The sequence below is a fragment of the Caballeronia sordidicola genome (genome assembly GCF_000729995.1).
GTDB classification, from domain to species: domain Bacteria; phylum Pseudomonadota; class Gammaproteobacteria; order Burkholderiales; family Burkholderiaceae; genus Caballeronia; species Caballeronia sordidicola_A.
The window spans coordinates 115,018-198,767 of the sequence record NZ_JNFG01000010.1 but is presented as its reverse complement, the minus strand read 5'-3'; the positions used below and the strand labels follow the sequence as shown (position 1 = coordinate 198,767).

At 58.3% G+C, this 83,750-nt stretch carries 66 protein-coding genes; 37 read left to right on the top strand and 29 right to left on the bottom strand.

Annotation, left to right across the window (positions count from 1 at the left end):
• Nucleotides 1-1,468: 1,468 nt before the first annotated feature.
• The 4 genes from tnpC to FH08_RS0111745 all read right to left on the bottom strand — a co-directional run bounded on the left by tnpC (nucleotide 1,469) and on the right by FH08_RS0111745 (nucleotide 4,885).
• Nucleotides 1,469-3,067: an IS66 family transposase gene (gene tnpC / locus FH08_RS0111760; protein WP_031358507.1), complete on the bottom strand. Its 1,599-nt coding sequence runs from the start codon at nucleotides 3,065-3,067 to the stop codon at nucleotides 1,469-1,471.
• A gap of 51 nt (nucleotides 3,068-3,118) precedes the next feature.
• Nucleotides 3,119-3,505, bottom strand: coding sequence for an IS66 family insertion sequence element accessory protein TnpB (gene tnpB, locus FH08_RS0111755; protein WP_419177994.1), 387 nt, complete (start codon nucleotides 3,503-3,505; stop codon nucleotides 3,119-3,121).
• A complete protein-coding gene (tnpA, locus tag FH08_RS54330; RefSeq protein WP_031358505.1) occupies nucleotides 3,493-3,870 on the bottom strand; it encodes an IS66-like element accessory protein TnpA in 378 nt (125 codons plus the stop codon). The genes tnpB and tnpA overlap by 13 nt, the downstream gene beginning before the upstream one ends.
• Before the next feature lie 94 nt (nucleotides 3,871-3,964).
• Nucleotides 3,965-4,885: a glycoside hydrolase family 75 protein gene (locus tag FH08_RS0111745; protein ID WP_075583326.1), complete on the bottom strand. Its 921-nt coding sequence runs from the start codon at nucleotides 4,883-4,885 to the stop codon at nucleotides 3,965-3,967.
• Nucleotides 4,886-5,204: 319 nt separating this feature from the next.
• On the opposite strand from FH08_RS0111745, the gene FH08_RS49430 reads away from it, so the two are divergent.
• The gene (locus tag FH08_RS49430; protein ID WP_051888150.1) at nucleotides 5,205-6,002 is read left to right on the top strand and encodes a glycoside hydrolase family 19 protein; all 798 of its coding nucleotides are present in this window, start codon (nucleotides 5,205-5,207) and stop codon (nucleotides 6,000-6,002) included.
• A 419-nt stretch (nucleotides 6,003-6,421) separates the two neighbouring features.
• Here FH08_RS49430 and FH08_RS0111735 read toward each other — a convergent pair whose 3' ends face one another.
• The 3 genes from FH08_RS0111735 to FH08_RS0111715 form a co-directional block, all read right to left on the bottom strand.
• Nucleotides 6,422-7,999: a hypothetical protein gene (locus tag FH08_RS0111735; protein WP_031358502.1), complete on the bottom strand. Its 1,578-nt coding sequence runs from the start codon at nucleotides 7,997-7,999 to the stop codon at nucleotides 6,422-6,424.
• A 464-nt stretch (nucleotides 8,000-8,463) separates the two neighbouring features.
• On the bottom strand, nucleotides 8,464-8,646 hold the full coding sequence (locus FH08_RS0111725) for a hypothetical protein (RefSeq protein WP_031358501.1): 183 nt from the start codon (nucleotides 8,644-8,646) through the stop codon (nucleotides 8,464-8,466).
• A 718-nt stretch (nucleotides 8,647-9,364) separates the two neighbouring features.
• Complete coding sequence (locus FH08_RS0111715; protein WP_031358500.1) at nucleotides 9,365-9,985, bottom strand: hypothetical protein; 621 nt, start codon at nucleotides 9,983-9,985, stop codon at nucleotides 9,365-9,367.
• A gap of 1,121 nt (nucleotides 9,986-11,106) precedes the next feature.
• Here FH08_RS0111715 and FH08_RS0111705 point away from each other — a divergent pair.
• Complete coding sequence (locus FH08_RS0111705) at nucleotides 11,107-12,741, top strand: hypothetical protein (RefSeq protein ID WP_152602800.1); 1,635 nt, start codon at nucleotides 11,107-11,109, stop codon at nucleotides 12,739-12,741.
• A 334-nt stretch (nucleotides 12,742-13,075) separates the two neighbouring features.
• Here the strand turns inward: FH08_RS0111705 and FH08_RS0111700 are convergent, their stop codons facing one another.
• Complete coding sequence (locus FH08_RS0111700) at nucleotides 13,076-14,395, bottom strand: hypothetical protein (protein ID WP_031358497.1); 1,320 nt, start codon at nucleotides 14,393-14,395, stop codon at nucleotides 13,076-13,078.
• A gap of 1,258 nt (nucleotides 14,396-15,653) precedes the next feature.
• On the opposite strand from FH08_RS0111700, the gene FH08_RS51815 reads away from it, so the two are divergent.
• Together FH08_RS51815 and FH08_RS51810 are read left to right on the top strand one after the other, a co-directional pair.
• Complete coding sequence (locus FH08_RS51815) at nucleotides 15,654-16,490, top strand: hypothetical protein (RefSeq protein WP_152602799.1); 837 nt, start codon at nucleotides 15,654-15,656, stop codon at nucleotides 16,488-16,490.
• Between the two features lie 521 nt (nucleotides 16,491-17,011).
• Nucleotides 17,012-17,425, top strand: a complete 414-nt coding sequence (locus FH08_RS51810; RefSeq protein ID WP_152602798.1) for a hypothetical protein — start codon at nucleotides 17,012-17,014, stop codon at nucleotides 17,423-17,425.
• 1,689 nt (nucleotides 17,426-19,114) lie between these two features.
• On the opposite strand, the gene FH08_RS50360 is transcribed toward FH08_RS51810, so the two are convergent.
• The 3 genes from FH08_RS50360 to FH08_RS0111675 form a co-directional block, all read right to left on the bottom strand.
• On the bottom strand, nucleotides 19,115-20,158 hold the full coding sequence (locus FH08_RS50360) for a S1 family peptidase (RefSeq protein ID WP_075583325.1): 1,044 nt from the start codon (nucleotides 20,156-20,158) through the stop codon (nucleotides 19,115-19,117).
• Nucleotides 20,155-21,816: a hypothetical protein gene (locus FH08_RS0111680; RefSeq protein WP_031358495.1), complete on the bottom strand. Its 1,662-nt coding sequence runs from the start codon at nucleotides 21,814-21,816 to the stop codon at nucleotides 20,155-20,157. The genes FH08_RS50360 and FH08_RS0111680 overlap by 4 nt, the downstream gene beginning before the upstream one ends.
• 536 nt (nucleotides 21,817-22,352) lie before the next feature.
• Nucleotides 22,353-23,114 (bottom strand): hypothetical protein, encoded by a 762-nt coding sequence (locus FH08_RS0111675; protein WP_152602796.1) that lies wholly within the window; start codon nucleotides 23,112-23,114, stop codon nucleotides 22,353-22,355.
• A gap of 713 nt (nucleotides 23,115-23,827) precedes the next feature.
• On the opposite strand from FH08_RS0111675, the gene FH08_RS0111670 reads away from it, so the two are divergent.
• The 8 genes from FH08_RS0111670 (at nucleotide 23,828) to FH08_RS0111620 (ending at nucleotide 31,456) form a co-directional block, all read left to right on the top strand.
• Entirely contained in the window at nucleotides 23,828-24,367 is a 540-nt protein-coding gene (locus tag FH08_RS0111670; protein WP_152602795.1) for a hypothetical protein, read from the top strand.
• Nucleotides 24,368-24,497: 130 nt separating this feature from the next.
• Complete coding sequence (locus tag FH08_RS0111665; RefSeq protein ID WP_031358492.1) at nucleotides 24,498-25,127, top strand: hypothetical protein; 630 nt, start codon at nucleotides 24,498-24,500, stop codon at nucleotides 25,125-25,127.
• 177 nt (nucleotides 25,128-25,304) lie between these two features.
• Complete coding sequence (locus tag FH08_RS0111660; RefSeq protein ID WP_152602794.1) at nucleotides 25,305-26,093, top strand: hypothetical protein; 789 nt, start codon at nucleotides 25,305-25,307, stop codon at nucleotides 26,091-26,093.
• Between the two features lie 419 nt (nucleotides 26,094-26,512).
• Nucleotides 26,513-26,974 (top strand): hypothetical protein, encoded by a 462-nt coding sequence (locus tag FH08_RS0111650; RefSeq protein WP_031358489.1) that lies wholly within the window; start codon nucleotides 26,513-26,515, stop codon nucleotides 26,972-26,974.
• Nucleotides 26,971-27,156: a hypothetical protein gene (locus FH08_RS0111645; RefSeq protein WP_031358488.1), complete on the top strand. Its 186-nt coding sequence runs from the start codon at nucleotides 26,971-26,973 to the stop codon at nucleotides 27,154-27,156. The genes FH08_RS0111650 and FH08_RS0111645 overlap by 4 nt, the downstream gene beginning before the upstream one ends.
• Nucleotides 27,157-27,829: 673 nt before the next feature.
• Nucleotides 27,830-28,648, top strand: a complete 819-nt coding sequence (locus FH08_RS0111635; protein WP_031358486.1) for a peptidoglycan-binding protein — start codon at nucleotides 27,830-27,832, stop codon at nucleotides 28,646-28,648.
• Nucleotides 28,649-28,669: 21 nt separating this feature from the next.
• A complete protein-coding gene (locus FH08_RS0111625) occupies nucleotides 28,670-30,175 on the top strand; it encodes a hypothetical protein (RefSeq protein WP_152602793.1) in 1,506 nt (501 codons plus the stop codon).
• A gap of 99 nt (nucleotides 30,176-30,274) precedes the next feature.
• On the top strand, nucleotides 30,275-31,456 hold the full coding sequence (locus tag FH08_RS0111620) for a DUF2235 domain-containing protein (protein ID WP_051888148.1): 1,182 nt from the start codon (nucleotides 30,275-30,277) through the stop codon (nucleotides 31,454-31,456).
• A 158-nt stretch (nucleotides 31,457-31,614) separates the two neighbouring features.
• Here FH08_RS0111620 and FH08_RS0111610 read toward each other — a convergent pair whose 3' ends face one another.
• Nucleotides 31,615-33,846 carry a SulP family inorganic anion transporter gene (locus FH08_RS0111610; protein WP_031358482.1) on the bottom strand — a complete coding sequence of 744 codons (2,232 nt, stop codon included), beginning with the start codon at nucleotides 33,844-33,846 and terminating at the stop codon, nucleotides 31,615-31,617.
• Nucleotides 33,847-34,153: 307 nt separating this feature from the next.
• On the opposite strand from FH08_RS0111610, the gene FH08_RS0111605 reads away from it, so the two are divergent.
• From FH08_RS0111605 to FH08_RS0111565, 9 genes are all read left to right on the top strand, one after another.
• A complete protein-coding gene (locus tag FH08_RS0111605) occupies nucleotides 34,154-37,438 on the top strand; it encodes an adenylate/guanylate cyclase domain-containing protein (RefSeq protein WP_031358481.1) in 3,285 nt (1,094 codons plus the stop codon).
• A gap of 240 nt (nucleotides 37,439-37,678) precedes the next feature.
• Nucleotides 37,679-38,647 carry an ABC transporter substrate-binding protein gene (locus FH08_RS0111600; protein ID WP_031358480.1) on the top strand — a complete coding sequence of 323 codons (969 nt, stop codon included), beginning with the start codon at nucleotides 37,679-37,681 and terminating at the stop codon, nucleotides 38,645-38,647.
• Nucleotides 38,648-38,758: 111 nt separating this feature from the next.
• The gene (locus FH08_RS0111595) at nucleotides 38,759-40,273 is read left to right on the top strand and encodes a sugar ABC transporter ATP-binding protein (protein ID WP_031358479.1); all 1,515 of its coding nucleotides are present in this window, start codon (nucleotides 38,759-38,761) and stop codon (nucleotides 40,271-40,273) included.
• On the top strand, nucleotides 40,270-41,307 hold the full coding sequence (locus FH08_RS0111590; protein ID WP_031358478.1) for an ABC transporter permease: 1,038 nt from the start codon (nucleotides 40,270-40,272) through the stop codon (nucleotides 41,305-41,307). The genes FH08_RS0111595 and FH08_RS0111590 overlap by 4 nt, the downstream gene beginning before the upstream one ends.
• The gene (yjfF, locus tag FH08_RS0111585) at nucleotides 41,304-42,398 is read left to right on the top strand and encodes a galactofuranose ABC transporter, permease protein YjfF (RefSeq protein ID WP_031358477.1); all 1,095 of its coding nucleotides are present in this window, start codon (nucleotides 41,304-41,306) and stop codon (nucleotides 42,396-42,398) included. Before FH08_RS0111590 ends, yjfF begins: the two co-directional genes overlap by 4 nt.
• A gap of 91 nt (nucleotides 42,399-42,489) precedes the next feature.
• Nucleotides 42,490-44,232, top strand: a complete 1,743-nt coding sequence (locus FH08_RS0111580; protein WP_031358476.1) for an IlvD/Edd family dehydratase — start codon at nucleotides 42,490-42,492, stop codon at nucleotides 44,230-44,232.
• A gap of 70 nt (nucleotides 44,233-44,302) precedes the next feature.
• Nucleotides 44,303-45,232 (top strand): Gfo/Idh/MocA family protein, encoded by a 930-nt coding sequence (locus tag FH08_RS0111575; RefSeq protein WP_031358475.1) that lies wholly within the window; start codon nucleotides 44,303-44,305, stop codon nucleotides 45,230-45,232.
• Between the two features lie 675 nt (nucleotides 45,233-45,907).
• Nucleotides 45,908-46,846, top strand: a complete 939-nt coding sequence (locus FH08_RS51805) for a hypothetical protein (RefSeq protein ID WP_152602792.1) — start codon at nucleotides 45,908-45,910, stop codon at nucleotides 46,844-46,846.
• 11 nt (nucleotides 46,847-46,857) lie between these two features.
• The gene (locus FH08_RS0111565) at nucleotides 46,858-47,226 is read left to right on the top strand and encodes a hypothetical protein (protein ID WP_152602791.1); all 369 of its coding nucleotides are present in this window, start codon (nucleotides 46,858-46,860) and stop codon (nucleotides 47,224-47,226) included.
• A gap of 355 nt (nucleotides 47,227-47,581) precedes the next feature.
• Here FH08_RS0111565 and FH08_RS0111555 read toward each other — a convergent pair whose 3' ends face one another.
• Together FH08_RS0111555 and FH08_RS0111550 are read right to left on the bottom strand one after the other, a co-directional pair.
• The gene (locus FH08_RS0111555) at nucleotides 47,582-47,830 is read right to left on the bottom strand and encodes a hypothetical protein (protein ID WP_031358472.1); all 249 of its coding nucleotides are present in this window, start codon (nucleotides 47,828-47,830) and stop codon (nucleotides 47,582-47,584) included.
• Nucleotides 47,831-47,863: 33 nt separating this feature from the next.
• Entirely contained in the window at nucleotides 47,864-48,361 is a 498-nt protein-coding gene (locus tag FH08_RS0111550) for a lecithin retinol acyltransferase family protein (RefSeq protein WP_081889442.1), read from the bottom strand.
• Between the two features lie 581 nt (nucleotides 48,362-48,942).
• On the opposite strand from FH08_RS0111550, the gene FH08_RS0111545 reads away from it, so the two are divergent.
• Both FH08_RS0111545 and FH08_RS0111540 read left to right on the top strand, forming a co-directional pair.
• The gene (locus tag FH08_RS0111545) at nucleotides 48,943-49,233 is read left to right on the top strand and encodes a hypothetical protein (protein WP_031358470.1); all 291 of its coding nucleotides are present in this window, start codon (nucleotides 48,943-48,945) and stop codon (nucleotides 49,231-49,233) included.
• A 121-nt stretch (nucleotides 49,234-49,354) separates the two neighbouring features.
• Nucleotides 49,355-50,134 carry a PP2C family protein-serine/threonine phosphatase gene (locus FH08_RS0111540; RefSeq protein WP_031358469.1) on the top strand — a complete coding sequence of 260 codons (780 nt, stop codon included), beginning with the start codon at nucleotides 49,355-49,357 and terminating at the stop codon, nucleotides 50,132-50,134.
• On the opposite strand, the gene FH08_RS0111535 is transcribed toward FH08_RS0111540, so the two are convergent.
• The 9 genes from FH08_RS0111535 to FH08_RS0111495 all read right to left on the bottom strand — a co-directional run bounded on the left by FH08_RS0111535 (nucleotide 50,131) and on the right by FH08_RS0111495 (nucleotide 62,508).
• Nucleotides 50,131-51,423 (bottom strand): sigma-54 interaction domain-containing protein, encoded by a 1,293-nt coding sequence (locus FH08_RS0111535; protein ID WP_031358468.1) that lies wholly within the window; start codon nucleotides 51,421-51,423, stop codon nucleotides 50,131-50,133. The genes FH08_RS0111540 and FH08_RS0111535 overlap by 4 nt on opposite strands.
• Nucleotides 51,420-54,479 carry a peptidase domain-containing ABC transporter gene (locus FH08_RS0111530; RefSeq protein WP_031358467.1) on the bottom strand — a complete coding sequence of 1,020 codons (3,060 nt, stop codon included), beginning with the start codon at nucleotides 54,477-54,479 and terminating at the stop codon, nucleotides 51,420-51,422. The genes FH08_RS0111535 and FH08_RS0111530 overlap by 4 nt, the downstream gene beginning before the upstream one ends.
• A gap of 28 nt (nucleotides 54,480-54,507) precedes the next feature.
• The gene (locus FH08_RS0111525; protein WP_031358466.1) at nucleotides 54,508-55,260 is read right to left on the bottom strand and encodes a peptidylprolyl isomerase; all 753 of its coding nucleotides are present in this window, start codon (nucleotides 55,258-55,260) and stop codon (nucleotides 54,508-54,510) included.
• Between the two features lie 52 nt (nucleotides 55,261-55,312).
• On the bottom strand, nucleotides 55,313-56,686 hold the full coding sequence (locus tag FH08_RS0111520) for an HlyD family efflux transporter periplasmic adaptor subunit (protein ID WP_031358465.1): 1,374 nt from the start codon (nucleotides 56,684-56,686) through the stop codon (nucleotides 55,313-55,315).
• Entirely contained in the window at nucleotides 56,664-59,201 is a 2,538-nt protein-coding gene (locus FH08_RS0111515) for an FHA domain-containing protein (RefSeq protein ID WP_031358464.1), read from the bottom strand. The genes FH08_RS0111520 and FH08_RS0111515 overlap by 23 nt, the downstream gene beginning before the upstream one ends.
• A gap of 228 nt (nucleotides 59,202-59,429) precedes the next feature.
• A complete protein-coding gene (locus tag FH08_RS0111510; protein WP_235210340.1) occupies nucleotides 59,430-60,875 on the bottom strand; it encodes an efflux transporter outer membrane subunit in 1,446 nt (481 codons plus the stop codon).
• Nucleotides 60,876-61,069: 194 nt separating this feature from the next.
• Nucleotides 61,070-61,336 carry a hypothetical protein gene (locus FH08_RS0111505; RefSeq protein WP_031358462.1) on the bottom strand — a complete coding sequence of 89 codons (267 nt, stop codon included), beginning with the start codon at nucleotides 61,334-61,336 and terminating at the stop codon, nucleotides 61,070-61,072.
• Between the two features lie 276 nt (nucleotides 61,337-61,612).
• The gene (locus FH08_RS0111500; RefSeq protein ID WP_031358461.1) at nucleotides 61,613-62,053 is read right to left on the bottom strand and encodes a DUF4399 domain-containing protein; all 441 of its coding nucleotides are present in this window, start codon (nucleotides 62,051-62,053) and stop codon (nucleotides 61,613-61,615) included.
• Nucleotides 62,054-62,112: 59 nt separating this feature from the next.
• Nucleotides 62,113-62,508 carry a DUF4399 domain-containing protein gene (locus FH08_RS0111495; protein ID WP_235210339.1) on the bottom strand — a complete coding sequence of 132 codons (396 nt, stop codon included), beginning with the start codon at nucleotides 62,506-62,508 and terminating at the stop codon, nucleotides 62,113-62,115.
• A gap of 432 nt (nucleotides 62,509-62,940) precedes the next feature.
• Here FH08_RS0111495 and FH08_RS0111485 point away from each other — a divergent pair, with 432 nt between their 5' ends.
• On the top strand, nucleotides 62,941-64,818 hold the full coding sequence (locus FH08_RS0111485) for an SUMF1/EgtB/PvdO family nonheme iron enzyme (RefSeq protein WP_031358459.1): 1,878 nt from the start codon (nucleotides 62,941-62,943) through the stop codon (nucleotides 64,816-64,818).
• Nucleotides 64,819-64,837: 19 nt separating this feature from the next.
• Here the strand turns inward: FH08_RS0111485 and FH08_RS0111480 are convergent, their stop codons facing one another.
• Nucleotides 64,838-66,871: a serine/threonine protein kinase gene (locus tag FH08_RS0111480; protein WP_031358458.1), complete on the bottom strand. Its 2,034-nt coding sequence runs from the start codon at nucleotides 66,869-66,871 to the stop codon at nucleotides 64,838-64,840.
• A 380-nt stretch (nucleotides 66,872-67,251) separates the two neighbouring features.
• Between FH08_RS0111480 and FH08_RS0111475 the strand changes: the two genes are divergently transcribed.
• From FH08_RS0111475 to speG, 7 genes are all read left to right on the top strand, one after another.
• A complete protein-coding gene (locus FH08_RS0111475) occupies nucleotides 67,252-67,518 on the top strand; it encodes a hypothetical protein (RefSeq protein ID WP_031358457.1) in 267 nt (88 codons plus the stop codon).
• An 81-nt stretch (nucleotides 67,519-67,599) separates the two neighbouring features.
• A complete protein-coding gene (locus FH08_RS0111470) occupies nucleotides 67,600-67,875 on the top strand; it encodes a hypothetical protein (RefSeq protein ID WP_031358456.1) in 276 nt (91 codons plus the stop codon).
• A 114-nt stretch (nucleotides 67,876-67,989) separates the two neighbouring features.
• Nucleotides 67,990-68,211, top strand: coding sequence for a hypothetical protein (locus FH08_RS0111465; protein WP_031358455.1), 222 nt, complete (start codon nucleotides 67,990-67,992; stop codon nucleotides 68,209-68,211).
• 256 nt (nucleotides 68,212-68,467) lie between these two features.
• Nucleotides 68,468-69,862: a selenium-binding family protein gene (locus FH08_RS0111460; RefSeq protein WP_031358454.1), complete on the top strand. Its 1,395-nt coding sequence runs from the start codon at nucleotides 68,468-68,470 to the stop codon at nucleotides 69,860-69,862.
• Nucleotides 69,863-69,899: 37 nt separating this feature from the next.
• Nucleotides 69,900-70,544 (top strand): hypothetical protein, encoded by a 645-nt coding sequence (locus FH08_RS0111455; protein WP_031358453.1) that lies wholly within the window; start codon nucleotides 69,900-69,902, stop codon nucleotides 70,542-70,544.
• 333 nt (nucleotides 70,545-70,877) lie between these two features.
• Complete coding sequence (locus FH08_RS0111450; RefSeq protein ID WP_031358452.1) at nucleotides 70,878-71,849, top strand: LysR family transcriptional regulator; 972 nt, start codon at nucleotides 70,878-70,880, stop codon at nucleotides 71,847-71,849.
• A gap of 76 nt (nucleotides 71,850-71,925) precedes the next feature.
• A complete protein-coding gene (gene speG, locus FH08_RS0111445; RefSeq protein ID WP_031358451.1) occupies nucleotides 71,926-72,468 on the top strand; it encodes a spermidine N1-acetyltransferase in 543 nt (180 codons plus the stop codon).
• Nucleotides 72,469-72,476: 8 nt separating this feature from the next.
• On the opposite strand, the gene FH08_RS0111440 is transcribed toward speG, so the two are convergent.
• The 3 genes from FH08_RS0111440 to FH08_RS0111430 all read right to left on the bottom strand — a co-directional run bounded on the left by FH08_RS0111440 (nucleotide 72,477) and on the right by FH08_RS0111430 (nucleotide 75,475).
• Complete coding sequence (locus tag FH08_RS0111440; protein ID WP_326928952.1) at nucleotides 72,477-73,739, bottom strand: sensor histidine kinase; 1,263 nt, start codon at nucleotides 73,737-73,739, stop codon at nucleotides 72,477-72,479.
• Nucleotides 73,740-73,942: 203 nt separating this feature from the next.
• On the bottom strand, nucleotides 73,943-74,647 hold the full coding sequence (locus FH08_RS0111435) for a response regulator transcription factor (protein ID WP_031358449.1): 705 nt from the start codon (nucleotides 74,645-74,647) through the stop codon (nucleotides 73,943-73,945).
• 9 nt (nucleotides 74,648-74,656) lie between these two features.
• Nucleotides 74,657-75,475, bottom strand: coding sequence for a MipA/OmpV family protein (locus FH08_RS0111430; RefSeq protein WP_235210336.1), 819 nt, complete (start codon nucleotides 75,473-75,475; stop codon nucleotides 74,657-74,659).
• 484 nt (nucleotides 75,476-75,959) lie between these two features.
• Here FH08_RS0111430 and FH08_RS0111425 point away from each other — a divergent pair, with 484 nt between their 5' ends.
• From FH08_RS0111425 to FH08_RS0111405, 5 genes are all read left to right on the top strand, one after another.
• Nucleotides 75,960-77,045, top strand: a complete 1,086-nt coding sequence (locus FH08_RS0111425; RefSeq protein ID WP_031358447.1) for a helix-turn-helix domain-containing protein — start codon at nucleotides 75,960-75,962, stop codon at nucleotides 77,043-77,045.
• Nucleotides 77,046-77,235: 190 nt separating this feature from the next.
• Nucleotides 77,236-77,739, top strand: a complete 504-nt coding sequence (locus FH08_RS0111420) for a hypothetical protein (protein WP_051888146.1) — start codon at nucleotides 77,236-77,238, stop codon at nucleotides 77,737-77,739.
• A gap of 121 nt (nucleotides 77,740-77,860) precedes the next feature.
• Entirely contained in the window at nucleotides 77,861-78,175 is a 315-nt protein-coding gene (locus tag FH08_RS0111415; protein WP_326928954.1) for a PadR family transcriptional regulator, read from the top strand.
• Complete coding sequence (locus FH08_RS51800; RefSeq protein WP_063771193.1) at nucleotides 78,172-79,548, top strand: GIN domain-containing protein; 1,377 nt, start codon at nucleotides 78,172-78,174, stop codon at nucleotides 79,546-79,548. The genes FH08_RS0111415 and FH08_RS51800 overlap by 4 nt, the downstream gene beginning before the upstream one ends.
• A 35-nt stretch (nucleotides 79,549-79,583) precedes the next feature.
• Nucleotides 79,584-80,720: a serine hydrolase domain-containing protein gene (locus FH08_RS0111405; protein ID WP_081889440.1), complete on the top strand. Its 1,137-nt coding sequence runs from the start codon at nucleotides 79,584-79,586 to the stop codon at nucleotides 80,718-80,720.
• 107 nt (nucleotides 80,721-80,827) lie between these two features.
• On the opposite strand, the gene FH08_RS0111400 is transcribed toward FH08_RS0111405, so the two are convergent.
• Nucleotides 80,828-81,694, bottom strand: coding sequence for an ABC transporter substrate-binding protein (locus FH08_RS0111400; protein ID WP_235210335.1), 867 nt, complete (start codon nucleotides 81,692-81,694; stop codon nucleotides 80,828-80,830).
• An 89-nt stretch (nucleotides 81,695-81,783) separates the two neighbouring features.
• Complete coding sequence (locus tag FH08_RS0111395; protein ID WP_031358441.1) at nucleotides 81,784-82,746, bottom strand: GlxA family transcriptional regulator; 963 nt, start codon at nucleotides 82,744-82,746, stop codon at nucleotides 81,784-81,786.
• 146 nt (nucleotides 82,747-82,892) lie between these two features.
• On the opposite strand from FH08_RS0111395, the gene FH08_RS0111390 reads away from it, so the two are divergent.
• A complete protein-coding gene (locus FH08_RS0111390) occupies nucleotides 82,893-83,609 on the top strand; it encodes a GNAT family N-acetyltransferase (protein ID WP_031358440.1) in 717 nt (238 codons plus the stop codon).
• The last annotated feature ends 141 nt before the right edge of the window (nucleotides 83,610-83,750 follow it).

The window sequence follows — 83,750 nt, the reverse complement described above, 5'->3', positions numbered from 1 at the left end:
CGCCTTCAACGAATCGCTTCATGAGTCACCCGGTCTCAATGCGTTGATTCAGTTTAGGCGATCAATGCGTTTTCACACACCCTCGGCCACTTGCGGACGCCCGTCCGCGGTTGCCAGCGGACTTTGGAACGGCGGCTTCGAATCACACAACGGACCCTCGTGAGCCAAATGATCGTTCGTGTACTAAATCGCGGAGATCTGAAGTCGCAATGAGTTTCCTCGCGGGCGGCCAAGATTGCGTCGAGTGAGTGGGAGAGTCCATCGTCGATCAGGAGTTGCAGCTTAGTGTTTAGGGATGATGTACGGCTATCCCGAAGAACTGGTTCGTCGAGCACATCATAGCGATGTCTATTCGATCGCAAGACAAGAATGAACGCCGCTAGCCGAGATGGGTTGTAGTGGTGTCTCTTCCCGGCCCTTGTAGGTGTCCTTAATCGCACCCCATCGATCTAAGACAGCCTGTTGCGATCCCCCTCTGCAACGATTCTCTCGAAATTTATCGAGCATACAATCCACAAGCGACTTTTCACTCTTCGCACCGGAGCACGATGCCTTCCAGGAGAAGGGGTCGCACTTTGAGCCGCCCGGCAAATTGTTCGCAACTACGATCATTGCGACATTTCCGTACTCCGACTTCAATCCGAGGCGGGAGTATCGTTTGAGACGTTCCTCGTACTCGCCGGTAGACGTCAATTTCGGCTTTGACGAACTCAGGATCTTTCATCGCCTCAAAGAAAGCGTCGCGAATGTCGGGGGCGCACGCGAGCCGCCCTTGCTTATTGGCCTCGCAAACCCATTGTGCGCTTACGCACCCGTTATTGATTGGAATGTTCAAGGGACCAAAGATCTTTTCATACTGATCTTTGCTACGGGCCTGATATACGTGCAAAACTTTAGGTAGGTTATTTTGCGTCCAGTGGGCAATGCCGAAAGTTAGCCCGTCGAGGCCGAAGTAGTCGTCGAAATGCTTACTCCCACACGACTCAGTGACCGCGTATAGAAATCCACCATACGCTCCGGCTGCCTTGCATGTTGCTATGCGTTGACATATAGGATCGAGCCTAGGTTTGCTAACGTTGTGCCCGCAAGCAGCCGTCCAGACGGGGTCACCGTTGCCATTCGGTTTATGAAGTAATTGCCCCCCGCCTGATGCCTCTGCGCGACACTTCGAGTTGGACAAGCTTGGGCATGCACCCTGAGCAAACATTTTAGAAGGTGTAATAGCACCGGCCAACAAGGCAACCATGACGAACTTCGTTGGCGACATCCATTTCTTGTAGCGCTCGACCATTTTTAAGCTCCACCAGAAGCACCTTTGCGTTTTGTGGCGTGCCCGTGCGATCTTAATGGGATCTGCAATCTGACCGTGTCGCCGCAAGCCCAGCGCCATTTCCAGCGTCAGTTTCGTAAGCGTCCGAGCGAGGCCGTCCTTGACGCGAATCGCGATTTGGAGGGCGACGAAGCGAAGTTAGGCGGCGTATGAGGGCAACTGATCAGCAACGGCCCATGGCAGCAGTTCGCTTACGCGATTGACCGGATGGTCGGCAATGCGAGAGAGAACATGGCGCAGATACGCCTCGGGATCAAGGCCATTGAGTTTGGCAGTCGCGACCAACGTGTAGATCGCGGCGCCTCGCTCGCCACCGCTGTCAGAGCCGAAGTGCAGGAAGTTTTTGCGACCGAGCGCTACCGCTCGTAACGCGCGTTCGGCGGCGTTATTGTCGATCTCAACGGCGCCATCATCGATAAACAACCTGAGCGCTTGCCATTGATTCAACGAGTAGTTGATCGCTTTAGCCGTATCACCTTTCTGCGACACCATACTCAACGTCGAGCGCAGCCAGAGCTCGAAGTCGTCCATCAGCGGGCGGGTTCTTTCCTGTCGCACGCGCCATCGCTCGTTCTGCGGCTTGCCGCGGATCTCGGCTTCGATTGCGTATAACTCGCCAATCCGACGCAGCGCCTCCGTGTTCACCTCGTTCTTGCGCGCAACGAACAGATCGTGGAATTTACGGCGAGCGTGCGCCATGCATCCCGCTTCGCGCACGGCGCCCGCCTCATAAATCGCGTCGTAACCGGCGAACGCATCTGCTTGCAGTGTCCCTTTGAAGTTCAACAGATGTGCCTGGGGATGCTCACCGGCTCGATTGGGGCTGTAGGCAAACCAGGCCGCTGGTGCGTCGTTTGAACCGGATGGCCGGTCGTCTCGAACGTACGTCCAGATCCGACCGGTCCTGGTCTTGCCGTTACCGGGCTCCAGTACCGGCACGGGCGTGTCATCGGTGTGGATCTTCCTGGCCGACATCACGTACTGACGAATCGTCTCGACCAACGGACGCACAAGCGCGCTGCACTGGCCGACCCAGTCAGCGAGTGTCGAACGGCTCAACTCGACGCCGTCACGCGCATAGATCATCGATTGTCTGTACAGGGGAAGATGGTCGCAGAACTTGGCGACAAGAATATGGGCAAGCAGACCTGGGCCCGGCACGCCGCGATCAATCGGACGGCTGGGTGCTGCAGCCTGAACGATGCAATCACAGCAGGTGCAAGCCTTCTTGGGACGACGATGACGGATCACGCGCCAATGGCCGGGCACATACTCAAGCTGCTCGGCAACGTCTTCACCGAGATCGGCCAGTGCACCACCACACTGCGGGCAAGCTTCTTCGGCTGGCTGATGAACGATGTCCTGGCGCGGCAGATGATTGGGTAGTGGCTTGCGGCCAGTCGACTTGCCGCCTTCGGCCCGACGTGGTTTCGGTGACTCGACGGCGGCGGCGCCATCCTCCGTCTGGAGGTCTTCGAGGCGAAGTTCAAGCTGTTCAATCTGGCGATCAATCTTCTCGGATTTGCGGCCGAACTGCATGCGCTGCAGCTTGGCAATCCACAGCTTCAGATGCTCGATCTCGAGCGCCCTGTCCGACAGATTCTTCTGCAACGTCGAGACGGTGCCGCGTAGTTGCTCGAGGTCGCCATCTCGCTCCCGCAGCGCCGCTTCACGAGCGAGCACAAGGGCTTTTAAGGCCTCAATGTCGTCTGGGAGTGAGTCGTCGCCGGATGTCATGCGCGTAGTTTACGCCGACAAATGGCTCGATTACCTCGCTGTCACAGACGTTTACAAAGCACTGCGCGGGCGAGCTGCATCAAGTGGCTGACGCCAGTCGAATCCTTCAAGAAGAAGACCAAGTTGCGCGCTCGTTAGACAGACGATACCGCCGTCGGCTCGCGGCCAGGCGAAGCGGCCTCGTTCGAGCCGTTTGGAGAGCAGACATAGTCCGCCATCTCGCCAGTAAAGACACTTGAGCAGGTCGCCGCGTTTGCCCCGGAAGACGAACACGTGTCCTGAGAACGGATCCTTTTGGAGGACTGTTTGCACCTTTGCGGCGAGGCCGTCGAAACCGCATCGCATGTCCGTGAAGCCGGCTGCTATCCAGATACGCGTGCTCATCGACTGCTCGACGACCGAGGCAAGCCCTTGGGAGCGCATCATCAGCTCAGGCATTGCATCACCAAGCGCAGTGCATCGAGATCAACCTGGCCTTCGATGCGGACTTCGCTTCGTGCAAACAGCACTCGCAAGACGCCCGCAGAGGTGCTCGGCTGCGATGGCGCCGTCTCTTCAGGTTCGCTCAACACCACCGGTAACATCAGGCCATCATCGCGCTTCGGGTCGAGTCGACCCTCGAGATACTGCTTGCGCCAGTCGAACACCTGATTTGCATTCACTTCGTGCGCTCGCGCCACTTCCGCGACGGATCGACCAGGCACCAGCGTCTCTCTAACGATTTGGCACTTCTCTTCCACCGTACGGCGACGGTAGCGCCGCGTACTTTGATCGTCGCCCTGAAATTCAGTGACTGTGTCCATGATTTCCCTTTATGGACACAGTGACATTTGTGCCCCAGCGAAAGCATGGGGTGCGATGCGACCAGAATCTAGACGGTCGGGAGCGGACGCTTACTCAGTTTCTCGGCGCACGGACGATACAAGTGTGCAGCCGGGCAGCGCCGCCCCAACTCTCGTAGGCTTCCTCGGCGCTATTGTTTAATCCACGTGGATTATTGCTGTCGTACTTGCCTGTACCGTACTTACGACCGAAAGAAACCAACAGCACTGCGTTATCGCTGACCTGTCCTTTGTCTCGCTCAGCGTACGTAACGTCGGTTTTTTCAGGAAGACCGGCAACTTTCCGCGCTAACGCTACACTTCCCTCGCCGATTCTCGGTCCGGAATCACCCACAACAAATGGAACGGCAATCCTCTTTGAACGGTTGATCGCTACTCCGAAGGAGCCCATGGGTGCATAAGAGCGGATGGAGGGCGGCGCAACAGCAGCGTTAACGATGAGTGGATCGACATATCGCTTTTGATCATGAGTATTTTCGATCGTGGCATCGAACAGCTTCGTCGGCGAGACGTAGAAACTAGACGCTGCGCTTGTGACCGGACGGATACTATTGACCGAGACATTGCCTACAACTGTGCTACCTTCTCCTAGAATGCCGTACCAGTGGATTGCGCCGACCTTTGGATCGCCCCAACCGGCAGCTTCGATCTTCGAAAGATCAGCCATGAATCGCTCCGTGCAATCTCGATTGCTTTTCGAGAGCGTGTATTTGCCCGTCGGTAGATACACGTCGCCGGCATTGCACAGATGGATCAATACCCCCGCGCTTCGGTTCTGGCGGTGATAGGCTTTTCCCGACCCATCGATATTGATGTTCATTTTCGCGAATGCCATGAGGCCGCCGTCGTCCAATGCCATCGACAGGGCGGTACCCCCAAGCTTCTCTTTAAGCCTCCCGAGGCAATTGACGGCAGAGGCGGGAGTAGTAGCCCAAAGTACAAAGACTGCTAGCGTCAACGGCACGAGTTTAGACATCACAATCCTCGGCACGGGAGCCGTTATTGAAAAATTGCTTCGTCTATTGTGACAATTCTTACGTTACAGATGCCGTCGGAGGTGTCCGCTATGCCATTTTTGTGCAGATATGAGCGACACGGAGCTGACTGAAAACATGAAAAGTGATCAACGGCCATGTGCGGGATGTGCTTACTTCACTAACCAAACTGCGTGCGTTCGATTCGTCACCAAGCCGCCTATAATCTCAGCATTGACCTGCACCTAGCGTTCCTGAGGTCCCAAATAAAACTGGGCCGAGAGTGGCGAGTGACATTGATGACGCGCTGAGGAGCCTGAGTTGAACTCGATCAAAAGACTGAATAAAGGTCTCGTGGCTTGGCGCTCCCGCTTCGATGCGAGATTCATGATTGCGATTTTTTCTGGCTTGTGTAATGCCGGCGCTCATGCGTCCGCGTTCGAACCGGACCGCGACTGGTTTTTTGCCACTTGCAAGTCGCTCCACAATTTCAAGAGGACGTCGGCCTCGACGGCAGTGCCGACTTCGGTTGCGCGGCTTAACGACCAGGCGATAGAGTCCATCAACGGCTTTTTCGACCTTTGGAAAGTTCATGGCGATGGTGACCAACGCAAGCTTGCTTATATTCTTGCGACGGCGCGGAGAGAGTCGCAAGGAACATGGCGGCCAGTCCGGGAAGCACCCGGTTGCGGCACCGATGAGACTTGCCGAGAGAAGGCGATTGGGAAGCTCCTTAGCAGTCGGGCGCTAGCGAGTGGGCGACCGGTAGCCGAAAATTACGCAAAGCCAGCGTGGAACGGCCAGCGATATTACGGACGAGGCTATATTCAGCTCACGTTTCCCGTGAACTATAAGAGGGCCGACGATAAGCTTGTCACCGGAACAAAGCTTTTTGACAAGCCGGACTCGGTCATGGAAGAGCGAATAGCTCAGACGATCCTAGTCAGGGCTATGATGGAGGGATGGTATGGAGCCAAGCGGCCCCTCTCGTACTGGCTCAACGCGCAGTCGGAGGACTGGCTGAATGCGCGAAATAACGTCAATCCCGGATCTCCAAACAAAGCTGTGACCGCCGAGTCTGCGAAAGAGATCAACGGCTGTCTTAGGCCGGCGCGGTAGCCTTTTTGCTTCAAAGCATCTTCGATGCGGCTCTTACGTCGCGTTGCCGCCGATGCTAGAAGTCTTGACCGACAATCGTCGAACGCGCGTCTGCGGTCCGTACGGAGCGCTTTCCCTGATTCCCGGGTCATATCTGAGCGAATTGAATCGCCGCGTGATTCAAGGCGGCAGCTGACACAGCACATTCCCGGCTGAGCATTGGGCAGGATGCGGCCATAAAGCGTCATCCGGCTACATCGTGGGCTGGACATTCGTGCGTCGGCTCCTCACTGCGAAGCGGCCATTGAACGGTCTCGTGAAGCCGAAGATCTAGATTGAGGTCTCACCGTGACGAGGCGCGGGCGTTGCACCACGATGATCCGCCGGCATTGCTCGGTAAATCTGAGCGAGGCGCCTGCTGGAATCTTGACGTTCCTCTTTCACAGCGAGAATGCAATATTGGCTGGCAGCTCGACCTGTAAGTAGTCGATGTTCAGATTGAACTCGGCCCGCAATCGAGCGATGAAGCGGCGGGTGACATCGTCTAAGGATGGCTCGCCGACCGCGAACAGCTTCACGGGTTCTAGGCCGCCCGCTCGGAAGCCGTATTCCAGCAACTGCCCCATCGCTTGCCGCACTACCTCGGCGGGGGTGTCAGCGATCTTGATTTCGTACAGGTGACAACCGCTATCGGCCGGGCGCACATCCGCGTCGGCATAGCCGCCGGTTCCGGTTGGGTATTCGGTCCAGACCCGGTCCTTGCCATACTGAGCTGCCAATCTAGCGAACAAGGCCGTCTGGACGACATTGTGCCGCAGCGCGATTGTGCGCTGGGCCGGCGGGAGGTTGGCAAAGGCGCTAGATGGCCGCTCCAAGTGCCCGGGCGGGATGTCATCGGGTCTGGCGCGGGTGCGCAGTTGGTGCACGACGAACCAGGGGAACATATTGCGGACCAGTATATCTTCACCAAACAAAGCAAGCCGGTCCAAGTGGGCCACTAGAGCTTGCGCACGCACAGCCCAGCTCTTGGAGTCCGGTATGACGAAGTTTGTGTGCTCGGCGAACCACTTAAGTGCTTTGTCTTGACTGCTCGCATCCACAGTGGTGTGGTAGAGGCGAGGATGCGTTCCAGCGAAAACTCGTGCTACCAAGAGACGAGGCACCATATCGATTCGTCCCTCGGACTTCCAGCGTTCGAAACGTTCCGTGATGCGTTCAAAATTCGCCGGGGATCCATCTTCGTGGATGTCGCGGATGACCTGTATGAACTCTTCGCGCATCTCGTCTGCGATGCGAGCCCTTAGCAAGCCTCGCCCTGCATGCGCAATGGCACTGTTAGCTTCCTTCCACAGGGTGACAAACAGGTCCTGTGGGCGGTCGTCGGAGAGGTCTTTCGCGATGGTCTGAGTAGTCTCGCGGTAACCCGGTAACCAGCGCGATTGAAGCCAGTTTAGGGGGGCGAGGAAGCCCTCAAGGAAGATCCGTGCTTCGGCATCCAACACGGCGGGCGCCAATATAGCGTTGTCTGACTCAATGACTGACAGGCTTGGCGAGGAGTTGGTCGGTGTCGCGGGGTCCACCCGAGGCCCCCCTTTCAATCGTGCGCGTGCGGCGTCCACAGCCGCGGCGGAGAATTCATTAGGAAATCGGTCGATAATGGCTTCGAAACTCAGTTCCCGCAGCCCGGCGCCTTGAAGCACCTTGAAACCTTCGGACGGGTGCCGGTTCAGTACCATACGTTCGGCGGCAGCCAGCGCGCCATGTTTGGCAAGCATGGTGCGGGTGCGATTGGCGCGGTAGGCGCGGTTATTGAGCCGGCTCTGCTCTTCTTCGTACGCATAGAGCGCGATGGCAACGGCTTGCTGCGCGGGACTGGTGTAGCCCTCCTCGATGGCTCGAAGCTCTCGTGCACGCTCGAGCGCCTGGGCCGACAAGTCCGGACGCCCTAGCCGCTGCGCGTTTTCTGCGATCTGCCGGGCGTCCTGCGACGTCTTGAGCTGTGCTATTCGGTTATCCACGAATTATTCCTCGTATATTCAAAAGATGCTGGCATGTACGCGGCCCGCTGTGGCCAAACGGCAAGCGACCGCACAATGCGGGAGGTTTGCTGAATTACCGCCGGCCCGGTCATCGGCGCCGGTGAAATGTGGGCCGTCGATCCGTTCCGGTTGCCCTCAAAAAACTGAACGACCTCCTCGAACGTCTCTTCGTGGCCGACCAGAGCGTCATTGCCGTCGGCCGTGCTCGACCCCATATGCGGACCTCCAGTTCTCTCGATAGCGGACGCCCAGAAAAGGAGCGGCGTTTGGCGGTCATCGCTGGCTCCGCAGTGTCCAAGCATGCAGGGATCATCAAACGCGCGATCGTCGGTACCCGTGCGGAGCGCGGTAACTTCGGACGCGCATGAACGGATTGATAGATTTGTACGCCAAGCCGGTTTCGTCGGAGTTGGCGTAATGGCGTCAAACCCATTGGCCGACTCTTATTCGCGCCCGGCGTTCCGCGCGTGACGAGCCTCGGCGCTCTTCGCACGGATTTCCTTCACAAGCGCTTGCCGGAGCAGCGCCATCTCGATCAGATCGAGTTGATACAGGTAACTGCGTTGACGGACCTTGAGCCATAGGCTACCGAGCACAATGCCTGCGCCCAGCGCGAGCGTAGCCATGTTCCCGTTTCGGGGGATTCTCGCGATCTTCGATTGCCGCCCGATTGAATTGCTGACCGTGCGGAGCAATGACGACGTGATGGCCATGCCCCTCAAGTTCAAGAAATAACTGATTGGCAAACGCGAGAGCATGCTCCAAGCCGGCCTTCGTGACTGCGAGGTCGAGCAGGAGCTTTTTTGCAGGCTGAAGGTATTGGGGGTGACTATAAGAAGGGACTCGCCCATTTTCGAACAATTCTCTCGCGCCTCTGATGAGGCCATGCTGACTTGGGCGCGGCCGGCGAACTCCCGATTTCGCCCGATCCACAGGCGACGAAGGATCGACCTTAAGCGGCGGCGGCGGCATCGCCGCAGGCGCAGTGGCGTATCCATCTCTGTTCCAGGCTTGCTCGTCGCCCGGCCGGGTCTTCGGCAAAGGTGGAGTTTTTTGTTGAATGCCTACCGCTAGCTTCGCCCAATATCCGCGCGCGGGGCGTGGCACACGAAGTCTTGTGCAAACCCTTGCCAGATAACTCGACGAGACACCATATCGCGCAGCAATCTTGAGCATCGGCTGTGACCACACAAGCTCGTAGAGCCTTTCCCGAGTCAGAACCTTCTCGTCCGTTACGTCCGCCCCTGCAACGGCATCACTGTTTTCATCTGCGGAAGTCATTCGTCCTCCTGCTGTGATCTGCATGCCCCATACAGCGTCCGGTTGCTATTCTGACTGAACCAGTTACCTTCCGGGCAGCGGGTCGAGGTTCACACGCCTCACGAAAACCAATTTTTCATGCTTCATGCCCTTCGCTGTGCGCAATTGCCATGCTGGCCGGTCTGCGGATCCAGTACTGCCGTCCGCCATCGACTGATGGTCCAGTGACTGGATACCGTCAATGCCATGCTGCCTGGCCCAGCCAGGCGCTTCGCGAGTAGAGATGCCTATCGTCTCGCCAGTGAACAGCGGCAGAAATTGCTCAGTGAATTTCTGCAGGTCATCAACATCGACGACTCGCGCTGCTCGTCGCTGCAGTTTGCCGGTTCGAGTCCTGACCAGGCCTATGTTGATCAGGTGGTACATCACTTCCTGCTTGACGCCGAGCCGACGGGCAGCTTCAACAATAGATATCTGAGAGCCCGATTCGACCGGCACGTGCACGGCAGAGATCACCTCGCCACGGTCGGCGAAAATATCCCGCAACGCTGGTACCTTGTCCTGCTCGAAGACGAGGCGTACGGCACCGTTCACGAGTCCATTGAAGAATGCAGCTGACGCTTCAACAGGAACGTACAGACGCAATGCGTCGGCTACGCTGACCGGGTCCTCGAACGCCGGGGCGTCCTGGACACGGGCCGCCATGACGCTGCCGAGCCGGCGATCGACGGACCTCGTGTCGATCCGAGCCTCAGTTGAACGGATCAGGCCTGCCTTCAGCCTATAGGCATCTCGCGATTAAATCCGTGGTCTGTTAGTTGGACGCGAACGCCTGTGCCAGCGGTCGAACAAAACAGAGCGCATTAAATTTCCTCATCTCGTAAGTGCGGTAACGAACAGTTGTCAGGCTCTAGAAATGCTTCCGACCACTTGACGAATTTGTAGTGTTTGCTTTCAGCTGACTGCTCACCTATGTTTCAATTGCACTCCGAAGTTTCACGATAGCGAGCAGTCCGGGGGCAATATGAAGACGAATCTCCGCTGCACTGTATCGATCACTGCAACAGCTACCACCTTTCTGCTAAGTTCGTCCTATCTACGCGCCGATACGCGTGACTTTCACGTTTGGTCTCCCGGGAAGGCCGAGGTCCATGTCGAGATTCTCGATTACAACCCCGCGACGGGGGCATTTCACGCGGACCTATATAAATGGAATCAGTGCGCAAAATGGCGAACGGGACCCGTGGCGAACAGGTCCAATCCTGAAAAAAGCAGCGAGAATGCGCCGCAAACAATCGCCAACATTCCGTGGAACAATGATGGCACCCTTAGTACGTGGCAAGTAAAGATTCTGAATGTGGACGATCCGCATGGGCCTTCATATTTCGCCAAGAAAGGTGCCGTTATTGCGGTTTGGGACCCCGCTCAAGCCGACTTTCAGCCAGGGGGCAATATGAATGACGCGATAGTGCCCTTACCGGATAATTGCGCCCCCATCGCGGCTGGCGGTGGCAAGGCTACGCAGTCGACGTACGGCCCAAACGACACCGACTGTGCGCAAAACCCGAACTTAAAAGGTTGTCCGTCGGCGGGAGGAACAATCCCAATAATGACGGGGACTTTCTAACGAAAGAGCTTGAAAAGCCACGAAAAAACATGCAAATAAACTGGCAAATATTTGACGTAAACCTCCCTTATCGGCAGCGCGCGGGTGTACTTAACCGGGAGCAGATTCTTCGGCTTGCAATTGCGGGATTATTTGCCTAAAAAGTACTGTGCACGTCGCAAAAAATGACTTTACTAACAACCGCGCGCAGGGATTAGCCATGAAAAAAAAAGGTACTCTAAGCATATCTTTGGCCGCGTTCAGTGCATCGCTCTTAGTGGGCTGCGAGAGCTTTCATCCAGTTGATAGTTCATCAGCTATACAAGATTCTGCACCGCTACAATTGGACGTAGCTTCATTGTGTCCTGAGAGGTCCGGGCTAACTCACGAGTTGATTAAGGCGACACAAAACTGGCTTCTTTGTAAGTACAAACCCTCGAACTTACCTCCTAGGGAAATGGAACCGTATTTCTCGCTAGCTCTATCCGTCTCCCAAGGAGATAGTCCAGTTAATTCAATCGACGACGTAGGTTTTTGGGCGAAGCTTGTAGGACCTCTTCACCAGACGGTAACGTCCGCTGTGGTGACCCTAAAAATTGATGACGGAACCGCTGCCAATCACCCGGAGATTCCGATCTTCTCCTTAACTCGCTCCGGTGACGGAGCGTCTCCGGCGATCCCGTCATCTCCCGGCGACACAATTCTCCCCGACGGGTTGTCTGTTATGCCGTTCTCGTCGGCAGGTCCGACGCAAAATTGGACCGCGACAATCAGCTACAAGTACTCTGATGCCGTTAACGACCATCTTGCAAGTACTGCGATACAAAGTGCGAAGCAAATCCTCAAGATTTATCCAGTAATAGGAGGATTCGCGAGCACAATAATAGATCAGGAAAATAAAGCCGATCGTAACAAGATGGACCAATATATCAGTGGGCTCTTTTCTCACCCGGGTCAATCCCCAAGCCTATCGTTGAGCCTCTCGGCCAACGACTATGCCCAGCTCGACCATGTAGAAGCGGTGATGTACGACGCCGACCTCAATAGCGCCAAGAAAAAAGTAGTCGCATATGTAATGCTTACGCCAAGGTTTATCTCTTCTCTCTTCACCGACAAGCACGACGCCAGCGGGAAGCCGGAATACGGCGGCGTGGGTTACGCCGGGCGTCGCATTCCAGAATTGGGCAATCAAAGTGTAATCGCGATTTATGCCGCAAAACATGGCGATCTGGAGAGCGGACTAGCAAACGGGCAAGTCGACACTTTCAAACAAGTATGTCTCAACGGCTTACAGCAATTCACAGATCTTGGCCTTGAACCGGACACAGATGCAGTATACGCAACTTGGCTCGTTCTAACGGGCTCGCCTGCGGCCGATAAAAAGGTTGAGTCAGACGCAATGTGCCCGAGCATAGTATTGAAGACGATGGCCGAGTTAGGTCTTGCACCATTTGGATTCCAAGGTGCAAGTGGCGACACCGACCCTAAGCAGCGGCAACAAAATATACTGGCATCTAATTCGAAAACAGATGCGGTTGCGACAGCCGTCGCCCTTCAGGATGCAAATCTTGCTCAATATTTTGCTCCACGGGTTATTGTCACGCAGACAACCAATGCGTTGAATGGTATTCCGATAGGCAGCCCTGTCTACGTCGACGCTTCCCCTCTTGCTGATGCAATCAAAGCAAAGGGGACTGGCAATCTAAGTAACTATAAGCATACGAATTTAGCATCTCCCGTTGTTCAGGCGACACTCGCGATCGGCGAAAGGCACTACTCCGTAAAAATTCGCTGGTCTGGGATCTCGGACAGCGATGTGATCACGTCAATGGACATCGATGACATGGCGGGCTAGGTCGGCCCGAGAAGCCTACCACTGCTACCTCTTCGCCTTGTTCTTCAAACGAGACTTACGATGGGCCATAACCCGTATCAACAATGGCAAGAGCTTTGCGCTGAATAGAATGCAGTCAAGGCGGAACTCGATAAAGCATATTTCCGAATGTCACTCTGAATCCGTCCAGTACCCAGTTTGGTGCCTTCGAGGCTTCGTGACAAAAAATGAGAAGCCGTCAAGAAACGAAACGAATGGATGAGTTCATAGAGAACAATACGTTATCCGAACGACCTGCGCCAATCTGAATGCACTTCGCAATTCTTGGTGGGAGCTGATTTTCCTGGGTAACCTTCTATTTCGCTACTAAGGTTGGAGCGATGCATTTCGATCTAGCCGTCGCCATCATATCTGGCGGCGGAGCTAGGCGAGCATCGGACAAGCCAAAGTCGGAAGCTTTTTTTCCTGAGCGAACTTTCCACAAGTGAATTTCGTCTTTCAAGTCCATAAGTGCAGGAGCGTGCGTATCTCTCAGTGAAACTAATGATTCGTTCGACAATGTAGGCTCCGGAATCGAATCGATGTAGTACGCAACATCGCGAGCTAGGCGGTCCGCAACCCAACTCAGATTGCCGGCGGTGAAATTCGCAGCAATTATTCGTCGACGTTCCGCAGGGGACAGGAAACGATGAGCCTTTGCTTCGAATGCGGCGACAGCCGCTGTCGCTTCTCTTGTTTTCTCTTGACGCACATCTATCTGTACCGCACGGTCGAAAAAGAACGCGTAGTCAACCTCAGTTGGAACCCAGCCGTTGGTCCAGTAGGAGCAGTAGAAGTCGGCTACGCCTTCAAAGATCCCCGAGGTGCCCTTATCACCCATGACCGCATCATATATGTCACGGACATCCTTGCTAGAGGCCAAGGATCGGAATCCCTGCGTCCAGGCTGCGCGACGCGCCGGTACTGCCGCGACAGAGCTAACAAGCGCCGTTGCACTGGATTCGGTTCGCGTTTGCGAGAGAGATCGCACGCTCTCCGCCTCGCTTCCAAAATTTTCGCCAATGAGTAGAGGAGATTTGTCATCGATCTTCCGTAGGATGGCCTGCACTTGGAAAGCTTGGCCCGCTGTAGCCCCCAACGGTCCCCACGTCAAAATGCCTTGGTCTCTTGTGCCCACGTTGAATTCGATATCTGTGTAGTCTGTCGCCTCATAAGAGAATGTCATTGTATGTGCACGGGACTGCGCAGACGGGACAACGATGTCAGGCGAGATTACATGCCAAAGACCAGTCGAGATCGCCCCCTTGCGCGCAGGGTCGTCGACCGCAAGCGATGGGCCAATACTTGCGCACGCTGTCACTTTGCTAATCGTCTGCGCCGTCGCGGGTCCAATTGTGCCGTCAGCAAAGCTGCGCTCATCGGGAATGGATATCCCGCATGTTTCCGCAGCAACCGCGAGCTGTCTTTGGAACAGGATGACGGCCCCATAGCGCCCATCACGGATCGTCTGATGCGGTTGTGGTCGGAACAGGACGATCGACTCAGGTGCATTTTGCGCGGTGGCAAGAGACGCAGCGCATACCGTCAGAGCGGTGAGCCTGCGAAAAACGGTAAGGCACAGCTTCATCATGACCAAGTCGCCAGTTGTAGGACCGCGTGGGATCATTGTCTTCATGATGTGCTCCGCACTCGACTACTGCTGTGCTCGTCGTAAGCGTGTGTCTGCGAGTCTCGAACTCGTGTTTGCAATTATGAGATCCGCTTTGTCACGCTGTGCTTGAGTCGGTGGAGAGAATCCAAATAGCTCAGGACTGCGATTCGCATCAAATGGGGGAAAGTCAAGAGGCGCCATAAAATTTTCATTGGTTTCAGCTGGCGCTACCCTACACATACCAAAGGACGCGACTGAGCCAGCCGCAAAACGCAAGAATGCACGACGCGCGATCATTTTAGCCTCCACAACACGGTGCTAAGCGGCCGTTGCCCGCAGGCATTGAACCCTTGCGATCTCGACTCGTTGCCCGCCCAGCAATCTTTAGTTTGTATGGGTCTCGGTTGCGGCCTGATTATGTCACTTTAGGCCAGCGATCGGCATGGCACCAGCCAAATGCAGATCACTTTCCGCCTATAGCAACGCGCACGCAAAATCATCGTCATCTGGACACACTTCCAACTGCGAGGATTGCGGCCCCTTTCACTATCTGGATGTTCACAACTCATCCGCTCCCTTCTAGACGCAATCGTAAAGCCGTCATTCTCGGCTTGACCTCGTTGGATGAGCGCAATCATAACGGCCACCACCTGCTGGTCAGGTTTCACAGCCGCCTGCCGTCACGTTTGGAAGCGGACGTTTCCGTTCGGTTACTTGGGTTCCAGCCCGATTGTCCGCAATGGTTAAGGCTTGAACGACGTCTGGCGGCCGGCACCCCAGCCTGCTCACATGCCTGCGGATCATGGTAGGCTTCCTATGTACTATATTCTTGGCGAATGGGATCCATGCACTGGCAGTGACGTGGGGACGGAGTCGGTACCGATCTGATCCGCGACGAAGGGGGCATAACGAAACTGACATGCACCTATGGCGTGGGCGCGTTTGTAAACCAATGCTGACACTTCGGCGATAGACAGCCACCTACTGGCGAATGCGCTGCTTTAGTAGTTGTTCAATTCAAGGTCCAAATGCGGGATCGCCTCCTAGCTTTAGGAGCGGGACGAATCCAGCCAGCCATCTGAGGAGACGCGAGGCTGACGCTGGGTAGCATTTATATGGACATTAATTGAGACTTCGGAGCAGGCATTGGCTTCTAGCCAAATGCGTACAACTGGGTTCGGCAGCCCGCATATCTTGTTTGAATATCCTACGCGTGCATCCTATCCTCATAGTCGGGAACAGCCAGTTCTCCGCGGAGACCTTCGCATGCATGTGACTAGGCGTGATAAAACTCGACCACGGGCGAAAGATGTTTTGCAATCCTAGGTTTATGAAGCGCGTTTTCATCCCATACCTAATCATCTTGGTAGCGGGATGCTCATTAATTGCGCAAACTGATGTCAGCCCATCGGTCGCCTACCGCGATGCAATCCGTGCGGCAGCCGTGGTTACACCAGAGAAGGTTCAACCTCTCACCCCCGTTTCCGGCGGTGATGCAGTTTTAGTCGTTTCATGGGTATCGCCGGCCGGGGCCAAAGCCAGTTGCTCTATCCCGCCCGGCCAGTCATCCTGCCAGTTCACTCGCAGTTCGGATTCAGTTCCCCGCGAGACGCCCGTTTGGGTCGTCTTGCACGACGAACTTCGAAGCAAGTGCGGCGCGTGGCAGCTTCACGACTTTGCGCTCCAGCAGCGCATGGAACAACTCTTAGGCCTGCCCCTTAATCAACCCGAGCCGTTTCGCAAGACAGAGTTCCTGATAATGCGCGTATCGCCCAGCGCCTTGTATCGACCTTGCGTTGGAGAAGACGACAGTGATCCATCACATCCGAGTTGTCTGGTGCGCATGGACGCGGCCGTGCACCCTCAGCCGGAATGGCTATCCGCCTTCGTAAGTCAATATTCCGTTTGGGCGTATGTGTTGCCGGAAAGCGGCGCACCAGGATATCCGTTCACGCGACTGGGATATACCTACGACTGGCATCTGCCACCGTCCGAAAAAGGAAATTATGGAGTTTCGGAATTTATCATCTCCTTGAACACGCCAATAACCGTAATTGGCACTGAGACAACGGATGCATTCTGCGACCTAGGTCAAAAGAGGATAACGAACGCGTTTTAGCGGTCGGAGTTTGCGAATCATCATAACGCAGACTTGAGATGTCTGACGATCGGCAGTCGATAGGTTTGGACGAAGCTATTTGCTAGGATCTGTAAAGATTAGCGAAACGAAAACCGACGCGGCGGCATATGGTTTTTCGGACTATTTGTTTCGTCAAAGCGCATGCTAAAAGAATAGGATAAAAATCGTTCAAGTACCAAAAATCGCAACGTTTGCAGCCTTATTCTGCTTCATTTGCAATTAAGTAGGAGCCACTCCGTTTCAATGAAGTGTCACAAATAGCCAACCCCGCGATAAGGCGGAGTACGGTGTGCCGTAACTGCTGATTCGCAGGAATTTGATGGAGGATTTTACGCCGTGCTCAAAGATTGCTCACCGCGTTTGCGGTGGTATTTTGTCTACATGATCATCCGGGGCACCGCGGTAACGTCCCGTGTGGTTATGGTGGTGGTCGCTCGTCGCTCTGGGGCGCCCGGGTCAGTCAACTGCTTACCTCCTTTCCGTTAGCGTAGGAGTACTCCATGGCAAAGCTTCCTTTTGCTCTTTGTGCGGTGCTGGCGATTACTCTATTGACTGGACCATTACTAGATGCAAAGGTGAACACACGCGCGTTTTATTGCGGTGCCGGGACCGGCGATAAGCCGGAATTTCAGACTGTTCAGCGAGACTGCAAGATCACCGCGCATTACGGCTATCATTTTGATATTAGGTATCTCGACGATGGAGAATGGGTGAGACGACAGCCGGGCGACAACACAGAATGGATTCCCGCGTCCCCTCCTGAAGGGGAGTGTAGAAATAACGTTAATTTCGTCAAAAGTATAGTAAATAATATACACATCACCATACATGTCCGTGCGGACGCCAACAACGGCACCAACTGTGGTGGGTGGAAAAAATTTACCGTACCCGAAGTTCCCGGGGTACCGAAATAATATCGCTCCGAGTTTCATCAAATCAGGGCAATTATCTGCTCCTACCAAAGCAGTCCAGCGGCTATGGCCGAACAAATCGGACGGACGCGTCCTCCAGAGTGGCTGCATTGAGGAAACTCGAGCGGCGGTCCATAGAGGCTGGGAATCCCACTTAGTTGAAAGGGTAGGGTCGTAAGACATCGCCCAGATGCGCTCTCACGCCGGCGCACCTTCAAATTTGCCGGTATTTATTTTCTCATTTCGCCTATAGTTTATAGTCTTGGTGGGACGTTGTTGTGAAGTAAGTATTCCGTTCCGGGTATTATATCGCGAGGTGATCGTGAAACAGCGCCGAGTGGCAAGACGACGGGTTGTCATCGCTCTCGCGGTCAACTTTCTCGGGCTATCTCAAGTCGTTGAGGGACAAACCAAACTAAACAATGGCGAAGTGTGCTCTGCAGGTACACCAGCTAACTACCCGGACACGATACGAGAAAGCCAACTCTGTGAATCGGTAGGTTGCATGCCAGGTCCACAGTGGACTGATGATTGGTATTGTATCAATCGGGCGAAAAATTGTGCGGTGCCAGGGGGTGACGGAGCCTACTATGGGGACACGATGCTCGTCGCAGGCCGACAGTACATTTGCGCGACCCACGGAGGACCGGCAAGATTTTTTCCAATCCGATAGAACAGAACATACGGATACGGTTTAACAGATTCTTCCGTAGCCAATTCATCGATAACGAATTCTCCTAAAGCAGACACTTCTCAAACAGATCTCCATGTGATTATTTTGAGGCCCTGGGACCACAACGTCATCAGCACCGCAAAGCCGGTCTTGCTTAACGTGCGGTAGTCATGACGTCGATAGTGATCAGCCGCCGGACGGTGTCAAATCAACATTCCTTAATTGGTTACCTGACTCGCCATGATTCGAAAAGCCATTGAGCACGGTTTTGGATTAACGGGATAAACGTTTTAGCCCAGAACTCTCCGCTAACCATCCGGCTGCTCATGCGACTTCTGGCAAACCTTGGGACTCATACCCGCCCACCCGAGCCTTTCTAACGATCTCATACATGCATCAGCAGCGTCGTCTTCGAAAAATGGCCCAAGCGATATCAGCAGCCGCTTATCGCCGGTCCTCTTCGATTAATCTACACATCGCTGCCGCGCTGAAGCTTGGAGAGGGAAGCCGTCCAAGTAGTCGCGGTGGCAACCTCACTGCGAGAGTGTCAGGGCAAGGGCGACCGGCTCGTATCGGCCGCGACGGGCACGGACCGACCAGTAGGCGACGTTCACCGACGCTGTCATGCGGAGAATCCCGCGACCTTACTGGGCCATGTAACGGACATAGAATCGAAAGCGTTTTCTCGTACGCAAGAATCACTACCCGGCGATGAGTTCGCTACAAACAAAATTTCCCTCCACGGAATGCCGGTGACATCCGAGGCGCGCGAAAACCCGATCTTGAACCATTAGACGGCGTGGGCCATCTATTTGAAAAAGGGCAAAACCGTTGCTAGACAACGCGCGCCTTTCGAAGGTATGAAGGTACCGCTTTGTTCAGGAAATCAACTTCGCATTCTGCAGCGACCTTGATCGACGCTGCGAGTCGCCCTTAAAACATTCATGCACTTGACGTCCCGACTTGGACGCTTCCGACGCACTATTGTTTTCTTAACTTCAGACCTTGACTCATGTGGCCTACTTCAAACAAGCTGCGGTCTTTTGCTCCTTATATATCGGATCCTCAAGCCGCCTGTACGAGCAAAAATACGTGTATTTCGCGCCGATACGTAATAATTCATTATCCCACTCTAGCCTTCCATCTCTCGAAGCAACCTTTGTGAAGGAAGAATTCGGATAAAGTTTTTGCAGTTCGCCGAGATAATCTGCGCACCAAGAATCTTGATTTGCTTTTGGATTCCCTCCGCCGGGGCGCAATTCACTTTCTTTTTCCTTGACCTCGTCAACGCGATACCCTTCAACTCCATGGCTCGGATGTCTGCAAAGGGGGAAATCCGCACATGGACCGAAAGGTTGAGGCTGTACGTTTGCTTTGCTCAGTAAACTCTGTGCTTGAGCAATAGGGATAACATAGGTCAGGTAACTAGAGTTTCTATTTATAGCAACGGCGATGCCGACCACGGTCCCAAGTTGCCCGAAGATCGGTCCACCACTATTGCCATGGCTAAGTGCGAGACTTGTAGTCCACCACGCTTTTTCTTTGCCGTCGACGATCGTACTATCGGAAGTCTTCTCGCCGGGAGGAACGATGGCCAAGTCGGCCCCAGACGCAAAACCCAAACCGGTTAGACGGCTCCCCACACTTAACTTATCGACATAACTTATAGGCAAGAAGGGCCAGTTTTCCTTCGGAGTTGCCGGAGCAAGTTTAATTAAAGCTATATCGGCCGATTCATCGATGTCCTCCGCCGAAATGGTTGCCGGAACCGGACTGGATGACAGTCCACCAACCCGCACGGTGATTGACGATGAAATAACCTTCGCGCCGTCAGTCTTTGGCTTTACAACGTGCGCGCTGGTGATCACATATCCTGACGGGGAAACAATGAAGCCACTTCCCGTATCGCCGCCGTTGCCATCGCTTTCCGTTGAAAATTTAAGATCGATATACGCGGTTGCCGGTCCGTCATTTGCGAAGATACACTGTGTATCTTGAGCATTGCTATAGCTGTTTAATCCGACGAATAAAAGCGCCAGAATTTTCGGAGCTGAACGTTTCATTTCTCATCCTTGTCGCTGACAAGAGCAACTCTCCGATAGGGCCGATAGCCCTGGGCTTCCAACTGCAAGGCGCTATATGATCTTCGACAAACCCCACCACACGAAGGCGCGGTAGTTGACTCAATCACCGTAACTATGTCTCCATTAGTTGAATGAGCGACGCCCTCAACAAGTCGAACGTGGTTGGCTCGCTTATTTATAATATCGCCAGGGGATAGGTCACTCCAAGAGATCGGATTGCTTATATCGGGGTTCGGCAGGCTAGAAGTCGTAAAATAGCTACCGATGTGCCACGCGTATGAGACGAAGCCAGAACAGTCCATGCCCGTAGCTCGTTTCTGAACGCAATTTCCGCTCCGACACGTGCAAACATTGCCGGCGAGATAGTTGCTGTTCAATCTCATAGTGAAAACATTTAAGTCCGGTACGTAGCCACCCCAATCGTATGGCACACCGGTCATCGTCGTTGATAATTTTCCCTCGAGTTGGCGGGGGCGTGTCCAAATATGTGTTGGTGGATCGCACCGATTTTCAATGTCCGACTGGCTATAGGCACTAGGCGTAAGCAACCATTGTAAATTCAACGCTCTACGCGCGCGTTGAAGGATCGAGGCGACGGAGATAGACGATACGGAAATGTTGCTAGCGTCAGATGTACCATTCTCTACCTCAAGCTCGTGCGATGCGCTCAACTCCGATGCTATCAATGCGACTTCTGATCCCTGCGAGGCGATTATGGGAGTTGCCGTACCAACAGGCATAAATTTGAGCACTTCGAGACCTAGTGAATTGTTGTTTTTAAACTTTAAGACGACGACCGTCCCGTCCGTCAAACGAGTATAAGGGCGCACCGTATCGCAGGCAAAAGTCTCTAGGCTAAGATAAGCCTCTGTAGTCGAGTGCCCACGCGCGTCGATATTTATTAAACGGACAAAGGCATTTTCTTGGGGATATTTCTGACTTTCTTGAAGGGCGATCAACGCGCCGTCTCCCGCTTTGACCCAGATCGGACGGGCGTTAGAGATTCGAATTTTGGATGTCACAGTTATCGATGACAGGTCTCCATCAACCGTTTTTGACTGAAGGACGATTTTCCCGGGGCTGATTAGTGTTTTCGTATAATCGCTTGCCAGCGCCAACCCTGGGGAGACGAGAGGGCCAGTGGTCGACTGATCGAGTTTTATTGGAAACCGCTTTCCACTGAGGTTCTCCAAAACGAATTTTCCGGTGCTCAGCGACACGAGCCGAGGACTACCTAACGTTGGGTCATAATCTGTGTTCGATCGTGCCAATACAGCCCCCGCCGGATCGACAAGAATTACTTCTCCGAGGGCGCCAACAACTAGATACCCACGCTCTGTAGCTATAAAGTCGGTAGGTTCGATAAAGTTCGCAGGAAGTGCGACATCTTGGGCCGCAGGCCCACCTACAATCACAAGCTTGTCGTTGACTCGATCCAAAATGGCCAGCCTTGCGTCACTCGTAGCGCTAATTGTCGCGGGCCCGTGGCACTCCTCGTTAAGTGCCATAACTAGACCAACTTGGCCCTTTCCGGAACCAACCGGGAGATCTCCGGACGTTAGCTTTTGCGCTAAGGTCGGTTGCGCTCCAAAGATCAAATAAAAGAATGTGCATGCCAAGGTTATACAATGCTTCATGGCAACTCCATGGGCCGACTGATAGATCATCTTTTAGTTGAACTGCCGTCCGCGACATATCTGAATTTGCTTGATTGACTATAGTGTTCGGAAAGGAAAAGGGAAGAACTATCGGGGGTAAGTGGCTTGCAATGTGAAACTCGAGCAGCGTCTAGCAGGAGTGCCAGGACGCACTATCGGGTTTACCTTGGGCATGCGCGTGCTTTCATTGTTTCTACTTACTTGGAATCCGCGGTAACGACGATCGAAAGGCCAAAAGCCGAACGGCCGTTGTGCACCTCGAAGAACACGTAAAGCCGACTGAGTGTCGAGCGGCTGAGAAGGGTCGAAATGCGCCCGATACCACCGCAGCACCAAGACGGTATTCCCAGGCCGATCGTCGATTGATCGACGACGTGTGGCCTCGACAATGCTCGCCGGCGATCAACTATGGCCGAGTATCCAAGTGATAGGAGCATGCTGCCGGCGCGAGGAATGCAAGCTCCAGCGACCAGGCATCGACGGCTACTAAGCCATCGCGCTTCAGGCCCTAGGGACTAGGGCAGCACGATGCCCAAGGGAAGCACAGCGCTCTTGAGGAGCTGATATGCCTGCGGTGCGGCCGAGAGCGTCTGAATGGTCTGGCCGACGGCGTTGAGCAACGACGTGAGCCTCAGGCCGTTCGGCTTCGGTTGGTCGAGCTCAGTGACCGAATCGTTGATCACCTGCTCCAGCTCTTCACGCGTGCCAGCCGCCGCGTTCGAGGCCGCCAGTTCGGCCTGCACTTCCCCGAGCGCCTGCTTCAGCCGTTCCTTTTCGTCCGCACCAATCGATTGGGAGATGTTCGACACGGCATTGCCGCCGGTCTGGACCGCGCCAACGGCGCCATAAAAATGGTAGTTGTGAGCCGTCTGTTTTTCGTTGGTCATCGCGTTGCGTGCGGAATCTTCGCAATAAAGATCGATCTCGACGAAGTGCTTGTCGATCTGGTGGTTGAGTTCGCCCTGGAAGCTCCCCGTCGACAGCTGCTTTGCTTCCCCCAACGACTGCGCCGCGCGCAGCTTGGCGTCGATTGCTTCAAATGCCTGTCGTAGCGTGTCCTCAAAAAAGCGTTTGAACTCGTTGGCAGCATCACCGGCGTTCTCGTTACCGTAGGTCTGATGCACGCGCACGAGATTCCGCCAGATCTGGATCGCACGATCTCCCAGCGCGGTGATCGCGGCCTGTTCGAGCATGTGAAGTCGCGCGCCCGATCCGATCAGCCCTTTCGCAGCACACTCGGCGTTAATCCGAGCGATCTGCATGTCCAGCAGTCGCACACCCTCGGCGAACTGGACGCGGCAGAGCGTGTGAAACCTCTCGATGGCAACATCGCTCAGTATTGGCACGACGCTATCCCAGTGGATTAGTCTGAGCATTATGCCCAGCTTTGGTGAAACCAGGGGCTGCGTTTTGTGGCCATGCCTCGCTACACATGAAGACGTGGCAGCGTTCAGCTGGGCTGCGTAGACACGGGCGCCGCAGCAAATTTTGGATGTCCAGCTGGCCCTACGCGTTGTCAATCACCAGATCCGTGGGGCGAACTTTCGGGGAGTGACGGTTTGCGGGAGCGATTGTGCGGACTGCGCAGGCCTAGCGCTTGTTCGAAGGTCGCCTATGGGTCGTCGCGTCTCTCACCCTCTCTAATCAAAGTCTCATCGGCACGTTGCCGGGAGCCAACCGCCCCCGCGCGGCAGTGCTTCGATTCCCGCGCTTTCCCGGCAGTCCAGCCAATACCGTGCTTTCGAGTCTAGCTAACTGCGTGCTAGTCCAACGAATTCCGTTTACCGACACATTGAAGGGAGACGGAATTAGTTGGACTCGGTGCCGTTATCAATCAAAGACTTCCCGTCGAATTTGGTCGCTTACTTCCATTCACCTGAACGGAAATGACTAGACTATCTGGATTTCGCCGGGAATTCGCTGGACTGCCCGGACGGCATGAGCGAGCATCCTGGGGTGACGATGTGGGTCTACTGCTATGAGAGGACAGGTGATCGAAATAGACGACGTTCTCGCTGCAGCCGAGGAACGGCTGAACTCGGCCTACGCCGAATATGAAGAGGCGAGAGATGGTATTCCGATCGAATTCAACGAGATGCGCCTACAGGCGACCATATTTCAATATGACATCTGTGCGGAGATGACCGGTCTCATCCGCAACGCGCCATTAGGCTTTGCACGCAACGTAGCGCTAAAGGGACTTGTTCATAGTCTTTTCGAGTACGACCTAACATTGAACCAGCTCATTCCAAGGCTGCTTGATCTGATGAAGGCCCGCAAGCTTCCCATCGACCAGCAAGACATCAAAGCGCAGCGGAAGAAGTGGGCTGTCGAATTCCGCAGGCTCAGAGCCTGGTCAGGTGCGCGAAACGTTGCTACCGGACACTACAGCCCTGAGCTGGCGAAACAAGTAGAGGCGCTGAAAGGCATCGATTCCGCAGAAGTCATGGAGGTATGCACTGCGTTCCTATCGTTCAATATGGCCATTCTTCACATTCTTGCAGAGGCTGGCCGAGGAGGTGACGCGTAGCGCTGTCTGGCGTGAATCGGCCAGAAGCGGTAGTTCATGAACGTCTGCTTTACAGAATGGTGCTATAACGCAGAACGTCAAGCGAGCTGTGCGCCACCCCGTCGCCCAACTTCACACTACCTATTAATCTATGAGCGTTTGGCAGACCATTCTCCTTGCCGTTGGCGGAAATGCGGCCCTTCTTGCGGTTCTTGGTTGGCTGGCGAAGTCCTTGGTGGAAAAGCTGCTGGCCAAAGACCTCGAGCGCTTCAAAGCGTCTCTCTCCTCCGAAACCCAATCTGCAATGGAGCGTTTGAAACACGAGCTCCAACTCACGGCAGTAGAGCATCAAGTGCGCTTCTCAAATCTGCATGAAAAGCGAGCACAAGTGGTTGCGGAACTCTATGGCCTTCTCGTTGAGGCATATTGGGCAACGTCAGGATTCGTGTCACCGATGGAATGGGTCGGGGAACCGGACAAGAAGCAGAAGTACGTAACAGCGATGAACGCAACGGCGGATTTCTTTAGGTTCTTTGAGAAGAATCGCATCTACTTGCCAGAGGCGGTCTGCAAACAGCTTGAGGAGTTCGTGAGGAACATGCGCAGCAAGGCGATTGGCTTCGGCGTCTACGTCCGCTACGAGGATGCAAACCTCCCGGCGCATACCCTTGAGCAAAAGCACAAAGCATGGCAAGACGGCTGGGATTTTTTCGAACAACAGGTCCCACCGGCACGAGCGGCGCTTGAGGACGAGCTTCGAGAGGTATTAGGTGCCAGGTAAGCCGGCAACAGGAAATAAGCGCTACCAAGACATTCCGGCCGACCCACCTTCCGTTGCCCCGCCACCGGCCACTGATGAGATGCAGTTGCCGCCTAAGCGCCCGGGATAAAATGGTGCTCGGCCCATGCTCCGCCAGAGAGCCGCATAACGCCGCAAAAAACCAGAGATAAAAACATCTTGAACAAAATCGAACCTACTCACCCACCTGAAATTGTCGCTGCGCTCGCAAACCGCCGGGTCTGCTCCCTTTTCACCGCGATCGATGAACAAACGCCAATAGTTTTCCAGAAAGGAAGCGGTGTGCTGTGGGGCTCTTCAACCGCAGACGGACGGACCGTCATTGAATTCGTCCCCACGAAAGCTCCGGTCGAGGCGTTGGCTCACGAGTTGTTGCACGCAGACCTCAAGCTGAAGGGCTACCAGCAGTTCACCTCCTTGGTGGCGCTCGCCCCCAAGGAGCGCCGGCAGCTTTATTTGACCGTCTTGTCGATGCTAGACAACGAACTTCAGCACCACCGAATGTTTCGGGGATTTACGGCTCTCGGCCTTTCCAAGAAGCGGTTCTACAATGACACAGACAAGAATACATATAGGGAAGTGCGTCGGGAAGTTGAGGAACTCCAGAAAGGCGATCACCCGGCAGAGTTTTTGCTGCAATTTGCGTCGGTTATCGCGCCTGGAGGCGCTGGGGACGAAGCACAACGCCAGCCGCTTAAAAATTTCGTGAAGACGCGATGCACCCCTGAAACTTGGCGCGTTCTGGTGGAGGTTGAAGGGCTAATTGAGAAGTGGCGGCTTGGGACGTCTCTCGATGTCACGGCGACCGTGAGAGACATCCTGCGACTCGTCGCTGGTGAAGACAGGCTTTGGTTCGGGCCCACAGGATGCACGGACCTTGCTCTGGGCCAGTTCACCGACGTTGAATTTACGATCGAGGAAGCGACCACCTACTTGCAGGGAGGCTAATGTAGGCATGGAATAGCCGAGGAGTTTAGCAAAGCGAACCAAACGGACGTCATATTTCGTCAAACGTCGGAGCACCGATGTCTGAAGGACCGCCATGGGTGTCGTGGTCCAACTGCTTGTGGCTCCGCAGGCGAGCGTGGTTGTGATGAACGGGGCGGTGGGCGTACCGGGCGTCACACCATACGAGACTCGGTCTGCTCCACATCTCATGGTGCTGTACGTCCGTGCTGACCTCGATGTCGTCAATCGCCCGAGCTCCATATGTACGGCGTTTGACTACAGTGCTGAAGAGGAGTCGTATTGAGTTGCCGCGCTGTTTTAGTCACAATTGGACTTGTGGGGGCACAGGCGCACCGGTGGTCGTAAGGTGCTTTCTATCCTACCGGCGATAACCAAATCTCGAACGATAAGGACTAGCAATGTATGCAAAGTTCAGCAAGATTGCCAGGTGGATTTTCTTCGTTGTCCCAGTCGTGCTCGCGCTTGTCGAATACACAATCAGGCAGGTGACAGGACAATCAGAACACTCGTCATATTATGGCTTAGGGATGCTGGTAGCAGGCATTGGTCTCATGTTCGGATTAACTGTTCCACCGGCGCCGCTGGTCGAGCCGTGCCGCGTCCCAACCGATCGCGACATCGAGAACCACAGTCGATATACTAAAAGGCACGGCGCTGAACTCGATCAGGTAGCGGACGCCATAGCCTTAGCTTGCGTCGGCCTTTTGATTTGGTTCTTCATGCTAGTCGCGGAACTGTACGGCCCATGGAAAACTTGGCTTGACGACAACGCAATTTATGGCGGCACAATACCAGCTTATGCTGGCGGAATGTACTATGTGCTGGCTGCCCACATGACGAACTGGAGGGCTAAGGGATGACTCCAATCGGCTATGTTCTCGATTTTATCGCCAACTATGGCGGTCCAATCATCATGATGTTCGTGGTTAGCGCGGTCACGGCCATACCTAATGGCGCCATCTCGGGTGCGATTTCTGCGGTATTCGGTTCTCGACGGAGGGAACAGGACGAGCACGACGACACACCAGCTCTCGATTTGTAAAGCTATGAGGCCCGCTTGTTGTGGCTTTGTTACGTGTTGACGAGCTTTGTGTGGACGAAGCCAGCCGCGGGCCTTCCGCGGAGCTTGTTTTTTTGTTTGCGGGGCATAGATCTTCCGACTACACGCAGTTGATTCCGTCGTCGTCATCAAGTTTTGCCCACCCAAGTTCGTTCATCGGCAGCCTCGCCGAAGAAGCATTCGCGGAGAGGTGCATTTGGGGAGGCGATGATTTGCCGACCGACGCTAGCGAATGAACGTCCGTTGCACCGTGGAAGCGGCCATTGCGTCGTCACCAATGCGAACGTCAGAAGTGGGTCGACTACGGAAATTCAACGCGGTGCGACGTTCGGCCAAATTCAACCATCCCTCCACTCCGGTGCAGCGACTGCTACCGCGAACTTCGATTGGACTGCCCGAATCCGACTCCGTTTTTATATAACGCGATGATCACCCGATCGACTAATCCTCTTCATCGGCATTCACGCGGTTATGTGTCGACTACGCGCGATTGTTAATGCCCAAACGGTTGAAACAATACTCATCCGGAAAACGTGCGCCAACCCACATAAAAAATCCGCTTGTTCTGAAGACGCTGGAAGTATCACCTATTGTCTTTTAACCAAATCCGACGAATTGACGGTCGACCCAACGACCGTGAAAAGGAGGAACAACCATGCAAAGCGGAATGCTTCAACAGGGCGATAGCGGCCCCGACGTCGAGACATTACAGCAAGCGCTTACGGGACATGGCTTCAGTCCAGGTGCGATCGACGGCATGTACGGACAGGGAACCGTCGCAGCCATAATCGCTTTTCAAAAGAGCGAAGGAATGCTACCTGATGGAATCGCAGGACCACGTACGTTGTCGGCTTTAGGCATTGCCGATTCGAATGCATTGCCGTCGGCCATTCCTGCGGTATCCGTCGAGGTCGTCAGCCAGATGTTTCCGGTCACGCCAATTGGAAATATCGTAGGCAATTTGCCGCCGTTGCTTTCGGCGCTGATCGCGAATCAGGTGGCTGACAAGCCCATGGTCCTCATGGCACTTTCCACTGTCCGGGCCGAAGTGGAGTGCTTCGAACCAATCAGCGAAGGACAATCCCGGTTCAACACGTCGCCATCCGGCCATCCATTTGACCTTTACGACAACCGCAAGGATCTGGGTAATCAGGGGGCGCCCGACGGCGCGCAGTTCAAAGGCAGGGGATTCATCCAACTCACCGGGCGGTCGAACTACGCGACGTACGGACCGAAACTCAAGCCGCCCGTCGATCTGATCGCGAAGCCGGACCTGGCTGGAGACCTGGCCGTCGCCGCGAATCTGCTTGCATTGTTCCTCGCGGACAAGGAGCTTGCGATCAAGAAAGCCTTGCTCGCCGGAAACATGGCGACGGCAAGGCAACTGGTCAATGGCGGCTCAAACGGTCTGGATCGTTTCTCTGACGCCTACCAGCGCGGAGCGGCTTTAATCCCCGATTCGCTCGGCACCTAAACTGTACCAAAGGTGAATGCCATGAGTTCCCTCACTCTCGACCTTGAGCAGGCTCCGCCGGCCGAACCAACGCCCTTCCCCGATCCCGCTTCGCCGGGCGCCGGTGCAACTGCGGCTCCGTCTGCGACAGGGGAAAAACCGGCGTCCGAGCAATCAACAGAATCTCCGCCACCACCTAACCCTGAGCGCCCTGCATCCAGTGAGGTCGAGTTCCCTCCAGAAAAGCTGATACTTGAGCGAGACCTTAATGGAGCTTTCCTGCTTATGGATTTCATCTCCGGGCGGCAGGATGTCCATATATGGGATATCGGTGACATCAAGTACCCAGTCCGGGCAGATGATCCATCTCGCAAAGGCAATACGGACCGCGGGAGTAATGAGACGCCCACGCTGCCGCCTATTGAGGTAATCCGGCGCATTTGTGCACTGCGGTATCCACCAGAACCAAAGCAATGTCTTTCGGAGAGGGCAGACAATTCCGCATTGCTGCTTTGTGTGAAAGACAAGTTAAATTCAATCGCGAATCCGGCTAACGGACTCACGATCGCGTACACATACATGTTCCTGGAGGAAACGGCTCGATCAAAGCGCGATAAAGCGCAAACGTTTCAATTAAAGGCCGACCAATCGATCGAGCAAAACTCTGCTCCCGTCGTCGCAACAGGGACTCGAGCCACCGTCGCGAAGGCGGCATATCCAGGACTCGTCCAGAGTGCGAAGCGCTTCCGACGCTTCCACAAAAGCGTCGCGCGAGTTGGGGCCGCAATCACCGCATTTTCCGCAATCCTTTTGTGGCTGGTCGTGTACGGAGTTCAACTAACTTCCCGATTCGAAGAGGACCAAAAAAGTACGACCGATGTCACCAGTCAGATATATGCGCTAGTTGACAAGGAAAATGCGCCATTCCCCGTCGAACGGCAAAGTCACGATAGCGTCCCCACGCGCTGCAAATCCAGGATCGATGAACAGAGCAACCCGATCCGGCTGCTTTGCAATCAATGGTCGTACTATCAGGCGCGTTACGAAAAGTCGATCAACGATGTGGCGACGTTCGCTAACAAGTGGCCCTCCTCCTGGCTGACGATGCCGTTTCCAACGTCGCCCACGCTGGAAAAAGACAAGGCCGGCAAATTTATCGCGACGCAAGAAGACGTTCAGTCCATAACCTTGGTCCTGTCGGCGTATGCAAGTTATGTACTACCGGTGTTGTTCGGGCTGGTCGGAACAATTGCTTCGTTCTTGCGTGATATAAGCAATCGAATAACCGGGAGCATTCTGTCACCCCGTGACGAGACACTGGCAATCATTCGAATTATCCTTGGCGCCATTGCCGGGCTTGCGGTCGGATTGTTCTTTACGCCGTCGGCTGTAGCGGCGCAAATAAGTGCCGGTTCCGGGGTGTTGACTCTTTCGGCGTCCGGAATAGCGTTCCTGGCTGGTTATGGCGCGGATGGGTTTTTCCGTATGATTGACGCAATGATCACCCGCATATTTAGCCTCGACCAGAAGCCGGCGCAAACGAAGTGATTTGTTTGGTCATTCAACTGTGGCCGGCGCTTGGTCGAATGGCAACTGGACGGCATCGCATAAAGCATCGGAACAAATCTACTGATAAAAGGCGGATCGATGTCGAAGACTATTGTCTTTTGTGCCGATGGCACGTGGAACGGGCCTGACGAGCAAGCAACGACCGACAGCAATACCCCTAAAGACACGCAAGGCTGCGAAGCTCAGCTGACCAACGTCTGCAAACTCTTCGCGTGGCTTGACGGCGACCTGCTTCCGGGCGGCACCGACTGGGGCGGCGTGGAGATGGAGAAGTCCCTTCAGGACGCGAGCGGCACGCCGACCCAGATAGCCAAATACATCCACGGGGTAGGCAATTCACAGGAGTTGGTGGACAAGGTGGCCGGTGGCGCATTTGGCGTAGGCGTCGTAGCCCGCATTGCTCGCGGCTACACCTACATCTCGCGTAACTACGTGCCAGGCGACAGCATCGTGATCGTCGGCTTTAGCCGGGGCGCGTACACCGCCCGCGCGCTGGCGGGCCTGATCGCGGGAGAAGGTCTGCTGCGGCCGGAATTCGCTGCCATTGACGATGACACGCGTTACGACACCGCGGTGGCGGCCTGGTACCGCTGGCGCCACGGCCACGAAACGACATTTCAGAAGATAGCGGACGGCTTCATCGAGCTGCTGGAGATCCACAGTGCCTTCTCCAACGCGAAGGATCTGGATGCCAGTTCCTTTGTCCCGGTGAAAATCACCGCGGTTGCAGTCTGGGATACGGTCGGTTCGCTGGGCATTCCGATTTACCACGCGGGCGCAGCGATTGATCTATTCCGTTTCTGCGACACCGCCTTGAGTCCCAACATCAACTTGGGCGTGCACGCGGTATCGCTCGATGAGCAACGCATGCCGTTCGAACCGACGTTGTGGGATGCCAACCCAAACCTGACGCAGGCGCTTTTTCCGGGAGGTCATTGTGACGTCGGCGGAGGCTACCCTGAACACGGCCTGTCCGATGGTCCCTTGCTCTGGGTCGTTGACAGGCTGCAACATCCAGACGTGGGATTAAAGTTCGCGCTCCGGCCTCCCGTTGATGTCAAGTCCGACCCTTTGGGCCCGCGACATCGAGCGTGGGCCGGAAACCCTATATGGTTAGCCGCCGGCGTTTCCCCGCGAGCCTTCCCGAGCGGGATCGTCCTCAATGACTCGGTTCGCCAGCGTATGAACGGCCAACCTGAAGACCTGGACGACACGCAGGGACCACAGCCGCCTTATTCACCGGTTAACTTGCCCAGATAGGGTTAGGTAGATCGCGCGGGATCAATGCAGGCGCAGCTTGGTCCGCTTCATTCATCCGTCGCCGCGCGCACTGGTTTTACGGTCCGCGACGTTGATATCAGCGAATAGGTGGTGATCGACGCCGGAGCGGATCCATCGATTCCAGATTCGGCAGCTGATCAATAGGCTGCGCGCAGTGCTTCATCCGCGACCGCAAGCCGTGAAGCAATCGTCTTGACGAGAAAGCGATGAAACTGCTGCGCGGTTACGGGATCGTCCTGTTCGAGTGCAAGCAGCGTCTCAAGTGACAGGCGCCGGACACGCGTGGGCACTTCGGCGAGCACATCAGCGCTGCGCCGATTCTGCGTGTACACCGCCATTTCGCCGACGACCGTACCCGGCCCGAACGAGCGCAGCCGGACCGATCGTCCGTCCGCAAGCAGGAGCGATACGGCCACGCGCCCGCGCTCGACGATGTACAGGGCGTCACCCGGCTCGCCGCGAAGGAACAGCGGCTGCAGGGCGTTGAGATCACGTACCTCCATGCATGCAGATAGCCTTTCCAGGGAGTGTGGCGTGAAATGCGCCGCGAGCATTGCGCGGAAGTTGTCCTCTTCCTGAGGCGGGGCATGGACACCCGGCGCAAGCAGCTTGTCTTCGATCCATTCCAGACCAGCATCCAAAGTCGCGAACTCGTGTATCCGGAGATTGAGCGTACCGGCTTTCACAAGCAGCTCACGCGAGCGCGGCGGCAGTCCCGTCAATACCAGATCTGCGTCGATCGCTGCACAAAGCTGTCTGAGCTTAACGAAACTGACCGATACAGACGCGTCCATCCCGCTGGTGGCAGCAAAGTCGAGCACCACAAAACGGACCGGCACGGGACCGCGCGTGGCTAGCCGCTCGCGCACGCGCTGCAGGATCGAATTGGCCGTGCCGAAGAAGAGGAAGCCTTGCAGGCACGTCCCGCATACCTGCATGCCGAGTTCATGGAGTCGTTGGGTATCCTCGATGTTGCGCTCGACAGTCGATGTCCGGGTGCTGGCATCGAACTCCATGCGCACGCAACTCACGCGGCCATAGAGCAACGCGAACATCACGCACGCGGCGACGACGCCCGCCACCACGCCAGTAACAACGCCATAGAGCGCGATGATGCCGAGAATGATCGGAACCAGGAGATATTCGTACCAGTTGAGCTTCCGGTATGCGCCGACCAGCCACTGGATCAACAGGCGTAGTCCCATGAAGAGCTGGAGCCCGACCAGCACCGGCACGGGGAACAGCGCAACGAAGTCTGGCGAGACGACCAGCACAACAAGGCACGCGAGGGACGCGAACACGCCGGCCATCCGGCTTGTCGCGCCCGCGCGCGAGTTGAGCATCGACCGGTTGAACGATTGATAGCCGACCATTCCACCCAGCATCCCGCTCGCCAAGTTGGCTATACCCGCAGCCCGCATCTCGCGATTCAGGTCGATATCCTCGCCTGTCGCCGCGCCGATCGCAGTCGAGTTCATCAGGATCGTGATCGCCGACGCCGACGTGACCACGAGCGTCTCGGGCAGGTGTGCACCGATGGCCGCCCAGTCAACGTTGCCGTGCAAGAGCGGTCCCGGCAGATGCAATTCGGGAATCTGGCTCAAATGCAATCGGGCATGGGGAAGCAACAGACCCATCTTGCGCGCGTCATCAATCGACAGGCCGTCGACGTGCAGCAGGAAGTAGAAAAGCGCGACACCGAACACCAGGACGAGCGGCAGCGCGGCAGCGTGTTTCCAGCTGCGCATCAAAACCGTGATGAGTACCCCAACCAGCACGGCAGGCATCCAGGCGAGCCAGTGCAGATGCGTCAGGAACACCAGCGTGCGCCAGTGCAGCGGCTCGCCAGTCAGCACGCGAAACGCTCCCGACAGCAACAGGTAGCCCGTGCCGGCCAGGAATCCGCCTACAACCGGATAGGGCAGGAACTGCAGTGAGCGGCTGCGCCTCGACGAACCAATCGCGTAAAGGATCGTACCCGTCACCACTGAACACAGCGCGATGGCCATCAGCACGGTCAACAGGACGGTCTGCGTCGATCCGCCGTCCGCTCGCACGCTGCTGGCGACGCCTGCCGCGACGCCTGCGAGAAAAGCTGTCGCATTGCTGTCGGGCCCCGCGATGTTCAGGCGCATCGAACTCATGAGCGCGATGACCAGCGCGGTCACGACGCAGCTGACGAGCGCGGTGGGCACGCCCAGTTCGGCATAACGGGCAAGATCGGCACTGAAGATCATCGTGCCGAGGCTCATTGCATAGCAGAGCATGACGAGCGTCGATACTGCGCCACCAGTCAGGTCGCCGAGCAGGCCGGAGAGGCGGGAGCTTGTACGAACGCCGGAGGCTGAACCGGCCGTGTCTGGCTTCACGGTACTCCCCGACGAATGCAGGTGGTCGTGCTTCGGACGTCGCTGGAAGAGGGATTTAGTATCCGCCGCGGGTTTCGTTCGTGTCAAATTGCCTACATCTGGTCGCGTGACGCCTACACTGTGTATTCACGGGCAAACGTCGGAACAGGAAACAGCCCGTGTGGGTTCGATGCTGCAAATCGTGCAGCGTCAATTCGTCTGATTTCTGGTCAGGCGGACAGATACGTTTTGAGCAGCGAGGGGAAACCGAGCCGCGTTGCGGCCTAACGAGGGCCGCTGCTTCGGGAAACGGCGTTCGGTGACGGTCATGGATATTGAACGATGGCTGAGCCTGTTGGCGCTCGAGCAATACGCGCGCACATTTGCCGACAACGATGTCGACTTCGCGATGTTGCCCCGACTGACCGACGCGGATCTGAAGGAGCTCGGGGTCCATTCGCTTGGCCACCGCAAGCGCATGCTCTTGTCCATTTCCGAACTCGCCACGGCGGGGTCTTGCGCGACGCCGTCCGTGGTCGACGTGCAAGCGGATGAGCGCAGACAGGTCACCATTCTGTTTGCTGATCTGTGCGGCTTTACCGCGCTGTCCCAGTCGCTCGATCCGGAAGAATTGCGCGAAGTCGTCGGCCGCTATACCGCGCTCGTAGACGGCATCGTGCTCGCTTACGGCGGCACGATCGACAAGCACATCGGCGATGCCGTCATGGCACTGTTCGGTGCTCCGCGCGCGCACGACTCGGATACGCTGCGCGCGGCGCGTGCCGCGCTGGATATTCACGACGCGCTGGCTCAGCTTGGCGCGCAGGCATCAGGGCCTTTGCAGGCGCACGTGGGAATTGCCAGTGGTGAGGTTGTCGCGGGCGCGCTCGGACGTGCCGACGCGCAGGACTACACGGTGCATGGCGATCCGGTCAATCTCGCCGCGCGGCTCGTGGCAGCGGCCAAGACGTGCGAGACCTTGATTTCCGACGGCGTGCGCCGCGCGCTCGGCGACTATGCAGTCTGCGACCCGGCCGGCGACATGTGCTTCAAGGGTATCGATACACCGGTGCGGGTATGGCGGCTGCGCAGCGTGGCGGGCGAGCCATTGGCTGCCAGCCGCGGCCGTTTCGTCGGACGAAAGGCGGAACTCGAACAATTCCATGGGATTGTGCGCGCATGTCTCGCCGGGCCAGCAGGGCATGTCGTGCATGTTCGTGGCGATGCGGGCATCGGCAAGACGCGGCTTGTCAATGAGATGCGCGGCGTCGCGCAGGCGCAGGGGTTTGAGATCCATCGTGGCCTCGTGCTGGATTTCGGGGTCGGCAAAGGCCAGGATCCGGTGCGAGCTGTCATCGGCAGCCTGCTCGGCCTGTCGCCCGCTACAGGTGGCGCCGAGTCAGGCATCGCCGTCGAGCGTGTCGTCTCGGCCGGCGTCGTCAAGCCTGAGCAGATCGTGTTCCTCCATGATCTCCTCGATCTGCCGCAATCCGGTGAATGGCGGACGCTCTATGACGCGATGGCGCACGCCGCGCGCAAACGCGGCAAGCAGGCCCTCATCGCGACGCTGACTGAAAATGCATGCCGCAATGGGTCGGTCATGATTGTCGTGGAGGACCTCCATTGGGCTGACCCGCAGCTGCTCGACGACCTCACGGCCTTCGCCTCGGGCTTGGCCAACGGCCCGGGCCTGCTCGTGATGACATCGCGCGTGGAAGGCGATCCACTCGACGCCGCCTGGCGAACGCGCTGTCGCGGTACGCCGTTTGCCACCATCGATCTCGGGCCGTTGCGAAGAGACGAGGCATTGAGCCTTGCGGGGGATTTCATTGACGCGAGCCAGTGTGTAGCGCTCACCTGCATCGAGCGGGCGGGCGGCAATCCGCTATTCCTCGAACAGCTCCTGCGCAACGCCGAAGAAGGTAGTGGTGAAGCTGTCCCCGCCTCGATCCAAAGCCTGGTGCTGGCACGCATGGACCGGCTGACCCCGCGCGACCGTCAGGCATTTCAGGCGGCTGCGGTGATCGGGCAGCGCTTTGACGTGGCGTTGTTGCGGCGTCTTATAGATGAACCCGGCTACGTCTGCGATGCTCTGGTCGCCAATGCGCTTGTGGTACCTGAAGGCGACGATCTCCTGTTCGCGCACGCATTGATTCAGGAAGGTGCCTACTCGACGCTGCTGCGAACGCGCCGGCGCGAGTTGCATCGGCGAGCCGCCGACTGGTTCGCGGCTACCGACCCCGTGCTGTACGCCCAGCATCTCGATCGCGCCGACGATGACCGCGCCCCCCGGGCGTATCTTGACGCGGCCGTCGCGCAACGCACGGCCTACTTTATCGAGGCGGCGGTACGCCTGATCGAACGAGGCCTCGACATCGCGAAGAAGGACACGGACCGCCACGCGCTCATCTGCCTCAAGGGCGAACTGCAACGGGACCTCGGTGATATCGCGGCGTCGCTTGACACGTACCGGGCGGCATTGGCCGCTGCGCCGGACGAAGCAGCCGTATGCCGCTCGCAACTCGGGCTCGCGGAGGGCCTACGGGTCAATGAAGGTCTTGCTGAGGCCCTGGCCCTGCTGGAAGCGGCCCAGAAAGTGGCGGAACGCGATGACATGGTGTCTGAACTCGCGCGCCTGCACCATCTGCGTGGAAACATCCTCTTTCCCCTTGGCAAGATCGAGGATTGCCGCGCCGAGCATGAGCGAGGGCTTTCGTATGCGCGGCGCCTGGGCCTTCCCGAAGCGGAGGCGCGCGCTCTCGGCGGGCTTGCCGACGCAGCCTACGCGCAAGGCCGGATGCGGACGGCTTTCGAACACTTCAGCCGTTGCGTTACCTTGAGTCGCGAACATGGCCTCGGCCGCATCGAGGTCGCGAATCGTTCGATGCAGGGTTTCAGCCGGATGTACCTCAACGAAGCTCGGCAAGCGCGTGAGGACGCAGTTGCCGCCGTGCGTGCGGCAACGCTGGTTGGGCAGCCGCGCGCGCAGATGCTAGGCGAGACGCTAGGCGCCTTTGCCTGCCTCGAAATGGGCGACTTGCAGGCGGCACAAGTCCATCTCGAGCTGGAGATGCAGCTGATCCGGCAACTGGGAGCGCGCCGCTTCGAGGCGCAAAATAGGGAGATGCAGGCGCGCGTGCTGCTTGATTGCGGCCGCCGGAAAGAAGCTGTAGGCGTGCTGCATGAAGCGCTCGCGATCTGTGGCGAAGTCGGCATGCAGTTCAGCGCTCCCAAGGCAGTGGGCGCGTTGAGCCGTGCGGTGGAGGACGACAGCGAGCGTGCGCGTTTCCTGGCCAAGGGTGCCGAGCTGCTGCGTCTCGGCGCGGTCGGTCACAATCACCTGTGGTTCTACCGCGACGCCATCGAAGCGATGCTTTCGATCGGCGACGCGCCCGGAGCCCTGCGCTACGTGACGGCCCTCGAGGAATATACGCGCGTCGAGCCGCTGCCTTGGGCGGAGCTATTCGCGGCGCGCGGCCGCGTGCTCGCCCTCTGCCTGCAAGGCGACGCTGACAACGCCACACGGCGCGAACTCGAGCGCGTCAGCGCGGTACTTCGGGATGCCGGGTTCAAGAGTTACCTGGTTGCCGTGAACGCGTTCATTGCCGCGTAGCTGCAGCGTTTTCTCCAGAACATCGCGCGCACTGCCATCTGCGACGAGCAGAAACCCCCTCCGCTATACCAATTTTGATATTGCAAACGCCAAATAACTGATTGGACCGCCATGAACCCCGGCGCTACGCTTCATTCCGGTACGTTCTGAATGAACGACCGCGCGAAAAAGCAAAAGCACGCACAAGCACGCAAAAGCGCGGCGGTACCGAACACAAACACAACTAAATCGGAGACAACCATGAGACATGCTCGACGCGCAGCCATTGGTGCGCTGCTTGGTTCTGCACTATTGCTGGGCGCAAGCCTGACCGCCCACGCTGATGACACCAAGATCACCCTGGGTTTCTCACAGGTCGGCGCGGAAAGCGCGTGGCGGACCGCTAATACCGTTTCCGTCAAAAGCGCAGCCAAAGACGCCGGCATCAATCTGAAATTCTCAGACGCCCAGCAAAAGCAGGAAAACCAGATCAAGGCGATCCGCTCGTATATCGCGCAGAAAGTCGATGTAATCGCGTTCTCCCCGGTGGTGGAATCCGGCTGGGAACCTGTACTCATCGAAGCGAAAAACGCCAATATTCCGGTGATCCTGACTGACCGCAATATCGATGTTAAAGACACGTCGCTGTACGTCACCATGATCGGCTCCGACTTCCTTGAAGAAGGCCGTCGTGGAGGCAAATGGCTCGAAGACCACTATAAGAACGACGCCGGTCCGATCAACATTGCCGAATTGCAGGGTACGGTCGGCTCAGCGCCCGCCAACGATCGTCGCGCCGGATTGCTCGAAGTGATCAAGAACGATCCGAAGTTCAAGGTCATCGCTTCGCAAAGCGGCGACTTCACGCTCGCCGGCGGCAAGCAGGTCATGGAAGCTTTCATCAAGACCTACGGCAAGCAGATCAACGTGGTCTACGCCCATAACGACGACATGGCGCTCGGTGCAATCCAGGCGATGGAAGAAGCCGGCATCAAGCCCGGCAAGGACGTGACCGTAATCTCGTTCGACGCCACCAAGGGCGGCTTCGAAGCAATGGTCGCGGGCAAGATCAACGTCGACGTGGAATGCAGTCCTTTGCTCGGACCGCAGCTCATGACGGCGGTGAAAGAGGTGGTGGCAGGCAAATCCCTGCCTAAGCGCATCGTGACCGAAGAAACCATTTTCCCGATGAGCGTGGCAGCGCAAGTCCTGCCGCAGCGGAAGTACTAAACCTCCGCAGTCACGGTCGCGGAGACAATCCGCGCCAAACGCGAGTCCGTTGCATAAGCTTAAACAACGGACTCGCGGCGCCCTTCCATTTCCCCTTTTCGGCCTTCGTTCATGACCGGCTCGCCCCTTCTTGAAACCATCGGTATCACCAAGTCGTTCCCGGGTGTCAAGGCTTTGCAGAACGTGGACTTCAGTTTGTTTCCCGGCGAAATCCATACGCTGATGGGCCAGAATGGCGCCGGCAAATCGACACTTATCAACGTACTCACCGGCGTTCATACACACGATGCCGGCGAGATACGGCTTGGCGGCGAAGTTGTCAATTTCGCCACCCCGCTCCACGCGGAAGCGGCGGGAATCAGGACGCTTTATCAGGAAGTAAACCTGTGTCCGAATCTGTCCGTCGCTGAAAACGTATTCGCCGGGCGTCAACCGAAGCGGCGTGGCGCTATCGACTGGAAGACCATTCATGCGCGGGCCGAAGCGGCGCTTGCCGACCTGAACGTCTTCCTGGACGTGACCAAATCCCTCGATACGTATCCCATCGCCGTGCAGCAAATGGTGGCAATCGCTCGCGCGGTCTCGGTGGATGCGCGCGTGCTGATCCTCGATGAACCCACCTCAAGCCTTGACGATGGCGAAGTCGCGCGGCTCTTCGACGTGCTGCGCACACTCAAGCAATCGGGCATGGCGATCCTCTTCGTCACCCATTTTCTCGAACAGACCTACGCGATATCGGACCGCATCACGGTCATGCGTAACGGCGAGCGCGAAGGCGAATATCTAGCCCGCGATTTGCCGGTGGAACTGCTCGTTTCGAAGATGGTGGGCCACGAACGGATGACCGAGCGCTTAAAGCGTGCGGCCGACGAACCCCCCGCGCCCAAAACCGCCGTGCCGTCGTTTTTCGAAATGCGCGGCATCGGCCGGCGTGGCGTCATGAATCCCGTCGATATCGACGTACAGCCCGGCCAGATCCTCGGGCTGGCTGGCCTGCTCGGTTCCGGCCGTACCGAAACCGCCCGGCTCCTGTTCGGCGCGGAACGGGCGGACGCGGGCGACATGTCGATTGGCGGCAAATCGGTCAAGCTTCGTTCTCCTCGCGATGCAGTGCGTCGCGGCATAGGGTATTGCCCGGAGGACCGGAAGAAGGAAGGCATTGTCGCGGATCTTTCCATACGGGAGAACATCATTCTCGCGCTGCAAGTGCAACGCGGCTGGTGGCGCGCCATTAGCCGGGCGAAACAGCGCCAGATAGCGGACGACTATATTAAGCGGCTGGACATCAAGGCGTCCGATGCCGAACAGCCCATTGGACTTCTGTCGGGCGGCAACCAGCAGAAGGTGCTGCTCGCACGCTGGCTTGCGACCGAACCGAAAATGCTGATCCTCGATGAACCCACGCGCGGCATTGACGTCGCGGCCAAATTCGAAATCATGGATCGCGTGCTGGCGCTCTGTGCGAAAGGGCTTGCCATTGTCTTCATCTCTTCCGAGGTGAGCGAGGTCGTGCGCGTGAGCCATCGGATCGCGGTACTGCGCGACCGGCGCAAGGTGGCTGAGGTCGAGGGACACGCGGCGTCTGAAGATCAGGTTTATCGACTCATTGCGGGAGGCAGCCGATGAACCGCATCAAAGCCGTGTTGCAACACGCTCTCGTATGGCCGGTCCTCACGCTCGTGCTGCTGATCCTGCTCGACCTGAGCCAGAACGCACACTTCCTCTCAGTCACAGTGCTTGACGGCCACTGGTTCGGCGCGCCTATTGATATCCTTAATCGTGCCGCGCCGCTCGTGCTTGTCTCGCTCGGCATGACACTCGTGATCGCAACACGCGGTATCGATATCTCCGTCGGCGCGGTTGTCGCAATCGCCGGTGCGGCAGCCGCCAGCATCCTCGCCGACGACCCTACGCGGGTCATCGAAGCCCTCGCCGCCGCGCTCGCAGTAGGCGTGCTCGCCGGCATGTGGAATGGCGTGCTGGTGGCGTTCGTCGGCATGCAGCCGATCATTGCCACGCTGATCCTGATGGTGGCCGGCCGCGGCGTCGCGCAGTTGCTCACGGGCGGTCAGATCATCCCGATCGGAGCACCGGGTTATCTCCTGGTGGGCGGCGGTTATCTGGCGCGCATACCGTGTTCCGTATGGGTCGCAATTGGTGCGATTGCAGCGACCGCGCTGCTCATGAATCGAACCGCGTTAGGCATGTTCATCCGCGCGATCGGTATCAATCCGGTGGCCACGAAACTGGTTGGCTTGCGCTCGAGCGCAATCGTGTTCGGGGTCTATACCTTCTCAGGACTGACGGCAGCCATAGCAGGCATTCTGATCAGCTCCAACGTGCGCAGCGCCGACGGCAACAACGCCGGGCTGTTGCTCGAGCTCGATGCGATCCTCGCTGTCACGCTTGGCGGCACGTCGCTGCTCGGCGGAAGGTTCAGCCTCGCGGGCACCGTGCTCGGCGCCTTGATCATCCAGACGCTGACCTACACCACGTATTCCATCGGCGTACCGCCTGAAGCCACGCTCGTCGTGAAGGCAGCGGTCGTGCTGGTAGTAAGCGTGGTCCAGTCGGCCACTGCCCGCACGGTCATCATGCGGCAACTGAAACGCGCCTTCCCCCACGCCATGAAAAAGCCCCTTGTTGAGGCAGCAAAATGAGGAACCTTCTCGACCGCCTGGTCGATCCGCGCACCCTGCCGATCGTCGTCACCATCGTGTTGTTCATCGCGTTGTTCGGCTTCGGCTCCGTGATGTACACCGGATTTTTTTCGCTGCAAGTGCTGCTCGGCCTGCTCGTGGATAACGCCTTCCTGCTGATCGTCGCGATCGGCATGACGTTCGTGATCGTATCGGGTGGCATCGACTTGTCGGTGGGATCGGTCGTCGCATTGACGACCATCCTCTGCGCCGTATTCGCCGAACATCTGCATTGGCCGATATGGGTAATCGTGCCGCTCGTGCTCGTGCTTGGCGCGTTGTACGGCGCAGCGATGGGCGCGCTGATCCACTTCTTCAAACTGCAGCCGTTCATTGTCACGCTGGCGGGCATGTTCCTCGCACGCGGCGCGTGTTTCCTCATCACCACGCAGTCGATCACGATCAACGATCCTAGCTTCCATGCACTGTCAGGCTTTCACATCGATATTCATGGTGCTTCACTGACAGCAGGCGGCCTGATCGCCATCGCGACGCTGCTGGGCGCCATCTTCGTCGCCCACTTCACGCGCTTCGGGCGCAACGTCTACGCGGTCGGCGGCAACGAACGTTCCGCGTTGCTGATGGGCCTGCCTGTGGCGCGCACGAAGGTGGGTGTCTACGCGTTGAGCGGCTTCTGCTCGGCGCTGGGCGGCGTGGTGTTCACGCTGTATGTGCTGTCGGGATACGGCTTGCAAGGCCAGGGCATGGAACTCGATGCGATCGCCGCCACGGTCATTGGCGGAACCCTGCTCACGGGTGGTGTTGGTTATGTGATCGGGTCGGTCTTCGGCGTCGGCATTCTCGGGACCATCCAGACGCTCATCACGTTCGACGGCACGCTGAGCTCGTGGTGGACCCGCATCGTGATAGGAGCGCTTCTGTGCGCGTTCTGCCTGTTGCAGCGTGTGATCGAACGGCATGCGGCGCGGCGCAAATCGGATGGGACGGCATCGGGTGAACGAGCGGGGTCCAAGCTAAAGCGACGCGATGCGGCACGGCAACACGATGCCGCGAACAAAGCCGATCCCGTTGCGCTTGGGTCGCGGAGTTAATAACAGGTCCCGAACACACGATATGCACGATGCGTTCGTACGAATGAAGTCTTGAAATAGCAAACGAATAGTAAACGGTAAGGAAAAATCGATGTCAGACGCAAAACGCCCACTGCGCTCAGCCCAATGGTTCGGCTCTGCCGACAAGAACGGTTTCATGTACCGAAGCTGGATGAAAAACCAGGGCATCCCTGATCACGAATTCCAGGGCAAGCCGATCATCGGTATTTGCAACACGTGGTCAGAACTTACGCCCTGCAACGCGCATTTCAGGAAGATCGCCGAACATGTGAAGCGCGGCGTGTTCGAAGCGGGTGGATTCCCGGTTGAATTTCCCGTCTTCTCCAACGGCGAATCCAACCTTCGCCCGACCGCCATGTTCACACGCAACCTCGCGAGCATGGACGTGGAGGAATCGATCCGGGGCAATCCGGTCGATGCCGTCGTGCTGCTTGTCGGCTGCGATAAAACCACGCCCGCGTTGTTGATGGGCGCAGCAAGTTGCGACGTGCCGGCTATCGCGGTAAGCGGTGGCCCGATGCTCAACGGCAAACATCATGGCCGCGATATCGGCTCGGGCACGGTGGTCTGGCAGCTCAGCGAGCAAGTGAAGGCGGGCAAGATCACGCTGCACGAATTCATGTCGGCGGAAGCGGGCATGTCGCGTTCGGCGGGCACGTGCAACACCATGGGCACGGCATCCACCATGGCCTGCATGGCCGAAGCGCTTGGCGTGACGCTGCCGCACAATGCGGCCATTCCGGCCGTTGATTCCAGGCGCTACGTGCTCGCGCATATGTCGGGCATGCGCATTGTGGAGATGGCGCTAGAGGATCTGCGGCTCTCGAAACTCCTGACGAAAGAAGCCTTCGAAAACGCGATTCGCGTGAACGCGGCAATTGGCGGATCGACGAATGCGGCGATTCATCTGAAGGCGATCGCTGGGCGTATTGGCGTGGACCTTGAACTCGATGACTGGACGCGCATTGGCCGCGGCACACCTACGCTTGTCGATCTGCAGCCATCGGGGCGCTTCCTGATGGAGGAGTTCTACTACGCCGGCGGCTTGCCCGGCGTGATCCGGCGCTTGGGCGAAGCGGGCTTGCTGCCCCATCCCGACGCGCTGACAGCGAACGGCCATTCGCTATGGGAGAACTCGAAAGAAGCGCCTATCTATGACGAAGAAGTCATCCGTCCGCTCGACAAGCCCCTCGTCGCCGATGGCGGCCTGTGCATCGTGCGCGGCAATCTCGCGCCGAATGGCGCGGTGGTCAAACCCTCGGCGGCAACGGCGTCATTGCTCAAGCATCGCGGCCGCGCGGTTGTGTTTGAAAACTTCGATGACTACAAGGCTCGCATCGGAGACCCCGAACTGGACGTCACGGCCGACTCTGTGCTCGTGCTGAAGAACTGCGGACCGAAGGGTTACCCGGGTATGGCGGAAGTCGGCAACATGGGCTTGCCGCCCAAGCTGCTGGCGCAAGGCGTGACAGACATGGTGCGGATCTCGGACGCACGCATGAGCGGTACGGCGTACGGCACCGTGGTGCTGCATGTAGCGCCCGAAGCGCGTGCCGGCGGTCCGCTGGCGGTAGTGAAGGAAGGCGACTGGATCGAACTGGACTGCCTTGGCGGCAAGCTGCATCTTGACATCAGCGATGCGGAACTTACCTCTCGTCTCGCTAATTGGGCCGAAGTACAAACAGTTGCCGCAGCGGATACGAGCGGGTATAGAAAGCTGTACGTTGATCACGTGCTGCAAGCGGACCAAGGCTGTGATTTCGATTTTCTCGTAGGATGTCGGGGTGCCGATGTGCCGCGTCATTCGCATTAAGCCGGCGCGTATGACACGTCACCTTTATGCACCACATCCACGAAGCTATCTTTACGTTTAAGGTCCAACCATGACAGAGCAAGTTGCGATAGGCATTGCCGGCGTCGGCAAGATCGCTCGCGATCAGCATTTACCCGCCATTGCCGGTCATTCCGGGTTCAAGCTCGTTGCCGGGGCGAGCCGGAATGCGAAGATCGATGGGATTAACAATTATCAGAATGTCGAGGACATGCTTGCAGCGGAGCCGCTTTTGCAAGCCGTGTCGTTATGCGCGCCGCCGCAAGTCCGGTTCTCGCAGGCGCGAGAGGCGCTTGAAGCGGGCAAGCATGTGATGCTGGAGAAACCGCCGGGCGCGAGCGTGACCGAGGTTACCGTGCTCGCCGCGCTGGCGCAGCAAAATAAATGCTCGTTGTTTGCTTCGTGGCATTCCCGTCATGCACCGGGCGTTGAAACCGCGCGTGCTTGGTTGGCCGGGAGAGAGATCACTGCAGTGAACGTCTTGTGGAAAGAAGATGTGCGCCGCTGGCATCCGGGACAGGACTGGATCTGGCAACCGGGTGGTCTCGGTGTATTCGACCCGGGTATCAACGCGTTATCCATCATCACGCGTATCTTGCCGCACGCGTTTTTCCTGAAGTCGGCAGAGTTGTTCGTTCCTGCGAACCGGCAGAATCCGATTGCCGCGAACCTTGATTTCAGCGATGCGCTTGGTACCCCGATCCGGGCGGAATTCGACTGGCGCTTTGGTCCGCAAGAGTTGTGGCAGATCGAAGTGACCACCCGCGATGGCGTCTTGCATTTGGCTCAGGGCGGGAAATTTTTGAAGATCGATGGGGAGGTGAAGGACATCGAAGCGGAGAGGGAATATCCGAGCCTTTATGATCGATTCTTCGAGCTGATCTCGACCGGTTCAAGCGATGTCGATGTCAGCCCGCTTCAGCATGTTGCCGATGCAATGTTGCTTGGTAAGCGGCATGAGGTTGAGGCGTTTGAGGATTAAAGAATTGAGTTGGTTCGCGCTCAATCTTGGGTTTGAGGTCAGGATTGGTCGGTAGTTGGCGGTCGCGCGGATCAGCGGCTGTACCGTCATCAGCATTACTGGTGGCGCGAACACCACGTAGACGACAACGGCGGGCATGGCGACGACGCGTTGCTATCGGTGCTGCCCCCGATTCACACCGACCGGCCGCGCGCGCCGCATTCATAACGATAGAAAGTTCATTACGTTAGTCCGATGTAGGGCACAAAGTGCTATTGCTTACCAGCGAGGGCGCTTAAGATCGCACCACGGCCCACCCACGCCTTTGCGCTGGCTTTGCCGCACACTTGGCAACAGGGGCAGCGAAGCGACCCCGTGACGGCACTTCTGTTCCTTGTCGATTTGCCGCCTGATAAGTTGCGCACGGTCGAGCAAGTTCTAACGCAGATTCCGATTTCAATACCCACCTCGAGACGCGATGTTCGGAGCGTGCGTTTCCCGGCTGCCGTCTACTTGTCCGCTAGGTCGGTCTTCTGGCGCATCGATGTTATACGCGCGTTGCTGCAAACACCTGACGCAAACCCCTTGAAAGTCACCGCCCGCGCGTCCGTCTGTTTATTGAGATGGACGCGCGGAGAAGTGCGCTAGGGTTGGGGGTGTTACAACAAAGAAATAATCAGGATGACAACCGAATTGATGCGGTATGGCCGCTATCGCTTCCTACTTTATAAAAAGTGGGACTACGCGCGAAACATGAGAACGGAAGAACAGCAGGAAGCCCTAGATGCCGGAAAAGCGCTGTTCAAGGCCGCTAACATCGAGCATTGGGCGAGCCAGCCCGATCTAGTCGAGCGGGCGCAAAAGTTCCTTGTCGATTCGTTCCCGTCTTACCGGCCTAGTTCATACGGTGAAAGCCCGAAGAATGTTATCGACGCGCTTTGCCGGGAACTGCGCAACGGGGATGTGGTGATTGTGCGAGCGGAACCCGCTTACATCGCCCACGACGGTTTCGTTCCGACGCGCGAATTCGACTATGAAGCGTATGAACGGGACATTGCCGAACGCGCCAGCAGCTACGCGGCCCGGTCGAAAGCATACCGAGATGACCTGAAGGCGTATAACCAGGAAATCGACGAGCGTATCGCACGGGAATCTCGGGCACTACAAAAACCGTTCCGGCACGTTGAAACGATGGCGGAAGCGCAAGCGCGCAACATTGCCGCGCGCGCTGCCAGTGAGGGAACAAGCACGCTTGCAGCGGCGGTTGTATCCGTAGTGTCCGCTGTTGCGTCGGCGCTTCCATCGCTCGGTGACGACGATGCTTTCGATTTAGGTGATGTGACGGCGATTGGCGGTGCCAATACACCGCTAAGCAATGTCGCGCCATTTGAGTTTGGCGATATGCCCAGCTTCGGCGATGGTTTCGACATTGCGAAGACCCCGAACAATGGAGAACCAGGGTCGTGGTGTACCAATCCGGGAAGCGGGCAAATGCGCTTGTATGGCAATGACGGTAAAGGCTACGTAGATTTGGATTTCGACCATGCGCATGGGGGCATTAAGCCTCACGCTCACAATTGGGTTGACAGCAATCGGGATTGGGCCGTAGTGCCGTTTTCGCCGATGCCATACTAAAGATGATGAAAATGACCAATCCAAAGATTTTTGAAGAACTACACGACGCTTACATCATCGCCGTGGAGGTTGACCATTTAAGCAAGGTCGTGAGTTTGCGTCTAAGGCTTGACACGCGGGTTTTCACGCTGATCTTCGACGGTGCTACACGGTTCCTGCTCACTGAAATGCTGATGCAAAATATCGTGTATAGCATCTCGATTCTTGAGCCAGGCAGTCGAGACTATATCGACGCAGCCGCCAAGCTCGAAAATACCTACTGGAAGCACGAATCGAAAGGCAAGCAGATAGCGTTTCTGTCGGCGTCGCTAGGTGCGGAGATGTATATTGAATACGACGCTGTGAAAAAGCTCATGAAGAACATACCGACCCCGGGGTAGCGGTTTCCGTTAAGTGCGGCGGACTATGCCGCGTCGCTGGCGCCATCGTCACTCGCGACTTGCTTCTCAAACCGCCCTTCCCAAGCTTGCGCGCTGGGTCGCGGAATCAACACCTTCCGCGGCACGGTGGAAACGGCGATCAATCGATCATTGCAAGACGACGTGACGAGCCCGCCTCGTACATCGCGCCTACACTTTGGGATGAGCCATCGCTTAAACGCGTTATTCAAGCCTTATTGCAAGCCCATCACCCGATAGGATGTTCGCTGGCAGGCAGCGCGAGGGTCCCACATACGGCTCAGGAAAAACACTTGCCGCAGCGCACTGCTTTTCCTAGCGCTTACCGCACGACGCATCACATTGCCAGGCGCCGTGGGCTCATCGTCACGCGTGCGGCTACGGGCGGAAACACTTGCCACGATCCGTCGTCGTGACGAAAGAAGAACAGCGCGAGCACACCGCTCGGCCGAAGCGCTTCCACGCGGACGTAGCGGGTATGGTTCGCCTGCATGCGGCACAGGCGGATCTCGCGCACCGGAGCGCCGGGTGTGGGTGCGAGCCATTTTTCGACGATCCGGCGCAGGGAATCACGTTGCGTATTCATGATGTTTCTCCTCAATGACGACAGCGATCAGGTTCATGCGGCGAGCAGGTCGTCATGACCCCTCGCGTGGATCCGGCCTTTGAGCATGGCAATTGCCACGCGGCAAGCGAGACCTGGGTGAGAGAGGCAGGCGTCCACTTGCGAACTGCGGTTCTCGCCGAACAGTGCCCACGTACACAGGTGCTCGCAGTTGTTGCTAAGCAGCCGATAGCGGTCTTCACCCAGCCTTGAACGAACCCGGCGGATGGCATCCTCTCCGGCGAACTTGGGCATGGCATGTACGCGAATACGGATCTCACGGCCCTTGGCGAAGCTTTCGAGCGTGGTCTCTTCAATCGGACCGCCATGCAGCGAACCGGCGAAGCCGGCGTAGTGCACGACCCGGCCGTTGCCGACATAGATGCCGTGATGTTCGTAACCCGAGCGTTGCGTCACGAGATGAGCACCGGGAGCAGGTTCGCAATCGATGGCGATATCGGGAATTGAGTGGCCGAGTCGAGCGCAGAGCCTGGATGATTGATTGCCCGACATGACCTTTTCTCCTGGAAGGGTGGAAGCCGGGGTGTTGCAAGTGAACCGGCTGTTGATCAAGTCATTGCATCAACCGGGCCAATGCATACACAGCCTTGTGTGACAAGGCAGAGAGGGAAATTAGGGAGTTGAAGGCAGCGTGAAGTCAATGAGAGACCCAACACTTTTTCGAACGATGTGTTGGTCAATAAACGTCACTTACCAAGCGATCAAACCATCGACTTGTGACCAGCGAGCGGACTACCGCACGCGCAAGAGAAAGACCGGTATCACTGAGCGATGCCTACGTGAAACGGCGATTTTTTTGCTGCGTCTTTTTGCATCGGCCACGAAGAAGCGAAGCCGTGTCTCACACGAGGCGTTGCGCGAGTGTTGGTATTCCGACCACTAAACGGCCCGACTTGTTGGGTCCCGCCCAACCAAGCTAATCGAACAAGAGCAGCCGCCGCGCTACACGACGTGACCCAGACCCGCCTGCCCAAAGGCCCGACGAGAAAAGCACTTCCACAGCCCCGCCATCGGCATGCGCCTTGCATATAGAAGCGCGTCTACTAACCACGCAAGACCACCGGAGCCTCGCCATGACCGCACTCGCCATTGAAGACATTCCCTGCGATCTCACGCTCGATCGTGAAGCCATGACCCACATCCACGGCGGCAACGGCCCTGGGAATTGGGTGTTTGGCTGGATTGCGCCCTACACTGAATCGCAACCCTCGATGGGCCCGGTCGTGAACCTGTACGAAACGAATAACAACTTCTATGCTGATCAGATGATCAATCAGTTCCAGACCACCAACGTGAATAACACCGGCTCGAATTCGAACGTCTCTGTCGGCCCGAACGAACGCAGCCTCAACCACGCTGGCTGAAGCGAAACGCAGCACAAGGAAGCACACACGACGCACGCCTGAAGCAACCGGTTCTGTCTCGCCGCTCACGCGGCAACCCTTCGGCGCACACAAACGCGCCGCTGCAGACATCGGAGGTTTTGTGAGCAACACCGGTGAGTTTCGATGGACATCGGCCGCCCGCACCAACGCTGGCCTCGTACGCGAGATCAACGAAGATACGTGCCTTGAGATGCCCGAACACGGTCTGTGGGCCGTCGCCGACGGTATGGGCGGCCACGCAGTGGGCGATGTCGCGAGCCAGATGGTGATCGACCGGCTGGAGCGCTCATCGGCGCCCGGCAAACCTGTCCCTCTCGACGAGCGCATGCGGGAAGCGCGAGAGCGGCTGCTCGCCGTCAACGCGGACCTGCGCTCGGAAGCCGCCCGACGGCAAGTGCGCCGGATCGGCAGTACAGTAGTCCTTTTGCTGGCGAGCGAACGGTCCTGCGGATATCTGTGGGCGGGTGACAGCCGGCTTTATCTTTGCCGCCAGGGTCACCTGCGACAGTTGACGCGCGATCACAGCCAGGTCGAAGAACTGAAGGCGCGCGGTCAGCTAAGTCCGGAAGAGGCGCTGCATCATCCGGGGAAACACCTGATCACGCGTGCTGTGGGCGCCATGGACACACTCGAACTCGATGCGGACCGTATCGATCTGCATGACGGTGACATCTTTCTGCTCTGCAGCGACGGCCTGAGCAACGAGGTAAGCGACGAGGAGATGGGTGGCGTGCTGACAACCGGCGACTGTCGGCAAGCGGTAGCGCGGCTGGTCGAACTCGCCCTGCAACGCGGCGGCCGTGACAACATCTCGGTTATCGTGGCCCAGGCAGAAGATATTTTTTGCCTCGACAAAACGCAGATTAATCCGACCCTCTAGTGGTCCTTGTCTTTCTGCACAGCGGAAGCCGCGTGATTGCGAAAATCCTTTGAATGCAGCCCGTGTTTCTTCAGCAGCATTTGCACATGCGAGCGATTCATCTCGAAGCGCCGCGCCAATTCCGCGACCGTGCCGCCAACTTCGTGCAGGCCGCGCTCGAGAAAAGCGCGCTCCGCTTCATCGCTGGCCGTGCGCTTCGCATCGCTGAGTGAAACCGCGCTTGCGGCCAAACCGCTCACTGCAGAGGTTGAATTACCGGGACGGATATCGACGGGAAGATGCTCGATATCGGCCGTTTCCGGCGCCAGGCAGACGATCCGGTAGACCAGGTTGCGCAACTCGCGGATGTTGCCCGGATAGTCGTAGGTCCGCAGAAACTCGCGCAGCCTGAGCGTCATCTTCACCGGCTGGCGCTTGAGCGTCGCTGCGGCTTCGTCGCCGAAATAAGCCAGCAGCAGCGCAATCTCGTCACGTCGCTCGCGCAACGGTGGCAAGGTCAGGTGGATCACACTAAGCCGATAGAACAGGTCCTCGCGAAAGCGCCCCTCCTCGCTCATGCGCCGCAGATTGCGATTCGTTGCCGCCACAATGCGCGTATCAACGGCAATGGGTTCATCCGATCCCACGCGCTGGATCTCATGGGCCTCAAGCACGCGCAGGAGCTTGACCTGTCCCGCAAGCGGCAATTCACCGATTTCATCTAAAAAAATAGTACCTGTATGAGCGCTCTCGAACTTTCCCTTCCGATCATTCGATGCCCCAGTGAAGGCGCCTTTCTTATGACCAAATAGTTCGGACTCCAGCAGGTTGTCCGGAATCGCGCCGCAATTCACGGATATATACGGCCTGTCCGCACGCGCCCCGTTCGCGTGAATGACCTTCGCCATCAGTTCCTTGCCCGTTCCGCTCTCCCCGTCCACCAGCACCGGAAGATCGGTTGGCGCCGCCTTTTCAGCAATCTCCAACGCCTCCAGCAGTTTGGGGTTATCGCCGAAAGTGCCTTCAAATATGAAGCTTCGTGCGAGCAAAGCCTCGCGGCGCTCGCGCGCCGATCCGGGCAAACGCCGCGGCTCCGCGACCGCCGCCTGTACAAAACGCTCCCTGTGCGACAGTTGCATCACGTCGTCGCGCAGCACGCTCGCCTGCCGCAGCAGCTTCTCGATCTCCGGGCGCTCCATGCGCGACGACCAGCGCAATGTGGAGCGGAGAATTTCGATCTTCTCCAGCAAGGCAGCGTACGAGGTCGCGGGGCTGGCGGGCAGGTCTTCGATATCGTCGAGTATCTTCATGCTGCGCTCAGTTGTTTTTGCACGAGTTGGTAGTACATGCCTTTGCGCGCGACGAGTTCGTCGTGGCGTCCCTGTTCGACGATCGCGCCTTCGTACAACACCAGGATCTTGTCTGCACGCATGATCGTGCTGAGCCTGTGGGCGATGATCACGGCCGTGCGACCCTTCAGGATCTCCTGCATATTGCCGAGGATATTGCTTTCCGATTGGGTATCGAGCGCGGAGGTCGCTTCGTCGAAAACCAGCAGGCGCGGGTCGTGATAAAGCGCGCGCGCAATGCAGAGCCGCTGGATCTGGCCACCGGACAAACCCACGCCGCGCTCACCCACGATCTGCTCATAGCCCAACGGCATCTTGCTGATGAACGCGTGCGCATCGGCCATCTTCGCGGCCTCTTCAATGCGCCGGCGATCCGGCGCCTCGTCACCGCTCGCAACGTTTTCCGCGATCGTCCCGGAGAACAGCAGGTTGCTCTGCATGACATAGCCAATCTGCGCGCGGTACACGGTTTTATCGATCACATTCAGGTCGTAACCGTCGACCACCATCTTCCCTTCGGTCGGGGTGTAGAAGCCGACCAGCAGCTTCGCAAGCGTCGTCTTGCCGGAGCCGCTGCGGCCCACTATGGCGATCAGCTCGCCCGGCTTGATCTCGAAACTGATGTTCTCCAGCACGTACTCCGTGTCGTTGCCGCCATAGCGAAAATACACATTGTTCAGGCTGATTTCGCCTTGCAGGTCGGGCAGCATGATGCGCGACGGCAAATCCTCCGGCTTTTGCTCCGGCTCCATGTCGAGCACATCGCCCAGCCGTTCCATGGCCACGCCCGCGTCATTGAGAAGGCTCCACAGGCCGATCAGCCCCATCAGCGGCGTCAGCACGCTCCCCATGAACGCATTGAATGCGATCAACTGGCCGATGGTCATCTCGTGCGTGAGGACCATGTTTGCACCGACCCAGAGAATCGCGATCGTGGTCGCCGTGTTCAACACCTGGCTGCCCAGCGACACCGCAATATTGAACGCCTGCGCGCGATACTGCACCTCCAGCGACTTCGCGTATTTCTTTTCCCATTTCAGTCGCACAGTCCGCTCGATGCCCATTCCCTTGATGGTTTCCACGCCGCCCAGCGCTTCCATCAGGAAGGATTTTGCTTCGGTCGACGCGGAGAAAACCTCGCGTGCATAGTTCTTGATCTTCGGCGTGGCGATCGCGGTGAGCGCCATGATCGGAATGACGAAACCGATCAACAGCAGCGTCATCTTCACGTTGTAGAGAAACATGATGGTGAAGTAGATGAAGACCATCAGCAGGTTGAGCGCCGTCGTCACGGTCGACTCAGTGAGGAACGCGCGGATCGTGTGGTTCTCCTGGAAGCGCGCGAAGATATCACCGGTCTTGCGTTTGGCGAAGAACGAGAACGGCAGCGACAGCGTGTGGCGGAAGAACTGCGACATCATCGCGAAGTCCATGTTGCGGACCATGAAGTTCGCGAGATACGCGCGAATAGTCGACATCAATTGCGAGAACAGGTTAGAGATGATCAGCCCGGCAATTAGCAGATGCAGCAGGCCGACGTTCTGGTGAACGATCACCCCGTCGAGAATATTCTGGATGATCAGCGGCGGAATGACGCCCAGCACCTGAATCACGAACGTCGCGAGAAAGAGGTGCGCCAGGATCTTCTTGTAGGGCTTCAGGTAGCCGACGAATCGCACCCATGGGGAGCGTCCCGCAGCGGCTCGGCCGAGTTCGGGCGGGGCCGCGAACAGCAGGCAGGTGCCGCTCCAGCCGCGCTCGAATTCCTCCACGTCCATCTTGCGAAAACCGACAGCGGGGTCCGCCACCCAAACCTGGTTCGCGGAGATGCCGTACACCACCACGTAGTGGTATCCCTCCCAATGGACGATGAACGGCAGATCGAAACCGCGCAGCGACTCAAAGGTGCATTGAACGCCACGCGTGGTAAAGCCCAACACCTCGCCTGCTCGCGCGAGACTGTCGAGCGTCGCGCCCTGGGTCGTGACATTGGCAAGTTCGCGGAGCTTGCCGAGTGTCATGGGGATCTCGTAGTGCTTGCAGATCATCGCCAGACTGGCCGCGCCGCAATCCATTTCCTCTGCCTGCTGAACCCACGCAAAGCGGCGGATCACTCGCTCGCCGAACTCCGGTTTCGAGTGCAGGTCGAGCATGGCCGGCAACGAGCGCCGCTCCTCCAGTTTTTTCTGGCGCTGCAACTCGCGCTCAATAAAACGGATGCGGTCATCCAGCACTTCGCGCAGCTTTGGATTACGCTCGAGCACGAGGTGCACGGTTTTTTCCGGCACCACCAGAAGACGTGTATCCACGTTCGCAATCGCCGTTGCTTGCTGCTCCTGGCGCAGCAAGCAAGCCTTCTCGCCGAACACCTCGCCCGCTCTCAAGGTGGCAAGCAGATATTCGCTCGCCCCCTCCTTGCGCACGATCCGTACTTCGCCCTGCCGGACCACGTATAGCCGCCGGTCATCGCGCGCGTCCTGATGGATGATCTCCTTGCCCGCGGCGACCCGCTTCACGCCGACACTGCGCACCGACGCCTCCAGCTCGGCCTTGTCGATCTTGCCCCGCAGGTCGAAGAGCTTGGCGACAAAACCACCCGCCGAACTGATCGCGACATAGCTCGTCACAAACGCGAGCGCCGCCGGATTATTCGCCACGATTGGCTCGATCACGCGGCGTGGAATGAACAGCAGTTCGGTCTTGCCCGACGATCGCACCGACGATTCATGCCGGTACTCACGCAACATGGCAATGTCCGCGAACACTTCCCGTTCGCGGCGCACGCCCATACTGATTTCCTTGCCGTTTTCCTCAGTGAAGATCCGCACGGAACCGGCCTTGATGACGAACAGTCCCTCCGCCGCGTCACCCGCGTTGCAAACGGTCTCGCCGAATGCATGAAAACGCGTCTCCGCCTGTTCGGCGAGGCGTTCGATTTCCTCCGGGGTAAACGGCGACAGTATCTCCACGGTCGCCAGGAAGGCGCCCAGGGAATCGAGTTTCTGCGGTACGTCCATGTGCTCGCCTCCTGTCGTCCGCCAAGCCCTAGCGCGCTTCGATAATGTGTTCTTGCGCCCGCGCCAGCAGCCATTGCTCGCGCAACAAACGGCGAATTTCGGACGCGACGTCTGCGTCCAGCATGGCCGGACGTTTCGCCGTCACCGCAAAGATTTCATAGGCGGTACCGTCAGGCGTGGGGAACGGTCCGAGCAAATCGCCTGCAGCGGCGTTGAACACTTTCGCTTCGATCTCGGCGGCAAGCGACCCGCGCAACACCTTGCCAAGCACGCCACCCTGGTCGCGGGTATCGGCAATCGAGTGTTCTCGCGCCATCTCCGTAAAGCTCTCGGGATCGTCCTGCAGGTAAGAGATCATTTCCTTCGCCTGGCTCGGTGTTTCGAGCACGATATGACTGATCTCCACGCTGTCGAAACGTGGCGAATTCAGCTTGAAATAAGCCTCCACGTCGGCGTCACCGCCAATCTGTTCGAGCATCTTCTCCTGATACAGCGTGTCCGTGATGAACGCCTCGAACTCGTCGAGGTTCACGCCGAGGGCATCGAGATATCGGTTCATGTCGGCGGCACGGTGCAGGCTGCGCACGCGCCTGAACTGATCGGCGCGCATCTGGATATCGCCCTCGGACACTTCGACGCGCTGCTTCTTCGCCGCACTCACGGTGAGCTTGTCGCGCACGAGTTGCTCGACGAGTCCCTCGAATTGCCCGGTCAGTTTCAACACCCGGATGAACTCATCGGCATCGACGACTTCATCGTCTATTCGCACAATCGCCGTCATTTCTTATGCCCCTTTTTTAAACATGAAAAGCAGTCGATGGGGTTCACCACCGTCAGCCCGCCACCTGCCGGAACGGGTCAAGACCAAGATCGATCAGACGCCGCTCACGTACCACGATCTCCGCGGTCGCCGTCATGCCGTAGCGCAGCGGGTAGCGCGTATCCGCCACCTGGTAATAGTCGCGGGCGAGCGTCACGCGTCCTTCATAGACCGGCTGTTTTGTCTCCGGCGACGGTTTCGTCGCCGGAGAGATGAACTCGAGCGTGCCGTCGACCACCCCGTAGCGCTGATACGGAAACGCATTGAACTTCAGCTTGACCGCCTGACCCTCGCGCAGGAAGGCGCGGTCATGTTCGGCTATCTCGATCTTCAGCACAGGCCGCGCGTCCTTGGGTGCAATGCCCCCTAGCGGCGTGTTGGCCTGGATCTTGTCGCCGGGCTGCGTCGAGGTGACGTCCGTGATGACGCCCGACACCGGCGCGAGGATCAGCAGGAAGTTATCCTTATCGATATTCTCGAAGCGGATACGGTCCGCCGCTTCGGCGACGAGTCGCGCGGTTTGCAATTGCAGCCGCAGCTTGTCGCCCGCGCTGGCGATCTCCCGCATGGCCGACTCGTATTGCAGCTTCAGGCTGGTCGCTTCCTGGCCGCTGGTTTCAAGTTGCGCCTTGGCCTGTGAGTATTCGTGGCTAAGGCGGAAATCGAGTTCCGTGAGTTTTGATTGCGCGATCCGGGTCGCGTTATCCGCTTCCATATAAGCGTTGCGCTTGCTCTCCACCTGGATCTCCGACACCCCGCCGCCGCCCGGCAACGCCAGCAGCCGGGCGTAGCGATCCAGCTCCAGCTTCGCCGCGTCACGCGTGCGGCGGGCGCTATCCAGCTCGGTGCGAGCCTCATCGACTTGGGCTTTCTGTCCCTCAGCGAGCTTGGTCGTCCCTTCGGTCACACGTGTCTGGTGCTGATGCTCTTCCACTTCCATCTGGTCTTTCAGCGCCGCCGCCCTGCGCTCCATCAGCAGCTTTTTCTCGGGGAATTCTTTCCAGTCACGCTCGGCGTCATCGAGTTTTAATTGGGCTTGCAGCGCGTTGGTGGCAGCTTCGATCGCGCCCCGTGCGTTGAGCCGTGCAACCACATCATCTTTCGAAACCGGCTGCCCCTCGGCGATATAGACATCGGCCAGTTCGCCGTCGATAGGTGCGTAGAACCGCCGTACTTCGGACTCGGGAGAGAGGGTGCCCTGCGCCGTGACGATCACGTCCGCCCGACCGACAAACGACCACACGAGCGCGCTCACAACCAGCGCAACCATCGTATAGATTAGTGTCTGGGTCAACCGCGCCGGCTCCGCCACAAGAATGGAGAGACCCTCCACGCTATGGTCGCCGAGCGATTCGGCAAAGGATTTAGGGTGCGCGTCGTTCTTCACCGTTGCCTCCCTTGCTGGCGAGTTTATCCCCACCGATCAGCGCCAGCTTGGCGCTCAGAAGCCCAGGGTCCAGCACCGGACTCAACTGAACCAGCGAGCGCCGCTGCAAATCGACTTCCGCGTTTATCTCGGCGAGAAGTTTGTCCGCTAGCGCACTGCGATCCGCCTTCAACTGGCGAAGAAGCTGCGCGGCGCGTTGCGCGCTTGACCACGCATCGGTGAGCAGCTTCGCCTGCTTTTTGAAGCTCTCGGACAGGCCCGTCTCAAGCCGCTGGTCACCGCCGATCGCCCCGTTCGTCTTATATTGCGTCCACGCCGTCTGCGCCTTGCTAAGCCAATCATCTGCCCGCGCCAGCGCCTTCTGCCTGAGCGCACTGAGATCCGGCTGGATCGCGTTGACGAACCAGGCGTCCGCAACCGGATCGAGTGATTCAGAAAACGACAGCACGCGATCGTCATAGCCCTGCGCGCCGCGCGACTTTTGCAGGTCCGCGAATTGGCTGGCCACCGCCTGCTTATGCGTTAGCTCAGCGCTGACGGCGTCGGCCCAGGGTCCATTTGCCATTGATCGGAGCCCCGCCATGGCGGCTTCTGTCTGCCCATTGCGCCATGCATCCGACACCGCCGTATATCGCTGTACGACATCTGGCGTTGGCAGGCCGTTCGCGTCGAGCTGGCGCCACTGCGCCTGAAACGGTGGCGTAGCAAAGCGCGCTTTCTGCATCGCGTCGATCAACGGACCGAGTTGACGCGACTGCATCGCGTGCCCGAGCGCGAGGTATTTCCGGAGGTCATCCTGCACGCGATCGAGGCCTGCCAGGCGCGGGTATTTGTCGGCGTAATCAGCTATCTCGCCGCTTAGCGCATCAGGGTCGCCTCCCGGCGCCAACGCTTTGTCGATACTCGCCTTGAGACGCTCGATAGCCGCCAGATAGACCGAGTCATCGCTCTCGAGCTTGCGCAGATGACTGAGCGCAACGGCGTACAGATCCCTGAACGCAGGCACCGTCGAAGCGATCCGGTCCAGCCGCCGTTGATGACCGCTCGGGTCGCTCTCCCATTGCGTCAGCAGCTCGCTCATGCGGTTCTCGTCGGCGTAGATGCGTATATGACCATCCGCCTTCTCGCGGCTTGCCATGAACGTTTCAAGCCGTCCAATCCACCCAATTTCGCCGACGAGCGCGCGCGCATCGGCGTTGGTCGCGGCCAGCGTCGCCATCTGCGAGACATCTGAGCGCGCGGCGTCGAAATCCCTGCCCTTCAGCTGGTCGAGCCAGTCCGGCAAATAACCCTTGAGAAGCGCTTCCGTCCCCAGGACTGTCGCTTGGGGATCGTTTGGATGCTTGTCCAGGTACGCATTCGCAACCGTCACGGCAGGGCGATAATCACCGTGATCGACCATGCTCTTGAGGTTCCGCTCGTCCTTGCCGCTGAAATAAAGCGTGCTGCCGATCGCTATCATTGCTGCGACGAATGCCAGGCCGAACAAGAGCACCCGGCGCCCCATCGGCCGACCGCCGCCGAAAGCCACGCCCAGGTCGGAGACAAAGCGTACGGCCTTGCTGCGTGAGCGGCGGCGTACCGGGATACGTTCGTCGGGCAAGGTCTCGCGGTTGATTTCATCGTCAGATGGTTGACCCTGGTCGACACAAAAAATATCCAGGAAAGAGTGCGCGGTCGCGATGAAGGTCGTCTTGTCCGGATCCTCCGGCGTGCCCTGAGCCGCCGGACCGGTTGTGGCCGCCGTCGTAGCGGCGCTAGTGGTCGTGGTCGTATTCGTGGCACCATCCGGTTCCGCTTCCCGCCGCAGGCCCACGATATACGCGAAGTGGTTGCCGCCGAACGCGAGCGCTGCACCATCTTGCAGCGGCACAGCGGTTTCGCCCAGCCGTTTTCCGTCTACGAATGTGCCGTTCGTGCTGCCGAGATCCTCGACGAACGGCACACCCGCCTTCATGAAAATATGCGCGTGCCGTCGTGACACGTAGTTAACCTGATGAGGATAGCGGTCGCTGTATTGCGCGAACGTCTCGTCCGCCTTGCTGACGAGGAACGGAAACTCCGTGAGTTCGACCACGTGCAATCCGAGGTCGCCACGCTCCGGAGTAAGCGTCACATGCACTGGCTGCGCTGCGTATGTCCGCACTACGGCGCGCGGTTCCATCCGCACCCGGAAGGCGAGCTTTCCGCCAAAGCCTATGACGTCGCCGCTTTGAAGCCGCATGGGCTTCTCGCGCAGCAATGCGCCGTTCACCGTCGTGCCGTTCTTGCTGCCGAGGTCGGCCGCGTACGCTGCGCCGTTCTCGATGAAGATCCGTGCGTGACGCCGCGACAACTGCGCAACGGCGCCGGCTTCATAAGCGGCGAAAGGCGCTTCAAACCGCCCGACCGCAAACAGATTTTCGTCGATACGAATGACACCGGCCGCGGGATGAGACTCGGGCTCGAGCAAGAGATCAAAGGCCTTGTGCAGCATTGGCCCTGCCTCGGCAACGGAAGCGTCTCCTAAAGCCATGGGTCCACATCTCGAAGGACGTTCATCACACGTTGAGCACAGGGCGATGAACCGTGTTGGACGAAACCGCAATGAAAGCGGTGACGCCATGAAGTGTAAGTCACGCTCGGCGGTAGTCAATCATTCAGCAACACATCTGTCGCCCGAGAACTAACACTTTGCATTCCAAACATTGGTTTTGGCCGATGTGAACTACCGCCCTAAAAAACCCCGGCACATGGCCCGCGCTTAGTTCGTTGCTCCCTTACTTGCAGCAGGTTCAGCGTGCGCGGCGGTCGGGTCGCTTGTCTGGTCCGTCTTCTGGACGTCGACCGCCGACCATCCGCCGCCCAGCGATTTATAGAGGGTGACTGTGTCGGAGAGCAGTAGCTGATGGTTTTCAAGCAACGCGAGTTCTGCCGCAAGCAATGTACGTTCGGTCTCGAAGACCTCCAGTTGCGACACCACGCCTTCCTTGAGTTGCGCTTCAACCTGCGCGGCCACCACTTGCAGGTGCCCCACCTCTTCCTGCAGTTCGGTGCGTTGCTTCGTATGCGCGTCGAGGTTGACCAGCGCGTTCTCCACTTCTTCGAACGCCCCCATCACGGTGCGTCGATACTGCTGCTCGACCACGACCGTCTGCGCCTCGGTCGTCTTGACATGCGCCCTGACGCTTGGGTCCAGCAGCGGAATATTGATGCTGGGCATGAAGCTGAACGTGAAGGACTTCAATAAATCGGTCAGTGCGAAACTGGCTGAACCACCCCGGCCCGTGAGGCTGATGGTCGGCAACTGGGCGAGCTTCGCCTGACCCACGACGTCATACGCTTCCAGCACGCGGTATTCGGCCGCCACCACGTCGGGTCGCCGCGCCATCAATTGCGCCGGCAGGCCTGCGGGCACGACGGGAATCTGCACGCGCGTCTCGAGCTGCCCTGTCGGCACGGTGAACTCTCCAGCAGGCACGCCGATCAATGTGGCCAGTGCGTTGTTCGCCAGATCGCGGGAGCGATGCAGTTCGAGCAGGTCTTTCGTCATGCGATTGATTTCGGCTCGCTGCGTCAGGACCTGCGTGTTCGGCACGAGGCCGTTCTTCGCCATGCCTTCGTAAATGGTCAGGATCTGCTTGTTGGTGCGCAGCGTTTTTTCCTGCTGGTCGATCTGGTCATCGAACTGAAGAATCTGAAAGTAGGTTGTCGAAACATCGGACACAAGCGTGAGATACCCAGCGCGCCAATCGGCTTCCGACGCGCGATATTCGGCCTTCTGCGCCTGCACGCCCTTCTCGACCGCGCCCCAGATGTCGATGTCCCAGTTCACCTGCGTTGCGACGTTGTATTGCTTCGATAAATTCTGCCGCGTGGTTTTATCGAACTCTGCGCCCGCGCCTAAATCGGCTGTGGGGAGCGCTCCAGCACGCGCCTCGTTGATCTGGCCGCCGGCGACCGACACGCGCGCCGCGAGAATCTTGATATCGAAGTTGCCTGCAATTGCCCGGCTGACGAGGGAGTCGAGATACGGGTCACGGAATTGCTTCCACCAGTCGAGGGTAATAGTGTCGGCAGGTGAGACCAGCGCCTTCGCCGTTTTCGACCATTCGGTCTTGGCGGGCGTATCAGGACGCTTGTAGTCCGGCACGTTCACATCGATGCAACCACTGAGCAGAGTCGTGCAGGCAAGGACGGGCAAAACCATGCGTGCGAACAGAGCGCGCGCAACACCCGGCACTGAGATCTCGGCAGCGCGGCCCTGCAACCCGCGCGATGGTGACATGGCTTGCACGATCTCACTCCGGGTAGATTGAATGTAGCCGGAAGACTCTCCGGCTTGGGGGGTAAAGCCGGTGCGGCAACGAAGGCCGGATGGCCTTCGCTGCCTGCGCCTGACGATCAAAAGTTGACCGTGTTGTAGTTGTTGGCGGTTTGCGTCGGCTTGACTGTCGACGAGATACCGCTTGCAAACGCAACGTTGTTGCCGTTGTTGTTGATCGTGTTTTGCGACTGGCTGATCAACTGTTCCGCGCTGAACGAGAGGCTGGTCGTCGAGCTGCTGTAGCCCGGCCAGAAGCTCGGCAGGTTGCCGCCACGTACGGCGGACATTGCGCGGCTGTCGAGTTCTTCGGTGATGGACAGGTCTTTGATGGTGAGTGATTTCATGGTGGTTCTCCTAAGGGTTAAGCCAGGTGGCTTTAGAGGTTGGTGAGCATCTTGTCTGCTCGCAGGACACTAATGCATAGCCCATGCCAGGCGTGGCCTGTGAAACGGCCTGAGGTATCCTGAGCGTTACTGGGAAAGGGTTTGCGCGATTAATTCATGGCGGTGGAAGGTAGCCGCCCAAGAGTCGCGAAGGACACACATGATGGGCGGTAACCAACGCTTGTTCGAAGAACTGTTGGTTCACGTGCGACACTCACCGCGCATGAACCGGCCCGATCATTTAACGTAGATCGTGATCTTCTTGGAATAGACAGGAGGGTTGTGCGGGACGTGCATGTAGTCGCCCATCAGCAGTTGCAGCGTGTGCTTGCCAGGAGGCAGTTCGAGCGTGGTCTCCGTTTCACCCGCGCCGAAATGCAGGTGCTGGCGGTCGGAGGGAATCTCCTCATCGAACGACGTGGGCAGGTCCGTGTCGATCAACAAATGATGGTGGCCGGTATTCGGATACTGCACGCCGCGCGGGGCGACGCCCATGTATCGCAGCCCGAACCACACGCGAAACGGCTTGCCGGCGGGAAGCGTCTGACCATTGTTCGGGTAGCCGATATACGCGTAGGCAGCGGCAGGTGCGGACGTGGGGCCGGCCAGCGCAGAACCGGATATCAGGGATACTCCGAGCGAGACCGCGATCGCCGCGGCAGCACAAAATTTCTTCATGGCACACGCCCTCCCCTTAATTCGCAGCCCGGCTGAATATTCACACTCTGATGCACCCGTCATTTCACGGTGATCGTGATCTTCTTCGAATAGATCGGGGGATCGTGCGGCACGTGGTTGAAGTCCCCCATGAGCAACTGCAGCGTGTGCTTGCCCGGTGGCAACTCGATTCGCGCATCGGTTTCACCTGCTCCGAAATGCAGATGCTGGCGGTCGGACGGAATTGCCTCGTCGAACGGAGGCAACTCCGTATCGATCAGCAAGTGATGGTGACCTACATTAGGGATGTTGACGCCCTTCGGACACACGCCCATGTTGCGCAGCCCCATGCGGACCCAGAGTTTCCCGCCTGTGATCACCGCACCGTCAGGCGGCCAGATGATGAACGCCTCCGCTCCGGGGGGCGACGGCGTGCGCGCAGCCGGGAACGACCGTGACGGCACGAGCACCGTCATGAAAGCGAGCACACCGAGGACGGTTCTTCTTAGCATTTTCGTATTCTCCCGAGCCATATGCGTGGCTTTCTCCTTGTTAGCTTAGGACGGAATCCGATAAAAAGACATGCTTCGAAGGAGCGCCAACCGGCGCGCTGTATGGACAGGATTCAGCCGATTATTTATTCTGTATCGTCATAATAATTAGGCCTCCGTCTTTTATTGGCGAGAGGGTTCGTCATAAAAGGCCAATCCCCGGGCGAATCAAGACACGTTGCATCGTTACGCCGCCTTGACCACGTCGATATGAAGTAGTTGCGTGCTATGGTTGCTTGTGATGCTCGCCCATCGGACGATCGGATTCTGCATGAGTGCTGCGGCGCTCCTGCGAATCATGCGGCTCTGGCGCGGTTCCCTTGAGGGTGCCGTCGAATACCGGTACGGGGTGTGATCATGTGGCGAAGACTACTATTGCGAAATCTGTGGCTCGCAGTCCTCCTTGGAGCGGCCGCATTCGGCAGCGGTGCGGCTGAGCAGAACGGTGCGTCGCATCCGCGCCGCGTTGCGCTGGTCATCGGCAATGCGAGCTATGAAGATCAGCCGCTCGCCAACGCCACGCGCGATGCGGCGGCGACCGGCAAGATGCTGAGCCGGCTCGGCTTCGAGGTCATGACGTACTCGAACCTGGATCACGCACGCATGAACGAAGCAGTTCAGGAATTCGACAAGCGTCTCGCTGCTGGCGGAGTCGGGCTACTCTATTTCGCCGGACACGCCGTGCAGGTCGGCAAGTCCACGCTGCTGCTGCCGATCGATGCGCAGGGGTCACCTGTAGCCCCTATCACCCAAGGCATCGACTTGAACAGCATCCTTGCGGGCATGCAGTCAGCCCGCCGCGATCGACTCAATCTGGTCGTGCTCGATACCTGTCTGAACAATCCATACGACCCGGCCAATGTCAGCATGGTCCAGCCGCCCTCGCGGACGATCGTCGCCTATGCGACCGCACCCGGCACATACGCGGCAGACGGCGCGCGACATGGCACGTACACCGCGGCGTTGTTGCGCGCGCTCGGCCAACCGGGGCGAAATGTGGAGGACTTGCTAGACGATGTCGCGCGATCCGTGAGCCTTGCAACAGAGGGGCAGCAGGTACCGTGGGTAGCGACAGGACCGGCCGCAGCGGCAGACAGGTTCCAGTTCGCACCGTCCGGTGGGCGAACGAGCAGCGGCGGCCGCCGCATGATGACGCCCGACACCGTCGTTGCGTATCAAAGCCGGGGGATTCTTCCTAAGGATAGCAACGAGCAATACGAACTCACCTTCTGGGAGTCGATCAAGGACAGCACCTACCCGAGCGATTACGAAGCCTATTTGAAGGCCTATCCTAACGGGCGCTTTGCCACGCTCGCGCACGCGCGTATCGACCGGCTTCGCGCTGCGGCCTCTGCGCCGAAGGCGCAACCGCCCGCTCAGGTCGACCATGCGCGCGCAGTAACTCCGCCTGCCGCACCCGTTCCACCCGCACCAGCACCTGTGGAAAAAGCCATGGCCGCTTCCACGCCGACGCCTTCCCCCGCTCCCGCTCCGGCCATCAAGACAACCGCTTCTGCCGCGAACGAGATCAAGGACTGCGCAGCGTGTCCGGCGCTGGTTTCGCTACCGGGCGGTACGTTCGAGATGGGCAGTAATTCTGACGATCCTGCTGAACGTCCCGTGCATCGGGTCAGCATTGGCCGGCCGTTCGCTATCGGCAAATACGAAGTGACCATCGAGCAGTGGAACGCGTGCGCGGATGCAAGCGGATGCCCGCACATCGATATGGAAGGCGACGCCTCGAAGTCCACGCCCGCGCGCAATTTAAGCTGGGACGACGCACAGGTCTATGTCAAATGGCTCACCAAGACGACCGGCAAAACGTATCGCCTGCCGAGCGAAGCCGAGTGGGAATATGCCGCACGCGGGGGCACTACTACGACCTACTGGTGGGGCAACGAAATGCGCAAGGGCTATGCCGACTGCAAGGACTGCGGCGAGCCCTGGCGAAAGGATAGCCCGGTGAACGTGGGCTCGTTCCGCCCCAATCCCTTTGGACTCTTCGACATGAACGGCAGCGTGTGGGAATGGGTCGGCGACTGCTGGCACAGCTCATACAAGAGCGCACCCACAGACGGCCGCGTGTGGGATGAGGCGGGTTGCCCGATGCGCGTCATCCGCGGCGGCTCCTGGCCCGACGGCGCGGCCTACATGCAGTCGTCCACACGGTTCAAATACAGTCCCAGCGTGCGGCAATCGCAGAACGGCATGCGCGTGGCACGCGACATGAAATGACGAGGTCGTGGAGCCGGCGTTATTGTTTGCGGGGATGCGTGTCGATCTGAACGAGATCCACGGCGATCTTGTCGCGCCCGTATTTGTTCGCCATATCGACAAGCCGCTTCTCCACCGCTCGCAGATAGTCCGCGCGCGGCTCGCTCTCGGGCCTGATCGTATCGAACAGGGCTGCTGGCGTCGCGAGCAGCACGATCATCTCCGAGCCGAACGGTTTCGATACGATCCAGTCGCCCCCGCTGCCAATAGTCGCAGCGTAGTTCGGCGGCGCCTGGTTATCTTTCGAACGGGCGTTCGGCAACAAGTGGACCACGCTGCCGTCGAGCTGGTAATAGTCGATATTGACCCATGAATCATAGGGTGGCGTGGTGATCTGCACGACCAGCGGCTGGCCTTCAGTCAACTGCGTATTGTGGTTCCGGGTTTGGATCGATGCCGGCCGGCCTGTCGTCAAATAAGGCGCGATCAGCTTGAGCATGTCGCATTTATCGTCGTCGACTTCCTGGACCTGTACTCCCGGATTGCTGACGCCCGGAATCTGATTCAGCGTCGTGCGCAATTTCTGCGTGCCATAGCTTCGGCCGATATAGCCGCTCACACTCAGTGCCTGGTCCTGCACCGACGCCACCAGCGCCGAACACGGCACGCTCGCGAGCACAGGAGCGACCGTCGTGAGTGAAAGCGGGGTGGGGACGACCGGCATGGGCGCGGGCGCCTCTGCGACCTTCTCCGGCACGGCAGCGACGTTCTCCGGTGGCGCGCTGCGATGCGACGACGCATAGAAATAGCCGCCCGCGGCCACCACGGCCAGTACGCCTGCAGAGACAGCGGCCTTGACCGCCGCGCCCGACATGCCGCTGCGCGTTTGGGTATCGCCGAATTCTTGCAGAAACTGCGTGACCGTCGGCATGCGCGCGTCACGCTCGAATGCAAGCGACGTCCTCAGAGCCCGCCATTGCCGCGTCCCCAGACCATCGGGACGTTGCGGCTTGAGGCCCGAGCCGCGCGCCTGGGTTGCGGGTACACGGTCGAAGGGATGCCGCCCGGTCAGCAACTCGTAGGTCGTGCAGCCGAGTGCATAGATGTCGTCGCGGGGATCGGGCTCGCGATGCTCGAGCATCTCCGGGCTCGCATAAGCGGGCGTCAGCGCGCCAAGACTGCCGGGGTCGAAGATAGTTGCGTCGGTCTCTTCTTCCGGCCGCTGGAACACGCGGGCGATACCGAAGTCGATAACCTTCACCTCGGCGGTATCGGTCAGGAACACGTTCGCGGGTTTGAAATCGCAATGGACGAAACCACGCTCGTGCGCGTAGGCCAGCGCATTCGCCATGCCTTTGAAGATCGGCAATGCCTCGGCGTACGGCATGCCCTTGAACTCCGGAGCACGCAAGATCCGGCTCAGCGGCTTGCCGGACAAATACTCCATGGTCAGGTAAACCACCGGGCCGTCGCGATCGAAGTCATACACCGTGACGATGTTTCGATGCCCGAGCGTTTGCGCCTTCTTGGCCTCGCGCTGCAGCGCGATGAGCGATTTCGGATTGCCGCGAAACTGCAGGTTCAGCACCTTGATCGCAATGTACGGACGGCGATCGGAGGCTTCGAGCTTACGCAAGTCCAGCGCCTTGTACACGGTTCCCATGCCGCCCACACCGATACATTCCTCGAGCACGAAGCGCCCGTTGAGGGTATCGCCGACCTCCTTGACCGGATCCGTGTCCGACATCACGTAGTCGCGCGCGGACGAGAAGGACGAGGGAGGCTGCGATGGGGGAGTCGATCGCTGTTGCAACACGCCTGGCGAGGTCTGCAGGCGAGTCTCATCGGAATTCGCGCCATGGCTTGCCAGCGCCGCCTGCTCGATCCTTCTGTGAACGGCCGCATAGAGATCGGCCGGCAGCGGCGTCCTGGCTTGTTCTTCGCGGAGTATTTCCAGCAGGCGCCCGGTCGAGGTGTCGTCGACGGACAACGCATTGTCGACGAGTATTAGAAACTCATCACGCGATGCACCGCTGCTTTGGAAGGTTCGGATAGCTTGCGCAAGACTGGTCATCTCTACGGCTCGGATGCGGCTCCATTAGTGAACATATTGTCTGTAGTTACCCGCACTCGCAGTGTTTCGATACTAGGTGAGACCCCTGCCTTACGCAACACGGTTTCGTTGCGGGTGTTGGATCGGGCACATGTTGTTCGAAGCCCAACAGATGGGGCTCCGGATGTTGGCTGAAAGCCGTCACGCGTGTCGAATGCCGGCGCCTCCGCGTGGATCACGCGTGGATTCCGCATTCCTCCGAGCCTTTCTCCGCAAGCCTTCCGAGATTATTTCATCGCGCGTCGACGCTCCTGGCACAGGCCATGCATTAGTGTCCTGCGAGCAGACAAGATGCTCACCAACCTCTAAAGCCACCTGGCTTAACCCTTAGGAGAACCACCATGAAATCACTCACCATCAAAGACCTGTCCGTTACCGAAGAACTCGACAGCCGCGCCATGTCGGCCGTACGCGGTGGCAACCTGCCCGGCTACTGGCCTGGCATCAACGTGTCGTCGTACGAAGCTTCGTTCGATGCTTCTCAACTGATCAGCCAGTCGCAGAACACGCTGAACAACAACGGCAACAACGTGGCGTTCGCAAGCGGCATCCACTCGACGGTGGACCCGAAGCAGACCGCCACCAACAAGAACACGATCAACTTCTGAAGCTGCGCGACAGCCCGGAGGCCTCACGGTCTCCCGGTTGCCGGTTCAGGCCACCCTTACTTTTCAGCTTGGAGCACCGCCATGTCGTCTCTCACGATTCACGATTTGTCTCACAGCCGCGAACTGGACCGCCACGCCATGTCGGACGTGCGCGGCGGCAACTCAGCACTTGCCAACGCCGGTTCGCTTGCCAACATCAACGTTGCAGTGAACACGAACGAGAACATCGTTCAGTATCAAAATGTTGAGGTCAATGCGCTCAACAACATCGGCGTGCTCGGCGCCAACCTCGGGCCGATACACCTGAACGTCAATCCGCAGCAGTACGCGAGCACGGGTGCCGCCGTGTATTTTTGAAGTACGGGTAATGCAGGTCTGCACGCGTTCACGTCCGCTGCGGGAAGATTCTTTCCGCGGCGGATTTGCCTATACTGGATTAAATCGAAACCCTCACCTTTCCTGGATGACACCATGGCTGCAATTCTGATCAAGGATCTACCCGACAGCGTGGAACTCGACAAGCAGGCGATGAGCGCGATTGTCGGCGGCGCAAGGTCCCGCTCCCGTTCGGCGCTTCGCTCGTATGCAACGCCCGCGAACAGCACGAGGATCGTCAATTTTCCGGCTAGCCAGATTGGCGTTGCCGCGGCTCAACCCGTGGCCAAAGCGACCAGTCGGAAAGCGCGCAAATAGACTGGTTTGGCACACACGCCCACTGAACGCCCGGCACACCCCAGCCGGGCGTTCGCTTTTGCGGCGGCATTCGCGCCAGTTAAACCGACCCTTATCACCACGCGTCATTCTCTTAGATGAAATCAAGCTTTCACCGCTTAAGGGCTCGATCATCCGAAAGCTGGAAACAAGGTATATTTGCTCGGTAGTTCTGCGGGTAATCCCTTGAGCGGCTTCTACCGGGCCGCTGGGGAAAAACATTCCCTGGAGACATGACATGGCAAATTGGACACCGGATCCAACGTTCTATCCTTCCCCGCGGATGGCCATGAAGGCCCCGCACGAAACCATCGCGTACGTGGCGAGTTTCGATCCCACGCGACAGGTTCCGGATGCCATTGCCGTCATAGACGTGGACCCCGCGTCGCCCACCTATTCGCAGCTGATCAGCAATGTTGCCATGCCCAACGCGGGCGACGAACTTCATCATTTCGGCTGGAACGCCTGCAGTTCCTGCTTGTGCCCGAACGCACCTCATGCGCACGCTGAGCGTCGTTATCTGGTCGTGCCGGGCTTGCGATCATCGAGAATCCATATCCTCGATACCAAGGCCGACCCGCGCAATCCTAAGATCGTGCGCGTGCTGGAGCCCGGTGAAGTCGCCGAGAAAGCGGGTTATACGAGGCCTCATACGGTTCACTGCGGACCCGAGGGCATCTACATAGCCGCATTGGCGAACGCGCAAGGCGAGGCGCCGGGCGGCATTTTCCTGATGGACCATGAGACCTTCGACATTCGCGGTCAATGGGAAATAGATCGCGGTCCTCAGCAATTATCCTACGACGCCTGGTGGCACCTCGGGCACGACACCCTGGTCACAAGCGAATGGGGCTTGCCCGCTACATTCGAAAACGGCCTAGTACCCGAGGTCCTGCTTGGCGGGAAATACGGGCACAAGCTGCACTTCTGGGACCTGCATACACGCAAGCATCAACAGGAGGTCGATTTCGGCGCGGAGAATCAGCTGGTGTTCGAGCTGCGTCCGGCCCACGATCCGACCAAGGCATACGGCTTCGTCAACTCCGTGATCAGCCTGAACGATTTATCCGCGTCTATCTGGACCTGGTATCGCGACGGTGACAAATGGGCTGTCAAGAAGATCATCGAGATTCCGGCCGAGCCTGCCGACCCCGCTCTGTTGCCGCCCATGCTGAAGGGTTTCGGCGCTGTGCCGCCGCTTGTCACCGACATAGATTTGTCGATGGACGATCGCTTTCTCTATGTCGCGTGCTGGGGAACCGGCGACTTCCGGCAATACGACGTGTCCGATCCGTTCGCGCCGAAGCTCACCGGGACCGTCAGGATCGGCGGCATCGTATCGCGCGAGTCCCATCCGAAGGCGGGCGGTCGCGCCCTGAACGGCGGACCGCAGATGGTCGAGGTCAGCCGCGACGGCCGCCGCGTGTATTTCACCAATTCGCTATACGGCGCTATCGACGAGCAGTTTTATCCCGATGGTCTCAACGGCTGGATGGTGAAGCTGGATGCGTCGCCCGAGGGCGGTATCGAGTTCGATCCGCGTTTCCTGGTCGAGTGGCCTTCCACCCACCGGCCGCATCAGGTGCGGCTCGAGGGCGGCGACTGTTCGTCAGACTCGTATTGTTATCCGTGACCCGCTGCTCTCGCGGAGCGCTCAAGCCGGGCGCATCATGAACATGGCATGGGCCGGGACGGGCCATGCCTGGGAGTGGTTCGCTATTGCAGGCCTTGGGATCTTTCATGGAATCAACCCCGCCATGGGCTGGCTGTTCGCGGTCGCTCTAGGCCTGCATCGGCGTAGCCGGCGGGCTGTCCTGCTTGCGATCCCGCCAATGGCGCTGGGCCACGCACTCTCTATCGGCATAGTCGCCGCGCTCGTGCTCACTACGGGAATGGTCCTCGATAGCCATCTTATCCGCATCGCAAGCGGCGCCCTGCTCGTCGCCTGGGCGGTGTACCAGGTCCGATACGGCCATCGGCACCGCGTGCGTGTTGGCATGACGACGGGCTTTGCCGGCCTCGTCCTCTGGTCGTTCCTGATGGCTACCGCACACGGCGCAGGCCTCATGCTGATTCCGGCGCTGATCCCATTGTGCGGGTCCGTGGCCGGCCAAGCATCCTCCGGGCCGCTGCTGGTCTCGCTCGCCGCGGTCGGCCTGCATACGCTGGCCACCTTGCTCGTGACCGGCGGCATCGCGCTGCTCGTGTACGACTGGCTGGGCGTGGGTGTGCTCAGGCGCGGCTGGATCAACTTCGACAGGCTCTGGACCATCGGCCTCGCGGGCACCGGCGTGTTGCTGATCGCCACGGCCTAGCGACCGGATGCCGGATGGCTCGCCCGGCTTCGGGCAAGCGCCTATCATTCCTCACTCGTACGCCAAACCGGGGCGAGCGCCGCCAAGCGGCGATAATGCGGCTTGCGCAGTCTTGCCTGCCCGACAGCCACGATCGGCTACGATTGACGTCCATGGCTTGCGAGGCGCATCCACCGCTGCGAGTTTCTCCTGGTCCCGATAGAGGATCCGCGCCTTCCCTGAACTACGACCTTGTTTGTCACCAAGCTAAAACGACAATGAAAAAAACGCCGGCATATCCAGAAAGCAAAGAAGCTTTCAGTGTCGTTTCAATTCACGCATAGGCACACGGCGATGGCTCAAAACTACTCGAACTGGTTCGTGCGCGCGCGCCTCAAGACGCGACAGTTGATGCTCCTCGCGGCCATGGAAGAAGAAGGCAACGTTCGCCGCGCCGCCGATGTCCTCGGCATGACGCAGCCGGCGGCGTCGCGTCTGTTGAAGGAGCTGGAGGACGTGCTGGAGGTGCGACTCTTCGACCGCACGCCGCACGGGATGCACGCCACGCTGTACGGCGAAGTGATGATCCGGCATGCGCGCATGGTGCTTTCGAACCTGGACCAGGCGCACAACGAGATCTCCGCGTTGCGTGCGGGACTCGCGGGTCAGGTGCAGATTGGCACGATTGCCGCGGCCGCCGCGACCATGGTGCCGCTCGCCATCGCGCGCGTGAAAGCGCTTTATCCGCAATTGCAGATCTGGCTGCAAGTGGAGACGTCTAACACGATGCTGCCGCTGATTGCGGAGGGTCACCTGGACATCATGATCGGCCGCGTACTCGAGCGACAAGGCGAGTTCAAGGATACGGTGCGTTACGAGCCTATTGCCGAGGAACCGCTTTGCGTGGTCGTGCGCCCCGGGCATCCGCTCGCACAGGCGAGCGGCCTGACCATGCATGACATTGTCAATGCGGGCTGGGTTCTGCATCCGCCAGGCAGCGTGCTGCGGCACAGGTTCGACATGGTGTTTTCGCAGATCGGCCTCAGTTCGCCGCAGAATGTGGTGAATACCAACAACATCCTCGCCATCTCGGGCATCTTGCTCCAGAGCGACATGCTCGCGGTGATGCCCGAAGAGGTCGCACGGCAATACGAGGAGTTCGGCACACTGAAGCGGTTGGCAATTGAACTGCCGTTCCGCATGGACGCATTCGGCATTATCACGCGGCAAACGCAACTATTGTCGCCGGCGGCAACTGTAGTGCTTCAGGCGCTGCACGATGCCGCGCTTGAAGTGTATGGCGTGCGGCTGGACGCCATTGCTTAAGGCCTGTGGGCTGCGAGGGACGCACAGGTCCTTAAGCTATATTACAGGTCGATCCACCAATCACGGAGTGTCACTCATGATCATCGAAGAGAACAATCAGCTCATGCTGCGGCCACTCGAACGTACCGATCTCCACTTCGTCCACAGCCTGAACAACAACGCAAAGATCATGCGTTACTGGTTCGAAGAACCCTACGAAACATTCTCCGAGTTGTCCCAGCTATACGATCGCCACGTTCACGATCTGCGTGAACGCCGCTTTGTTGCCGTCGACAAGACGGGCGAGACGGTAGGGCTCGCAGAATTGATCGAGCTGGATTACATCCATAGGCGCGGCGAGTTCCAGATCATCATTGCACCCGGCGCTCAAGGCCAGGGGTATGCAACAAGCGCAACCCTGCTCGCAACGGACTACGCGTTTTCCGTGCTCAATCTGCGCAAGCTTTATCTGATCGTCGATGTGTCGAATCAGTCGGCCATTCACGTCTACGAGAAGTGCGGCTTCAAACAGGAAGCGGAATTGATCGAAGAGTTTTTTGGCAATGGCCGGTATCACAATGCCTTTCGCATGTGCATTTTCCAGCACGATTTCCTTAAGCAAATGCAGGCAGGTAAGTAAGGACGGGGCTAGAAGGAAACAATAAACCGGGTTCCGGACGCCAACGTTCTGACGGACAGTTTCCAATTGTGCGCCAGCGCTATTTCCTTGCAGATCGACAGGCCCAGGCCGGCGCCGTCATGTTGAGAATCCGGCGCGCGCCAAAAACGCTCAAACAGAAATGGCAAATGTTCAGGGTTGACGCCGGGCCCCTCGTCCTGGATACAGATCGTCTTTTCGTCGACGGAAACAATGACGGACCCATGCGTAGGCGTCGCGTTGATCGCGTTTTCAACTATATTTTTCAGCAAGATGAAAAGCGCGCTCCTGTCAGCTCGCATTGTCGCGGGAATGACAGGAGCGTCCACATGCAGTTTCACTTGTTTCTTGTCCGCCTTGCGCGCCAGATAGTCCACCACGTCCTCGACAACATCGACCTTGTCGACCTCGCCAAATTCAAAGTTTTGCGATTCACTTACTTCGGCGAGATGCAAGAGCTGCCGGACCTGCCGTGCCATCAAGTCGATTTCGCGGAACAGTGAATCCTTGTTCTCGACCTCGGGCTGCAACTCGATCTGTCCTCTTATCAAAGTCAGCGGTGTTTGAAGTTCATGAGCAGCTGAGGCAAGAAATTGCTGCTGTACTGCGAAGCCATTTTCGAGGCGCGCCAGCGCATCATTGAACGCGATAAGAATCGGCTTGATCTCGCTGGGAACGCCCTTGATGGAAAGCCGCATGCGAAGGTTCTGCGGCGTGATTGAAGCAGCGGAATCCGATGCCACGCGCAGAGGCCGCAGCACGCGGCGAACAGTGAAGGTCAAGGTCAGGCCGAAGATAATTGTCGCGATCAGCAAGGTATAACCCACGATCTCCGGAATCGGCTCGATCCTCTCGCCGAGCACGGCTTTATTGAACGCTACGCTCGCCGCGCTTTGCACAAAAAATGGCGTTTGCCCGTGCATGATCTCCAGGGTCACGACGTCAAAAGGCTTACCGTTAATGGCAACGCGTTTCATGGCGCCGAGGGAGCTTGTCAAATCGCCGGCATCCCAGGAGGTATTGTTCAGCGCGCCACGGGAAGCAAGAAGCACCTGTCCCGAAGCGTCGAGCGTACGGTACAGCAACTCGGTCGATGCGAAATCGAAGAGCCACGTCGCGCGCTCGTCGAGGTTTATCGACACCGGCCGCCCCGACTCGTCAAAGCGCAATTGGGAGGCTAACAGGTGGGCGCTTCTTATGCTCTCGCTCACCCTGAATGTATCGGGTGGCAAGTGATTGAAAGCGTACAGCACGATCGCGGCGATGACCGTGAGACTCACGGCTAACGCCGCCACGCTTGTAACCCATAAGCGCACCGAGAGGCTTTTGATCCAGTAGCTGAGCATGATGAAGCTGTCCGTGTAACTTGATCGAATGCCGTCAAGGATGACATTGCGCGATGCGGTCGCGGGCCTGGAGTTGATCCGTCCATTGGCGAAACGGTCGAGCGTACCGGTCACTCTGAGCGCTGGTCATCTCGCACTGAGTCCAGCCGCTGGACCGCGAAACCTGCGCCCCTGATGTTCGCAAGTCGTGTGGTCGCCCCCACCGCCAGCAGCTTCTTTCGCAGCCGGTGAATGGTCACTTCGAGGGCGTTGGGCGTGACTGCGTCGCCCAGCCCCCAGCCCGCATGCTCGAGCGCCGCATGGCGAACGGTCCGGCCCGCGGCCCTCAGTAAAACAGACATGATCTGCAATTCGGCGGGTGCAAGCGGGATGGACTGGTTGCCGCAACGCATGGCATGTTGCTGTGGATCGATTGCAATATCAGCGAAGCTTTGAATCAGCGTCGTCATTTCGGCAGGCCTGCGCATCAGCGTTCGCACGCGTGCTACGAGCTCACTCATCTCGAATGGCTTGGTGACGTAGTCGTCCGCGCCAGTCTCAAGCCCTTCTATCCGGTCGTGCAACGCATCCCGCGCTGTCAGCATCAGGCACGGAGTCATGGTTCCGGCAGCACGTAACGTTCGCAGAAAAAGCAGTCCGTCGCCGTCGGGCAATCCGCGGTCAAGGATCATGACCGAGTAGTCGGCACGGCTCAGGCCATAGGCTGCTTCAGAGAGACTGCTGAAGATATCGGTTTCAATTCCGGCACCGGACAACGATTGCCGGATCATGCCCGCCAGGCGGGCATGATCTTCGATCAGTGCTATTCGCGACATATGTCCGGTTCAATTGAATTGGTAGAGATAGGCTATCTTGGCTTCAGGAATGAATCGCCTGCCGACGATCGGGCTGTCGGTTATTCCGCTACCCAGGTGCGCTACGCTCAAATCAAGGCTCACGAGCTGTTGGCGCGTTACGCGATAGTCGAACTTGGCGCCGACTGATTCCTTGTAAGTGGCTGTCCCGGTGTATGCAGGTCGTCCGGCTCGCGCCTCCGACGTCCTTACGCCATAGTAATAATCAACGTATTTGCCGCTCAGCCAAGCGGCTCCTGCATGGGGTTCAATAGAGAACCTACCATAGTCCAGGGTCTTGCCGAACTCGATATCGGCCTTCTGGCCTTTGTTTCCGCCGGTCAGGTACTCGCCCGACAGATCGCCGTACTGCGTCTCCCATTTGAATGCAGGGCCCAGCCAGAATGCGGCGCTCCGGTTTTGCATGCCATTCAGGATGGGTGCGTCAGAGCCCTTGTAGCCGTCTGCAATCGCGTAATTGCCGCGCAGGGTGAACGCAACGCCGCCCCATTTTCCGACCTTCAGATCAACGGTCGTGCCAATTGCATGGATCCATTTGTCGTCGAAAAAGAAGAATGGAACGGGCGTTATGTGCGTGCCATATCCTTTGTAAGGTGATCCCTCGAATGCCGCCCCGCCGCCAAGTCCCCAATGCGTAACGTTCGTGGCATTGCTCAGAATTGCAAAGCCGGTTGTGTCGGCGTTAGGCACATTCGCACCAGAACCCTCTGCCCAGGCCGCGCCCGAAACCATCAGAGCGGATGCGACGGCGAATAGCAGTTGATACTCGCGACGAAGGTGTTTTTTCACAGTGGTGCCTTTTATGGGGTGGTCGTTGGGGCGTACTGTATGACCGGAGCACTTACTGCTCACTTACTCGATGATCAATTGCTGCTATGGAAGAGGTATGGGCGCGTCAGCTATTTCCGACGCTGCGGGATGGCTTGTCGGGTTGTTATGATTTCCGCTCCCAGTGGAATGATGCCGTCGACTCTTTCCAGTCCGCATTACCTGGCGGCGGTAGCCGGTGTCGATGCCGTTTATTAATAAATTCGTCATCCTTATAATATTGGAGGATGCATCGAATGACCGCTATCGAGTAATCGGTCTGCTCAAGAGCATGTGCGACCGGGTACTGAAACGAAAGACTTGCCGGCAAGTCTTTCGCTGCGCGCTACGGCAAAAAAAAGTACTGATATGCTTGGCAACCTGCACTAGCGCGCACTGAGCGGGCTAGTGAGTAAACATAAGGTTCAGCCGCACGGGGCGGATCAAAACTGGACGAAAATCAGCGATGGGCACTACATTGAACGACGACCCGCTACATACTGCTATACCACTGAGCCGCTTGCTGTTGCCGCCGGAGCCGCCCACGCTCGCGCCCGGCATCGTGCACAGCAATTTCAGCGTGCAGGGTGATGCACGACAAAGCTTCCCGGCCTGGCAGGAGCGTATAAGTCCCGTCTACGATATACGGCCTTCCTCAAAGCAAGCTGAGGATACGTTCGATGCGTCGCTGTCTCGCTACACGATCGACAACCTAAGCTTCTTCGATTTCCGCACCGGACCGAACCTAGCCGTGCGATCGTTGGGGCGGGTTTCGACCGAGAGCATTCGCGACATCAGCTTCAGCGTGTACCTTGAAGGACCACCGGGGCAGTTCCTGGGCGGCAAGCCACGGCCCGACGCGCGGCACATACCGCAAGTGCCAAGCATCCTCGCGCTGGACATGGATCAGCCGTGCACAATCCGGAGTTTTCATGGTCGGATACTGCTCGTTTTCGTGCCGCGGGCTCTGGTGGAAAGCTCGTTCCCTGACGCCGCCTCGCTGCATGGCCGCTGGGTTCACGCCACCACTCCTTTGACACGTCTACTGATTGAGCATCTGGTGGCACTAAATCGACGAATCGTCGGGTTGGCCAAGGAGGAAGCGCGTCAATCCTTTCTCGCCGCGGTAGAGCTACTCGTCGCAGCTTTCAGCCGTCAAGCGGGTCTTTCCGGCGGCGGCCGCGCGGCGGTACGTGCAGCAGTCTATGGACAGGTGCGGCGGCATGTCGAAGCCCATCTGCACGATCCGGATTTGTCGCCTGACAGCGTGTTGGCGTCGCTGCATCTCTCGCGCGCCAGTGTGTACCGTCTATTCGAGCATGAAGGCGGCCTCGCCGCTTATATTCGCAGCCGCAGGCTGCGAATGGCGGCCAATGAGCTGGTGCGCTTTCCGCATATGGAGGTACAGGACATTGCCTCGGGGTTGGGTTTCAATGCTGCGTCGACGTTTACGCGTGCGTTCCGTCGCGCCTTCAACATCGCGCCACGGGAATTGCTCGAGTACGCACCGTTGCTCCAGCGCGGACAAGTCAGCCGGGAGCGCTTCACATAGGCAGGCAATGCTGAACTGGTTCGATCGTTAGCTGCGATCGGGGCCGCGAAACGTGTTTCTGCGCCCCGCTCAACGTCGCCGTCAGGCGGCTTTTTTCTGCACCGCTTACCGGTTATTACCAGCGCACGAACGATTCTTCAGTCTGTCACGAGGCGTTGTTAAGTTCTGCGGCGACATATTCGGTCACCTGATGCATCATCGTTTCACGCGCGAACCGTATGATCGTCCAGACGTGCACGATGGCTCGTCGCATCGTGTGCGCGCCCGTGTTCACTATTACGCGCGTTTGCTGGGCGGTCTCTATGTGGCGGAACTGGTATTGCCGGTGCTCGCTTTTCTGCCGGTCAAGCGCACGTGTCAGGTGGTCGCGCGAGCAATCGGCAGTGAAGGGGCTGCCGGACTGAACGTTCAGCGTCTGTTCATCGGTTTCGCTCGAGATCCGGCACGGCGTAGCCGCATCCGGCGTGACTGGCTGCTGTCGCTCGTGCTGTATGCGGGCGCGTTTTATCTATACGGCACGTGGTGGCCAACGCTAGCCATGACTATGTACCTGCGCGGCGTGTGGTTGTCGCTGGCGGACAACCTGCCGCATTACGATGTCTCGCTTGATGAGCCTGAACAGCACCAGCCAATAGCGGCCTCGCGAATTCACGCCTTCATTACGGCCGACGCATCCCGCGCTCCTTTCAATTGAAGTTTCCGGGCCGCCGACCCATGCGGCCAGCTCCCCGATAAATATCAATCTACTATCTTGCATAAACAGGTAGCATGTTATATGTTTAAGCTATTCAACGAGTTCGCACATGACCGAATCGATCCAGGTTCAACTGAAGAAAGGGGCACTCGATCTGTGTGTGCTCGCCCTGTTGTCACGTGGGGAGAGCTACGGCTACGAGATCGCCAGCACGCTCGCCAGTGCCGTCGGCATGGGCGAAGGCACGATCTATCCGCTGATGCGCCGCATGCAGAACGACGGGCTGGTCGCAACCCGCCTGGTCGAATCGGCCAGCGGGCCCTCGCGTAAATATTATCGGCTCACGCCGATGGGCCATGACGCGCTTGAAGCGCATCGGCGTGACTGGCGGGCCTTTGTGGCCGCGGTCGATCAACTTCTCGGAGACCACACTTGAACAGTGAAGCATTCTTGCGCACGCTGCGAGCCGGGCTTGCCGGTCTGTCGAAGCAGGAGGTCGACGAGATCATCGCCGACTACGAAGCCCATTTTGCGGAAGCACGCGCGTCGGGTCGCAGTGAGGCGGAGGTCGCCGAGGCCCTGGGCGACCCGGCGCGGCTCGCCCGGGAGCTACGCGCCGAAACCGGCCTGCGGCGATTCGAGTCGCATCGCAGCTTTGCCAACCTCATCACGGCCATGCTTGCGCTGGCAGGCCTCGCAGCGGTCGACATCTTCTTCCTGATGCCCCTGCTGCTCGTCCTGGCAGCCGTTGCCCTCGGCATTGGCATCGGCCTCGCGGCCCTCGGCGCTGTCGGGGCACACATGATCTTCACCGTCGTATTTTTTGCGCACGGTGGCTCGTTCGTTGGCGGGGTGATCCGCTTCGTGGTCGGTATCGGGCTGATTGCCTGCCTTGTCGTCGGCGGCTCACTGCTGCTGATGGGACTCGGCGCAGGCGTGCGGATGCTCGGACGCTATATGCGATTGCATTACCACCTGCTCGAGCCCGATGAAGACACGACGCGAGACCCGGGCGTAGACATGTCGACGCAACAGCGGAACGCGACCAAGAGACCAGCATTGTTTGTAGTTGCGGGATTGAGCGTCGCCGTCGCGCTCGTTGCTCTCCTTGCGCTAGGCAGTTCGCTCGCCGGGTCGCATCGGGATGACGGTGCGTCTTGGTGGCGACATGGGCGATGGGGTTGTGGTTCGACATGGTTCGACCGTTCGCCGGCAAGCGGCGTTAATGCCGCGAGCCCTGCCGGCACCTCGCCCGCCTCCGTTACGTTCCCGTTCGAGGCGAACGACCGCCTCGATATCGATCTGCCGGCCTCTGTCAGCTACCAGCCAGGCCCCAAAGCCGAAGCGACCGTGACGGGCGATTCTTCTGTGATCAGCCATGTGCGCATTGTTGACGGCCGGCTCGGTTTCGATAGCGATCTCGAATGTGCCCCGCTCGCACATCTCTCGGTTCGCCTGACGGCCCCGTCGATCGCAGCATGGGGAATCAGGGGCAACAGCAACCTCGTTCTATCGGGTATCGACCAGCAGAAGCTGCAATTGCGCATCACGGGAAGCGGCCATGTTGTCGCGAGTGGCGCCGTGCAGGTTGTCGCGCTCAATGTCGCGGGTTCGGGCGAGGCGGAACTGCAAGGCCTCTCGGCCAGGTCTGCGGAGATCGTGGTCCATGGCAGCGGCGAAGTGCAGGTCGCGGCGCAGGACAACGCTGACGTTGTCATCCGTGGCAGTGGTGTCGTGAAGCTGCACGGTCATCCGGCGCAGTTGCATTCGGCCATATCGGGTAGTGGCCGTATCGAGAACATGCCCTAGCGACAGAGCACGCCAGAGCTTTCAAGGAGACGTTCATGATCAAGTCTGTCAGCCGCCGCGATATCTTCAAACTAGCCGGAGTCGCGTTAATAGCGAGCCAGATACCGCTCTTCGCCCAAACCGCCTCCTGGGCAGCGACGCCCCCAGGGGACTCCGGCTTCGCACCCGATCTCGATGCCCGCTTCGAGGCCTTTCGTACCACCACCTCGCTGCCCAACCTGCACGGCGTCCTGGTGTTGCATGAAGGGCGCATAGCCTTCGAGCGCTATTTTTCGGGTCTCGATGAAACCCGGGGCCAAGCGCCTGCGGAAGTTGTATTCGGTCCTGACACTCAACACGATCTGCGCTCCGTCACCAAGAGCCTGGTGTCGCTGCTCTACGGCATTGCGCTCGCGGACAAGCGCGTCCCGCCAGTCAATACGCCGCTCCTGTCGCAGTTCCCGGAATACCCGGACCTCGCTCGAGATCCGCAACGGGCGAATCTCACGATCGCCAATGCGCTGACCATGACGCTCGGCATGCAATGGAACGAGCAACTTTCGTATCTCGATCCGGGCAACAGCGAGACGGCAATGGACACGGCTCCCGATCGATATCGCTACGTGCTCGAACGGCCGATAGTCGCCGCACCGGGCGAAGTCTGGATCTATAGCGGCGGGGCCGTTGCGCTGGTCGCTCGCCTGATTGAGAAGGGTACCGGGCAAGCGCTCGCGGACTACGCGCGCTCGGCTCTTTTCGAGCCGCTTGGTATCGACAAATTCTCGTGGGCAAAAGGCACGGATGGAGAGGCGATTGCCGCCTCCGGGCTACGCCTGACGCCGCGTGAGCTCGCGCGCGTCGGCCAATTGGTGCTCGCCCGTGGTCAATGGAAGGGCCGTGCGATCGTGCCCGCGGCCTGGCTCGACGCAAGCTTCACTCCCGCCGCTACGGTGCGTGACGGACAGTCATATGGTTACCTGTGGCGAGTCGGCGAAATCGCCTATCCGAGCAAGACCGGAATTCGGGGCGAGCACTATGTTTTGGGGTTGGGTAATGGTGGACAGCTACTGGCTATCATTCCAGCACGCGCGCTCGTGGTGGTGGTCACAGCAGGAAATTACAACGATCGAAAAGACTGGCAAGTGCCCGACGAAGTGCTGCGCCATTTTGTCCTGCCCAACCTCAAGGCGTGACGTGTTTAGCCATGCATGATCCACGTTTATCTTCTGCGCCATAAGAAGAGGAATCCTTAACGTGTGTCATTTCTTCCCGACCAAGTAAAGCTGTGGGCGCGCACCCGCTAGTCGTTGTCTTTCGCAACGACCGCGCCCGCAATTTGATGGCGCGCCAGGGACGCTGCTACAAAGTCCGACGCTTTCATGTCGTCGACAAACCTCGACAGATACGCAGCCGCTTCATCGCCCTTTGCTTTTGGCACCCCCATCGCCTGACGGATCACCATGAAGCGTTGATCGAGCAGCCGCAATCCACCGGCCTTCGCGGCATCGCTTTCAAGCTGTTGCCTGACGCCCGCCGCCACGTCCAGATGCTGACTTAGAAAATCTTGCACCACTGCGGGGGATGTCGGAATCCGCACAATCTTCGCGCGATGCAATTCGCGCGTGAGGAACAAGTCGTACGCGCTGTCCTTACCGACTGCAACCGTCACTCCCGGTTGGTCGACCTGATCGTTGGTGATGATCGGCGACGTGTCGCGCACCAGGTAAAAGCCTTCGATCGACACATACGGTTTCGTGAAACTGATTTCTTGTCCGCGCTTCGGATCGACGGCGAAGAAACCGACATCCGCCTTGTCCTGGTTGATGTTATCCACCGATGCTCCCGCCGACTTGACCACGACCAGTTGCAGCGGCACACCGAGACGCCTGGCGAGTTCGGTGGCGAGATCGACCGATACGCCGACCGCCTTGCCGCTTGCTGGATCGATGCTCGCCAGCACCGGATTCCCGAGATTGATAGAAGCGCGCAGCGTGCCGCCAGGCGCGAATACTTTCGCGATGGATTCAATTGCCTGCTGCGAGGATTGTGACGCGATGGGTGGCGGGGAAATCGAACCTTGGGTCTGCGCGAACGCGGAAACGGATAGGCCGGCGTTGACCGTGAGCACAACCGACAGCGTTGCAATGAGGGCCGTTCGGCGTTTCATCGTTGAAAGCTCAGTCATCTTGAGATGCCCTCTATTTAGCTTTAGCGGAGTCGCACGGCCCTATGCATGCGCTCGTCGCGAGATGTGCGTTATCGCATGTCGGCGCGAAGCTCCCGCACTCCACGGCCCAGCCTTCGGCGCAACAAAGTTCGCAATGTCGCCGAGTCGGCGTAGCCAACCTCGCTCGCAATTGTCTCAACGTCGCAGCCAATAGATACGAGGTGCCGTGCCCGTTCGATCCGAAGGTCCTGGAAAAATGCCAGCGGCGACTTGCCGAGCACTGCCTCCGTGCGGCGTTGCAAGGTGCGTGTGCCGACGGACAATACGCTCGCCACTTCCTGAAGCGAAAATCCAGAAGAGAGATTATCGCGAGCCCACCGCTCGAATTTAGCAATCAACGGATCGGCGTGCGCGAGGTGGTCGGGAACAATGTATTCGGCCTGGGACGAACGCGCGTCAACCAGCATGAAGCGGGCGACGAGCGTCGCCAACTCAGGACTCGCCTGTCGCACCAGCCATAGTGCAAGATCGAGATGGCCCATCATGGCTCCAGCAGTCACCACGCGATCCGACGCGACAACCATGCGGGAATCGTCCAGTTTGACAGTCGGGTAGCGTTGACGGAAGAACGGCGCCAACGGCCAGCTGGTTGTCGCGTCGCGATTGTCCAGAAGCCCGGCTTCCGCGAGCACAAACGTACCAATACACGCCGCTGCAATTCCAATGCCGTCAGCGTTGCAGGTACGAAGGTACGCCATGGCGTCGCGCACGTCGCTGCGCTCCAGGGCCTCAATCAGGCGCTCCGGCTGTTTGGCATTCAGCGCAGGTACGACGACCCAATCCGGCTGACGAACACTGCTTGCCAACTCGACCGGAGTGGACAACCCGTGCGCGGTACGGATGCGTCTGCGCACGCCTACGAGGCTTACGTCGAAGGGCGGTGAGGCGAATCCTCGGGCGGCGGCAAGTTCGTTGGCCGTCGCGAAGGTATCCAGCAGAACGGTAAGCCCGGTGTCGAATACACCATCGAGTGCGAGGATAGCCAGTCTCATGTCACAAATGACTCGATTAATGTCATTTGTGACTATAGCCCTGTGCAGGCTCACCGTCTAGACTGCGTAGCAATGCGGCCTCGGTGTTGCGCTTCGCTGAACATTCAATTCGCCGGTACAGAGTTGGCTCTTGCAAAGGAAAGTATATGAATGGTTCGATACACACTGGCCTCGACCGCCCGGTCTGGGCGGCGCTTACGACCAGGCAGGCCCATCTTGGGAGCGGAGACAAGCTTGCCCGTCGATACCATCCCGATGTGGCTCCCTTCGCTGCTTTGGCGTCCGCAACCCCCGCTGCCTACCGCGCGCTCCACCAGCTTCTGCTGCCTCACGAACAGGCCGTTTTGCAATCCCTGGATCCTATGGGTCGAGTCGATACGCTGCAGATAACGCATGTGGGCATCGTCCATCAAATGGTCGCTAAGCACCAGGAAGCCGGAAGCACGGACGCTCAGGAGGTGATCCAACTGAGCAACGTGGATGCGAAAGATATGCTCGATCTCGTCCGGAAGACCAAACCCGGTCCTTTCGGCAAGCGAACAGGTGAGATGGGAAACTACATTGGCATTCGCGACCAGGGGCGTCTCATTGCAATGGCCGGCGAACGGATGCGCCTCGACGGATACGTTGAGATAAGCGCCGTTTGTGTAGATGAAGACTGGCGTGGCAGAGGACTTGCCGGTCGGCTCGTGAAAACCTTGGGCAGACAAATTGTGCAACGGGGAGACACGCCGTTTTTGCACGTGTTCAGTGACAACCTTTCCGCGATTGGGTTGTATGAACGTCTTGGCTTCGAATTGCGTCGCACGTTTCACCTTACCCGGATCGGACATGCCGATCCGGGCTCGGCTACCGCTCTTTGAACCTATTTTGCGGAAGGGAGAATGTCGGCCAAACATCAGTCATTCAGACGGCCATAGTTATTGAGCCGTCACGGTCGACGTGCGCCGGATGAGCTTCGGCTGACGGATACTTAAGCGAACGGCCGCTATGCAGAAGCTGGC

Excerpts from the sequence above, each read along its gene's own strand:
- tnpC (WP_031358507.1), bottom strand. The coding sequence starts at position 3,067 with ATGACATCCGGCGACGACTCACTCCCAGACGACATTGAGGCCTTAAAA.
- tnpB (WP_419177994.1), bottom strand. The coding sequence starts at position 3,505 with ATGCCTGAGCTGATGATGCGCTCCCAAGGGCTTGCCTCGGTCGTCGAG.
- tnpA (WP_031358505.1), bottom strand. The coding sequence starts at position 3,870 with ATGGACACAGTCACTGAATTTCAGGGCGACGATCAAAGTACGCGGCGC.
- FH08_RS0111745 (WP_075583326.1), bottom strand. The coding sequence starts at position 4,885 with ATGTCTAAACTCGTGCCGTTGACGCTAGCAGTCTTTGTACTTTGGGCT.
- FH08_RS0111725 (WP_031358501.1), bottom strand. The coding sequence starts at position 8,646 with ATGGCTACGCTCGCGCTGGGCGCAGGCATTGTGCTCGGTAGCCTATGG.
- FH08_RS0111715 (WP_031358500.1), bottom strand. The coding sequence starts at position 9,985 with ATGGCGGCCCGTGTCCAGGACGCCCCGGCGTTCGAGGACCCGGTCAGC.
- FH08_RS0111705 (WP_152602800.1), top strand. The coding sequence starts at position 11,107 with ATGAAAAAAAAAGGTACTCTAAGCATATCTTTGGCCGCGTTCAGTGCA.
- FH08_RS0111700 (WP_031358497.1), bottom strand. The coding sequence starts at position 14,395 with ATGAAGACAATGATCCCACGCGGTCCTACAACTGGCGACTTGGTCATG.
- FH08_RS51810 (WP_152602798.1), top strand. The coding sequence starts at position 17,012 with ATGGCAAAGCTTCCTTTTGCTCTTTGTGCGGTGCTGGCGATTACTCTA.
- FH08_RS50360 (WP_075583325.1), bottom strand. The coding sequence starts at position 20,158 with ATGAAACGTTCAGCTCCGAAAATTCTGGCGCTTTTATTCGTCGGATTA.
- FH08_RS0111680 (WP_031358495.1), bottom strand. The coding sequence starts at position 21,816 with ATGAAGCATTGTATAACCTTGGCATGCACATTCTTTTATTTGATCTTT.
- FH08_RS0111665 (WP_031358492.1), top strand. The coding sequence starts at position 24,498 with ATGAGCGTTTGGCAGACCATTCTCCTTGCCGTTGGCGGAAATGCGGCC.
- FH08_RS0111650 (WP_031358489.1), top strand. The coding sequence starts at position 26,513 with ATGTATGCAAAGTTCAGCAAGATTGCCAGGTGGATTTTCTTCGTTGTC.
- FH08_RS0111645 (WP_031358488.1), top strand. The coding sequence starts at position 26,971 with ATGACTCCAATCGGCTATGTTCTCGATTTTATCGCCAACTATGGCGGT.
- FH08_RS0111635 (WP_031358486.1), top strand. The coding sequence starts at position 27,830 with ATGCAAAGCGGAATGCTTCAACAGGGCGATAGCGGCCCCGACGTCGAG.
- FH08_RS0111625 (WP_152602793.1), top strand. The coding sequence starts at position 28,670 with ATGAGTTCCCTCACTCTCGACCTTGAGCAGGCTCCGCCGGCCGAACCA.
- FH08_RS0111620 (WP_051888148.1), top strand. The coding sequence starts at position 30,275 with ATGTCGAAGACTATTGTCTTTTGTGCCGATGGCACGTGGAACGGGCCT.
- FH08_RS0111605 (WP_031358481.1), top strand. The coding sequence starts at position 34,154 with ATGGATATTGAACGATGGCTGAGCCTGTTGGCGCTCGAGCAATACGCG.
- FH08_RS0111600 (WP_031358480.1), top strand. The coding sequence starts at position 37,679 with ATGAGACATGCTCGACGCGCAGCCATTGGTGCGCTGCTTGGTTCTGCA.
- FH08_RS0111595 (WP_031358479.1), top strand. The coding sequence starts at position 38,759 with ATGACCGGCTCGCCCCTTCTTGAAACCATCGGTATCACCAAGTCGTTC.
- FH08_RS0111590 (WP_031358478.1), top strand. The coding sequence starts at position 40,270 with ATGAACCGCATCAAAGCCGTGTTGCAACACGCTCTCGTATGGCCGGTC.
- yjfF (WP_031358477.1), top strand. The coding sequence starts at position 41,304 with ATGAGGAACCTTCTCGACCGCCTGGTCGATCCGCGCACCCTGCCGATC.
- FH08_RS0111580 (WP_031358476.1), top strand. The coding sequence starts at position 42,490 with ATGTCAGACGCAAAACGCCCACTGCGCTCAGCCCAATGGTTCGGCTCT.
- FH08_RS0111575 (WP_031358475.1), top strand. The coding sequence starts at position 44,303 with ATGACAGAGCAAGTTGCGATAGGCATTGCCGGCGTCGGCAAGATCGCT.
- FH08_RS51805 (WP_152602792.1), top strand. The coding sequence starts at position 45,908 with ATGCGGTATGGCCGCTATCGCTTCCTACTTTATAAAAAGTGGGACTAC.
- FH08_RS0111565 (WP_152602791.1), top strand. The coding sequence starts at position 46,858 with ATGACCAATCCAAAGATTTTTGAAGAACTACACGACGCTTACATCATC.
- FH08_RS0111555 (WP_031358472.1), bottom strand. The coding sequence starts at position 47,830 with ATGAATACGCAACGTGATTCCCTGCGCCGGATCGTCGAAAAATGGCTC.
- FH08_RS0111550 (WP_081889442.1), bottom strand. The coding sequence starts at position 48,361 with ATGTCGGGCAATCAATCATCCAGGCTCTGCGCTCGACTCGGCCACTCA.
- FH08_RS0111545 (WP_031358470.1), top strand. The coding sequence starts at position 48,943 with ATGACCGCACTCGCCATTGAAGACATTCCCTGCGATCTCACGCTCGAT.
- FH08_RS0111535 (WP_031358468.1), bottom strand. The coding sequence starts at position 51,423 with ATGAAGATACTCGACGATATCGAAGACCTGCCCGCCAGCCCCGCGACC.
- FH08_RS0111530 (WP_031358467.1), bottom strand. The coding sequence starts at position 54,479 with ATGGACGTACCGCAGAAACTCGATTCCCTGGGCGCCTTCCTGGCGACC.
- FH08_RS0111525 (WP_031358466.1), bottom strand. The coding sequence starts at position 55,260 with ATGACGGCGATTGTGCGAATAGACGATGAAGTCGTCGATGCCGATGAG.
- FH08_RS0111515 (WP_031358464.1), bottom strand. The coding sequence starts at position 59,201 with ATGGCTTTAGGAGACGCTTCCGTTGCCGAGGCAGGGCCAATGCTGCAC.
- FH08_RS0111510 (WP_235210340.1), bottom strand. The coding sequence starts at position 60,875 with ATGGTTTTGCCCGTCCTTGCCTGCACGACTCTGCTCAGTGGTTGCATC.
- FH08_RS0111505 (WP_031358462.1), bottom strand. The coding sequence starts at position 61,336 with ATGAAATCACTCACCATCAAAGACCTGTCCATCACCGAAGAACTCGAC.
- FH08_RS0111500 (WP_031358461.1), bottom strand. The coding sequence starts at position 62,053 with ATGAAGAAATTTTGTGCTGCCGCGGCGATCGCGGTCTCGCTCGGAGTA.
- FH08_RS0111495 (WP_235210339.1), bottom strand. The coding sequence starts at position 62,508 with ATGACGGTGCTCGTGCCGTCACGGTCGTTCCCGGCTGCGCGCACGCCG.
- FH08_RS0111485 (WP_031358459.1), top strand. The coding sequence starts at position 62,941 with ATGTGGCGAAGACTACTATTGCGAAATCTGTGGCTCGCAGTCCTCCTT.
- FH08_RS0111480 (WP_031358458.1), bottom strand. The coding sequence starts at position 66,871 with ATGACCAGTCTTGCGCAAGCTATCCGAACCTTCCAAAGCAGCGGTGCA.
- FH08_RS0111475 (WP_031358457.1), top strand. The coding sequence starts at position 67,252 with ATGAAATCACTCACCATCAAAGACCTGTCCGTTACCGAAGAACTCGAC.
- FH08_RS0111470 (WP_031358456.1), top strand. The coding sequence starts at position 67,600 with ATGTCGTCTCTCACGATTCACGATTTGTCTCACAGCCGCGAACTGGAC.
- FH08_RS0111465 (WP_031358455.1), top strand. The coding sequence starts at position 67,990 with ATGGCTGCAATTCTGATCAAGGATCTACCCGACAGCGTGGAACTCGAC.
- FH08_RS0111460 (WP_031358454.1), top strand. The coding sequence starts at position 68,468 with ATGGCAAATTGGACACCGGATCCAACGTTCTATCCTTCCCCGCGGATG.
- FH08_RS0111455 (WP_031358453.1), top strand. The coding sequence starts at position 69,900 with ATGAACATGGCATGGGCCGGGACGGGCCATGCCTGGGAGTGGTTCGCT.
- FH08_RS0111450 (WP_031358452.1), top strand. The coding sequence starts at position 70,878 with ATGGCTCAAAACTACTCGAACTGGTTCGTGCGCGCGCGCCTCAAGACG.
- speG (WP_031358451.1), top strand. The coding sequence starts at position 71,926 with ATGATCATCGAAGAGAACAATCAGCTCATGCTGCGGCCACTCGAACGT.
- FH08_RS0111435 (WP_031358449.1), bottom strand. The coding sequence starts at position 74,647 with ATGTCGCGAATAGCACTGATCGAAGATCATGCCCGCCTGGCGGGCATG.
- FH08_RS0111425 (WP_031358447.1), top strand. The coding sequence starts at position 75,960 with ATGGGCACTACATTGAACGACGACCCGCTACATACTGCTATACCACTG.
- FH08_RS0111420 (WP_051888146.1), top strand. The coding sequence starts at position 77,236 with ATGCATCATCGTTTCACGCGCGAACCGTATGATCGTCCAGACGTGCAC.
- FH08_RS0111405 (WP_081889440.1), top strand. The coding sequence starts at position 79,584 with ATGATCAAGTCTGTCAGCCGCCGCGATATCTTCAAACTAGCCGGAGTC.
- FH08_RS0111400 (WP_235210335.1), bottom strand. The coding sequence starts at position 81,694 with ATGAAACGCCGAACGGCCCTCATTGCAACGCTGTCGGTTGTGCTCACG.
- FH08_RS0111395 (WP_031358441.1), bottom strand. The coding sequence starts at position 82,746 with ATGAGACTGGCTATCCTCGCACTCGATGGTGTATTCGACACCGGGCTT.
- FH08_RS0111390 (WP_031358440.1), top strand. The coding sequence starts at position 82,893 with ATGAATGGTTCGATACACACTGGCCTCGACCGCCCGGTCTGGGCGGCG.